Origin of the sequence: Rothia sp. SD9660Na (assembly GCF_030064065.1) — a bacterium.
Lineage (GTDB): Bacteria > Actinomycetota > Actinomycetes > Actinomycetales > Micrococcaceae > Rothia.
The window spans coordinates 858,879-974,221 of record NZ_CP125946.1 but is presented as its reverse complement, the minus strand read 5'-3'; the positions used below and the strand labels follow the sequence as shown (position 1 = coordinate 974,221).

Below are 115,343 nucleotides of genomic sequence, written 5' to 3'. Positions count from 1 at the left end.
ATGTGCTCTTCTTCTGCCAGGTCGTAGGCCATCTGCTGGTTAAAGACGGTGCCGGCAGGTGAGGGCACGATCAGCAGGGGTTTGCCCCCGTCCGCCCGTGCGGACGCCGGTGAGTTAGCCAGTGCCTGATCGAGGGCAAGGCCCCAGGGCTCGGGTTTCATCACCATGCCCGCTCCCCCTCCGTAGGGGGTATCGTCAACGGTTTTGTGCCGGTCGACAGCAAAGTCCCGCAGGTTGGTCAGGTGCAGGTCAACCTTGCCCGATTCGCGAGCCTTGCCCATGAGGGAGAGCTCTAGCGGGGCCAGGTATTCGGGGAAGATGGTGATGACGTCAAAGCGCATGAGGTTTAGCCCTGCTCGCTCTCGATGTCGGCTTCGTCGTCTTCATCGCTGTTGAGCTCGAGCAGGCCGGCGGGTGGGTCGATGATAATGTAGCCCTCCTCGGTATCGATGGCCGGGACGAGCTCTTCCACGAAGGGAATCATAACTTCTTCACCGTCTGCGGTGTTCTCCAGGACTAGCAGGTCCTGGGTGGGCATGGTCTGCAGGCCGGTGACGATGGCGATGGGTTCTTCGGGTAGATAGCCGTCTTTGATGTCGGCAGCCAGGTAGACGGGTAGATCGAGCAGTTCATGCTCGTAGTAGCCTTCATCATCACCGTCGGCTTCTGCTTCGCTAGCAGAGTCAAAGGTGAGGCGGGTGTCCCGCAAGTCTTCGGCCTGGTTGCGGTTGGTGACTTCTTCGAAGGCTACGACCAGGATTTTTTTGTTCCAGCGGGATTTTTTGACAGTGAGGGTGCCTGCGGGGGCGATGGTGCCTGCGGGGCTTGCGGGGTTGAAGTTTTCGATGTCGAGCACGGCCCCGGGAGCGAAGCGTTCTTCGGGGGCGTCGGTGAAGAGCTGGACGGTGACTTCGCCGCGGATGCCGTGGGGTTTGCCGATGCGGGCGACCTGTACCTGCACGCGTATCTCCTTGGGGGTAAAGGTGGTGTGGGGTTTGGGTCTAACTTTACCGGGTTTTGCGGACGCCGGTGGGTAGGTACAAGAAAGCCCCGTACCAGCGAGAGGCTAGCCCGGGGCTTGTGTAGTTAGTTTGTATGGGTGTTGTGTGCTGTTGCTTCTATACCGAAGGTAGCTGCAGCTTGAAGTTGGGCCGCTTTGCCGGTAAGGGGTTCTTCATCACGCGGGGTGTTTAGGCCGAGCTCAGCAGCGTGGGAGAGTAGCTCCCAGTATTCTTCGCTATGAAGGAGCATGTTTTCAGCGGAGGTGCTGGTCATTATTGGCCCTCTCTCCTGTTCTCATGGCGTGGAAAATTACCATGATGGTGTCGTTCTGAATTGGTTTGACGAGAACTTCGATAAGGTCTCGCGTGTAGGGGTCGGGGTGCCCAATATAGCGGTAGATTGGAGTTCTGAGGCCTAGGCCAGCAGGAGGTATGGCAAGGACGCGGACGCAGGCGGGCAGCTAGAAGCCCCACGCCAGCAAGTGCTGGTATGGGGCTATTATCTTTTTCTTCTCCTAGTTTTGTCTCTAGGCAAGAGAGGTCCGAGATAATTCCTTAACCCGTTCAGGAGTCAATTGACTCGCTGTTGGAACAAAGTTCTTTCGTTGAGCGTCTTTTTGGGAGGGGAAGGGAAGATAGAACTGACCTACTTGAATGAATTCATTAGTAGCAGGTGTTTCCTGATTATCGGTGTACTTATCTGCGTAGGGAATGTACTGATATTCAGGCACTTTTTTGACCAGCTCAGCGTCACAGGTGGGATAGGCCAGATATACGTTCCGTTTGGTTCTCAAGGCGTAGGTGGCCATCTGGTACTGGTCTCCCATCCCTGCCTTTTTGATACCAAGTTCGTTCGCCTTGTATTTGGCATCTATGTAGAAGGTTGACTCCCCGTAAGTTACAACTACATCAGGTCGCTTGCCTCCGTCAGCGGATTTCCACTCTTTTCCATCCCATTTGTAAAATACATGTACTAGTCGGGCTTCTTTCTGTCCTTTCGCGTCTGTATCTTCTACCTTATTGAACTGCTCTCGTACGAGCTGTTCCCAGAGACCATACATCGAGTACTTAAGGTTAGCAATAACACCAGGACCTTCCTGTTTACTCACCGTAGCATTGAACCTGGTCTGAAGAATAGCCCGAGCAAGCTCATAGCTCTTTCGCACGGCTAGAGACTCCTGTCTAGGAACCTTGTAGTGGGTTGCCTGAGCGATTAGTGCATGCCGTGAGGTAATAGTTACATCCCGAAGCTGGGCAGCGACAAGTAGGGCCTTAGTGTAGCTAGTCTTTTTACCTACAAGGTGGTGGTCTTTTAACTCAGGAACACAAAGTTCTGTAGCGGCTCTTATGACTTGCCAGATGTGGTTATCAGTAGTGAGCTCATCGAATTCGCACTCAATTTTCGGAGACCCTGTTATCGCCCGTCGGATCAGGCCCTCCGGAGTCATCCGCCCCTTGACCGTTGCTATCTCATCTGTATGAAGCACATACTGAGGACGCCGGTCACGTAGGGCTACTAGCGCTTCTTCGATAAACCGCATGTAGACAAATTTCTTCATGAACTTGCTGGAAGCAAACATAGCTGTACCAGCTGAACCGAAGTCTTTGGAAGTTGGAATCGGCTCGATTTTAACCTGGTAGGCGTCAAGCATAGCCCAGAGAGCCTCTGGCGCATTCATCGCCTGACCGCGCGCAGGTTTCAGCGGTTCATTGACGGCGTCTTTCGGTGCCGAGGTTACTGACCAGAGGGGTGATAGCCGCGATTCAGATTCTTCATCTGTTAGGTCAACTTGCTCATCAGCATCTGTGGTCACTGATTCTGCTGGGGCTTTTTCTACAAGGGTGGTTAGCAAGCTCACTATGTATGGGTCTGAGACGCCAATGATGTCTTGTTCATATAAGGTGTAGTGAGACTCCCAGGTGCTAGTGAAATCTTCCTGACTCAGGGTGTGGATTGTAGCTTTAGTGCTATCAGGGCGCCAAAGCTTGGGGAGGATGTGAAAAATGAGAGTCTGATATTCTTCAGAATCCGGTGTGGCAGGTGCCCGCAAGACGGTAAGCCCTACCCCATTACCTCTGCCACTGGCCTGAAACCAGCGTGTGGTTTCAGGCAAACGTGACTCAGTCTGAGCATTCATCGAACTAGCTTCCCTGTGGATTTTCGGGAGATTTCCCAGAATCACTTTCCGCTGGCTCTGGGTTTCCGCTAGCCTTGCCCGAGTTATTAGCTGAAACCTGTTCGACAATAACCTTTTGACCTAGCCCTTCACCTACATTCTTTAGCTTTAAATCCTGAATAGGTCGACTGAAGGGTTCTTCTGCTATAAGGTCTTCAAGATGGAAAATATAGAAAATTTCAGCTAGCTGCTTGAGGAGGTCACGGGCAATCTGCTGAGAAGTTTTTTTATTTTCATAGAAGTAAGAATGACCTAGCCTGGCATCAGGACCTACTTTTTTCTGTAACTTAATATTAGCCTGCGCGTACCAGCGAAAAAGTTCAGATAGTTCTGATTGTCTTTCTTTTTCAAATTCATTTTCAAGCTCTTCCAAGGTCTTCGGCTCCATAGTATGCCAAGTAAAGCGGCGACGAAGAGCTAAGTCGATGGTTCCCACAGAACGGTCCGTCGAATTCATTGTTCCAACAATGTAAAGGTTGTCAGGCACAGCTAAATATTCAAGGGCTCCCTCTTTGCCCTTTGCAGGTGGGTTCGCCTTTTCTGGCAGAGCATCAATAGCAGTTTGAAGACGAACAGTAGTAATTCCTAAAGATTTAGCTTCACCGCGAGTGAGCACTGCTCTTTTATAGGTATTGAGTTTTGCAACAGGAGCACGCTTACTTTCCTCAATTACCATGAGTAGATCACCGAATACTTTAGCGGTGTTAGCCCGGTTGATTTCATCAATGAACAGTAGGTAGTTGTTCTCAGGGTCTGCCGCGGCACGGTTGCACAGCTCCACAAAGATACCGGCCTCCCCCGAGAAGCCTCCACCCTTCTGGGGACGCAAACCTGACACAAAATCTTCATAGGAAGTGGAGGGATGAAAGACTACTGTTTCGCTACAATCTGGAGTAAAACCAAGATCTTTATTTTCTCCACTTACCTCAAAGAGCGATTTTTGATAATAGGTTTTTCCGCACCCCGCAACACCCTCTAAAATCGAATTAAGCTGAGCTATTTTAATCTTATTTTTCATAATTTCGCCCTGGACACCTTTTCTCGTTTTGCTAAACATTCCAGCCTCATTGAACTTATATTGCATTTCTTTTTTTATTGCCCAATCACCCGTCCCAAAGTGAACAATCACCTTGTCAAGATTTTCATTTTCATTAGTCAAAAATTCTGATAGTCTCTTAAAAGCATCCTCATCACTTAAATTTTCATCATCAAACTCTTCACCAAAGCAGCTTAAGAAATGCTTTACAAAAGTCCTAGGGGTTCTCGCTTTCGTAATTGCACTATTTCGACCAGGCTGCGATTTATCTAGCCTAAACTCTTCAAATTTTTTAAATAAATGATTTCCCTGATCTTGATATGTAACATAGATGTAGACACCTTTTTTTACACCAAGGTGAATATTCTTTAAAATGTCACTTAACGGCACCACCCCCTCATATTTCCGAACCCACTTATCTTTATATTTACCTTCGCCAAGCCATTCAATTTTATTCATAATTTCCTTTCAACAGTAAAAAGGCTCTATCCCAATGATAGCTGGGATAGAGCCTCTTACTTCAAGTATTCAGTTAGCGTCGTCGGTCGGTGTCGATGACGTCTACGCGCACATGGTCGCCGTCGTTGATGGCGTTGACCACGGTACGGATGCTCTTGGCGGTGCGGCCGGAGCGGCCAATCACACGGCCAAGGTCATCAGGGTTCACGCGAACCTCCAGAGTTTCGCCCCGGCGGCCAGTTTTGGCGCGCACCTGGACGTCGTCTGGGTTGTCGACGATACCCCGAACGAGGTGTTCGAGAGCGTCAGCCAACATGATTACTCAGCTGCTTCCTCAGAAGCTGCTTCTTCAGCAGCCTCTTCTGCGGGAGCTTCTTCAGCCTTGTCCTCGCCCTTGGGGGTGATTGCCTCGGGAAGGATGACCGAACCCTTTTCGGGAACAACGAACTCGGGCTTAGCGTCAACGGGCTTTACGGTTGACTCAGCCTTTTCGCCCTTGGCAGCAGCCAGGTCGCCGGTCAGCTTCAGCAGAGCAGCTACCTGCTCGGTGGGCTGGGCGCCAACTGACAGCCAGTACTGGGCACGCTCTGAGTTGATCTCGATGCGTGAGGGGTTCTCGGTCGGGTGGTAAATGCCGATTTCCTCGATAGCCTTACCGTCACGCTTGGTGCGTGAGTCAGCTACTACAACACGGTAGCGGGGATCGCGGATTTTACCGAAACGCTTCAGACGAATTTTAACAGCCACTGTAGTGGTTTCTCCTGTTTTCTATAACTGTTCGAGGTCAGGTGTCAGCTCGTGGGGCGGGCTTCGTCAAGACCTCTGCGGACACAATTTCTCCCGGATGAGAGGGGCCGGGAAAAATCGAGTACCCGTCAAGTATGCCAGCTCCGCCCCGCTTAATCTAGGGTTACGCTCTATGGAGTGAGCGTGTTGTGAGCAAGCTGACCGTTTTATTTCTTGAGCGCCTGCTTCCAGCTCACCGAGGTTCCACCGCGCATGATGTTGGCACGGTAGATGCGGGCGCCGAGCCGGGTGAGAAGGGCTGCTACTGCCAGGGTGAGGGCGAGGGCGAGTAGGGGTTCCCAGAGGGCTACGTCTTCGGTGAGCAGGCGGCGGGGCATGGCGATGGAGGATAGGACAGGCACAAAGGAGACGACCTTGAGCCAGGTTCCTGAGACGTAGATACCGGCAAAGAGGGCGGCGATGAGCACCATGGTGATGGGGTTGGAGAGATTGGCGATGTCTTCGGTGCGGGCTGCCATGGCACCGACAGCGGCCCAGATAGTGGCAATGGCTGCAAAACCGACGATGTAGAAGAGGGCGAACCAGCCGGCTGAGGGTAGGATCCAGCCGAATTCTGAGGCGCTTCCTGTGATTTGCATGCCGATGAGGCCGGCGACTGCGTAGGTGGCTACCTGCAGGATGGCGAGCACGATGTTGCCCACGATTTTTCCGGCGAGGAGTTGGCCGAGCGGTATGGCGGTGGCGATGATTTCGACGATGCGGTTTTGTTTTTCTTCGACCACGGAGTTGGCGATGGCTACGCCGAAGAGCACGGTGGTCATGTAGAAAATCATGGCGAAGACCATGGCGATGAGGAAGGCAAGCCCTGCATTGCTGTTGCCGGAGAGGACGCTGGTGCTCACCTGGGTTCCTGCGGCTAGGGCTTCGAGATCAACGCCTGCGGCAGCTGCGTTTTCGGCTGTAATGGTGGAGGTGATGACGGCACCCAGTTCAGTGACCAGGCTGTTATCGAGTGATGAGTCGAAGACGAGTTCCCAGCCCTGGTCGGTGGGGGCGAGGTAGGCGTCCGCGTCCCCGTCGGCTACGAGAGTGCGGGCGGCATCCGCGCTGTTAACCTGGGTGGCGGTATAGCTGGTTTCGTCGTCGCTCGCTGCATCGGCTGCGGCGACCAGGGAGCTTGCCCGGTCGTCGCTGGTGGCTACGGTGTAGTCGGTAGAACCGGAGCTGACAAAGTAGGGGATAAGGATTGCAGCCAGGATGATGACGAGGGAGAAGATGGTTCCGCCGATGAAGGATTTGTCGCGCAGCTTGACCATGATTTCGCGGGTGGCAACGATTTGCCAGGCGTTTTTAGGGGCGGTACTGGGGCGGGTGGGTGCGGTGTTCATTGGCCGGTGACCTTTCGGTAGATGTCGCCGAGGGTGGGGAGCTGACGGGAGAACTCGTGCATGTCGCGGTGGAGTCCGGTGCTCAGGATCTGATGGCGGACGCTGGCCAGGTCAGCGCCGGGGGCCAGTTCGAGGACGGCGTCGGTGCCGGAGACGTCAAGGACGTTCACCCCGGCCAGATCCCGGAGCCAGGCGGCATCCTCCCCACCACGGTAGAGGTAGCGGGGGGCGCCTGATTCGCGCAGTTCGGTGGCGCTGCCGCTGGCGCGGACGGTGCCTCCGTGCAGAATGACGACGCGGTCGCAGAGACGGTCGACCAGGTCAAGCTGGTGGGATGAGAAAAGGATGGGGACGCCATCACGCATGAGCTCGCGCATCATGGAGACCATGGTGTCTACGGCTTTAGGGTCAAGGCCGGAGAAGGGTTCGTCGAGGATTAGGGCCGTGGGCTGGTGCAGGATAGAGGCTACGATTTGCACCCGCTGCTGGTTGCCGAGGGAGAGGGATTCGAGCTTGTCGTTCAGGCGCTCCCCCAGCCCCAGTTCGGTGAGGTGGTCGGTAGCGATGGTGCGGGCGGTGCTAGCGCTCATACCGCGTAGCTGGCCCAGGTAGACGAGCTGGGCCAGGATAGCCTGCTTGGGGTAGAGGCCGCGTTCTTCGGGCATGTAGCCAAAACCCGCGCGGTCCTCAGCTGTGATGGCATGCCCGCCATAAAGCACCTGCCCTTCGGTAGGTTCGAGCAGACCCATAATCATGCGCATGGTGGTGGTCTTGCCAGCACCGTTTGCGCCAAGAAAACCGGTCATGGAGCCGGGTTCAACAGTAAAGCTCACCTTTTCTACGGCGGCTGTGACGGTGGGGCCGCTGCCGTAGACCTTGGTGAGGTCATGCACTTCTATGGTTCGGTCAGTCATGGGGCACTTCCTTTGGGTAGCTTGTACCTCAAGTCTAGGAAGGCTGTGAGCATAACAACTCCCCCGCCGGGTGGAGCCGGGCGGGGGAGTTGGTGGGCGGACGCTGAGAAGCTAGGTTGAGAATCTAGGCTAACCCTACTCGGTGGGCGAAGATGACGGCACGGACGCGGTCGCGACTGTGGGTCTTAGCCAGGATGTTCGATACGTGCGTCTTGACGGTTGCCGCCCCGAGGAAGAGTTTTTCTGCGATTTCTGCGTTGGTGAGGCCCTGGGCGAGAAGCTCTAGGGTTTCTTTCTCTCTGGGGGTGAGTGCGCCCAGGGCGAAGGCGTCCTCGGGGCTCAGCTCCTGGGCGGAGCGTGCTCCCCCGCTCTTTCCCGCCCCTAAGCTACCTGCCTGCGCGGCGGCGTCCTGTCCCTTGGTCTGCTCCACAAAACGGGCGATGAGTGGCAGGGTCATTTCGGGTGAGAGCAGAGCAAGACCCCCGGCAACCTTACGGATAGCAGTAACCAGCTCATCTGCATCTGAGGTTTTGAGCAGGAAACCGCTGGCGCCGGCTTGCAGGGCTGAGAAGAGGTAATCTTCGCGCTCAAAGGTCGTGAGAATAAGAACGGCTGTGCCCGGCAGCTGCTCGGTCAAGGCGGCAGTGGCGGTGATTCCGTCCATTACGGGCATTTGAACGTCCATGAGCACCACATCGGGGCGGACGCTTGCGGCAAGTTCCAGGGCTTCGGCTCCGTTGCGGGCCTGGCCGACCACCTCGATGTCGTCCTCCATGGAGAGAATGAGGGCGAAACCGGAGCGCACCATGTCTTGGTCGTCAGCTAACAGTACTTTGAGGGTCATGAGGCGCTCCTAGAGGTGTGGGTGTCGTGGGTTTCGTCAATGTCTATGGGGAAACGTACCTGCACCTTCCAGCCGGGGGCACCCTGCCTCCGGCCTGCCCAACAGGTACCGCCCAGGGCGGCGGCCCGTTCCCGGATGCCTTGCAGACCGTAGCCGTGGCGGCTGGGATCGGGTATATATTCTTGGCCCTCTCCTCGCTCTGGGCCGGTGACAGGGCCGTCATCGGTGACCTCTAATTCAGCCCAGTAAGCACCGGTGCTACCGCCGGTACGCAGAGCCAGCACCGCATTCTGGGCCGCTGAATGTTTACGCACATTGGTCAGGGCCTCTTGGGCCATGCGGTAGATAGAGAGCTGCGTTCCCTTCTGCAAGCCGGTTAGCCGGGCAAGGTCCTGTTCGCTGACCTGCACTTGGGTTGTCACACCTACCGTCGTCATATGCTCCACCAGGTCAAAGATTTCGGTCACCTGGGGCTCTTTGGCAGCCCCGCTCCCCTGCTCTGCTTCCCCGGCAGCCCGCATCACGCGAATCAGATTCTTCATCTCAGCAACCGAGGACCGGGCTAACTTTTCAATATTAGCCAGGGGCTCAGCCGCCAGCTCAGGCTTCTTTTCTAAAGCCCGGCGGGCAGCTGCCGCTTGGATCCCCATAGAAGAAACATGGTGGCCCACCGAGTCGTGGAGTTCCCTGGCGATGCGCAGGCGGTCGCGGGTCACGGCGTCCTGGGCCATCTGCTTAGCCTGCCGCTCTAGCTGCTGGGCCTGGGCCGCAAGGACGGTCCGCTGATAGGCCTGGTTCCAGGCGGTTCGCCCCATGAGGGCTGCGCACCCAAAGTAAAAGAGGTTTGTTACCGAAGCCATCACATATCCGGCAGTAGCCTGGCTCATCAGGCCACCGGAATACTCCTCGATACCCGCCATGCTGTAGGCCGAGTCGGTTACTACCCAGGCAATCACGATCCAGACGAGGGCAGCAGCACAGACCAGGGCATAGACAATCCAGGTCAAGGTGCGGTTCTTACCCCAGGCGATGCCGGCAAAGAGCACCGCAAAGTAGCAGAGCTGGTAGCTCAAGGTAGCTGACGCTATCTCAGACACATAGCTCAGAGCAAAGAAGAGCGCGGTGGACAGGAGCATCATGCTGAGCGGGTAGACGCGGCGGAAAATAAGCGGCAGCGTCATCGCCGAAGCGGCCCAGTAGGAGTGGTGAATCTGCTGAGCGTCATCCCCCAGAAAACCCGCGGAGTGGTAGGCGGTGTTCAGTAGCAGGGTTGCGGCGAGCACCACGAGCCAGACCAGCACATCCCGGCGCAAGGACGCCGCCGCCGGGGTGGGGCGCTCCCAGTCGGGGTCTATCTGTGAGAAGGAAAAACGGGTGGCTGTGTTCACCTGCTCACTGTATCAAGACCAGGGCACTGGCGGCTCCCCCGCGAGGCGGAGGGAGCCGGGCTCTTAGTCGCGAGCGCCGAAGAAACGCCCCAACTGCTGCCGGGCAATCTGCCCTGCCTGGCGGCCGAGCTTCTGGGCGTTGCGGACGACCTTGGGGGCCTGCAGCTCGGAGGTTTCTTCTGCCTGTTTCTGGGCCTGGGCCCGGAGCTCTTCAGTCAGTGAGAGGGGCCGCACCCGATGGTGTTCGACCGTGGGCAGTTTCTCGGCTGCCTGCAGGCGGTGGTAGACCCGCGCGATGACCAGTTCGGCTGCGCCGGTAGCTCCTAGAGTCGCCGCTGCAATCAGCGCTGCTCGGGGCGAGCGCCCCTGCGTTGCACGTCGGGCTGCCCATAGAGCCAGGGCGCCGGAGGCACCGAGCTGGGCGGTGGCGTCCGCTGTGAGAAGCCAGGGGCGTTCCCTAATTTCCCGGCTCACGGTGCTGAGTGTATCGGTGCCGTTGGGGTAGGCGGTGACGCTCTCCTTGAAGCGCTCCAGCCCGTTCATATCGGGGGCGAATTTTCGGTAGCCCACGAACTCATCAAGGTGCACAGCCCCGGTGAGCACCTTCAGTAATTCTTCGGGAAGTTCGAGGGCATGGATTGTGGATTCCAGCCCGTCGGAGCTCTCGCAGTCCAGCACGTAGTTGGTCAGGCGGTTAGCGGTTTGCTCATCGAGCCCGTAGAGCCAGATAAGCTGTTCGAGCTGGTCACGGGCGGCTAGTTCCCTGAACGGTGCCGGGAGTAGGCCCGGCAGACTCCAGACCAGGTTGCCCACTTCGCTGGAGACCCGTTCAAGGGCAGAGCCGATTTTTGTGAGGGGCGACCAGCTAAAAGTCAGCACGGTACCCACCAGCCCCGAGTCGGGAGTGCCCATGACCTGGTTGACCCAGTCGGTGACGCTACCGGTTTCGGGGCCGGTGGAATCGGCCGGGAGCACGAAGGTCAGGTTCTGACCGAAGAGGGTCTGCTCAGCCACAATCGAGGGCACGTTCATGGCTTCAAGCAGGTTGGCCAGGGTGCGGGGGTCGGCGGTAAGCAGCGACCAGCCCTTATCGGCAGGTGCCGCCTCAACCTCACCTGCCATGAGCTCAGGCTGCATGTAGGTGGCAAGGTCAGCCATCGACAGTTCCACCAGCGCAGCACTCACCCCGTGCGGGTCAAGGCTCAGGGAATCGGTGCCCTGGGAGAAGGACGCCAGATGGTAGTCCTCCCCCGGCTTTTGGGGCAGCAGGTCAGCAACACCCGGGAAGAGGGCGTCCAGCTGATTCAGAAAGTCGTTCAGGGGCACACCGGGCAGCAGCACCCCGGTGCTGTCGGTTTCCACGGTGCGCAAGGACGCCTGCCCCGGCACCCGCTCGCACAGCACGAAGAGCTGGGCGCGGCGTCCGTCCGTCTCAAGGGCTGTCACCGTCGCCACCGACTCTAAATAGCCCGCTAGCTGAGGGGTGATCTCCCAGTTCAGCTCTTCCATCGCGGCCAGAGCTTCTGGGGTGGGGTCGCCGGTCAGCGCCTGAAGTTCCTCTGCGGTGACCTCAGTAGGCACCTCTTCAGGCTCTGCCAGGGGCTCTTCGCTCCCCTGCTCCGCCTGCATAATCTGCTGAATCAGGTCATCGAACTTATCGGGGTCGGCAGCGAGCTCCTCAACGCTCTTGATGTCATCCTCGGTGTACTCATAGCTCTGGTCAGCGCCCTGAGCCTGCTCCCGAATCATGCCGATAATGCTCTCAAGCTGATCCCGCACCTGCTGCTCAACGTCAGCAGGTGCGGCAAGCTGCTCGCTGGCGTCCGCCCCATGCTGAGTATCAGACGCGCCACTGTAGAGAGCAGGCACTAGCTCCCGCCAGCTCCCCCAGGGCTGGGCACGATCAATGCGCAGACGCACCCACAGCACATCAGAACCCACACCCTCCCCCTGGAAGGTACCCTGCTGGGCGGGGTCACGGTGTGATTCAGTCATATGCTTACAATCCTTCTCAACGCTTCATCAAACGGGCAGAGCTCTGCCCCGGGCTACATGACGCAGGGGTAACTAGCGTGCAGGTGAATCGCTAGAGAACTCGTACACGGCCCCGGTCTGCAGGGCACGGAAAGCCTGCTGCAAACGGTAGGCCTGCCCCTGATCAAAGTAGTTACCCAAATCTTCAGGTGCTACCCATTCATAAGCGGTCAGCTCTTCTTCTTGCAGGGTAATCACCGCATGGGCAGGAAGTACACCGGCGTCATAAATATAGCTGGTTGAATCGCCCCAAATGCCCATCTGCAGGCCGTGGAAGATCACCAAAAGACGGCCCGGCTCAAGGGTAAGGCCAACTTCCTCAGCCACTTCACGGAAGCAGGCTGGCTGCGGAGCTTCGCCCGCCTCAACGGTACCGCCCGGGATAGTCCAGCCGTCCTTATAGTTAGGCTTGACCAGAAGCATCTGCCCCGCTTCATTCCGAATCACAGCACCGGCCGCCAGACGACGGGTGGGCAGGCTTTCAATAAAAGCCTTCAGTTCTTCTTCAGGCAGATAAGAATCAACCACGGTACTGCTCCTTCTCAACGGGCGGTTACTACACCCAATGTACCGCGCCAGACCACAGCGTAAAAGGCAGAGGGGCCCTTGCACTCTCTCAGCAGAACTGTCCCCTGCCCCAAGCGTCCTTAAAACCACAGGGCGGGGGTAAGCCAGCTACTTACCCCCGCCCTATCGGCAGGTTTTACTTGAGGAACTTCTCGAAGCCCTTAGGCAGGTTCAGATCCTCAGGCTTTACGTCCTGGGTCTGCTGGCCGAAGGCCGAGCCCAGAGCAGCCTGCTGCTTAGCTGCAGCTGCCTGCTCCTGCTGGGCGCGCTTTGCCGGGTTGCCGGAACGAGCTTTCTGCTTGCCCTTACCCTTGCCCTTGTTCTTGCGGGCAGCACCACCGGCAGCAGCCATGCCGGGCATCTGCATGCCTCCGGGCATACCGGCCATATTGCCGCTAGCCAGCTTCTTCATCATCTTCTGGGCCTGGGCAAAACGCTCCATGAGCATGTTGACCTCAGAAACGGTCACACCGGCACCCTTAGCGATACGGGCACGGCGGGAGCCGTTAATAATCTTGGGAGCTACGCGCTCATGCGGAGTCATGGAGCGAACAATAGCCTCGACGCGGTCAATTTCCTTCTCGTCGAAGTTCTCCAGCTGCTGACGAATCTGAGCTGCACCCGGCATCATCATGAGCAGCTTCTTCATAGACCCCATCTTGCGAATCTGCTGCATCTGGGCCAGGAAGTCCTCAAAAGTAAAGTCTTCTTGATCAACGAACTTCTTGGCCATGCGGTCAGCTTCGGCCTTATCCCAGGTCTGCTCGGCCTGCTCAATCAGGGTGAGCACATCACCCATATCGAGAATTCGGCTGGCCATGCGGTCAGGGTGGAACTGCTCAAAATCGGTGACGTTTTCACCGGTTGAGGCGAACATAATGGGCTTGCCGGTCACAGAGGCAACCGACAGGGCCGCACCACCGCGGGCGTCACCGTCCAGCTTAGAGAGCACAACGCCGGTGAAGTCGACGCCCTCGTTGAAGGCGTTAGCGGTATTGACGGCATCCTGACCGATCATGGCGTCGATGACGAAGAGAACTTCGTTCGGTTCAATAGCGTCACGGATGTCGCGGGCCTGCTGCATGAGCTCGGCGTCGACGCCCAGGCGGCCTGCGGTATCGACAATGACCACATCGTGCAGCTTGGCGCGGGCCTCAGCCACACCGTCACGGGCTACCTGCACGGGGTCGCCGGTGGGAACGTCGAATTCGCTGGTGACGCCGGGGTGCGGGGCGTAGACGGGTACGCCAGCGCGCTCACCCACCACCTTGAGCTGATTGACGGCGTTGGGGCGCTGAAGGTCGGAGGCCACCAGCATGGGGGTGTGGCCCTGCTTCTTGAGCCAGTGGGACAGCTTACCGGCCAGGGTGGTCTTACCGGCGCCCTGCAGACCGGCCAGCATGATGATGGTGGGGCCGGTCTTGGCCATGTTGATACGGCGGGTCTGGCCACCCAGAATGTTGACCAGCTCTTCGTTGACGATCTTGACGATCTGCTGGGAGGGGTTGAGGGCTTCGGAGACCTCGGCGCCCAGGGCGCGTTCCTTGATGTGGGAGGTAAACTCGCGGACGACGGGGACGGCCACGTCGGCATCCAGCAGGGCACGGCGGATCTCGCGTACTGTAGCGTCAATATCTGCTTCGGTCAGCTTGCCTTTGCCGCGCAGGTTTTTGAAGGTTGCTGTCAACCGGTCTGAGAGTGAATTAAACACGGGCTGTGCACTACTTTCGTGGCTGGATGGGCGTCGCGGGCTTAGAGGGGCCCGCTAACAAATTTAAGAATCAGCTATTAAGAATAACGTATGTGGGTAAGAAGCTGCCGGGTTTGCGCGGTTGAGAGTCAGAATCCCTGTTTCTACACTTTCGCCGGTTTTCAACGGCTAAACCGTCGAAAACCGGCGAAAAAGTGGAAACTTGGGAGTTGAACCTACTCCTTGACCCAGCCTGCGTTGATGTAAGCGGACGGATTGGGGTAGGGGCGGGCGAAGAGGAAGGCACCATAGTTGGCCAGGGTGGTCTTGCAGAACCAGATTTCGGGGCCGTTGATGATGGGAATCATGGTGGCAACCTCTGCCATGTGTTTCTTCTCGATTTCATTAGACAGGGCGTTCCGCTCTTCCATTGATTCGATGGTGCGCAGGCGCTCACACATCGCATCGATTTCGTCAGTGCCGATGCCGTTGTAGGTGGCTGAGTGGTAGAAGTACTCTGCCGAACCTGATGCGTCTTCACCCAGGATGCCGTAGCCGGAGAAGGTCACGTCATATTCCTTGTTACCAATGACAGTGGAGAAGTTTGCGTCGGGCTGGTTATCAATGTTGCATTCGATACCGGCAGCCTTCATCTGCTGCACGATGGTCTGGGCGGTAGCTGATGAAACCGGGTCATCGCTGAAGGTGGTGATGGCAAACTTGGCGTTGCCTGAGGAGTTGGCCAGGTAGTCACCGTTTTGGCTGTAGCCCGCATCGGTCAGGATCTTCTTGGCTGCCTCTGCACCGGTTTCGGTTGGGTAGTTGTCCTGGTAGTCGATGGCGAAGGGCATGAGCATCATGGAGCCGGGTACTTCTTCGGTCCAGTTCAGGCCGTTGAAGCGGACGGCTGCGCGGGCTGCGGAGGCTTCCATCTGGCGGAAGGTGATGCGGTCAAGCAGGGGCTTTTCGCCCCACCAGTTCTCGTTGGGCACAACAGTGAGCACCTTCTGAGCGGAGTCCCAGTTATCGACCTTGTAGGGGCCGGAGAGGTAGTCGTTGTTGATGGTATCGAGCAGGCCGTCGTTGAAGATTGCGGGGTCTTCCATGGCGGGGTGTACCAGGCCGGTGCCGAAGAGACCCTCGATGGGATAGTAGGGTTCAGTCATGGTGATCTTAACCGAGAAGGCATCGCCGTCTTCTTCGATGGATGCAATGTGGGCGTAGACGCCGGGGTCTACGATGTTGTAGCCCTCTTCGGTGAGGGTCTTGTGGGTCACTTGCAGGGCCTTGACGTCCACGGGGTGCCGTCGTTGAACTTTGCCTGGGGGTTGAGCTTGATGGAGATGGTCTGTACGCCGTCGGTTTCGCTCACTTCGTAGGCGGTGCAGTAGTCGGTATTGATGCTGCACTCGCCCAGGGCGTTGGTCTTCCACAGGCTGTGAGCAGGCCGGTCATGCCGGCGACGCCCGAGACAATGAAGAAGGACCTGCGGTTGAGGTTAATACGTGCAGTCATAATGCCATCCTTAGATAAGCAGAACTTAATGTTCGCCACACCTTTTCTGTGATTGAGACTACCCTAGCAGGTAATTCATGCCACTGTAACTCTTTTTAAACCCGTATTTCGCATAACGGCCCCGTAAGTGCTGAGTATTTTTATCAGAAATAGATTAGCTTCTCTAAATTTTTCTGATGTTTTCAGCATCTTCAGAGCTCCTCCCCCGGCCACCAACCTACAAGCCTGACAGCATACGGAGATAACGCCCCAGATTAAACAAACAACTTGCCCCACCACCTGTATCAGGCGACGGGGCAAGTCAGGGGTTACCCTAGGAGATTTCTAGGCTGGACAGTTTAGCTCTTCATCCAGCCAACGCGGGACCATGAGTTGGGGTTGCTACGGGGGCTACCAAACATAGCAGCACCGTAGTTAGCCAGCTTGGTCTTGCAGTAGTGGATATCGGGGCCGTTGAAGACAGTACCGAGGGTTGCAAACTCGGCCATGAACTTCTTTTCGATCTCGTTGCACTTTGCGTTACGCTCAGCGTCGTCCTCAATCTTTTCCATCTCGGCGATCATGGCGTCAATTTCCTCGGAGCCTGCGGCACCGTCGAGGTTGGACGAGTGGTAGTACTGGCGAGTGGCGCTGGTCGCGTCAGAGCCAACAGTGTAACCAGAGAAGGTCATGTCGTACTCCTTGTTACCGACCACCGATGCGAAGTTTGCGTCGGGCTGCTGGTCGATGGAGCACTCAATACCGATGGTCTTCATCTGCTCAATCATGGTCTGAGCCAGGGCAGCTGACCCGGGGTCATCACCGAAATTGGTCACGCGGAAGCTGGCGTTTTTGCCGTCCTTAGAGTAGTAATCGCCACTCTTGGTGTAACCGGCATCTTCCAGAATCTTCTGGGCCGCCTCGACACCGCGCTCGGCAGGGTAGTTGTCCTGGTAGTACTCAGAAACAGGCAACAGAAGCATAGAGCCCGGAGTCTCCTCGGTCCAGTTCAGACCCTGGAAGCGGATATCTGAGAGGGCCTTTCGATCGGTACCTGCAAAGATAGCGCGACGCAGGGCGACATCCTGGATACGGGCGGGGTTGAGGTTCAGACCGCCAGAGAAGAGGCGCAGGGAACGACGGGGCTCAGCGTCGGCAGTACCCTCAACATCCTTGTAGGCCGCCAGGGTACGGGCACCCACTGCATCAATCTCGCCGTTGCGGAAAGCTGCACGGGCTGCGGTAGCCTCCATCTGACGGAAGGTAATACGCTCTAGCAGAGGCTTATCCCCTAGCCAGTTTTCGTTAGGCACAACCGAGAAGCGTTTTTCAGCTGAGTTCCACTCTTCAAGCTTGAAGGGGCCAATACCGTAGTCCGGGTTGGGGTTGTCGGTCCAACCGTTGTTGAAGACCTCGGGATCAGCCATGGCCGGGTGCAGAACAGAACCGAAGAGGCTATCTGCTGGGTAAAACGGTTCTGCCATCTTTACGACGACAGTGAAGGGATCGCCATCTTCTTCAATGGATTCAATGAACTCATACATACCGGAGTTAACGATGTTGTAATCACCCTCAGTAGACTTGAAGACGTTCCATGAGGTGCGGAGGGCCTCGATGTCGATGGGGGTGCCATCGTTGAACTTAGCGTTGGGGTTGAGCTTCACACGGATAGTCTGAACGCCATCTACGGTTTCTGCCTCGTAGCTTTCGCAGAAAACAGGGTTAACGGTACCTTCACCCACGAAGTCTGACTGCCACAGACCGGTCGCCATATTGGCATGAGTAGTAGACAGTACTAGAGCGTTATCAGCAGCATTACCATTTTGCGAGGTGATATTGAAGTCAGGACCAAGGGTTAAGACTGGCAAGGTGAGAGTGCCGCCCTGTTGCAGATTAGCGACGTCCTGCTCATTGATTTCGACCTTAATTTCATCACCGACTGCTGCCATGCTGGCAGTTGCAGCGCTGGTAGTGTTGGAGCCTGAGCCACCGCAAGCGGTTAGCAGGCCAGTGGTTCCCAGAATACCGGTACCCCAGAGCAGGGTACGGCGGTTCAGAACTACATTCTTGTTCATTTTCTCTTCTCCTTTGTAAAGAGGGTGAGCAAAAGCGAATTTGAAGTGATTTCAATTACATACTATACATGTAATTTAGCTCATAGCAACTTCGTGTTCAGGATAATGACAGGCGTACTGGTGGTCCTCACTCGCTCGGCTTAGAACAGGCACATTCTCGGTGCAGTTCTTCTGCTTATCTTCAGGAAGAAGCTTGAAGATGGGGCAACGAGTTGCAAAAGCACAGCCCTCCGGTGCATTCACGGGGGTGGGCAGGTCGCCTTCGAGCACAATGCGCTGGCGGTTGGCCTCTACCTCGGGGTCGGGCACAGGGATGGCAGAGAGTAGAGCCCGGGTGTAGGGGTGTACGGGGTTATCAAAGACCTCATCTACATTGCCAATCTCAACCACCCGGCCTAGATACATAACGGCCACACGGTCAGAGGCATGGCGCACCACAGCCAAATCGTGTGCAACCATTAGGTAGCTCAGCCCCAGCTCGACACGCAGCTTCTCCAGCAGGTTAATGACGCCCGCCTGAACAGAGACGTCAAGAGCAGAGACCGGCTCGTCGAGAGCCACCAGCTTGGGGTTGACAGCGAGCGCACGGGCGATACCGATACGCTGGCGCTGGCCGCCGGAGAACTGGTTGGGGAAGCGGTTGACGTGGTCGGGTTGCAGGCCGACGGTCTTCATCAGTTCAAGCACGCGCTTCTTGATGTCCTTGACGGCCCAGCCCTGGTTTTGCAGGGGCTCAGCCAGGATTTCGTAGACGGTGAAGCGGGGGTCGAGTGCGCCCGTTGGGTCCTGGAAGACCATCTGCTGGTTCTTGCGCAGGGCGTTGAGTTCGGAGCCGCGCAGGCCCTGCTTGTTGGAGACACCGGCGATGACGATTTCGCCGTCGATGTCCTTGGAGAATTCCATGATTTCGAGCAGGGTGGTGGTTTTGCCGCAGCCTGACTCGCCCACGATGGAGAAGCACTCACCTTCGCGGATATCGAAGCTGACGCCGTTGACGGCCTTGACGGTGCCCACACGGCGCTTGATGAGGGCGCCCTTGGTGAGGGGGAAGAACTTCTTGACGTTCTTTACCTCAAGCACGCTGGCGCGCTCTTCGCGGGGTACGCTATCGAGGGCAGAGACGGGGATGGGGGGCACGGGGAACATCTGCTCAGGACGTTCGTTGACGAACTTCTCTGCGTACAGGCAGGCTGAGCGGTGGTTCTCGCCGGTACCGGCAATCAGCTTGAGCTCCGGCTCCTGGGTGAGGCAGGCGTCCGTAGCCACCGGGCAGCGGGCTGCGAAGGAGCAGCCCACCACGGGCTTGAGCAGGTTGGGCGGGGTTCCCTCAATCGGCACCAGGGAGGTCTTTTCCTTGCGGTCTACTCGGGGCACGGCGCCGAGCAGGCCGATGGTGTAGGGCATGGAGGGCTTCTTGTAGAGATCGGCAGCTGCGGCGTGTTCCACGGCTTTGCCCGCGTACATGACCATGATTTCATCGGCCATGCCGGCCACGATTCCCAGGTCGTGGGTAATCATAATGGTGGCAGCGCCGGTCTCCTCTTGAGCCTTCTGCATGACTTCAAGAACCTGCGCCTGGATGGTAACGTCCAGCGCGGTGGTGGGTTCATCGGCAATCAGTACGCGCGGCTCGTTCGCAATGGCCATAGCGATCATGACGCGCTGACGCATACCGCCAGAGAACTCGTGGGGGAAGGACTTGAGACGGCTCTCGGGTGAGGGAATGCCGACCAGACGCAAGAGCTCCACGGAGCGAGCCTGAATAGCCTTATCGCTCATACCCTTGTTGTGGGCCTTGAGTACCTCAGCCAGCTGGTGGCCGATGGTGAAGACCGGGGTGAGGGACGACAGCGGATCCTGGAAGACCATGGAAATCTCTTTGCCACGGTAGTCGCACATCTGCTTATCGGTAAGACCCAGCAGTTCGGTGCCGTTGTACTTGATGGAACCGGTGATGTCTGCGGTGGCGGGGTGTAGGCCCATGATGGCCATCGAGGCAACCGACTTACCTGAGCCGGATTCGCCCACGATACCCAGTGTCTTGCCCGCATAGAGATCGAAGTCAATGCCGCGCACCGCGTGCACAATACCGTTTTCGGTATTGAACTTTACGTTGAGGTCTCTAACGCTCAGTACTGGTGTAGTGCTCATTTACTTCTTCTTTTTCTTAACTTTGCCAACGGACAGGGAGGTGGGATCGAAGGCGTCACGCAAGCCGTCGTTCATCAGGGCCAGGGGGCCAACCAGTAGGAAGAAGAACAGCAGCGGAATCCAGAACATCCAGGGCAGGGTGTTGATCTGACTTGAAGCCTGGGCGATGAGTGACCCCAGTGAGAAGTTGGGGTATTTCACGCCGATACCGATGAAGGTGTACGACACTTCAGCCAGAATTGCAGCGGTGATACCGCGAGTGAATTCAAGCACCATCAGGGAGCCGATGTTGGGTACCAGGTGACGCCAAACAATCTTGAGGGGGTGCACGCCCATGTAGCGGGCTGCCTTGACGTAGTCGCGGGAGATGAGCGACATGGCCATGGCTCGGATGACACGGGCGGTGTACATCCAGCTGAAGATCAGGAGCACGATGGTCAGGATGAGCCAGCCGGGCAGGTTATCGCGGATAGCCTGACCACCAGCACCGTTGATGACGATAGCTACAACCAGCAGGCTGGGTGCCATAATCAGGGTTTCGAGGACGAACAGCATGGTCTTGTCGATCTTGCTACCGAAGTAGGCCATGACACAGCCGTAGACAGCAGCAAAGATGACGGAGACACCGCCCACGATTAGACCGATAAAGACCGAGGTGCGGACAGCTTCAACCATCTGGGCGTAGAGGTCTGTACCTGCGCTGGTAGTGCCAAACCAGTGTTCGGCGCTGGGGCCGGTGGAGATGTAGAAGGGATCAATAGTAGTGGTATCCCATTTAGAGAGGAGACCGCCAAAGAGACCGAAAGCTATCACCAGCAGCAGAACGACCAGGCCAAAGACCGCGGTCTTATTGCGCATAAAGCGGCGGAAGATAATCTTCTTCTTGCTGATGATATCGAAGTCAGCGTTAGTCTGATCGACCCTCGTGATAATACCGGTGAGGTTGTTGTGGTCGATGGAAGGTGAATTGCTCATGAGATCCTCACTCGGGGATCGACGATAGTGGTGGCGATATCAGCAATGATGGCGCCAACTGCAAAGATGAAGGAACCGTAGGCCAGGGTAGCTACTGCCGCGTTGACGTCCTGAGCACCAATTGCCTGAACCGACCAAAGACCGATACCTGGCCAGGCGAAAATAGCCTCGGCAAAGAAGCCACCGGTAAAGATCGCAGGGACGGTATAGGCGATGGACTGGGCTACCGGAATGAAGGAGACACGCAGGGCGTGGCGTCGAATAGCCTGGTTTCGGGTGAGGCCCTTAGCACGTGCGGTACGGACGAAGTCAGCGTTGACGCTATCGAGTAGGTACTGGCGCTGGGAAATCTGATAGCCGCCCCAGCTCATAATCGTGATACAGAAGGTGGGCACAATGTAGTGGGCTGCAAGGTCTACCCAGTACTCGACGCTGCCCGGTGTGAGACCCGGCGAGGAAATACCGGTCACGAAGAAGATGCGCTCCCCCGCTGCACTGTTGATGGCCACAGCCCCCAGCTGGACCAGGAAGTAGGCGATGGGGGCAGGCAGGATGTAGACCAGGTAGGAGTAGCCGGTAATCACACGGTCAGAGAACTTGTACTGACGGGCTGCTGAGTAAACGCCCAGTGCCACGCCGATGATGAGAGAAAGAATGACGGCGACCAGGTAGAGGCGGGTTGATACCCACACACGCTGACCGAATTCAGCGTTAATGTAGGCCCCATTGGGGCTGCGTCCCCAGTCCCAGTGCAGAACAACGTTGGTCAGCCACTGGACGTAGCGGTCCCAGGCGCTCATGGTGGGGTCGAGGTTCAGGGCTGCGAAGTTGCGCTGAACCTGCTCCGGTGAGGGGCGGGGAATGCGTTCCTGTTCGAGCAGGGCGGGGTTCAGTGAGGTAACGGCAAGGAAGTAGCCACCGGTCGTCGTTAAGAAAATCATGACGGCGTAGGTAGCTGCTCGCCTCAGCAGATACTTAATCATGAGGCGAACTCTTTCTGGGTAACGAACATTGTGTGTGAGCCTTTACAGATACTGCCAGGCTTGTGATGCCCAACATATACTGACGTGTTGAGTTGAGTATATTTAGTCGCACCCGTCACATCAAGTTGGACAACACACCGCTCGTCCGCTGCAAAGAGTCGGCGAAACGTAGCCGAAATAATCCACGCATTAAAAATGCCCGAGAATACACGGGCGCAGCCTTCGCCGCTTCCCCGCTTAAGCCTGATTCTGCAGTTTCTACCGCTCTAAAACTTTAAAAACATTAAACATTCACCCCGGTTTTTCTCACATATCAGTTCACCCTTGTTGAACAACCGCCTCGCCCCCCCTATCACCCAGACACAGTAAAACCTGAGGGCCCCTGACGTTACAGGGGCCCTCGGGCTTCTAACAGGCCGGTAAGTCTTTATCTAGCCCAGGTCAATATCGAGGAGAATCGGGGTGTGGTCCTGGCGCGGGCCTGAATCAATCATCTCTGAGGCTCGCACCTTCTCAGCGACCCGGTCTGATACCAGCCAGTAGTCAATGCGCCAGCCGGTGTTGTTGATCTTGGAGGTGCGGGAGCGCTGGGCCCACCAGGTGTAGGCTCCGGTGACGTCCCCGTGCAGGTGGCGGAAGGTGTCGGTAAAGCCCCGGGAGAGAATCTGGGTGAAGCCCTCGCGCTCTTCGTCTGTGAAGCCGGGTGAGCGGCGGTTAGCCTTGGGGTTGGCCAGGTCAATTTCGGTGTGGGCAACGTTGAAATCGCCGGTTGCAAGCACAGGTTTAGTGGAGTCCAGGCCGGCAAGATAGTCGGCGTAGAGGCGGTCCCAGACCTGGCGGTCAGGCAGGCGGCGCAGGCCGTCCGAAGCGTTGGGGGTGTAGACCTGGGTGACGTAGAAGTCCTCAAATTCCAGGGTAATCATGCGCCCTTCGGCGTCCATGGTGGTGGGGGCAGAGAGGCGGGGGTAGGTGACGGTGGGCTCCAGCTCCTGCTTGTAGAGGAACATGGTGCCCGCATACCCCTTGCGGGCGGGTTCGTCGGAAGATACCCAGGCAATCTTGTAGTCGGGGAAGTAGGCGTGCAAGGCTTCGAGATGCTTCTTGGTGGGCCCCTTAGCCGAGAGCTTGGTTTCTTGCAGGGCAAGGACGTCGGGGTTCAGCAGAGCGATGGAAGCAAAGACATCGCGGGAGAGCAGGGCACGGGCCGACTCACTGGTGAGTGCAGCATTGAGTGAATCAACATTCCAGGAGACAAGTTTCATGCCCCCTAGTCTACCCGGCGCTCCCTTACCGCCGCCGTCCTGCCCTCGTCCGCCCCCCTCCCTGCTAAATCTCCTGCCTAGCCCGCAAAAGGTAAGGGCAGGCCCACGAAACCGTGGGTCTGCCCTAGATGTGTATGCCTCTTGTGTTTAGATGGCGGAGACGCCGCGTTCTCCGGTGCGGACCCGAACCACCTCGTCCACAACTCCCTCTAGTTTTTAGCGAAGGTACCGGAGGTGCCGCTCGACATGGCGTAGGCGGTTTCGGCGTGCTGGGCCAGGTCGATACCCTGGACCTCCTGCTTCTCGCTAACCCTGAAGCCCATGCTGCGGTGAATCGGGATCACGATCAGCAGGGTCACAACCGCGCAGTAGGCCATAGAAATCAGGGTTGCAACGGTCTGGGTGACCAGCAGGCCTAGACCGCCACCGTAGAAGAGACCGGCGGTTCCGGTGGCCGGGGTTACGATAAAACCAAGGGCCGAGGTGATGGCTACCAGGCCAGAGACCAGGCCGGACGCCGCACCCAGTGAGGTCACGTGGCCGTCGCGGATTCGTTCAAGCAGGGCCCAGCCGAGCATGGCAGCAGCCGGAGCAGCAAGAGTGTTGACCCAAATCAGACCTGCCTGGGCGCCGTCCGCCGCCGCCCCACACCATGAAAGCCAGGGGCAGTAGACCAGGGTGAGCCAGAGGGGCACGAAGATGCACCAGGCGCCGAAGCGGGCGCGGTCTGCGATAGACCCTGAGATGATAGCCACCGCGATAATGGCGAAGGTGGAGCTGAAGGCTACCGAAAGGAGGTTGGTGCCGCCGTCCGCAAGCGTAGCTGATAGGCCAAAATCGTTGAAGGGCGAGCCGACGATGTCGTTGATGAGGGCGTATCCCCCGCTCATGCTGTAGCCCCAGAGCACCCAGCACACGCCGACGAGGCCCATTGAGATGACCGACATCATCATCATGTTGAGTGCTGACTTGGCTCGCGTCATACCGCTGTAGAAGAGAGCGAGACCCGGTGTCATAAACAGAACAAGTGCCGCGGCGACCACGGTCCAAACATCACTGGTGGTGAGTTCCATACCTGTTACCCCTTTCAAAACCCGTATAGAAAACCTGTGTGCCGGTAGACCGGCTCTTGGTGTGTTGACAGGTTCTATTGTTCTCTGCGCGTGTTTCGGCTGCTTGCGCCTGGAGTTTCGCCCCCCGGTTACAGGTGCCCTCCCCGTGTTGCGGGTACGAAAACAGGGGTTACGGGGGTGTTTCGGGCAGTAACGGGCAGGTTACCGGCGCTCTAGGTGGGCATGAAAAAACCGGGGGAACTGTTTGGAACAGTTCCCCCGGTTCCTCGATGAACTCGAGATGTGCTTTAGTCAAGGAGGGCGTCAACGAAGGCACCGGGCTCGAAGGGTGCCAGGTCGTCGGGGCCTTCGCCCAGGCCGATAAGCTTGACGGGCACGCCCAGCTCTTCCTGGATAGCGACCACAATGCCGCCCTTTGCTGAGCCATCGAGCTTGGTCAACACGATGCCGGTAATCTGAACGACCTCGGAGAAGACCTTGGCCTGAATCATGCCGTTCTGGCCGGTGGTGGCGTCAATGACCAGAAGAACCTCGGTGACCGGGGCTTCTTTCTCGACCACGCGCTTGATTTTACCCAGCTGGTCCATCAGCCCGGCCTTGTTCTGCAGGCGTCCGGCGGTGTCAATCATGACGGTATCGACGCCGCGGGCCTTGCCCTCGCGGATAGCTTCGAAGGCAACGGAAGCTGGGTCGGCGCCGTCCTTATCGGAGCGGACGGTATCGACCCCTACGCGGTCACCCCAGGTCTGGAGCTGGTCGGCAGCCGCCGCGCGGAAGGTGTCGGCGGCACCCAGCAGGAGGTTCTTCTCTTCAGCGACCATCACGCGGGCCAGCTTGCCCACGGTGGTGGTCTTACCTACGCCGTTGACGCCAACGACCAGCACGACGCCGGGGTTGCCGTCTGTGCCGTCCAGGGCCAGGGAGCGGTCGGTATCTTCACCCACGATTGAAAGAAGTTCCTCACGCAGCATCTGCTTGACGTGGGCGGGATTCTCAGTGCCCTCCACGCGCACACGCTGCTGCAGGGCCTCCACCAGGCGGGCTGAGGGCTCGGCACCCAGGTCTGCCAGCAGCAGGGTCTCTTCGACCTCATCCCAGACGTCCTGGTCAATCTTGTCGCGGGACAGCAGGGCCAGCAGGCCCTTACCCAGCAGGTTGTTGGAGCGTGAAAGGCGGGCGCGCAGGCGCACCAGGCGACCCTGGGCGGACGCCGGACGCTCGATAGTGGTGACCGGCCCGTCAGCGCTGTCTGCGGGGAGGTCATCGGCATCGCGGGTGCCCTCGTAGCCTTCCTTAGGGGCCTTAGGGCCGCGCAGCAGAACCGCGAGCACGCCACCTAGAATCAGCACACCGAGAAGTATGTACACAATGAGAGTTAGAGAATCATTCACCCTTCTAGCTTGCCATATTCTCCCCGCACCATACAGCCCCAGCGATGGGAGTAGAATGCACTTCTGCACACTGCCACCCCACACCGGCGGACATTGTGAGCTAAGATACTTTTCAGACAGATACACGCAGCATAGAAGCAGCAGAACACAAGCGCATGAGCAACCACATTCCCACCCCCTCCATGGACACCGGGGCCATCCCCATCATCCCCGAATCGGTACGGCAGGAAAGCCGCAGCCAAAAGCCCCGCGCCACCGAAACCGTCAAGGTGCCGACCCAAATTAAGGTCCTGATTGCCGCCTCATTCCTGATCGCCCTCGGCTATGGCCTGGTAGCCCCCGTGCTCCCCGGCTTTGCCCGCAGCTTCGATGTGGGAGCCATGGCAGCAACCTTCGTCGTCTCAGCCTTCGCCCTCTCGCGCCTGGCCTTTGCACCGGCGTCCGGGCGCCTCATCTCCCGCTTCGGCGAGCGCCGCATCTACTCAGCGGGCCTCATTATTGTGGGGCTGGGTTCCATCGGAGCCGGACTTTCAGTTAACTACCCCATGCTCATTGCCTCCCGCATTGTGGGCGGCACCGGCTCGGTCATGTTCACCGTGGCCGCCATGGGTATCTTGGTGCGCAACTCACCCCCGACGATTCGGGGTAAGGTCTCGGGCTACTTTGCTACGTCCTTCCTACTGGGCAATATTTTGGGGCCCGTGCTGGGGGCAGCGGCCTCGTCCCTGGGTATGCGGGTACCCTTCTTTGTCTATGCGGCAATGCTCCTGTGCGCTGCCCTGGTAGTGCTCACCCAGCTCAAGGACGAGCCGCAGGAGGTCAACCTCAACACCCAGGGTATTGCCGTACCCAAGCCCGAACTCAAGCTGGCCGACGCCCTGAAGTTCACCAACTTTAAGGCAGCCCTCGTGACCAACCTGGCGGTAGGGTGGAGCGTCTTCGGCCTACAGTCCACGGTAGTTCCCCTCGCCGCCGTAGCCCTCCTAGCTAACTTGCACGCCGGTGAAGCCGGCTACGACGCCGCCGTTGCCGGAGCCAAGCTGGCAGGTTTCACCCTGGCTACCTACGCTGCCGGTAACGCCCTGATCCAGATTTATTCGGGCAAGATGGGCGATAAGATCGGCCGCCGCCCCATGGTCTTTTCCGGGCTGATTCTGGCAGGTATCGTCACCATCGTCTTTGGCCTAATCACTAACCCGGTTGTCTTTGTGGGGGCAGCCGTACTTCTGGGCATCGCCTCAGCCCTGCTCGGCCCCTCCCTGCAGGCTGCTGTCTCAGATATTGTGGGCAACAAGCGCTCAGGTGGCCAGCCCCTGGCCTACTACCAGATGGTCTCAGACATCGGCCTGATCGTCGGCCCGCTCGTAGCTGGCTTTATCATCGACGCCTGGGGCTTCTTCCCCGCCTTTATCGTGGCCGGTGCCCTACTTCTTCTTGCGGCTATTGGCTGGTTCCCCGGCTACCGCCCCAAGTTCCCGGCAGACATAGCCGACGAAGGCTACACCGGCAAGTAGCTACCCTAGTCCGCTAGGCGGTGCGAGAGCACGCTTGAAACCCCCTGCCGCATGGTGATGCCGTAGAGGGTATCGGCCTGGGCCATGGTGCGCTGGTGGTGGGTAATCATCAGCAGCTGGGACTTCTCCCGCAACTGCCCCAGCACCTCCAGCAGACGGCCCAGGTTACGGTCATCAAGCGCCGCTTCTACCTCATCGAGCACATAGAAGGGGGCAGGGCGGGCCATAAAAACCGCCAGGAGCAGGGCCAGGGAGGCCAGGGTGCGCTCGCCGCCAGAGAGCAGGGAAAGACGGGTGACCTTCTTACCGGCCGGTGTCACTCGGATGTCAAGCCCGCTGTGCTCAAGGTCGTTAGGGTCTGCCAGCACCAGTTCGGCCTGGCCGCCGGGAAAGAGCAGGGCGAAAATCCGGCTGAACTCCACCTGCACATCGGCCAGAGCCCGGCTGAAAGAGGTTTCAATCTGGTCGGTTACGTCCTTCATCACGGCCCGCAGGTCTGCCCGCGAGGTCTTGATGTCTTTAATCTGCTGGCGCAGGTAGCTATGGCGTTGTTCGAGGGCCTCATATTCTTCAAGGGCTAGGGGGTTGATAACCCCCAGACGGGTCAGCTCTGCCTCGGCTGCCGCCAGGTCAGTCTCGATATCCTTCCGGGGCAGGTCACTGGCTTTGTGGCTCTCTAGCAGGGTCTCAAGGCTGAGCCCTAGTTCGCTATCTATCCGCTGGGTCAGGGCTTCCCAGCGGGCTTCAACGCGGGCGCCCTGGGCCGACGATTCAGCCTGCAGGGTCAGGGCGGCAGCCAGGGAGGTCTGGGCACCGGCCAGTTCTTCTCGGGTAGCGGTGAGCACCTGCTGGGCCTGCTCAGCGCGGGCCAGAGCCTTGAGGTGTTCCTCGTTCTCCTGGCTCTCCACCTGTTCGAGGGCCAGCGTCAGAGCCTGGGCGCAGACAGCTACCCTGCGGGCACGATACCCGGCGTCAGCGGCCTCTTGTTGGCGCAGCTGACGAGCCTCCTCAGCCTTTTCGAGGGCGTCCAGGGCTTCTTGGGCCTGGATGAGACGGGCTTGGGCGGCTTCCTCTTTTTCGCGGGCGTAGGTTGCTGTGGCCTCGGCGAGGGTTTTAGCTTCCTGGGCGTCAACCAGGGTTTTTTCTGCGGTGCGGACGGCCTCGCGCAGGGTAACGTTGTCTGCTTGGGGTTCCGTGCCGCGGGCCCGAGCCAGGGCCTCTTGGGCAGCCTCCACGTGCCGTTGGGTCTCTTTTTGGGCTTCTTCGGCGCGGGTGGCGGCTTCTTGCAGACGATCGAGGGCTGCCTGTGAGCTTTCTGCCCTACCGGTGAGGGTGGCAAGGTCTGCCCGGGCGGCAGCTAGCTGGGCCGTGAGTGAACCAGTGGTGCGGGCCTGGGCTTTTTCAGCCTCCTGAGCAGTCTTTAGTGCCTCTTCGGCCTGCTGGTGGGCACTCTCTGCCTGCTCCTGTTGCTGGGCAAGCTCTCGGAGGGTCTGCTGAGCTCGGGTGAGTTCAGCGTAGCGTTCAGTCAGGGGCCGCTCTTGGGAGGGGTAGAGCGTTGAGCCTGCGGTCAGCACGGTACCGTCGGGGGTCACAGCGCGGACGCCAGGGTGGGCAGCTACCAGGGCACGGGCGGCTTCCTCGTCGGGAGTCAGGTAGGTATCGGCGGTGAGCACGGCGAGGGCGCGACTGTGGGCCTGCGGTGCGGTCAGGACGTCCGCCAGCGGGCGGGCTTGATAAACCTCAGCTTGAGCTACAGATAATTCGCGCAGGTCAAACTGCTCAAGGTCACCCTCAAAGGAATACAGCTGGGTTACTCCAGTAGGCAGGGACTCACCGCTCGTCAGGGTGAGGGCTCTCAGATAGGGGCCCAGGGCAGCAGCCACAGCAGCCTGCCAGGTATCTTCAATCTCAAGTAGAGAAATAAGTTCCTGAGCCCCCTGCTCCAGGGCCTGCTGGCGGAGACCTTCACCCTCCCCACTTTTGGCATCATCATGCCGCCAGGCTGCCTCAAGGGCCTCGTAGCGGGCCCGAGCAGCATGAAGCTTTACCTGAACTTGATATAGCTCTTTGCGGCTGGATTCCACCGTTTCGCTCGCCTGCTGCCGCGCCCGACGCAGGTTTTCTTCTTCAGCTTCGGCCCGCTCTAGCTGCTCCCGGTAGCCGTTCACGGCCGCCTGGGCCCGCTCGGTATCAGCACCGGCTGAAGCCCCCTGCTCTTTAGCCTCGGCATACTCAGCTACTCGACGGGCGGCCTCTTCACCGGCTCGCTCAAAAGCTACGCGGGCGGTAGCCAGCTGGGCGGTGAGCTGCGACAGGTTCTCCTTATAGTCCCGCACCTGCTGATCTGCCGTAGCCAGTGCCTGCTGGGCTGCACTTTGCTCAGCCTGGGCCTTTTCCAGGGCAGAGTGGGCAGCGGTACGTTCTTCTTCAGCTGCTTTCCCCGCCTCCCGGGCCCGCTCAAGATTTTCTTCCTCCCGGGCACAGGCCTGTTGAGCCGAAACCAGGTGGGTGGCGGCGTCCTGGTCTTCTTCCTGGTGGTGGGAGGCGGACAAACGTTCAGCAGCCACCAGCTGGACCGTCTCCACCAGGTGGGCCACCTCTTTCAGGGAGGTACGGCGCTGGGTGACTTCATCCAGAGCCTGCTGGGCTACCTGCTGGGCCTCGGCCAACTCCCCCAGCTGCCCCTCGATGGCGCGGATGCGCTCCTGCGCCCGTAGGCGGGCAGCCTCAGCCTGTTGGCCAGCAGCCTGCTCGGCTACCCGCTCCTGCATCATGGCACGCGCGTCATGAGCCAGAAGATCAGCGGTCAAGCTGCGAACACGGCCCGCCACCTCGCTAGCTGCCCGAGCCGCGTCAGCCTGCTCCCGACGTCCTTCCAGCTGCTCAGCCAGCTCACCGGCTAGATCCTCCAGCCGGTCAAGATTGGTCTTCACATCATCAAGCATGCTCGCGGTCTTCGCCTGGCGCTTACGGTGCTTGAGCAAGCCGGCAGCCTGCTCAATCAGCTCGCGGCGGTCATCAGCGGTACCGTGCAAAATCTTATCGACCTGCCCCTGCCCCACCAGGGTGTAGTGCTCCCGACCCACACCGGCGTCCGCCAGTAGGTCCTGCACATCAGCCAGGCGGGCAGGCTCCCCGTTAATCTCGTACTCAGAACCACCGGCAGAAAACATGGTGCGCGAAAGCCGAATCTCAGCATGAGGCAACGGCAGGGCGCCGTCCTCGTTATCAATCACCAGCTCAACCCTGGCGCGCCCCAGCGCACCGCGGGAACCACCGCCAGCAAAAATGACGTCCTTCATGGCGCCACCGCGCAGCTGCTTAGCCCCCTGGGCGCCCATCACCCAGGCAAGGGCATCCACCACGTTCGACTTACCCGACCCGTTTGGCCCCACCAGCACATTCAAGCCGGGCTCAAACTCAAACACTGTAGCCGACGCAAAAGACTTGAAGCCGCGCACGGTCAAAGATTTTAGGTACATAGTGGTGGGCCCCATCGGTTGGGTAAGAACGGGTTTGGGTCGGCTTACCACTTTACCGCAGGCCCACGCCCCTGTTCGGTGTGAGATGAACCCGCGCCATCAATCACCCCACCTGCCCCGCCGGAGCATATTATTGAAAAAGTGCCCTGTTTCTTCAAAAACGGGCTTGCCCAAGTCCGCACTAAGGCTAGAAGAGTAGATTGACCGCTAATTCAGATATTCGCCACAAGAACGCCTCCCTGCTATCGGTAACCAAGGTGCTACCGCCGGAGGTCGTCACCAGCTCCTACTTTGACGAGCAGCTAGCGGCCACCTACAAACGACTCAAGATGCCCAAGGGCCTGCTGGAACGCCTTGCCGGTATTAGCGAGCGCCGCTCCTGGGGCCCGGCCATGCATTTTGAGGACGGCGCGGTGCAGGCTGCTGAGCAGGCTATCGCCCAGGCCGGTATCAGCAAGGAACAGATCGGGCTGATTATTAATACCTCGGTCACCCGCGATAATTTTGAGCCGGCAGTGGCCGTGGGTATTCACGACCGTCTGGGCCTGTCCCGCCACGCCCTGAACTTCGATATCACCAACGCCTGCTTGGGCTTCGTCAACGGTATTACAGTTGCCGCCACCATGATTGATGCCGGAGCTATCGACTACGCCCTGATTGTGGACGGTGAAGACCCCTCACCCTGGCACGCCACCGCCCTGCGCCAGCTCAACCGCCCCGATTCAACCCGAGACGACGTGCTGGCCCAGTTCGCCACCCTGACCCTGGGCTCGGGAGCCGCGGCCGCCGTCATTGGCCGCTCCGACCTGCACCCGACGGGCCACAAGATTATCGGTTCGGTCTCCCGCGCGGGAACCGAGCACCGCAACCTCTGCATTGGCGGTGAAGCCGACCAGGGGATGAATACGGACGCCGCCGGTCTGCTCAAGCACGGCCTGCAGCTGGTCGCTGAAGCCTGGGAAGAAGCCCACCAGAACGGCTGGGACTGGGGCAATATGCGCTCCTATGTAACCCACCAGATTTCTAACGCCCACACCAACGCGATTATTGAGGCCGTGGGTATCGACCGTGAGCGCATCCCCATGACCTTCCCGGTCTGGGGCAACGTGGCGGCAGCCGCCCTTCCCATGACCCTGGCTGAGGAAAGCGCCCACTTCGTAGCCGGTGACCGTATTCTCTGCATGGGTGTGGGCTCCGGTCTGAATACCGCTCTCATGGAAATCACCTGGTAGGAGCCACTATGACCTTTTCTCAGCTCACTCCTGTTCCTGCCCTCTGGCCCGGAGTTGACCCTGCCTGGTCCCACCAGCTGCAGGTGCCCGCGTCCGCCCCGGTAGAAAAAGCCGGGGCTAGCCGCCGCTGGCACTACCTCGATAACGGCCCAGTGCTCGAGGCCGCCGGGCGCACCCCGGTCGGTACCGTGCTGGCGGTGCACGGCAACCCCACATGGTCCTATCTCTGGCGGTCGGTCATCGTTGCCGCCACTGATGCCGAGCAGCCCTGGCGCGTTGTAGCGGTAGACCAGCTCGATATGGGCTATTCGGAGCGCACCGGCCTGACCCGCTCCCTCTCAGACCGTATCGCTGACCTGGGTGACTTTACCGCCGCTTTAGGTCTCGATAGCACCGAGCTTCCCCTGGTTACACTGGCCCACGACTGGGGCGGGCTGATCTCGCTGGGCTGGGCCCTGCGCCACCGTGAGATTGTCTCGGGTGTCATGCTGACCAACACCGCTGTTTTTCATGACGCCGGTGAGAAGATCCCGGTAGCCCTGCAGGCGGCCCTCAACCCGGCTCTGCATTCCTGGGCGACCGAAAAATCAACCGCCTTTATCGACGTGACTCTGGGCCTGGCCCAGGGCGGGCTTGATGCTGCGGTCAAGAAGGCTTACAAGCTGCCCTACACCACCGCCGAGCACCGGGCGGGCGTGCGCAATTTTGTTGCCGATATTCCCGCAACCGAAGCGGCTGCCAGCTACCGCCCTATGGTCTCTGTCGCCGAAGGCATTACCGAGCTCGATGTACCTGCCCTCATGCTCTGGGGCACTAAAGACCCGGTCTTCCAGCGCCGCTACATGGCCGACCTGGCTACCCGCCTGCCCCAGACCGACATTCACCGTTTTGAAACCGCCAGCCACCTAGTTGCCGAAGATGAAGACATCGCCAGCCCCATTCTGGCCTGGCTGACCGAGCACTTCGTCACCGGCACGACCCAGCGGGAGCTCCACCTCACTGCGCGCGCTGCCCGGGTGCCGGCGTCCGCTACCTACCGCCCCATGGGAGCCGAGCTGGCAGACCGGGCGGATGACACCACCCTGGCTATCGTTGATATGAGCAGCAAGGGGGATGGCACCGAGGTAGCCGCCCAGCTCTCGTGGGCTGAACTGGCTGCCGAGGTAGACCGGGTTGCCTCTGGCCTGCACAGACTGGGGGTGAAGCCCGGCGACCGGGTCAATCTGCTGGTGCCACCCGGCATTAAGCTCACCACTCTCATCTACGCCTGTCTCACGATTGGGGCCGTGATTGTTGTGGCCGATACCGGCCTTGGTGCTGCGGGCCTGACGCGCGCGCTCAAGGGGGCGCGCCCGTCCTGGCTCATCGGTATACCTGCTGCCCTCACCCTGGCCCGAACCCTGGGCTGGCCCGGCCAGCGCATTGCAGCCGGTTCCCTCCCCACTGCCGCGGCCCGAGCCCTGGGCGTGGTGGGTGCGGTCGATGATTTTGCGGCCCCCGAGATTTTTGCGGTCACCGACCCTGACCCCGATGCGGACGCCGCCATCCTCTACACATCAGGCTCCACCGGCCCGGCCAAGGGCGTGGTCTACACCCACCGCCAGCTGGCAGCTATGCGGGATACCATCGCGGCCACCTACAATCTGGCTGCCGGCAGCGGTCTGGTGGCGGGCTTTGCCCCCTTTGCCTTGCTGGGCCCGGCCCTGGGGGCTACCTCTGTCACCCCGGCCATGGACGTCACCAAGCCCAAAACCCTGACCGCTTCCGCGCTGGCGTCCGCTGCCGGTGCAATCGGGGCAACCACAGTCTTTGCCTCACCGGCAGCCCTGATGAACGTACTCGAAACGGTCGATGGCCTGAGCAGCCAGCAGCAGGCAGCCCTGGGGCAGGTCACTACCCTGCTCTCAGCCGGGGCTCCTATCACTTCTCCCCTGCTGGCCCGCCTGCAGGCTCTACTCCCGGCAGCCTCCCTGCGCACCCCCTACGGCATGACCGAGGCCCTGCCCACCACCGACGTTTCCTTTGCCGAAATTCAAGAGGCGGAGCAGGACGCGGCAGCCGGGCTCCCCGGCGCTGGCGGCGGCGTCTGCGTTGGTACCCCCGTCCACGGGGCAGCCCTGCAGATTGCTCCCCTGCTGCCGGATGGAACCGCATCAACCGAGGTCACCACCGAGCCCGGTATCACCGGTGAGATTCTGGTAGCAGCCCCGCACATCAAGGACCGCTACGACACCCTCTGGGTCACCGAGCGCACTTCGAGCTCCACCCCCGGTTGGCACCGTACCGGCGATGTGGGGCATTTCGATGCCAGCGGACGTCTGTGGGTCGAGGGCCGTCTTGCCCACGTACTGGTGACCGCCCAGGGCGTACTCACCCCGGTTGCCCTGGAACAGGCTGCCGAACTCGATGCCGAGGTGCGCCGGGCAGCCGCTGTTGCTACCGGCCCGGCCGGGGCGGCGTCCGTCCTGATCGTGGCCGAGGTTGGCCCCACCTTCCGGGGCAAGAAGACCCGCAACGGTTTGGCTCCGGCTGACCTGGCCCAGCGGGTGCGGGAGCGGGTACTGGCGGAAACCGGGGTAGAGATATCGGCTGTGCTGGTGGTTGCTGAGCACCCCACCGATGTGCGGCACAACTCGAAGATTGACCGCCCGGTGCTTGCTACCTGGGCCCAGCAGCTCCTCCAGGGGAAAAAGGCCCGTCTGGGCAAGGGGGTTATCGCGTGGTAGTTTCACTGCGTCCACTCACCCCCGAGGTTTGCCAGCCCGCCCGGTCTGAGCGGGTACTGGTCACCGGCGCCTCTGGGCTTCTGGGCCGTGAGGTTGTCTTTGCCCTGCTGAGGGCAGGCTATACGGTACGGGCCTTCCAGCGTGGGGACTCCGGCATCGCCCAGATGCTCCCCACCCACCTGGCCGACCGCTTTGACCAGGTGCAGGGTTCCCTCACCGACCAGCTGGCGGTGCGTCGGGCTATTACCGGTGTTCAGGGGATTGTCCATCTGGCCGCGAAGGTGTCTGTGGTCGGGGAATGGGAGGATTACCGGCAGGTCAATGTCGAGGGCACCCGCACCCTGCTTGAGGCTGCCCGCGCGGTTGGTATCGGCAAGTTCCTGCACACCTCTTCGCCCTCTGTAGCCCACACCGGAGCCTCTATCGTGGGCGAAGGCAACCCGCCTGCCAGCCCAGACCAGGCCCGCGGTAACTACGCCCGATCTAAGGCCGAGTCTGAGCTGCTAGCTCTGGACTACGATACGGACGATTTCTGGGTGGGTGTACTGCGCCCCCACATTGTCTGGGGCCCCGGCGATACCCAGCTGGTGGAGCGCGTCCTAGACCGTGCCGCCGCAGGCCGCCTGCCCCTGCTCAACCGGGGCACCGCCATGATTGATACCCTTTACATCGATAACGGGGCGGACGCTTTCGTGCGCGGCTACCAGCGACTGGAAGCGATTCGCGGGGTGCCCCTGGTGGTCACCAACGGCCAGCCCCGCCCGGTCGGTGAGATTATCGCCGGTATGTGTACCGCCTGCGGCGTCAAGCCCCCGGCCTACTCGCTGCCGGCGTCCGTGGCCTATGGGCTGGGTCTGATGATGGAAAAGGCCTGGGCCCGTTGTGCCCCAGGGCAGATTCCCCCGCTGACCTCTTTCTTAGCCGAGCAGCTGTCTACCGCCCACTGGTTCGACCAGCGCACCACCCGGGAACTCCTTGACTGGTCCCCTGCCGTCTCCCTGGAGGAAGGGTATGAGCGGCTGGGCGACTACTACGGGCGTAGATTTCGTAGGAACTAAATAACTAGCCCTTTTCGAATAGGCAGGCAGAGCGCCGACAGCCAGCTGGACCGGGGCTGGCGGTGAATTGGGCGAGCACCCCGCGCGAGACCAAGAGGGTTGCTGGCTTAGGCGCTCTGCCTGTCTTTCTGCTCCATGCGCAGTTACACTCCACGGGGCTTTCTCTGGCAATGGGGGCACCGGTAGGAGCTCCTTCCTCCGAAGGGCTCCCGCACCATCAGCGAGGTGCGCCCCGTCTCTAGGCAGCGGGGGCAGGGTTGCCCTGCCTGCCCGTAGGCATTGAGGGACCGGTCGAAGTAGCCCGATTCCCCGTTGACGTTGACGTAGAGGGCATCGAAGCTGGTGCCGCCCTGGGCTAGGGCATCCCGCATGACGGTGCGCGCGGCGTCCACCAGTTCGCGGGCGGTTGAGGCTGGGATGCTCTTGGCGGGTTTGGCGTAGTGCAGTCTGGCCCGCCATAGGGCTTCGTCAGCATAGATGTTGCCCACTCCGGAAATGGCGCTTTGGTCGAGCAGGAGCTTTTTGATGCCGGTGGAGGTGCCCAGCATGGTGCGTCTGAACTGCCCGAAGTCGAAGTGGGGGTCGAGCGGGTCACGGGCGATGTGGGCAACGGCCTGCGGGATGAGGGGCAGGCCCAGGGCGGACGCGGACGCCCCAGGCATCGGCTCCCCGGCGGCGTTGTGTACGGGCAGCAGGGGGCTTACAAACATGCCGCCGAAGATACGCTGGTCCACAAAGCGCAGGGTGAGCGGGGCTTCGCGCCCGCTTTCATCGGTGGCGCCTGCTAAGTCTATGAGCACTTTGAGGTGTTTTTCTGCCGGTAGCTCGGGGTTCTTGAGGAGCACCTGGCCACTCATGCCCAGGTGGATGACCAGGGCGAACTCTTCGTTGCCCTCAAAGAGCAGCCAGAGGTACTTACCTCGTCTCGCCACATCGATAATCCGTTGGCCTGTGAGTAGCCTCTCGAAGTCCACCGGCCCGGCCTCGTGGCGCCGCACCGAGCGTCCGTCCACCACCTGCACGCGCTCCAGCACCGCGCCGAGGATGTGCCCAGCTAGGCCCCGGCGTACCACCTCAACCTCGGGTAACTCTGGCATATTCACTCCGCCTTTCAAAAAATGAAAAATATGCACCGTGTGGTGCTCACACCTTGAACATATCAGGTGCAGAATAGACCCTGTGCATTCTCACCTGCAACCAGCCTACTGAAATTGAGCTGGTGGCAGGGGCAGAACCAAACTTCTGTATCAAGGAGAGACTTTTGTCGATACCCCCAACCCCCAGAGGGCAGCACGCCGATGTGCCGTCCTTCGCCCACGAGCAAGAGGGCTTCCAGCAGGGGCTCAAGCCCCGCCAGATTCAGATGATCGCCATGGGCGGGTCTATCGGAACCGGCCTCTTTCTCGGCGCGGGCGGACGCCTACACGATGCTGGCCCCTCCCTCATCTTCCTCTACGCGATTGCCGGTTTCTTCGGCTACCTGATTCTGCGGCAGCTGGGTGAACTGGTCAGCTACCGCCCCTCGTCCGGCTCTTTCGTCAGCTACACCCGCGAATTTTACGGCGAAAAATGGGCCTTCTTCGTGGGCTGGATGTACTGGTTCTCCTGGGCCGCCACCGCCATTGTGGACGCCACCGCCATCGCCATCTACTTCAACTGGTTTGGCCAGTACATCCCTGCTATCGAGCAGATTGACCAGTGGATCGTGGCGCTCATCGTCATTGTCGTGGTGGTGTCGATGAACCTGATATCGGTCAAAATCTTCGGTGAACTGGAGTTCTGGTTTGCCCTGATTAAGGTCGGTTCCCTGGTGCTCTTCATGATCATCGGTATCTTCTTCGTTATCTTCGGTACCCCCACCGGCTCGCCCGTGGGCTTTACCCATATCGTTGAGTCCGGTTTCCTGCCCAACGGCCTAATGGCGGCGCTGGTTGTCTCCCAGGGTGTTATCTTCGCCTACTCCGGTATTGAGCTAGTTGGTACCGCCTCGGGTGAAATTAAGGACCCCCGCAAGGCTATCCCCAAGGCCATCAACACCGTGGTCTGGCGTATTGCCCTCTTCTATGTAGGGTCCGTACTGCTGCTCTCCCTGTTGCTACCCTACGAGGCCTACTCGGCTGACGAGTCTCCCTTCGTCACCTTCTTCGGCTCCATTGGCGTGGACTATGCCGCCCCCATCATGCAGTTGGTGGTCATTACCGCAGCGGCCTCGTCGCTGAATGCTGGTCTCTACTCCACCGGCCGTATCACCCACTCTATGGCTATGAACGGCTCCGCCCCCCGCTTCACCGGGGCAATGAGCAAGTCAGGTGTGCCCATCGGCGGCATTCTACTCACCGGTGCAGTGGCCCTGCTCGGTGTGGCCATCAACTACTGGAAACCCTCAGAGGCCTTCGAAATCGTCCTGAACATCTCAGCTGTCTGTATCGTGATTGGCTGGATGGCTATCACGCTCCCCCACCTGCGTTTTGTAGCCATGGCCCGCCGGGGCCAGCGCATCCGCCCCGAGTACCAGGCTCCCCTAGCCCCCGTGACCAACTGGCTCACCATGGCCTTCTTGGTGGGTGTGCTGGTCCTGATCGCCTTCGACTACCCCATCGGCACCTACGCCCTGGCCGCTATGGCCCTGGTAGTACCGATTCTGGTGATTGGCTGGCTGGCCGTCCGCAAGCGGGTTCGGGCTCTAGCAGCCGAGCGTGCGCAGCAGGTACCCACCCAGACCACCTCGATTAACATTGTGGGCAGGGAGGACGAAATTGGACTTCCCTAGTCCACAGTAAGGCTATACCCAAACACTAAAAAAGAGGGGCGGGCCCACCGTTTGATACGGTGGGCCCGCCTTCCTTTTGAGCACTGCATTGAGATTCTGCAGACAGCCGGTGCTTTAGCCGTAAACCTTATAGTAGGCCTGCTCAGCGGCCATACGCTCAGCTTCTTTTTTGCTGGTGCCCTTGCCCTGGCCCATCACCGTACCAGCCAAGAGAACCTTGGCGGTGTAGCGGCGGGCATGATCGGGGCCGGTACCCTCGACCTGGTAGACGGGTTCGCCGGTGCCCTGGGCGGCAGCGTATTCCTGGATTTCGGTCTTCCAGTCACGGCCCACGTTCAGGGTCTTGTTGTCATCCAGCAGGTGGGAGGTGTGGGCCAGCACCAGCTGGTGGGCGGCCTCAGGGCCGTGCTTTATATACACGGCACCGAAGACGGCCTCCATGGTGTCAGCCAGGATGGAGTCCTTATCGGCACCACCGGTTTTCTTCTCCCCCTTACCCAGGCGGACGCAGGGCCCCAGCTTGAGGCTGCGGGCAAGGTTAGCCAGGGTGCGGGTGGAAACGATCACATGGTGGCGCTTGACCAGCTCGCCCTCGGGCAGGTCAGGGAATTTGATGTAGAGTTCTGAAGCGACGGCTAAAGACAGCACGGAGTCACCCAAAAATTCCAGGCGCTCGTTGTGGGGTATACCGCCGTTTTCAAAGGAGTAGGAGCGGTGAGTCATTGCAAGCTGAAACGTCTCGGTATCGAGATCGATACCGAGACGTTTCAGAAACTCTTGTGATGCAGAGTTAGTCATAAGGCGCGAATTAGGCGTCAGCTACCTTGCGGCCCTTGTACTCGTAGAAGAGTTCGTTGCCGGCTGAGTCAGTCACGAGCTTTGCCTGGTGGGGCAGGGAGTAGGTGACGCGACCGTTTTCTACGGTCTTGACCAGCTGAGGAACGGAAGCCTTCCACTGGGAACGGCGGGCGCGGGTGTTAGCACGGGACATTTTCCGCTTGGGAACAGCCACAGCTATCTCTTTTCTCTTGTTGCTTTATAAGTTTTATTTGTCGTTCGCATCGAGCAACGCTGATAGCGCGTTCCACCGGGGGTCGATGACCTCATGGTGGTGCTCAGGGTCGTCCTCTAGGCGTGCGCCGCATTCGGAGCACAGGCCCTGGCAGGAGTCACTGCAAACAGGTTGGAACGGCAGTTGAAGAATCACTGCGTCCCGCAGCGCCGGTTCGAGATCAATTTCATCGTTCTCTACGGCGTACTGCTCATCTACTTCATCTTCGGGGCCGCCTTCGGGGGCCTTCTCGAAAACAAAAAGCTCTTGAACATCGGCTGTAACATCAAAGTTAACCGGGTCTAGGCAGAGGCTGCATTCACCGGAAACGGTGACAGTTGCAGTACCAGTTACCAAGATACCATCTGAAACGGATTCCAGGCGAACATTGAGGTCAATGTCGCTGCCTTCTTCCGCCTCAATCAGAGCGTTGCCAAAGTCGCTTGGCGCTGGCAGAACTTCATCAAGGGTCTCCATAGCGCCCGGGCGATGAGCTAGATCTCGAACCGAGATCTTAAGGGGCGATGAATCTTTTCGTGAAATGACGAACTCCCTATCGAATGTTTTAAACCAAGTATCTATTTTAGGGGCTTAAGACCGCGTGAATCAAGCCTTCGCGACTTACCCCCCTGTTTGGCTAACCACATTAATCCTTGATTTATTTCTCTGGGTAAAGTGCCCGCTGCACCGCCCGCGGAATGAAAGCACGAACGTCCCCTCCATAGCCTGCCACCTCTTTGACGATGGTGGAGGAAATATGGTTGTACTTGGGGTCACCGGCGATAAAGCTGGTTTCAACTCCGGCGATATGCCGGTTCATGGAAGCCATGGGGGCCTCGTATTCGTAGTCAGCGGTATTGCGAAGCCCCTTCACAATGAGCACAGAGCCCTGCTCGCGCACGAAGTTAGCCAGCAGCTGCCCCTCGGGGAGCGCCTTAGCACTCACCCCGTCGAAGAGGGCGAAGGTTTCTTCAACCATGGCAACGCGCTCTTCGAGGCTAAAACGATATTTTTTCTTAGAATTGTGGGAGACCGCGACAATGACGTTGCCGTAGATTTTGGCGGCGCGGGTGATGATTTCGACGTGACCGTTGTGGATGGGGTCAAAGGAACCGGGGCAGACAACCAATTGCATGTCTCTAGGCTACCGCAGGTTGGTTAGGTATGACACACTGTGTCATGCTGTCTTGGCTTCCTTTGCTCGGCCGGTAATCTAGGGTCAGTAGATACCGACACCCGCTGTCAAGCAAGTCTGCGGGTCAAGAGAGGGGGCAGGTTACCTGTGACCGGTATGAAAAAGCAGCGGGCCTTTGAGCGGGTAGGTTTAGCGGCAGGGCTCATGGGGGCGGACGGCCACTGGCGCTCCACCATCTTTGAAGAGATGTCTGCTCTGGCGTCACGCTACGGTGCTATCAATCTAGGCCAGGGCTTTCCCGATACGGACGGGCCTGCCGATATGCTTCGGGCAGCAGCGGACGCTCTGGCTAGCGGAGTCAACCAGTATGCCACTATCGCGGGTAACCCGGCCCTACGTCAGGCAATTGCCGAGCACCAGCAGCGTTTCTACGGAATCTCTCTCGACCCCGCTACCCAGGTGACGGTAACAGCAGGTGCCTCTGAGGCTCTCGCTGCCACCATTGCAGCCCTGGTAGAGCCCGGGGACGAGGTTATCCTCTTTGAGCCCTTTTACGACCTCTACCCTGCCGCCGCTGCCCTGGCTGGGGCGCGCGTCCGCACTGTACCGCTGCTCCCACCCACTTTTGAGCCCGATCTAGACGCCCTCGAGTCAGCTTTCTCTGACCGCACCGCCCTAGTGGTGGTCAATGACCCGCATAACCCCACCGGAGCGGTATTCTCAGCCGAAGCCAAGACTAAGATTGTGGAGCTGGCGACCAAATTCAACGCGGTTATTCTAGCCGATCAGGTCTACGAGCACCTGGTTTTTGACGGCCCTTACCAGCCCATTCAAACCCTACCGGGAGCAGCTGAGCGCACGGTAGCGGTTTCAGCGATTTCGAAGACCCACTCGGCTACCGGTTGGAGGGTGGGCTGGATGACCGGCCCGGCAGACCTCATACTCCCCATTCGCCTGGTCAAGGGCTACTTCACGCATTCTGCGGCCGCTCCCCTGCAGGTAGCTGCGGCTGTTGGCGTGGGACTGGGCGATGACTTCTATACCGGTGTGCAGGCCCGGTACGCCCAGCAGCGGCGCATTTTGGTGGAGAACCTAGCGGGCTCCCCCTGGGCTGTGACTCCCCCGGCAGGCACCTTCTTCGCCGTGGCCGATGTAGCACAGGTCTTAGCTGAACAGGGCCTTACCTCTGCAGAAGAACTCTGCCAGCGTCTTCCCGAGCAGGCCGGGGTAGCCCTGATTCCGCTGACCGCCTTTACCACCGAGAGCTATCGGCAGCAGGTAGAGACCTACGTGCGCTTTGCCTTCTGTAAGCGCCCGGAAGTATTACAGGACGCCGCCGCCCACCTGCGCGCCTACAGCGGCTAGGTTCTGCTAGTTGCGGGCGTCCTTAGCTCGAATCAAATCGAGGGCCACCAGACCACCCAGAATAGCCAGGCGCACAGGTTCGGGGGCACTGGGGTCGAAATTGACCCCGTAGCGGCTCTTACCTCGCAGACCTGCCACCAGGCCACCCCACTCGCGGGCGACGCGGGCAGCGACATGACCATTGACCGTAATGTTGAAATCGTACTCAAAGAGGCTACCTTCGAGTTCCAGGGTGAGGCCGGGCAGTTCGATGGTCAGGCGCTTGCGCATGAAAGAGAACTGCTTTTGTACATGAGCAAAGACGGAACCGTCAGGGTTCTGTAGCTCATAACGGTCCAGACCAAAATCAAAGGGGTCAACAATCTTGATGAGCAGGTTACCCCGGTCATCAACAAGGTCAAAAGTGCGGTTGCCCTTGAGCAGTCTACCTGCGGTTGAGCCGGTGGTCAGCACCCGGCCAAGCACGCGCCCGTCCTGGCTCTGCATCTCAAAATCATTGCTCATGAAGCTGCGGGTTTGCTGTACCACCAGGGTATTACTGGTGAGCAGAGATGAGGAGCCCTGCTGGCTGTTTTCAGGGACGGGTTGGGGCTGGTAACCGGGTTTGTTCGTGTTCTCGCTCATAGCCCTACCCTAGCACCCGTCGCTGCCCGCTAGCGGGCTGAGGCCAATGGTAGAGGCTAGAAGCGAAACATTATGTCATACGCTGCATGTACTACTGGGTTAGTGCAGGTTCCAGGTAGTAGAGCACGGTTTCCCCGTATTTTTTCTCGGCAAACTTTTCAAGGCCTTCGGGCCAGACGGGTTCGTCGGTGCGCGAGGCCCGTTCAACGACCACCACTGCTCCCTCGGTCAGGCGAGGTGCCAGCAGGGCCAGAAGTTCTTCGAGTTCGCTGTTGGTCACGGCGTAGGGCGGATCGATAAAGACCAGATCCCAGGCGGACGCCCCCGCCGAAAGGTAGGTGCGGGCCGTCATCTTGTGCACGCGGGCAGTACCTCTAGCGGTCTTGCCTACGGCGGCGATGTTTTTCTCGATGACAACAACAGCCTTAGGGTAGTGGTCTACGAAGTCTACGTGGGCGGCCCCGCGCGAAAGAGCTTCGCAGCCCAGGGCGCCCGAGCCGCCGAAGAGATCGAGGGCGCGCATGCCGTCCAGCATGTTGTAGGTATCCAGGCGGGAAAAGAGGGCTTCTTTGACCCGGTCGGTGGTGGGTCGGGTGTTATCACCGGGGACGTTGGCTAGGCGCAGGCCGCCTGCGGCTCCTGCAATGATGCGGCTCATTCGGCTGCGCTCCGCTCGTAGTGGTAGGGGTGGGGACTGTTATAAGGGTACCGGCTGGCCGGGGCGGGAACAAAGGTGGATGTGATGTCAGGGTATATGGTGACGTAGTGCTGAACGGTAGGCCTTGGTTGACCGCTTTTATTCTGTTCTGGCCGCAACTAGTTACGGGTAAACCAGAATAAATGCGGGGCCTACGTCCTTGGCCGAGTCTACCCGCGCCCCAGGAAGGCCTCGCGGTCGGCGTCAAGGGCCCGGTCGATGGTGCGGGCCAGGTCGGGATGTTTGGCCAGAGTGGGGTCAGCCTCAATAATTCCGAAGGCATCCTGCCGGGCCCGCTCAATAAGCTTGGCATCGGTCAGGGCACGCAGCAGCTTGAGGGTAGACTTCTTACCAGACTGGGCAGCTCCGAGAATATCGCCTTCGCGCCGCTGTTCCAGGTCAACCCTCGAAAGCTCGAAGCCGTCGGTGGTGGCCGCTACCGCTGCCAGCCGCTCCCGACTGACGCCGTCCGCCGGCTGCTTGGTGACCAGCAAGCAGGTGCCGGGCAGGGAGCCGCGGCCGATGCGTCCGCGCAGCTGGTGGAGGCCGGAGATTCCGAAGCGGTCGGCGTCCATGATAATCATGAGGGTTGCGTTGGGCACGTTCACGCCCACCTCAATCACGGTGGTAGACACCAGTAGGTCAATGCGGCCGGCTGAAAACTCGGTCATGACCCGGTTCTTTTCGGCGGTATCCATGCGCCCGTGGAGCCCCTCGATGCGCACCCCGGCCAGGGCGGGGACGTCCTCCAGTTCCTCCAGGGTGCTCTCGACCGAAGCCAGCGAACCGCGGGCGCTCTCCCCCGCCGCTGCCTGGGAGCCCAGGTTCTGGCCTGTCAGCCTGCCTGCCCCGAAGAGGGTCTGGCCAGCCTCAGCGTCGGACTTTCCATCAGACCCACCGATTTTAGGAACCACCACATAGACCTGGTGCCCGGCGTCGATTTCCTCGCGGGCGCGGGCCCAAATGCGGTCGGCCCAGCGGGGGTGCTCTGCCAGCGGCACCACATGGGTGGTAATTTTTTGGCGGCCGGCCGGTAGCTGGTCAAGTACCGAGGTATCGAGATCACCAAAGACGGTCATGGCGACGGTACGGGGTATGGGGGTGGCGGTCATGACCAGCCGGTGGGGCAGCTCCCCGCCGGGCCCGCGCAGGGCATCGCGCTGTTCAACGCCGAAGCGGTGCTGCTCATCGACGACGACCAGCCCGAGGTCGGCGAAGGTCACCGAATCCCCGAGTAGGGCGTGAGTGCCAATAACGATGTCTGCCTCGCCCGAGGCGATAGCCAGCAGGGCTTCCCGTTTGGCCTTGGTTTTGAGGGAGGCGGTCAGCAGAACGACGCGGACGCCCGCCCCGGCGCTCCCGGAACTGTCCTGCGGGGCCAGCATATCGCCTAGAATCTCGCAGACCGACCGGTAGTGCTGTTCAGCCAGCACCTCGGTGGGGGCCAGCATAGCTGACTGGGCACCGTTATCAGCCACCTGCAACATGGCTCGCAGGGCTACCACGGTTTTGCCTGAGCCCACATCTCCCTGGAGCAGGCGGTTCATAGGGGAAGAGCTGGCTAAGTCGGAGCGTATTTCTGCTCCCACCGCCTGCTGTCCCTCGGTCAGCCGATAGGGCAGGGCTTCCAGCAGGGCGTCCGCGAAACCCCCCTCTACATAGGGGCGGGCAACGGTCTGGTGGGCGGCTCGGGCTGCACGAATACGGGCAAGGGCGGCCTGCAGCACGAAGGCCTCGCGGTAGCGCAGGGAGTGGTGGGCTGCCCGCCAGGTCTCTTCTGTATCGGGGGTGTGCACGGCCCGGTAGGTCCACTCCAGGGAGGGGATCTTGCGGCTTTTGCGCACGGTGAAGGGGACGGGGTCTTCAAGCTCTTTGAGGTTGATGCGCTCGATCAGGGTCTCGATGGCTGCGGCCACCTTATCGGTGGGGAACTTGGGGCTGGCCTTGTAGACCGGGATGGGTGTGGACGCCCGCGCGGCGGCCCGCTCAATCGCTTCGGCGCTAGCACCGGGGGCGGCGGCCAGTTCTTTACCGGCGATGACGGCGTAGTGGGGGTTGGTCAGGGTGATTTCGCCCCGGTAGGAGCCCACCTTGCCCGAGAACATAACCTGGTCGCCCTCGTGGATGTCTCGGGCTGCTGTCCAGGCGTTGAAGAAGCTGAGGGTCATGGTGCCGCTGGCTGTCAGCGAGTAGGGTTCGGGGGCGTAGCCGCCAAAGACATCTCCTAGCTGGTAGCTGGACGGGGTGCCCGGTAGCTGGGTGTCGGTGTAGCCCCCTGCGCTACTGTGCAGGCGGGGGTTGGTGTACCCCGGGGTGTAGGACGCTGGTGGGGCCGCTCCCCGGTAGGCGTTGGGGTTGGGAGGCTGCCAGGTGGGCTCGGGCTGGCCAACCTGATCCAGCTGGTCGGTGATGGTGATTTCTGTGATGGACCCGCGGCGCGATGCCATCTGGCGGGTTGTCACCCGCACCACCCTGGCGACGATGGTAGCTTCGGTACCTTCAACCAGGGAGGAGAAGGGGGTGAGTTCCCCGCGGGGTAGGTACTTGCGGGGGTAGTAGTCCAGGGCCTGGCCCACAGTTTCTAGCCCCAGGTGGGTCTTGAAGGACTTGGCCAGGGTCGCCCCCAGGTAGTCTGCCAGAGGGGCATTGTCGAGGCGGTCTTCTGCGGCGTAGCGGGCCAGGGCGTCCTTTGCCTGCTCGCTCAGTTCCGGGGTCTTACGTTTGCGGGCAGCCATTAGGGGGTGGGCTCCCGGTGGGCTTCCTGGTGGGCGGGGTCAGATAGGGAGGTTACGCGCACGTTCTGCGGGGTACCTGCGGCGCGGAGGAGGGTCAGGGCGTCCTCGGCCTCGGGGACGTGCACGTGAATAGCCCACAGGGCCTCGTTCCCGGCTTCGACCTGGGCTATGGAGACCGAGTCCCCGACCGTCTCTAAGGCGCTGCGCAGCTGGGTTACTTCGAGCACGGGCAGATACATCTCGCACATAACCTCAACGCGGGCTTCTGCCGCCGAGCGCTGCCGAGTGCTTCGGGGCGGTAAGGACGCCGCCCCCACCTGGAGCAGGTCGCGGTAGGTGGCCTGCGGGGCGGCTCCCAGCAGCTCTGTCACTAGGGCTACTAAGACCAGGTGCAGGCCCAGGGCTCCGGAATCAACCCAGCCGTTACGGGCGTGGTCTGCTTCGGTGGTAGCTCGCAGGGCAGCCTCTGAGGCGGCCAGTAGGGTCGTGAGGTAGACCTGCCAGGGGTCCTCTTCATCGGTAGGATCTGGCAGCGGGCAGGTGGCAAGAGCCTGCATGAGAGTCAGCATGGTGCCATCTGATGGCTGGCTGAGGGCAGCGGACGCCTGCTGGGCCCCTCGTTCCCAGGCGGCGGCGAGCGCCTGCGGGGTCAGGGGGCGGACGGTGGAGGGCGGCAGCTGCCCGGCCTCCCCCAGTTCCTCAGCCAGGCCCAGGAGCCAGACAGCTAGCAGGGTTCCAGAGTTTCCCCTGGCCCCTCGTAGGGCCGCCCGGGCAGCCAGAGCCAGGGTGGGGTCGTCCGCCATGCCGGCGGTGTCGGCGGCCCGCCCGAGGGTGGCGACCATGTTGGCCCCGGTGTCGGCATCAGCCACGGGGAAGACGTTAATGCGGTTGAGAAGGGATCGGTGCTCCACCAGCTGGGTGCGAGCGCGCAGTAGCCAGTTCAGCCACCAGTCAGCGGGAACCTGCTTCAAAGTGATCCCATCCTTTCGCGGTGTAGGTGCGGCCGTCGACGGTGATCCCGTCGCCTGCCTGTACTGTACCAATTCTAGTAAATCCGGGCGGTATCTGTGCAGGTGGGCAGGTGCCTAGTAGGCCGTGGTCTTCCCCGCCGGTCAGCACCCAGCGCAGGGCTTGGGCGTCCGCCTGTTTCGGGGTACCTGCGGTGAGCAGGGCTGCAGGGCGCGCCCTGTCTACCCAGGGGGTTAGAGCGGTCGAGTCGAGGTCGAGGGCCACACCGGAGGCCGCTGCGATACGGCCGCCGTCGCGCACCAGCCCGTCTGAGACATCCATAAGTGAGGTTAGGTAGGGTGCGGCGGCAGGCCCCAGGTGAAGGGGCGAGCGGGGGCGCTGCTGAGCGTGGACGCAGGCGGTCAGCTCTTCGGTGGCGGTGAAGGGGGCTGAGTCGAGCAGGGCTAGGCCGGCCGCTGCGGTGCCCAGGGCACCGGCGAAGACCACGGCGTCCCCGGGGCGGGCCCCGCTTCGAGTAATGGGCCGGTCGGTCAGGCCCACAGCGGTAACCGTTACCGAGATTTCGCTGCCGGAGCCCATATCGCCCCCGGCGATGGTGCAGGTGGTAGCCCCCTGGTCAGTACAGGATTCGGTAATCCCCCGGGCAAAGTCCTGCACCCAGCTCACGGGGGTTTCGGGAGTCAGGGTAAGGGACACCAGCAGGGTGACCGGGGTAGCCCCCATAGCTGCGATATCGGCCAGGTTCTGGGTAGCGGCCTTCCAACCCACCTCATACCCGCCGGTTGTGTAGCCCGAGGGCCAGCTGCGGCGGAAGTCCTGGTTTTCGGTTTGGGTGTCGGTGCTCATGACGGTCAGCCCGCCCCGCAGATCGAGGGCAGCAGAATCGTCCCCCGGCCCCAGGACCAGGGCACCGGGGGCACCCAGCTCGGCGCGGACGTCCGCCGCCCGCTCATTGTGCTCAGCCAGAACAGGCATAAACAGAGCTAGAAGCTGCCCCTCACTCACCTGGGCGACGGTCTGCATAGGGCTCCTAGTTCCTGGGCGCGCGGTTACGCCAGACAAAGTTAAAGACCACCAGGGCCAGGCCTGCTGTGGCAATACCCGTAAAAATCAGCAGGGGGCGGGCACCGTTCATAATGGTGTTACCGCGCTGGAAGATACTCCCCCCGGTCACCGCCCCGGCCTGGTGCCCCTGGGCCTCTGCCCCGGCAACACCGGCAGCCTGATTGGGGTCGGCAGATGAGGATCTGTTCCCCTGGGCTCCCGATACGTTCAAGAAGCCCTCCACCCATTCAGGTGCCCCCGCGTACCCGGGGCTCTGCTGGCTACTTGAGAAAATACCCAGCACGGTTCCATCTACCGGTGAGGTTTCCAGCTGGCTGGTGTCGGCGTCCATCCGGGTCGGGTCCTGGGCCCCAGCGACGCTGTTGCCCAGGGTTGAGGGCACGAAGGTACCCTGACCCGGTACCGTAGCTCCGCTGCCCTCGCTTTGGCCCGTACCGGCGGACGGCTGGGCCGAGGGGTCGGCAGCGGGCAGGCTGGGCAGCCCGGCAGCTCCTCCGGTCACATCCGGGGCGGACGTCTCCCTCGGCGGTACCGGAACCACGATGACCGACTCGCTGGGGGCAGGAACCGGCTCAGGGTCAGCAGAAGGCACCGGGTCGCTAGTGGGTTCTGGTGTGGGAGTCTCAGGTGTTGGTGTTTCGGGGCTGGGCGATTCAGTAGCGCTAGGGGCGACTGTGACCTCTAGGCTGGGGCTCTCGCTCGGACTCTCACCCACCGACGGTGTGCTGGTGGGTGTGGAGCTTGTAGGGGCGGGGCTTTCTGTCGGGTCAGCGGCAAAAGCGCTCTGGGGGCCGGTCAGAACCTGCCCAGCGAGCAAGGCAAGGGGGGCTACCGTCACGGCAAGAGCCGTCCCCGCAGCATAATAGGTCTTCTGCTTCATAGCCCCTCCTTCCATCACTCATATCCAGGCAGTCTTGTTCAGCTACCTGCCCCGGCTAACTCTACCCCTACCCTACCGAATCTGCTCTCCCCCGGCTAGCGCCCTTCACCACCGGCGTCCTGCCACAACGAAAGTTATACAATAGCCAGGTGAGAACACCGCGCAAACCCCTCGTCCTCGTCCTGACCGCTCTAGGCCTGACCGGCTGCGGGGCAGGTGCCGTCAACCTTGAACCGGCCCCAGACGCCGCTAACCCCACCTGCGCCTATGCCCTGGTTGCTATGCCCGATACCGTGAGCGGCCTGGCCCAGCGCGAAACCACCGCCCAGGCCACCACCGCCTGGGGCGATCCCAGCGCCGTCATCCTCAAGTGCGGGGTCGAGCTCGGCACAGCCCCCGTCTCAGACACCTGTGTCTCGGTCAACGGCGTTGACTGGATCGTCAAGCCCGCCGACGAAGAACTCGCCGCGGCAGCCGAGCAAACTGCCACCGGCACCTGGGTTGCTGAAACTTTCGGCCGTGACCCCGCCGTGCAGGTAACCTTCGACGCTGACCGGGTCTCGTCCTCCACCGTCCTTGCAGAAGTATCGTCGGCCGTTGCCCAGATACCCCAGCAGATGCAGTGCACCAATGTCGATGACACCCTTACCGGTGTCGACAGCGGCACCGGCAGCTAAACGAAAAACCTCCGTGAGCAAACCCCCAATACCATCTCAGGTATCGGGGGTTTCGTTGACATCTAGAAGCAGGGGCTTACCGCAGTGCGAGTGCTCCTAGCGCAGGCCCAGGGGGCGCTCCAGAGCCAGGGAAATCAGCTCGTCAATCAGCTCGCCATAGGCTAGGCCGGTGTTCTCCCACATAGTCTTATACATGGAAATCGGGGTAAAGCCGGGCATGGTGTTCACCTCGTTAATCACCAGGCGGCCGTCCTCGGTGTAGAAGAAGTCAGCGCGGCACAGGCCCTCACCATCAACGGCCAGGAAGGCCTCCACAGCTAGCTGGCGCATGCGATCAGAGACCTCAGCGGGAAGATCAGCCGGGCAGCGGGTCTCAGCAGAGGTCTTAGAGACGTACTTCGCCTCAAAATCATAGAAACCGTGCTGCTCATCAACCACCACAATCTCACCGGGGTAAGAAGCCCGAGGCAGCTCAGAGCGGTGCCCATCGAGCACAGCACACTCAATCTCACGGCCCACAATACCGGCCTCAATCACCAGCTTGGGGTCGTGGGCCTGGGCCTCAGCAATTGCCGCATCGAGCTGGTCCGCTGAATCAACCTTGGTAATACCGAAGGACGAACCCGCCCGGGCAGGCTTAACGAAGACCGGGTAGCCCAGTTTCTCAATGCGCTCGCGGGCACCAGCCTGGTCAAGCACCCACTGGCGGTGGGTCACAACCTCGTAGGGCCCAACCTCTAGACCAGCAGCTTCAAAGGCAACCTTCATGAAGTGCTTATCCATGCCAATAGCAGATGAGGCTACGCCGCAGCCCACGTACTTCAAATCTGCCATTTCCAGCAGACCCTGCACCGTGCCGTCCTCACCGAAGGGGCCGTGGAGCAGGGGGAAGACCACGTCGATAGCCGGGCCCAGCTCAACACTGGTGGAATCAGCAGAATCAATCAGGCGTAGACGATTATCACCGCCGCCTAGGGGCAAAAAGACCTGCTTGCCCGCAGCTGGGAACTCTGCCAGGGCGGTAGCCTCGGTTAGCTCAATCAGGGCAGCTTCATCGGTCAGGTACCAGCGGCCGTCCTTGGTAATACCGATGGTGACCACATCGTACTTGTTATGGTCAATAGCCCCGAGTACGCCTCGGGCGGTAATCAGTGAGATGGAGTGCTCGGACGAGCGCCCACCGCACAGCAGGGCGACGGTAGGTTTGGTGCTGGTTTCGGTCATAACGTCCTTTGGTTTCGTGCGGGGCTCAACCCCGTCTGCCCTAGCTGACTGCCGGGGTGCTTTCCTCAGATTTGAGGGAGCGGCCCAGCAGGGCGGGGGCTAATTCTTCAACTGATATTCTACGGTCGAGCACAGCGGTGACCGCTTCGGTGATGGGCATTTCTACCCCTACTTTTCGCGCGAGTTCTGCCACAACGGGGGCAGACTTGATGGACTCAGCAGTCTGAGTCATGACGGTGTGCAGCTGGTCAGGGGCGATTCCCTCAGCCAGTAGGCGCCCGGCGGTGTGGTTGCGGGAAAGCGGTGAGGCACAGGTAGCGATAAGGTCGCCCATACCGGCCAGGCCGCTCATGGTCTCGCTCTTACCTCCGAGGGCCACAGCGAGGCGGGTCGTCTCAGCCAAGCCACGGGTCATGACCGAGGCCTTGGAGTTATCACCGTACTGCTTGCCCTCGCACATACCCACGCACAGGGCAATCACGTTCTTGACCAGACCACCGATTTCAACGCCAATGATATCGGTGTTGGTGTAGGGGCGGAAGTAGTCGGCAGCGCAGACAGCGGCAATCTCCCGGGCGGTATCCTGACTCAGGGCCGCCACCACACTGGTGGTGGGCTGTTCAGCAATAATTTCTTTAGCCAGGTTGGGGCCGGAGAGCACAGTGACCCTCCCCGGAACAGCCTCAACCGCTTCGGGGGCAGCGCCGCTGGCAATCAGGTGACCCTGGAGCACCTCAATCATGACCTCGCTCATGCGCAAGCCTGTACCCATTTCCAGCCCCTTGGCCAGGGAGACCAGCAGGGCGTCCTCTTCCATCAGGGGTGCAAGAACCTCGAGCTGGGAACGCAGCACCTGGGCCGGAATGGCCAGAACCACAATGCTGGCCCCGGTCAGAGCCTCAGCGGCATCGGCCGTCATGACCATGCTGTCTGGGAGCTTGATCCCGGGGAAGTAGCCCTCATTGGTGCGGCTCTCTTGCATGGCTGCCATCGTAGTGGGATTACGCCCCCACAACATGACCTGCCGGTCGGTACCTGAGCTGGCAGCGGCATCCGCAAGAACCTTGGCAAAAGCGGTGCCCCAGCTACCTGCTCCAAGAACAGCGATTTTCTGGTGCTTCAGATCGGTCATGGGTGCAGGCCTCCCCTAGTGATTACTGGTCAGGTGACTGGCGGACGTCCAACACGGCATTCCAGCGCCCGGCAGGGGCTTTCTCCCCGCGCAGGCCCTCAAGCAGGGCGGTGACGTCGTCGAGCATACGGTTGGTGACGGCGGCCAGCTCGTCGTGTGTGTAGTGGGCACCGTCTTCGCGGTGCTGAACCAGGTCGCTGAAATCGACCGGGTCGCCCACCACAATCTTGACCTTCTTGCGGGGCCAGCTGAAGCGGGGCTTACCACGGCGGGGCCAGAAGTCCTGGTCGCCCCAGTGGGCTACCGGGTAGACCGGGGCACCGGTGGCCAAGGCCAGGCGGGCTGCCCCCGATTTACCGGTCATAGGCCACATATCGGGGTCCTTGGTCAGGGTACCCTCGGGGAAGATAATGACCGCTCCCCCGGCGTCCAGAACATTCTGGGCAATCTCAAGGGACTGCCCTGCCCGCGCTGAGCCTCGGGCAACCGGGATGTGGGCGCACTGGCGCATGAGCCAGCCCAGCAATGGCACCCTAAACAGCGCTTCTTTGGCCAAGAACCGGGGCAGCACACCCTCAAGGAAGAGGGGGTAGGCTGCTGTAATCGGGTCTACCACGGTCAGGTGGTTTGAGACCACGATAAACCCGCCGGTCTTGGGTAGCTTCTCCCGTCCCTCAATCTGCGCCTTCATGGGCAGGTTGTAGAGGGGGCGCAAGAGCGTACCGGCTATGGTGTAGACCGCGTCCCCCAGCTTGGTGGGCTTGATATCACTCAAAGAAGCGCTGTTCTTGCTCATCTTAGGCAGTGACCTCGAAGTTAGCACCCAGGGCGGTGAGCTTATCAACGAAGTGCTCGTAGCCGCGGGAGATGACCGAAACGCCGGTGACGTTTGAGGTGCCTTCAGCAGTCAGGGCAGCAATCACGTGGGAGAAGCCACCGCGCAGGTCGGGCACGTTGATGTCGGCGCCGCGCAGGGGGGTCTTACCGGTGATGATGGCTGAGTGGTTGAAGTTCTGGTGGCCGAAGCGGCAGGGGGTGGGGCCCAGGCAGTCCTTGTGAAGCTGCACGGTAGCACCCATGCGCACCAAGGCATCGGTGAACCCAAAGCGGTTCTCGTACACGGTCTCGTGAACAACAGAGACGCCCTTAGCCTGGGTCATGGCAACAACCAGGGGCTGCTGCCAGTCGGTCATAAAGCCGGGGTGGACGTTGGTTTCAACGAAGAGGGGGTTCAGGTCGCCGCCCTGGTGGAAGAAGCGGATGCCCTCGTCGGTAATGTCCAGGCCACCGCCCAGCTTACGGTAGACGTTGATGAAGGTGGAAAGATCCTTCTGGTTGGCGTTGCGCACGAAGATGTCACCGCCAGTAGCCAGAGCTGCGGAAGCCCAGGACGCTGATTCATTACGGTCGGGCATCGCCACGTGATTAAAGCCGGTCAGCTCGTCGACGCCTTCGATGATGATTTGGCGGTCTGTTTCGACGGTGATGATGGCACCCATCTTCTGCAAGATGGCGATGAGGTCCATGATTTCAGGCTCAATGGCAGCGCCGGTCAGCTCGGTCTTGCCCTTGGCACGGGAGGCAGCCAGCAGAACCTGCTCGGTGGCGCCGACGGAGGGGTATTCCAGGTTAATTTGGGCGCCCTTGAGACCATCGACGGGAGCCTTCATGGAGATACCGGTAGGTAGCTTCTCAATCTTGGCGCCAAACTTTTCCAGCACGCGCAGGTGCCAGTTGATGGGGCGATCACCAATCTTGCAACCACCCAGGTCGGGGATGAAGGCTTCCCCGATAGTGTGCAGCAGGGGGCCGCAGAGCAGAATCGGAATACGGGAGTCGCCTGCGTGCACCTCGATGTCGGTGTGGTTAGCTACGGAGACCTTAGAGGGGTCCATGCGCAGTTCGCCAGCCTGCATGTTGTAGTCCACCGACACACCGTGCAGCTCTACTAGGTCGGTAACAACCTGCACGTCCTTAATTTCGGGAACGTTGCGAAGCACCGAGGGGGTGGAGCCCAACAGGGCGGCGACCATGGCTTTGGGGACCAGGTTTTTAGCACCGCGGACGTTTACTTCGCCCTTCAGAGGGGTGCCACCTTCGATACGCAGTGCGCTGACCATGTATGTCCAATCGTCAAAACTGTTAGGGGGTGTTGACGCGCGTTACTTTCCGCGTCAATTCTCGTTTACCAACTTTACCCCACTTAGGTGCACTGGTTGTTGTACAGGCGGTGTTCTTAGCCATGCCACAGACTTTACTTATCTAGACGGGCTAGGCAGAAAGCCACAAGGACGCCGGTGCACAGGGCACGGCGTCCTTATGGTTAAGCTGTGGGCTGGGTTTTACAGCTGCTGGGTGCGGGGCAGCCAGGCGGGGCGCTTGGCCTCGTAGGCGGTAATCGCGTCCTCGTGTTGTAGGGTCAAACCGATATCGTCCAGGCCTTCCATCAGGCGCCAGCGCACGTAGTCGTCAATCTGGAAGGGCACGGTCAGCGCACCAACGGTGACGGTCTTTTCTTCCAGGTCAACGGTGACCTCGGTACCGGGTTCGGTTTCCAGCTGCTTCCAGATGAGTTCGATGTTGTCCTGATCAACCTGAGCGGCGACCAGGCCCTGCTTGCCGGAGTTACCGCGGAAGATGTCGGCAAAACGAGCTGAGATCACCACGCGGAAACCGTAGTCCTTCAGAGCCCAGACCGCGTGTTCGCGAGAGGAGCCGGTACCAAAGTCTGGGCCTGCGACCAGCACAGACCCCTGCTTGTAGGGCTCCTGGTTGAGGATGAAGTTGTCGTCCTTGCGCCATCCTGCGAACAGGGCATCGTCAAAGCCGGTCTTAGTGACGCGCTTGAGGTAGACAGCGGGGATAATCTGGTCGGTATCGACGTTGGAGGCGCGCAGGGGCACCCCGATGCCGGTGTGCTTCTTAATAGGTTCCATCAAAAATCCGTTTCCGCCCGATCAAGCCGGGCTAGTGCGAGTGGGGTGCTTAGAGGTCTGCCGGTGAGGACAGGGTACCGCGGATGGCGGTAGCGGCGGCAACCAGGGGTGAGACCAGGTGGGTGCGTCCGCCCTTGCCCTGGCGTCCTTCGAAGTTGCGGTTGGAGGTTGAGGCGCAGCGTTCGCCGGGAGCCAGCTGGTCGGGGTTCATTCCCAGGCACATGGAGCAACCGGCAAAACGCCAGTCAGCCCCGAAGTCCTTGAAAATCTGGTCCAGACCCTCTTCTTCGGCCTGGGCACGTACCTTCTGGGAGCCGGGGACCACCATCATACGGACGCCTTCGGCCAGCTTCTGGCCCTTGACGATTTCAGCGGCAGCTCGCAGGTCTTCGATGCGGGAGTTGGTACAGGAGCCCAGGAAGACCACATCGACAGGAATGTCCTTCATAGGGGTACCTGCGGTCAGATCCATGTATTCCAGCGCGCGGGAGGCGGCCTTCTGCTCGTTCTCGTCCTCAAAGTCCTCGGGGAAGGGCACTGCCTGGGAGAGGGGGACGCCCTGCCCCGGGTTGGTACCCCAGGTAACAAAAGGTTCTAGTTCGTCAGCATTGATGAAGACCTCCCGGTCAAAGGTTGCCCCCTCGTCGGTGGGCAGGGTCTTCCAGTATTCAACGGCGGCGTCCCAGTTTTCGCCGGTGGGCGCGTGGGGGCGACCCTTGACATAGTCAAAAGTGGTCTCATCGGGGGCCACCATACCGGCGCGGGCACCTGCTTCAATGGACATGTTGCAGATAGTCATTCGGCCCTCCATGGAGAGGCTACGGATGGCTGAGCCACGGTATTCAAGCACATAGCCCTGGCCACCACCGGTACCGATTTCGGCGATAACAGCCAGGATGATGTCCTTGGCAGTGACACCGGGCTTGAGGGTGCCCTCAACATTGATGGCCATGGTCTTGAAGGGGGCCAGGGGCAGGGTCTGAGTAGCCATCACATGCTCCACCTCAGAAGTACCAATGCCAAAGGCCAGGGCGCCGAAGGCGCCGTGGGTTGAGGTGTGGGAGTCACCGCAGACCACGGTCATGCCGGGCATGGTCAGACCCAGCTGGGGGCCCACCACGTGCACAATGCCCTGCTCTTTATCGCCCAGGGAGTGGATACGCACACCGAATTCTTCAGCATTTTTACGCAGGGTCTCAATCTGGGTGCGGGAGGTCAGGTCAGCGATGGTGGAGAAGATGTTCTCGGTGGGAGTGTTGTGGTCCTCAGTTGCGATGGTCAGGTCAAGCCGACGCAGAGGGCGTCCCTCCAGGCGCAGACCCTCAAATGCCTGGGGTGAGGTCACTTCGTGGACCAGGTGCAGGTCGATGTAAAGCAGGTCGGGCTTGCCGTTTTCGCCGGGCACTACGGTGTGCGCGTCCCAAACCTTTTCAGCCAAAGTTCGTGGGGTATGGTCGGTAATACCAGCCATGGAGTCCTCCATAAAGTTTTCTCGTGATGCTTTAACAAGTGTGACCCGCCGAAGAAAATCTTTCCAATAAATGAACTTGCATATCACCATATGAGAAGTCATGATAGGTTATACGGACACAATACTTTAGCTCTCGATCTTTCACACTCGAAAGGCTCCCACCGCAACCACTCACCTGGGCCGAAGCCCGGCCCACGACCACAGGCGAAAGAAAAGTCACCATGCACGATAACCGCAGCTCAGGCGTCGGCGTCCTCGATAAAGCCGCACACATTCTTGACTGTCTCGAAGCAGGCCCCGCCACCCTCTCCCAGCTCGTTGAAGCCACCGGCCTAGCCCGCCCCACTGCCCACCGTCTCGCCGTCGCCCTAACCCACCACCGCCTGGTCGCCCGCGACGTCCAGGGCCGGTTCATGCTCGGCCCCCGCCTAGGTGAGCTCTCCAGCGCCGCCGGTGAAGACCGTTTGATTGCCGCTGCTGGCCCCGTGCTCAACAACCTGCGCAACGTCACCGGTGAGTCCTCCCAGGTCTTCCGCCGCCAGGGCGACTGGCGCGTCTGCGTGGCATCTGCCGAGCGTCCTATCGGCCTGCGCGACACCATCCCCGTGGGCACCCAGCTCTCCATGAAAGCCGGCTCTGCGGCCCAGATCCTCACCGCCTGGGAAGACCACGCCCGCCTGGTGGAGGGCCTACACAACGCCCGATTCTCAGCCACCATGCTGGCAGCCGTCCGCCGCCGCGGCTGGGCCCAGTCTGTCGGTGAGCGCGAGCGCGGCACCGCCTCCGTTTCAGCCCCGGTGCGCTCCCCTTCCGGCAAGGTCATTGCGGCGGTTTCCATCTCGGGCCCTATCGAGCGTCTGACCCGCCAGCCCGGCCGTTTGCATGCCGAAGTGGTGTGCGAGGCTGCAGCTGCACTGACTGAGGCTCTGCGCAGCTAGAACTGCTGAGAGGCTTATTCAAAGTCTGGGGTGAAGCAGGCTCGCAGCGAAGCTGCTGGCTCGGCGGCTGGCGTGAATCACCTAGTGAGCGCCAGCGAACCAGGTGAGAGGGTCTGCAGCGAGCGCGAGCCTGTGAAACCCGTTCAATAAGCCTCTTACTATGATGCTGAAATACAGAAACTCCCCGCTCACCGGTTTCGGTGGGCGGGGAGTTTTTGTTTTATCGGGCCTCGTGCAGGGCCTGGCGGTAGCCCTCTAGGCGGGCTAGTTCGTCCTGCACGGGGGCGGTGACGCAGCGGGCTGCCACATCGGCCAGGTTAGTTTCGAGTTGGCGGCGGATGTTCTTGGCGTAGATGCGGTGCCCCACCGCCGCTAGCCCCCGTCCCAGGGCCGCTGTCAGTATGCCCAGCAGGACGCCGGTAACCACCAGCAGGGTGGGGATGGGCAGGGGGAAGCCCTCGATGGTGGGCGGGTCGGGCAGCACAATCTGGAAGTAGCCTGCCACTGCCAAGCCGGTGAGCCAGAGCAGGCCCACTAGTGCCGTTGCCAGCCCCACCCATTGCAGGACGTTGAGCAGGTGCCACCACCAGCGTTTTTTCTGAGCATCGTAATGTACGGTAGCGGCGGCGCGCTCAATCTCACCGGGCAGGTGGCTCTCATAGGTGCGGGCAGCATTCCTGATGGAGTGGCTCCAGGGTTCCTCGACGCTCTGCGAAACGCTGGTGGCAAAGGTGCGTAAGGACGTTGAGAGGGCCGCTTTCTGGGGTGCTCCCAGCGGTGGCAGGGAGGACTTAGAAATGGGTGCCCCGTCGTGTTCTTTGTGCAGGCCTAGGCGTTTGAGGGGGTCGCGTTTGATTTTGAGCAGCCAGCGGGTTGCAATCCAGCCGGTGGACGAGGCAGCGTGCAGCCTATAGGAGTCGGCCGCGGCCTTGACCAGGGCTTCTGCACCTGAGGCAGCGTAGAAGTCGTCCTCAAGCTGGCTAGTTGCGGCAGCGGTGATGCCGACGGGCTCTCCCCCGCCGTCCTGCCCAGCCAAATCTGTGCGGACGCCTGCCAGGTCAGCTTCGATGCGGGCCACCGCAGCGTTCTTGGCGACGGCCACCTGGCCGAGAATCTCGCGCAGGCGGGGTATCTGGTAGCCGGTGCGGGCAGAAACCCCCAACGGATCAGCAAGCAGAGTGGAGGTGAGCCCGTCCTGAGCCAGTAGGAGCTTGAGGGAGTCCAGAACTGCCGGCACTTCGGTCTCGTCCAGGCGGTCCACCTGGTTGAGCACGGCCAGGGTCACTGCCCCGTGGGCGGCTAAGGGCCGGATGAAGTCCTGGTGAATCACCGCATCGGCGTATTTTTGCGGGTCCATGACCCAGACCAGCACGTCCACGCACTGGGCCATTTTCTCTACGATTGCCCGGTTGGACGCCTCTACCGAATCGAAGTCAGGCAGGTCAAGGAGCACGAGCCCGCCGGTGGCCTGTTCGGTCTTCCCAGCTCCCACCGAGCGGCGAATCTTGTTCCACATGCCCACGGTCACCGGCACATCGGCACGATTGAGAGCCTCTGCTGCCTGGGCAGGGTCTTCGTCCATGTAGGTGCGGCTATCTACCCCCAGCCAGTCCAGTAGGGGTTCTGCCCCTTCCCTGCCCCAGATAGCGGCCTGGGCGGTAGAGGTGGTGGGGCGGCGGGCAGCACTCTTGGCGATTTCTTTACCTACGACCGCGTTGAAGAGGGTTGACTTGCCCGAACCGGTTGCGCCGAAGAAGCCGATGACGGTGTGCTCGGCGGAGAGCTCCCGGCGGGCTGCTGCGCGGGTGAGCACACCCCTGGCGGTCTCGATGGTTTCGGGGTCTACTCGCCCCTCGCCCAGTTCCAGGGCGGTGGTGAGGGCATCGACGCGACTTGCTAGGGCTGTAGTCGCGACAGCTGTATCGGTGGTGGTCACGGTGGTTACTCTCGCTTACTCGGTGTCAGTGCCGGTGAATGCTGAATCACTGGTGGTGGAGGCGGACGCCAGCTGTTCCCCCGCGCGGGCCAGGATCTGGGCCGCTTCGGTGAGGTCGGCAGCTGAGGGGGTTTCGGGATTGCTGCTGCCGCTTGCCTCGTCCAGGCGTTGGGTAAAGCGTTCCTGCTGGCTGAGAAGGAGCTCTCGCATACGCTCTTCGAGGCGGGTGCGGGCTCCGGCAGCCATGCGGCGTACGGCGTCCTCACCGAAAATTGCTTCCAGCAGCTTCTGGCCAACGACGCCTGAGCCGCCAGCGATGCCAACCTCTAGGCCGGTCAGACCGCCGGTCATGGAGAAAACCGCGACCATGAGAATCATCGCAGTGACGTTGACCCCCAGCGACATGAACCGGGCCTTTTGGCGCTTACCGGCACCTTCAGCGGCGATGATGTCCATGACGTCTTGCTGCCAGGCGCGAATAGATTCAGCAACTTCTTCGGAGAAGTTCTCGCCGAGGGAGGCTAGGTCGTCCCCGGCCAGCAGGGCACGGCCGGCCCGGTCTTCGAGCCAGCGGCGCTGGGCGGTTTCGGCAGCGGCAGCAGCCTCTTCCATAATGACCGAGTGCAGACCCACTTCAAGGGCCTGCTCCACTTCAACAGCGCGGGTAGGCGGAGTACCCCTAAAGAAGCCGGCTACGCGGTCGCGCACCTTGCCAATGGTGGTTTCGACCTGGCGGAAGAATTCGCCGGTGCCCACAAAGTCCTGCCAGCGGGTCAGCACCTCGCCGCGGAGCATCTGCCCGTCCTGGGTAGCCTCGTTGAGATTAGCCAGGGCGCGTTCAAAGGCTGAGGTGACGTCCGCACGCAGTCGGGTCTCGGCATCCTGCTGTTCCCCGGCGGCCTGGGCCAGGGTAATAGTCTGCTGGGCTACCCCACGCACGGCTCCTTCTAGGGTTCGGCGGGCGATATCGGAGCGGGCATCCACGTCAGCGCCCAGGGAACGCAACCAGAAGATCAGCGGGGTCAAGGCGACAGAGGGCAGCAGGCCACGTTCGTCGCGTTCCTGTTCGGTTACAGAGTGAATGAGGGCGGGGGTGATACCGGCTTCGGTGAGCATGCGGGTGAGGTCGGCTTCGATTTCGTCCTCGGCGCCCTCGGGCACGCGGTTGAGCACCACGGCGATGGTGATATCGCGGGCAGCGGCCTGGCGCAGAATCTCCCAGGGCACGGCGTCGGCGTAGCGGTTAGCGGTGGTGACAAAGAGCCAGAGGTCGGCAGCGCGCAAAAGCTGCTGGGCCAGGCGGCGGTTCTCGTCTGAGACCGAGTCAAAGTCGGGGGCGTCAATCAGGGCGATGCCGGCAGGCAGGGATTCGACAGGTACGGTGACCAGCTCGTCCTGGCCATTGTGGGGGTTAGCGCCGGGTAGGGCTTCGTCGGGCGCTACCGGTACCCGCACCAGGTGGGGCAGGATTCGCTCGGGGGTGAAGGCGTCGGCATCCTCGGGGCGGTGGAGCAGGACGGGCTGACGGGTGGTGGGGCGGATTGCCCCGGAGCGGGTGACGGGCTCCCCCATGAGGGTGTTGACCAGAGTTGACTTACCCGCACCGGTAGAGCCGCCCACGACCACGGTGAGCGGGGCGTCTAGGGTTGCTAGCTTTGGCAGGATGTAGTCATCGAGCTGGGTGACGGCGGTACGGGCTTCTTTGCGCGCGTCGTCAGCGGAAGCTGTGACGAGGGGGAAGGACGCTGCCGCCAGGGTATTGCGGGCATCGCGAACTGCGGTGAGAGCGGGGGTGATTGTTTCCTTGTGCACGTACCCTATTCTCGCATGTTTAGCGAAGAGCGCGGGGCTTGGTGGCCAATGATGCTGAGGGCAGAAGAAAAGCTCCACATCTTGGTAGATGTGGAGCTTTTAGCCTGTGACCCCAACCGGATTTGAACCGGTGTTGCCGCCGTGAGAGGGCGGAGTACTAGGCCGCTATACGATGGGGCCAAAACTCTTTCGAGCTGCTACCGTTTCCGGCAACAGATAAAACTATACACAAGGGATCAACCTACAGGCAAATTGAGCAGATGTAATCTGCACTACCCTAGACTCTGCCAAGCCCAGCCAGGAACACCCCCAGGGAGAGGCCAGGCCCAGGCTGGCTAGATTCAGGCATAAAAAAATCCCCCGCTTCGAATGAAGCGAGAGATTTTAGTCTGTGACCCCAACCGGATTTGAACCGGTGTTGCCGCCGTGAGAGGGCGGAGTACTAGGCCGCTATACGATGGGGCCGTAACATCTTGAATCAAGATGTTCGCTGGGATACCAGGACTCGAACCTAGAATGACGGTACCAGAAACCGTAGTGTTGCCAATTACACCATATCCCATTATTATTTGCTCCGGCTTGTTTCCTTTCGGAAGTCATCGCCGCAACGAGTAATAACTCTATACGAGCTTTTGAGGGTATGCAACTTGAAATCTGTAGAGCTGGCTCACATTCAAGTAGTTCACCTCGTGTTTAGCCTTATTTCTAGCGGTTTTTGGCCCCAAAATTTTTGTAAAAATTCCTGAAAAAGCCGCTCCTGGCGTCCTCGCACACCCCTTTTACCCGCATCTGGCAGGAAGAAAGCACCGCCCCGCTTCCCTGCTGAAGACAGGGAAACGGGGCGGTGCGTGAGCTAAACCTCGAAATTTTTTAGGCCAGGGAAGCGCGGAGCTTCTTCAGGCGGGCCAGGGAAGATTCCTTACCCAGAATCTCCATGGATTCAAAGAGAGGCGGTGAGATGCGCTGGCCGCTCATGGCGGTGCGCACCGGGCCGAAGGCAAGGCGGGGCTTGATCTCAAGGCCATCAACGATAGCTTCGCGCAGGGCAGCTTCGATGGTGGCGGCAGAGAAGTCTGTCAGGCCCTCGACTGCGGTGATCGCCGCATCGAGAACTGCCGGTGCTGACTCCTTGAGCTGCTTGGCGGCATCCTCGGCTACCTCGATGTTCTCATCGGCAGTAAAGAGGAAGCCCAGCAGGCCGGGGGCCTCACCCAGAAGCTGCATGCGCTCCTGAACCAGAGGGGCTGCCTCGGTCAGAATGGCCTGCTCGCGCTCGGTCAGATTCTCGAAGCTCTCAGCGGAAACCAGCTGCGCCTTATGCAGGAAGGGAACCAGGCGGTTGCGAAAGTCCTCTGCCTCCAGCAGGCGGATGTGGGTGCCGTTAATAGCTTCTGCCTTCTTTAGGTCGAAGCGGGCGGGGTTGGCCAGAACGTCCTTGATGTCGAAGGCAGCCACCATCTGGTCCATGGTGAAGATGTCTTCGTCGTGGGAGAGGGACCAGCCCAGCAGGGAGAGGTAGTTGAGCAGGCCTTCCTTGATGAAACCGGCATCCAGCAGGTTGTAGAGGCTTGACTCGGGGTCGCGCTTGGAGAGCTTCTTGTTACCCTGGCCCATGACGTAGGGCAGGTGGCCAAATTCGGGGATAAAGCTGGTGACGCCAACCTCGACCAGGGCCCGGTAGAGGGCAATCTGGCGGGGGGTCGATGACAGCAGGTCCTCGCCGCGCAGTACGTGGGTAATGCCCATGAGCGCGTCGTCCACGGGATTGACCAGGGTGTAGAGGGGCTTGCCGTTGGCGCGGACGACCACGAAGTCGGGTACAGAGCCGGCCTTGAAGGTGATGTCGCCACGCACTAAGTCATGGAAGGTGATGTCTTCATCGGGCATGCGCAGGCGCAGCACGGGGGTGCGGCCCTCAGCCCGGTAGGCGGCCTTCTGCTCTTCGGTCAGGTCGCGGTCAAAGTTGTCGTAGCCCAGCTTGGGGTCTTCGCCCTTAGCCTTGTGGCGCTCTTCAACCTCTTCGGGGGTTGAGAAGTCCTCGTAGATGAAGCCACCGGCCTTGAGCTTTTCGACCACCTCAGCGTAGATATCCATGCGCTCTGACTGGCGGTAGGGCTCGTGGGGGCCGCCAATGCCAACGCCTTCATCCCAGTTGATGCCCAGCCACTGCAGGGATTCGAGCACCTGGTTGAAGGATTCTTCGGAGTCGCGGGCGGCGTCGGTGTCTTCGATGCGGAAGACCATGGTGCCGCCGGTGTGCTTGGCGTAGGCCCAGTTGAAGAGGGCGGTGCGCACCATGCCCACGTGCGGGGTGCCGGTGGGTGAGGGGCAGAAGCGGACGCGGGTCTCGCTGGGGTCGTTGAGTTTCAGAGCGTAATCACTCATGGATGCGGGCACATCCCTTTCTAGTTGAAAGCTATTCGTAGGTTCTAGTTTACTCGGCGCGGACGGTGTTGATGAGGGAGCCGATACCCTCAACCTCAATCTCAACCTCGTTACCTGCGCTCAGGCGTCCTACCCCTGCGGGGGTACCGGTGAGAATCACGTCGCCGGGTAGCAGGGTGAAGTATTCGCTGGCGGCGGCGACGAGTTCGGCGACGGAGAAAACCATGTCGGCGGTGGTGCCGTCCTGTTTGAGGTCGCCGTCAACCCAGGTTTGGATGGTGAGGTCGTCGGCGTCCAGCTCGGTTTCGATCCAGGGGCCCAGGGGGCAGGCACCGTCGAAGCCCTTGGCGCGGGCCCACTGGATGTCGGTTTTTTGGGCGTCGCGGGCGGTCAGGTCGTTGGCAACGGTGAAGCCGTAGATAACTTCGGGTACGCGGTCCAGGGGCACGGACTTGGCGATGCGGCCGATGACGACGGCGAGCTCACCTTCGAAGGAGACGTTGTCTGACCATTCGGGCAGGGCGATGGGGTCGCCGGGGCCGATGACGGAGGTGTTGGGCTTGAAGAAGAATTGGGGGGTGGTGGGGGTTTCGTTGCCCAGTTCGCTGGCGTGTTCGCGCCAGTTGCGGGCCACACCAATGACCTTGGAGCGGGGGATGATGGGGGCAAGCAGGCGGACGTCCGCTAGGGGGTATCGCTTGTCGGTGGGGTTAATGCCGGTGTAGAAGGGGTCGCCGGAGAGAACGGTGATGGTCTCTTCGCCGGGCTCACCTTCAACCAGCCCAAAGTGCAGGGTATCGTCTACGGTAAATCGGGCAATGCGCATGGTTCTAGACTACCGGACTCCCCCAGCCAGCTTCTAGGAAGAAGGGGACGACGGGCAGGGTTGGGGCGGACTAGCCCAGGGATAAGGTAACAGGACGGCAAGAGCCGGGAAAGGCTCGGGTTTGCTTACTGACTCTTTTTCTTTTCTTCCCAATATTTCTTGTGGGCACCTTTAATATGTTCAAGAAATTTAGACCTACCCACCCAAATATGAAGATCATTAGGAAGAGTTTTGGCAACCTTAAACTGATTAATAAAATTATATCTTTTTTGAGAACTGCTTGAAGAATCTCTAATGAGGGGAACATGTTCAATATGTGCGTATTCCATATCAGCACCAGTCAAATCACATCCGTCAATATGTGCATAATTAAGACGCGTTCCATACATAACAGCGTCATTGAAATAGGAATTTTGCAAACTAGCCTCATTAAAATAAGTGTTATCCAAGTTAGTATTCTTAAATCGCACCTTTTGAGCACTAGATTTTTCAAGCCTGGAATAACTCAAGCTAGCATTATTTAAACAAGATTTATATAAATCAGCACCCTGCATATTCGCATTATCAAGAATGGCACCTTTAAGATTAGAGTACTTCAAGATGGCCTTTTTTAAATATGCATTATTAAGTTTAGCTTCCTGCAGATGGATACCATAAAGCCAAACGTGCTCCAATCCCTGTAAATCACCTTCGAAACCGAAACGCACGCCCCTCAAATCCGCACCCTTCATATGAGAACCGCTCAACACCGCCCCTTCCAAGTTTGCAAAATCCAAGTTGGAACCATTCAGACACACATTGGAGAGATTGAGCTCCCTCAAATCAAGATAGCTCAAATCACGCGAAACATCAATACTACAGCCCAGACATTCAGGTATATTATCAGGATCCCATTCTTCTAATTCAGAGTTATCATAAATGGGAAAAATATCCTTAATGACTAAGTTAAGAACTCTTTGTTCTTGTTCACTTCGCAGATCACTCCTCTCAAGATAGACACCAAAAAGAGCCCTCAAGATACCATTCTGCTGATTATTTTTTTGATTCTCAACCAAAGCAGAAGATTCCGACAGAGCCTCCCAATCTTTATATAGAGTCGCCAACTGAAAGTAACTAGCACACTTTTGATCAACATCCTCGCTATAGCGACGCTCTAGAATATCATGAAGACGATCATTGAGGGTCTTAATCAGCTCAGCGTCCTGCTTCTTTGTTTCTAGCTCACGTTGGAGTTTACGGTTTTCTTCACTTATTTGGTAGCTGACCACTACAGAGACGAAAGCGCCCGCAGCTGCAATCAGAGCCGCAAATACAGTAAACAGCCCCTGGCGGGCTTCTACCCAATCGCCATTGAAGGTAGCAAGTGTCAGAAACAGGGTGGAGATTGCTAATAGCAGGAAGATAACTGGGAGTACTACCTTCACAATCCGGTAGAGCTGGTTGCCATTTTGTTCTGCTTGCTCTTTAGGTTTCCTTCCTGAGAATTTCCAAGCCAAACAATAGGCAAGCACACCCGTCCCAAGCGCAGATACCGGGCCTAGACCGAACAGATCATCCCACGTAAAGTTCCGGTAGTCTCTCGGGACTGCAAGCCACCCAAAGATGGCGGCTCCTATACCCCATGTCCAGGCTAGGAACTTGTTTCCACCCCTTCCGCGTCGGGCTGTATTCTCGGTCTTGTATGTTGCTATCATGTGTGCGTCTAATGTGTCTGGCATAAGCCCAATTAAATACCAGAAGGGACCAGAAAGCGTAGAGGAACCCACCCGGCCTTGGGGCTTCACGTGGAACACGGTGATTAGCTACTCCTTGAATAAGTCTGAGTGAGAGCCGGTTCGGATCAGCAACAGGGCCAAAACACCATCGTCTTTTTCATAGATGAGCAACCAGTCCGGCGCAATGTGGCACCCTCTCATGCCTGAAAAATTCCCAGTAGGCGCATGGTCTCTGTCTCGGGGAGGTAACTCTTGCTCTGTAGCCAGAAGATTAACGATGTGGAAAAATTTGTCCAGGTTCTTGCCACGCTTCTTCGCACGCTTCAGTTCTTTACTTAAAGGCAGACGTTACACTGATGTGGTAAGTCGTCATACGTCTAGAGCTTTTCTCAGCGCCTCGACGCTCTCGAAAGTCTCCGCCCTATCGTCGACCAAGAGCCTGCGCCCCTCTTCGATCGAGGCAACGGTCTCCGCTGTCGGCACGTTAGTCGTCACTTCAAAGGGGATACGGCGCTCCAGGATACTCTGCCGTAAAAACATGTTGACAGCCGTTGAAAGGTTCAAGCCAAGCTCAGCGAAAAGCTCCTCAGCCTCGCCATTAACGGCCGAATCAGTACGAACACTAATAGTTGATGTAGACATGCTTCCTCCTACCGCCAGTGTATTACCCTTGTATGACGTTGCCTAGACTATCTCACACATATCGTCGCCCAGCCTGCCCCCCCATAGTCCTTAAATTTAGAAGGGGTAAGGGATTGACAGCACCCATCATATTTTTCTAGACTGACACCGGCATATCCCCCCCCTAGGGAAGGCATTCCAGTGGATTTTTCAGCGGCTCTCTAGACCACGCTGAAACCCCTCACCGCGGTTTTCAGCACTTCACCTCTTTGACGCTGAATGGATCGCACCCTCATGCCTATTTCCGTATCTGAGCCCCACCTTTCTTTTAACAGCCTCAGCCTGACCTGGCCCGACGGCACCCCCTGCTTTGAAAACCTCACCGGCGCTGTCAGTGCCCCGGTTACAGCTCTCATTGGCGATAACGGCTCCGGCAAATCAACCCTGCTCAAGCTTTTAGCTGGCACCCTAGAACCAACGAGTGGCAGCATCAGCCGGCCCGGTACCGTCGCCTACCTGCCCCAGGATTTAGGACTCACCCCGCAGACCACCATCGCCGACCTCTTCGCTATCACCGAGGTCCTCGACGCCCTCACCGTGCTAGAAGCCGGCGACTACTCAGAAGAGCTCTACGACCGGATCGGTGATAACTGGGACGCCGCCGAGCAAGCCCAGGCTACCCTGGCCGCGTCCGGCTTCTCTCCCGCCCTAACCACTACCGACGCCCACGCCCTCATGCGGCGTACCATCGGCATGCTCTCAGGTGGCGAGGCCGTCACCGCAGCCCTCACAGCCCTAGTTGCCACCCGCCCCGACGTCCTACTATTGGATGAGCCCACCAACAACCTTGACGCCAACGCCCGCGCCACCCTCTACCGGTTCTTAGACAGTCTGCCCTGCCCCGTGCTCGTGGTCAGTCACGACCGCGACCTACTCGAGCGGGTCGATGAAGTGCTGGAACTCAGGCAGGGGGCCCTGCGCTCTTTCACCGGTAACTACAGCGCCTACCGGCAGGCCATCGACAGCGAGCAGGACGCTGCCGCCCGCCACCTGCGCGAGGCCAAGCAGGTTGAGCGGCAGGAAAACCGGGAGCGTATCGAGGCAGAAACCAAGTTGGCGCGCGCAGCCCGGGCTGGGGCGACCGCCCAGGCTAACCGGCGGGGCTCGCGTATGTCGATGGGGCTGGCTGCTTCCTCAGCCCAGCGGTCAGCCGCTAAGGTTCGGCAGACCCACCAGGGCAGACTTGACGCTGCTACTGCAACCCGGAAGGCCCGGGAACGGGATATCCGCGAGGACCAGGCCATCTATCTTGACCTGCCCGGCACCCAGGTGCCAGCAGGTAAGCGGGTGCTGGAGCTAACTCTACGGCAGGGTACCAGTGCGGACGCCAGCCCCTACCAGGGTGAGCAGGAGCAGGCGGATGACGGAGCGACAGCGGCTACTCCCCTGCCTGAGCGGCTGATTGTCCAGGGCCCAGAGCGCCTGCGGCTGGCCGGAGCTAACGGGTCAGGTAAGAGCACCCTTCTGAGGGCAATTATGGGAGATGCCCAGGCAACCGACACCGCTCGCTACACCTGCGACTACCGGGTAGCGAACACCGGCTACCTGCCCCAACGGCTGGCCCTCCCCCAGGACCAAAGCATGCTGCAACTGGTCATGGAAGCCAACCCGACGCTGACCGAACAGCAGGTGCGCGACGACCTAGCCCGACTGCTCTTCCGCCGAGAACGGGTGCACCTGCCCGTGGGAGTACTCTCCGGCGGTGAGCGATTCCGCGTGGCCCTAGCAACCGTCCTCTTGGCCAGCCCGGCACCCCAGCTGCTGATTCTCGATGAACCCACCAACAACCTCGATATGGCCTCGGTGGACTGGCTAGTGCAGGCGCTAGCCTCCTATGAGGGGGCCCTCCTGGTCGTCAGTCACGACGAAGCCTTTTGCGCGCAACTAGGCCTGACGGGCGTCCTGACACTGCCCGCCCTGACCTAACCAGCAAGGGGACCGCAAAACCAAAAAAGGACCGCAAAATATGCGGTCCTTTTTTGAAAATCTGGTCCCCTTGAGGGGCAGCCGGAAAAAGGAAGACTAGACCAGCTTCACGTTCCAGCCCAGGCGGTCCTCAACCTTACCGGTCTGAATACCAACCAGCTCTTGACGCAGGGCCATAGTGACCTCGCCGCCGTCCGCACCTGATGCCGAAGGAATCTCAAAGTCAGCGGCCTTGAGCTTACCCACGGGGGTAATCACAGCAGCAGTGCCACAGGCGAAAATCTCGGTAATCTCACCGCTTGCTACGCCCTCACGCCACTCGCTCAGGGTAATCTTGCGTTCCTCCACGGTGTGGCCGCGATCCTCAGCCAGCTTGATGATGGACTTACGGGTCACACCGCGCAGAATCGTGCCGGTCAGCTCGGGGGTGACGATGCGTCCGTCCTTGTAAACGAAGAAAACGTTCATGCCGCCCAGCTCTTCAATGGCGTCATCGCGGTTGGGGTCCTTGAAGATGACCTGCTTGCAACCGTTGGCCTCGCCCTCCAGCTGGGCGGCCAGAGAGGCCGCGTAGTTGCCGCCGCACTTGGCCTCGCCGGTGCCGCCCACGCCAGCGCGGGCGTAGGTGGTCGAAAGCCAGATATCGACGGGCTTGGGGGTGCCGAAGTAGTTACCGGCGGGGGACGCAATGATGAAGAAGGAGACCTCGTGCGACGGGCGGATGCCCAAGAAAGCCTCGGTGGCGATCATGAAGGGGCGCAGATAGAGGGATTCACCGTCACCGCTGGGCACCCAGTCGACGTCGATAGTGACCAGCTGGCGGATGGCTTCAACAAAGAGTTCTTCGGGCAGGTTGGGCAGCACCAGGCGGTCTGCTGACTTATTTAGACGGGAGGCATTCTCTTCGGGACGGAAGGTGGTGATGGACCCATCTGCCTGGCGGTAAGCCTTGATGCCCTCAAAGATTTCCTGGCCGTAGTGGAAAACGGAAGCCGCCGGGTCCAGGCTCAGGGGGCCGTAGGGCAAAACCTGGGCGTTGGTCCATTCACCGCCGTCGGTGTGGGTGCCACGCCAGTCAATGCGCACCATGTGGTCGGTGAAGTAGTTGCCGAAGCCGGGGTCGGCGAGGATCTCGGCGCGTCGTTCGGCGCTGGCGGGGTTGGGGTTGCGGTTGATGGTGAATTCGAGTGACATGCTCATCCTTCAAACTGTGTCGTGGGGTCTCTTATCTAGGGTACCCCAGGGTCTTTCGCTCTGTTAGCTAGCTTACGCAAGACCCCACCGGGTTTCGGTGGGGTCAGGGGCTTAGCCCAGCTGGGCAAGGATTGCGTCGCCGATTTCGTCGGTGGCGCGGGTCGCGCCGGGGTTGGCGGCCAGGTCAGCTTCAACGGCCTGCTCAATCCGGGCAGCTGAAGCCTCATGGCCCAAGTGGCGCAGGAGCATGGCAGCTGCCAGGACGGTCGCGGTCGGGTTGGCCTTGTTCTGCCCGGCGATGTCGGGGGCAGAGCCGTGGACGGGTTCGAACATGGAGGGGTAGGTACCGTCGGCGTTGATGTTGCCGCAGGCTGCGTAGCCGATGCCGCCGGTAATAGCACCTGCCTGGTCGGTGAGGATGTCGCCAAAGAGGTTATCGGTGACGATCACATCGAAGCGGGCGGGGTTGGTGGTGAAGAAGATGGTGGCTGCGTCAATGTGCAGGTAGTCGGTGGTGACCTGGGGGTATTCTTCGGCGACCTTGTTGAAGATGCGGTTGTAGAGGGCACCAGCGTTGACCAGCACGTTGGTCTTGTGGATGAGGGTCAGCTTTTTCTTCTCGCGGCTGGCGGCCAGCTCGAAGGCGTAGCGCACCAGGCGTTCGATACCGTAGGCGGTGTTGACCGACACTTCGGTGGCGATTTCAGCGTCGGTACCTGCGCGCAGTACACCGCCGTTACCGGCGTAGGGGCCTTCGGTACCTTCGCGTACGACCACGAAGTCGATGTCGCCGGGGTTGCTCAGGGGTGAAACAGCGCCGGGGAAGAGGCGGGAGGGGCGCAGGTTGATGTAGTGGTCGAAGGAGAAACGCAGGTTGAGCAGGATTTCTCGTTCGATCAGGCCGCTGGGCACGGCGGACGAGCGTGGGTCGGCTCCCACTGCGCCGAAGAGGATGGCGTCGTGCTGGGCGAGCGCGGTCTTGGTCTCTTCGGTGAGGGTCTGACCGGTGGCGAGCCAGTGTTCTGCACCGAGGGGGTATTCGGTGGAGGTGACTGTGATGTTGTCGAGTTCGGCGGCGCGGGTGAGGACGCGGTGGGCTTGGGCTACTACTTCGGGGCCGATGCCGTCGCCGGGGATTACTGCCAGGTTGATGGAGCTGTTTTCAGTCATGGTTTAAGGCTAGTCCTGCGAGCGCAGCTTTGCCCATATTTTGACTGGTGGTTTCATATATTGATCTAGGGTGTGAGGTGGTCGGTAGCTGGTAGGGCCACTACCGGCTTATTGCCTGTGGGGGCTACTTCTAGAGTGGTAAGCCTGCCACCAGCCAGATGGGCAAGGACGAGCGCGTCCCCGTCCTTGGTGTGTGCAGCCAGGTAGGTGCGGGGCAGGTCCTCATTGATGGGCTCGCCCGAGTAAAGCAGGTTGTAGGTGAGGCAGGTGCCGCAGTCGCAGGTCGGTTGTGCTTGTGCTTCGGTGAGGGCTGCAATTGCGGCCTCTCGTTCAGTGGCGCTCAACTCACGGTCGCTTGGGGTGAGGGGCTTGGCCAGGCGCAATACCGCCGCAAAGAACTCTTTTTCTTGTTCCATAGCCACACTATAAAACTGAACCACATGCCTTGTCACCAGCCCCAGAATTTAATCGGGGCTCAACAAGGCATGTGGTTCTGCAAAAGATAAGCGAACGGTTAGACGTTCTTCTCAATCAGCTCCTTGACCGCCTCAACATCGTTGGGCAGGTCAATCACGTGGCGGTCGGCGTCCATAATGCCGGCAAAACGCTCAGGGATAGCTGGCTCGGCGCCGGTAGCTTCAAGGATGGTTTCAGCGAACTTGACAGGCAGGGCGGTTTCCAGGCAGATGATGGGGGTATCCACCTTCTCTGCCCAGTCGCGGGCGACCTTGACGCCGTCCGCGGTGTGGGGGTCAAGCAGCACTCCCAGGCGCTCGTTGGCATCGCGGATGGTAGCGACGCGGTCGGCATGGGTTGAGCGGCCCGAGGCAAAGCCGTAGCGCTCAGCCGCCTCTGCAAAGGCAGGGTCATCGGTCAGGGAGAAGCCGCCCTGACGTACCTTGAGGCCAAAGAGATCAGCGGTGCGCTCAGCGTCACGGCCCAGCAGGTCATAGATAAAGCGCTCAAAGTTAGACGCACGGGAGATATCCATGGAGGGGCTGGACGTCTCGTAGGTATCAGCCGAAGAACGCACCCGGTAGTCGCCGGTACGGAAGAACTCGTCGAGCACGTCGTTCTCGTTGGTGGCAACAATCAGGCGGTCGATGGGCAGGCCCATCTGGCGGGCGATATGGCCGGCGCAGATATCACCGAAGTTACCGGTAGGCACGCAGAAGGAAACCTTCTGGTCGTTGCTTTCGGTAGCGCGAATCCAGGATGAAACATAGTAGACAATCTGAGCCATCAGGCGGGCCCAGTTGATGGAGTTCACCGCACCAATGCGATTGTCAGCCTTAAAGGCGGCGTCAGCTGAGATAGCTTTGACGACGTCCTGGCAATCGTCGAAGACGCCGTCGAGGGCGACGTTGAAGATGTTTTCATCGTCCAGGCCGAACATCTGGGCCTGCTGGAAGGGGGTCATACGCCCGGCGGGGGTGAGCATAAAGACCTTAATGCCGGGGCGGCCGCGCATAGCGTATTCGGCAGATGAACCTGTATCACCCGAGGTGGCACCCACAATGTTGAGAGTTTCGCCGCGGCGGCCCAGCTCGTATTCAAAGAGCTCACCCAGCAGCTGCATGGCCATATCCTTGAAGGCGGCGGTGGGGCCCTCAGACAGGTGGCCGATCAGAATACCGGGTTCCAGTTCGGTCACCGGAACGATCTCTTCTGAGGCAAACTTGGGGTAGGAGTAGGCCCGGGTGGTCATAGCCTTGATGTCTTCAGCCGGAATATCGTCGATGAAGAGCTGCAGTACTTCTGCGGCCAGGGCTGCGTAGCCTTCCTCAGCAAGTACAGCACGCCAGCGGGTCAGAGTGGCGTCGTCGAGGGTGGGGTAGGTTTCGGGCAGGTAGAGGCCGCCATCGGGGGCAAGACCACCGAGCAGAATATCGGTGAACTTAGCTGAGGTGCGGGTGGTGTCGCGGGTTGAGATGTACTGCATGGGTATAAGCCTACCGAAACTGCCCAGCCGGTGGTGCTAGGCGCTCATACTGCGGTATGAATTTGGGGTGCGGATGCCCGCCGCCGCCTTCCCGGGGACGGGGCGGCTTTTAGACTTAGGAGGGTGGATACCCTACAGATAGAACTGGCCGCTACCCAGCGCCGGAAGAAGCTGGTCAATGCGATCGCTGTTGCCCTGGGGCAGATACTGACCCTGGTGATAACGCTTGCCTTTGGTCTTTCCATGGTGGAGGGTACCTGGGTACTGATCTACCTACTTGCTTGGCTAGTTGCTACGTCCAGTCTCTACTTCAGGTATTCCCGTCCGGTCCTGGTCTTGGTTCTGGTGGTGGTATCGCTGCTGGTTACTATTCCTGCTCAGTACCCTGCGGTGGGCTCCTGGTGGGCGGCCCCGGTGATGGTCTACCATCTGGTGCGCTATTTTTCGCGCCCAGTCCGTATTGGCACTTTTCTGGCGGCTCTCCTTGCTTCGCTCGTTGGTGGCTTTGTTTTTGCCCGCGCTTTTTTGGTCTACAACTTCACAGCTTTTGAGTTCTACGTTACCGCTCTGACCGCTGCTTTTATCTGCGCGGCCATCGTGACTATCGCCTGGTTCTTTGGCGATACTCGGCGGCTTCGCGAGAACCGCCACCGGGCCCTGATTGAGCGCAACCGCCAGCTAGAACACGAGCGCGAGCAGGAGCGGGCCCTTGCCGCCCTCGATGAGCGGGCCCGCATTGCCCGCGAAATGCACGACATCGTGGCTCATTCGCTGTCTGTCATCATTGCCCAGGCGGACGGCGCCCGCTACGCTGCCGCTGCCCAGCAGGCTGGGAGCGGGGCGGGGGCGTCCGCGCAAAATGAACCCGTGGAACTCGCCGCCCTGGGTACGATTTCCGAGGCGGCGCGGTCGTCTCTGCAACAGATGCGTACTCTGTTGGGGGTGCTACGCACCGACGAGGGCACCACCGTTGAGCCCCTCCCGGCCCTGCACAACGTCCCCCAGCTCATTGAGCAAACCCAGAAGCTGGGCATACCGGTGCGCTTTAGCACGGTATCGGGGGTTGAGGAGAAACTACCGCAGGGTGCCGACCTGACCATCTACCGTATTGTGCAAGAGGCCCTGACCAACGTGGCCAAGCACTGCCCGGGCACTTCCCTGGTGACCGTCACCATTAGCGAGGGTAAGCAGACCCTGGATATCGACATCACCAACTTGCCCCAGGCCGAGCCCACCGAGCCCCTGCCCGGTGCCCGCCGGGGGCTGTTGGGTATGCGCGAACGTGTCGATATGTACCACGGCACCCTGCACTACGGCCGCCTAGCCGACGGGTCTTTTAGGGTTTTTGCCCAGATTCCTTTCGTGCCCTAGACCCACTTGAACAAGAACCAGCCAACCGATGATAGCCAGGAGCGATAGAGTAAAACCGTGATTAGAGTTCTTCTTGTAGATGACCAGCAGCTTGTACGTTCTGGCCTGGCTATGCTGATTGGGTCGCAGGCCGATATGCAGGTGGTGGCCCAGGCCGGGGACGGCCAGCAGGCTATCGAGCTGGTCGCCGAGCTGCAGGCTGCGGGGCTGGGGCCTGATGTAGTGCTCATGGACGTGCGCATGCCGGTGCTCGATGGCATCGAAGCCACCGGCGCTATCATCGCAGCCCACTCTGAGGTCAAGGTGGTTATGCTGACCACCTTCGATATCGACGACTACGTGTACGCCGCGGTGCAACGCGGGGCCAGCGGCTTCCTGCTCAAGGACGCCCCGCCCGAGCAGCTTCTCGGGGCGATTCGGACGGTGCAGCGCGGGGATGCCGTCATCGCCCCCAGCGCCACCAAACGGCTGCTCGAACAGATGATTCCCCATCTGGCAGGTGGCGCGCCCCAGCAGCCGCCCCAAAAGCACGCCGACAAAATCGCCAGCCTGACCAACCGCGAGCGAGAGCTCTTCTTGCTCATTGCCCAGGGCCTATCGAACGGTGAGATGGCCCAGCAGCTCTTTGTTTCTGAGGCGACCGTCAAAACCCATGTCTCGCATATTCTGGCTAAGCTTGAGGCCCGCGACCGCGTGCAGGCAGTAATTATTGCCTACGAGGCAGGGCTGGTTTAACCTTCAATACTGAAAATTATTAGGTTCCGCAGGCTCACGCTCACTGTGAGTCTTCGGAACCTATTCTCATACCGGGGTATGAGGCCCACCCCTTTCGCTTCACTCCCTAGTGCGATGTGCCCCGCCCCACTGCCTTGCCATACTGGGTATATGAGCACCTCACACACTATTCCCATCGCTGTTTCTGCCCGGAATCTTTCTAAAACCTACGCGGGTGAATCCCCCGTGCACGCCCTGCGCAACATTTCTATTGATTTTGAGCGGGGCAAGTTCACGGCCATCATGGGCCCCTCTGGCTCCGGCAAGTCAACCCTGCTGCACACCCTGGCAACTCTCGATGCTCCCGACCCCGGGGAGCAGACGTCCGTACAGGTCAAGGGCGTGGAGCTGACGGGGCTTAAGGACGCCGCCTTAGCTGAGTTCCGGGCCCGTAATATCGGCTTTATTTTTCAGGCCTTCAACCTGATTCCTACGCTCACAGCGGTCCAGAATATGGAGCTACCCCTGGGGCTGGCCAAGATGGCGGTTGATACCATCTGGCGCGATGAGCTGGTACGCGCCCTGGGCCTTGAGGCCCGCCTCAAGCACCTGCCCTCCCAGCTCTCCGGTGGGCAGCAGCAGCGGGTGGCTATCGCCCGAGCCCTGCTCCCGCGCCCGGCCGTCATTTTTGCGGACGAACCCACCGGCGCCCTCGACTCGGCGACCAGTACCGAGGTGCTGGGGCTCCTACAGCAAGCCAGCCGGGAGCAGGGGCAGACCATTCTGATGGTGACCCACGATCCGCTTGCGGCCTCCTACGCTGACCGGGTGCTCTTGCTCAAGGACGGTCAGTTAGCCGGCGGACTCGAAGCCCCCACCCAGACTAGTGTGCTCTCAGCTCTCGCAAGGCTGGGTGACTAACATGGCCACGACCCTGGGCACCGTTGCCTTTTCTAACCTGGGCAAGCACCGCCTGCGCTTTGCTCTGACCTCCATCGGCATCGCGATTTCAGCCTTCTTTCTCACATCCGTTCTGCTCATCAATACCTCCTTCTATGACAAGGTGAGGCAGGCATCAGGCCAGAAGTACTCCACCGCCGATGCCGTTGTCGAAACTACCGATAGGTTCTCCGAAGGGGACATCACTAACTACCATCTCAGCCAAGAGCAAGCCGACCGGATAGCAAGCCTACCCATGGTCGAGTCGACCTGGACGCTGGTCGCTACCTACTCCGTCATTTACCTACCAGCTCAAGGTGAAAGTGAAGGTGGCACCTACAGCATCGCCCAAGCCGATATACCAACCGAGGCCTTCTTCCCCTACTCCCTGACAGAGGGCAGCCTACCGACGTCTGCCTATCAGATAGTGATTACCGACCGGGCAGCCGAAGCTCTCTCTGTAGGGGTGGGCGGAGCGGTCGTCCTCGATGATCTTTCTACCATAACCGAGCAGACCGACCTGATGGAGTCTCTTCCCCAGGCGGCCTACACCGTCACCGGTATCTACGAACGCCCCGCAGGCTACAGAGCGGGACCAGATATGGTCTTTACACCGGGTACCGGAGTAAAAACCTACATTGAACGCAGTCGGACCTATTGGGACAGTAGCGACGGCATCTACGAACAGGTTCTTCTGAAACTCAAAGACCCCGCCTCTACATCCTTAGCGGAGCTCAAGCAGGCTCTTGCCAACTCCCCATCTCTTACCGTCTCGTCAGTTGAGGAACAGATTAGAAATGACGTCGGCAAGGGAGTGGGCAGATACACCGCCCTGCTTTCTATTCTCTTCGGCTTTGGGGCTCTCTCGCTCCTCATGAGCTCCTTCATCATCGCCAGCACCTACAAGTTGCATGCGGCAGCCCGCTCCCGTGAGCTGGCCCTGCTGAGAACCCTCGGCGCTACTCGCCTAGCGGTGGTGCGCATGCTCCTGGTTGAGGCAGCAGCCCTCGGCGCACTCTCATCCCTCGCAGGTATCATCACCGCCTACCTTGCCGCTCTAGTTTTCAACGAAAGTGGCCGCATCACCTTTAACCCGCTAGCGGGTGCCCTCGCCATGCTGGTCTGCACGCTCGTTACCCTCGCCGCCGTACTCAAGCCGGTCTGGGCAACCCGAGCTATACCGCCGGTGGCGGCACTCAATGGCTACCAGGAGCTTCCGAATGCTCCCCGCGCCAGGCACACCTGGGCTTATATCGTCCTCTGCCTAGTTCTCACCCTGGCTACAGTAGTCTGCGCCCTAGCCGGGCTTCAGGAGAGCCATGCGGGTCTCATCATGCTGGCTACGGTTCTGGCCGCCCTTACCTTCGTGGTGGCAGCTCCCCTGCTCGTCGCACCGGGCATCGCCCTGCTCCGGGTCTTTGCCCGCCCCTACTCCACCGCGGCCCTGGCCCACAGCAATATCGCCCAATCACGGGCGTCCGCCTCGGTGACCGTGCGTATGGTCTTTATCTGTGCGGCCTTCGTCAGCGCAGCCCTCACCGGTTATTCCACCATGCAGCAGAGCTTCATGGCAGAACTAGACCGCAACTACCCCTACGATGTTGAAGCGGTACTTGAGGAACCAGACGTTGCCCGCCTGCAGGAGATACAACGCCAGGTTTCCCAGCTCGACGGTGTGGACGCTGCCCTTGTGGCCCTGCCCCAGGGTAGTGTGGTGACCTCGTCTGATAGCTGGTTCAGCACAACGGTCTATTCCGTAGACCCCGAAACCTTCACCCAGCTGCATGGTGAGCAGACCGGCCAGAAGCTGACAGAGCAGACGGTACTGCTGAGCCAGGCCTATGCAGATTCCTTCGGGTTTCAGGAGGGCCAGCAGCTCTACATTGAGGGAACCCGTGACGCTGTAGAACTCATCGTCAGCATCACCCCCGATACGCTGCGCGGCTTCCTCATCACCACGCAGAACGGCAACCTCATCAGCGGCACAGACCTGGTAGACCCCACCGGAGAGAACACCGAGGCAGGCCTGCTCCTAGCCGATTTTGACCCCGGTATCAGCTGGGGCGACCGCTTCTCGGTGCTCAACCCCATCGCCGAAATCACCGGCCTCGACGCTGGTGAGTTTTCGGGCGTAGTCACCGAAAAAGCCAGCGTGCAGGATAATATGCGCTCAGTTCTCTGGGCTGTTCTGGGGCTTCTATCGGCCTCACTGCTGGTCTCGCTCGTAGGACTTGCCAACACCCAGTTACTGAGCACCCAGCAGCGGCGCAGGTCCTACGCCCTACTGCGCATCAACGGCCTCTCCAGCCGTCGATTGCAGGCTGCCGTCAGCTACGAAACCCTGCTACTGGCTGTCTTCGCCCTCATCTGGGGCGCAGGAGCCGGCCTTATCACCGCCCTGCTCCTGCTCCAGGTTTTTGCTGTCAACAATTTCGCCCTGGTCTACAGCGTGCAGGCCTGGCACTACCTAGCGGTTATCGCAGGTGGCCTTGCTCTGGCCTGGGCCACGGTCTTTTTCCCGGCTAGGTCAGCCTCCCGCATACCGCCGGTTGCCGCCCTACAGGAGGTGAACTAGCAGGGCAGGGGCGGGCGTCCGCCCCTCTCTAGCTGTCAGTGGGGCTAGCAGTGGGGGTGGGTACCGTCACCGGTGAGGTGTTCTTGGGGTCGGTCTTATCAGTGGCGACCCGCTCCCCAGCTGTGGCGTGAATCGCTTCGAGCTCTTCAGAGAACTGCTCAAGACGCTGGTAGACCGCCTCATAGTAAGAGTTCTTCAGGTCGGTCATCGACGAGTCAAAGGAAATGCTCTCACGGCAGGAAATATCGGCCTGCAGCATCTTCTCCGCGCTATCGGTCCCCAGCAAACTAGAGCTATAGGCAGCCTGATCGGTGCTCAAAGCCTGACCAAACCCCGCGTCCTTCATGCAGGTAGCCCACGACTCCTGCAGAGCCAGATAATTTTCATCGGCCCGCAGGCTGGTCTCAATAGCCTGGGCGAACTCGGGAGCCAGCAGGGCAGCTTTCACGCCGTTCTCCACAGATCCATAGATGTACTCATAGCTCTGGGCCATGCAACCAGCTGAGTTGAGCTCACCGCTGGAGTACTCCATGAAAGTCACGGTAAAGGGCTCACCGCCCTCCCCCAGATAGGCGTCCAGCCCCGCCTGGTCAAAGCTAGCGGTAGCCCGGCCTTCTGCGGCAGGTAACTGACCGTAACCCGAGGCTTTCAATTCCTCGGTGGTTCGGCCTGTGTAGACCGCAGAGTCCAAGGTCAACCCAACCTCAGGCTCCTGGTAGCTACCACCGGCTTCAGCCACGCAGCGCTCCACAAAAGCCCGACGGGCAGACTCAGCCTCAGCAGGCGGGAAAATCCAGGACTGCAGAGCATCAAGATGCTCGGTCTTAGCGGTCTCAGCAGTCAGCTCATCAAAGTTCTGAGGCTGCGAAGAACACCCGGCCAACCCTAAAGCTGTGAAACAACCAAGCACAGCGAGCCCTTTTACACAGCGGTTCGTAAGTAATGACACGGCGTCCTCCCTAGATAATCAGCCTCAATTCTAACTACTATGAAGAAGCAGTATCACCACAATCATCGAATGAATCCACGACGACCTCGTCACAGAAAGCAGACTACAAACGCCATGACCTCCCTTGATCATCAAGGACTTCAGACCAGCCGCCGTGGCCTCATGCGCTTTGCCGCACTCACAGGTGTGGCCGGTGTTGCCACCACAGCAGGAACCGTAGCCATCAACGCTACCGCCCACGCAGCAGACGCAACCGCCAGCGTCTTCCCCTCAAATTTCACCTACCCCACCGTCACCGGCCCCTCCCTGGCCCTGTGGGGTAGCTCCTCCTTCGACGGAGCCCACGCAGACCAGGGAGTGCCTGCAGGCTTTGATGCAAGTCCACGAGCGCTGCTTTCTAGTTATCTCTCTGCCCCGGTTCTAGAGTTCGGGCGTGGTGGAGATACCTCGTCCCTCATCGCTGCACGAAGGGGCACTAGCCACTATCGGTGCCATCTCATCTTCCCCAACGATAAGATTCCTGCGTCTGGGCAAGTTGATGTAACCCTTGCGGGCGAATCGCTCATGAGCTGGGGCTCTTCCCTTCAGTTGCCCTGCTACGTCGGAGCGGTACCGGGTGTTTTGTCTGCTGGCGCTTCTGAAGGGCAGTACGTGTTTACTCGGGCTGTCGCGGGCGATGAAATCTATGCTCCACCTATCAATGGAGCCACTGTAGTTCAGTCCTACCAAGAGATGATTAGTCGCACCTCATATCATGTCATTCAAATTGGTCGTAATAATCTCAATCAACCCCAGCAGATTAAGGATGATACCCAGCGAGCCTATGACATGGCTCCAGAACGTACCATCGTATTAGGTCATTTCAGGGGCCAGCATGACGGTAACGACTCCACCATGGCCAAGCAGGTGAACGACTATAATGCTTGGGCTGCTCAGACCTACGGTGTACGTTTTATGAATCCGGAAACCTACCTGCGCGAGACGACCCAGGAGTCCTGGCTGCGCTACGGTGCCCTGGCGGGCTCGGGTGTCTGGTCTTCTGACGATGACCGAAAGGCCTACGACGAAGGAAAGATCCCTGCAACCCTTTATGCCGCCGATGGTTTCCATCTGAACGGCTGGGGCTACGTTGCCCTATCGCAGATGGTCTATTACAAGGTCACTGAGCTTGGCTGGTTCTAGCCTCTCGGGTGTAAGTATAAGGACGCGGCCCCCACCTTTCGCGCGAAAGGTGGGGGCCGCGTCCTTATGTTTTTACTGCTGGATACGCTGCTCGTAGCCTAGGCGTTCTTGGGTTCCTCGTAGCGGGGGAAGATGGGGGCCGGAGCGGGTAGCTCGGTTCCGGTTTCCAGAGCCCGATCAAGCGCTGCAAAGACGCGGTTCTCAGGAGCAACCGCCAGCAGGTCAAGGAGCTTGCCCATGGAGGTAGGCATGACCGGCTGGGTCAAGGTGGCGACGATGCGCAGCACCTCAGCGGTTACATACAGCACGGTGTTCATGCGCTCCAGGTCGGTCTTGCGCAGCTTCCAGGGCTCCTGGGCGGTGAAGTAGCGGTTAGCTTCACCCACAACCTGCCAGATACGCTCCAGGGCGCGATGGAAGGCCTGCTCGTCGAAGTCAGCGCGGACGGGCTCATAGAGGGCAGCTGCCATCTCAAGCATGGCGGTATCTTCTGTGGTGAAGGCGCCATGAGCCGGAACCCTACCCTCGCAGTTCTTCGCCACCATGGAGAGGGAGCGCTGGGCCAGGTTACCCAGGTCGTTGGCTAGGTCGGAGTTAATGCGGTTCTTGATACCTTCGGCTGAGTAAGAGCCGTCCTGGCCGAAGGAGACATCGCGCAGCAGGAAGAAGCGTAGCTGATCCAGGCCGAAGCTGGCGACCAGGTCGGCGGGGTCAACCACGTTGCCGATAGACTTGCTCATCTTCTCGCCGTCCACCAGCAGGAAGCCGTGGCCAAAGACCCGCTTGGGCAGGTCCAGACCGGCTGACCAGAGGAAGGCGGGCCAGTAGATGGCGTGGAAGCGGGTGATGTCCTTGCCAATCATGTGCAGGTCGGCAGGCCAGAACTTGGTGAAAAGTTCCCCCTCGGTATCGGGGTAGCCCAGGCCGGTGAGGTAGTTGGTCAGGGCGTCCACCCACACGTACATGACGTGCTTTTCATTGCCGGGTACGGGCACGCCCCAGTCGAAGGTGGTACGGGAGATAGAGAGATCAGTCAGGCCGTTCTTGATGAAGGCCGCCAGCTCGTTACGGCGGGATTCAGGGTAGACGAAGCCCCCGGTGGAGTAGAGTTCCAGCAGGCGGTCGCCATACTTGGAGAGACGGAAGAAGTAGGATTCCTCTTCGGTCCACTCAACCTCGGTGCCGGTTGCGATGGCATAGCGGACGCCGTCGCGCACCTCGGTTTCGTCCTCGGTATAGTAGGCCTCGTCGCGCACGGAGTACCAGCCTGCGTACTTATCCAGGTAAATATCGCCATTCTCTTCCATCTTTGTCCAGATGGTCTGAGAGGCGGTGTAGTGGTCGGCATCAGTGGTGCGGATGAAGCGGTCGAAATCAGCACCGACCAGCTCGGCCATAGCGCGGAAGCGGGCGGAGTTTTCGTCCGCAAGTTCCTTGGGGGTCTTACCCTGTTTTTCGGCTGTGGTCTGCATCTTCTGCCCGTGCTCATCGGTACCGGTCATGAAGCGCACCTCGAAGCCGTCGAGCTTCTTGAAGCGGGCCATGGTGTCGGCGGCAATAACCTCGTAGGCGTGCCCGATATGGGGGGCACCGTTGGGGTAAGAAATCGCAGTGGTGATGTAGTACGGGGTAGAAGTCATAGCTACCACTTTACCCGTTTGCACCAACCACTGCGAACGCTACTTCCCGCGCTGCGTACTAGTCAGCCAGGTTAATAACCGCAGCGCGGGATGCGTTGACCACGCGCTTGATGGATTCAAGCACCTCGGCTGAGAGGGCTGAGTCCAGGGCCAGGACGCAGAGGGCCTCAGCGTTCTTGTCGTTGCGGGAGACCTGCATACCGGCAATGTTGATGGAGGCGGTGCCCAGCAGGGTACCGATAGCCGCGATGACGCCGGGGCGGTCTACGTACTCCAGGAGCAGCATGTGGTCGGTGATGGGGATTTCTACGTCGAAACCATTGACGTTGGTCAGCTTCTCGATCAGCTTGGGGCCGGTGACGGTACCGGCTACAGAGACAACCTCGCCGTTGGCCAGGGCGCCGGTGAGCACGGTTTCGTTGCGGAAGTAGTCGGTTTCGGTAGTGGTGACCAGCTCGACCTCAATGCCACGCTGTTCAGCTAGCACGGGGGCGTTGACGTAGGAAACCTTGTCTGAGACGACGTCGGTGAAGACACCCTTGAGGGCTGAGAGCTTGAGGGAGGTGACGTCCTTGGTGGCAATTTCACCGGCAATCTTGACCTCGACGCGGGTGAGGGCTTCGTCGCCGCCGATGGCGGTAAGGATGCGGCCAACCTTCTCTGCCAGGGGGACGCCGGGGCGGACGTCCTTGTCGATGGCGCCGCCTGCGACGTTGACGGCGTCGGGCACCAGGTCACCCTCAAGGGCCAGACGTACAGACTTAGCAACCGAGATACCGGCCTTTTCCTGGGCTTCGAAGGTGGAGGCACCGAGGTGGGGGGTGGCAACGACATTGGGCAGCTCAACGAAGGGCACGTTCTTGGCAGGTTCCTTGACATAGACGTCAATGGCGGCACCGGCAATTTCACCTGAGCGCAGGGCTGCGTCAAGGTCTGTTTCGTCGATCAGGCCACCGCGGGCTACGTTGACCACATAGGCGGTCTTCTTCATCTTCTTGAAGCTCTCGGCGTTAATCATGCCCAGGGTTTCGGGGGTGCGGGGCATGTGGATGGTGATGACGTCAGAGCGCTCTACCAGCTCATCCAGATCAACCAGTTCTGCGCCCAGGGCTGCTGCGCGGGCTGAGGTGACGAAGGGGTCGTAGGCAATGATCTCGGTGCCGAAGGCCTTGAGGCGTTCTGCAACCAGACCACCGATTCGGCCCAGGCCGATAATGCCGATGGTCTTTTCAAAGAGCTCAACGCCTGAGAAGGCGGAGCGCTTCCACTGGCCAGCCTTCATGGAGGCGTCGGCAGCGGCGATGTTACGGGCCAGGCCCAGGATGTGGCCGACGGTGAGTTCGGCGGCAGAAATGACGTTGGAGGTGGGAGCGTTGACCACCATGACGCCTGCCTTGGTGGCTGCCTTGATATCGACATTGTCGAGGCCCACGCCTGCGCGGGCAATGACCTTGAGCTTCTTGGCGGCGGCAATGGCCTCCGCGTCGACCTGGGTGGCTGAGCGCACCAGAATGGCGTCTACATCGGCAATAGCAGGGAGGAGTTCGTCGCGGTTGGCGCCGTCGCAGGAGCGGATTTCAAAGTCGGGGCCCAGGGCTTCAACGGTGGCGGGTGAGAGTTCTTCAGCGAGCAGAACGACGGGTTTTGCAGTCACAGGTGGTTTCCTTAGATAGCGGGTGACGGTTGTGGGAAAGTGGGGTAGCTGGCGCTTCGGACCCTAAGGACGCCGCTGGTAGGGGTGCTCTGTAAAGAGCAGGAGTGCGGTGGGTGGGCTACAGTTCACCGTACGGCTGTAGCTAGACCGCTCCCCCAGTTTACTGGGGGTTGGCAAGAGCCGGCTACCTTGCCCTGGGTGGGTGAGGTAGCCGGCTCTTGAGAGTTCACTGCTGGTGCAGGTGAGAGTAGCTTGGCTTAGCGGGCAACTGAGCCGTCGACGTAGTCTGAGTCAACGGAGTTGTTCCAGGCAAAGAGCTTGCGCAGTTCGCGGCCGGTTGCTTCGATGGGGTGGGCTTCACCCTTGGCACGGAGTTCCTTGAACTCGGGGCCGCCGGCTGCCTGGTCCTCCATGAAGCGCTTGGCGAAGGTGCCGTCCTGAATGTCGGCCAGAACAGCCTTCATGTTTTCCTTGACCTCGGGAGTGATGACGCGGGGGCCTGAGACGTAGTCACCGTATTCGGCGGTATCTGAGATGGACCAGCGCTGCTTGGCGATGCCGCCCTCGATCATGAGGTCAACAATCAGCTTGAGCTCGTGCAGCACCTCGAAGTAGGCGATTTCGGGCTGGTAGCCAGCTTCGGTCAGGGTTTCGAAGCCGTACTGAATCAGCTGGGAAGCGCCACCGCAGAGTACTGCCTGCTCACCGAAGAGATCGGACTCGGCTTCTTCCTTGAAGGTGGTTTCAATGACGCCTGCACGGGTTGCCCCCATTGCCTTGGCGTAAGCCAGGGCCAGGTCGAGGGCCTTACCTGAGGCGTCCTTTTCGACGGCGACGAGGGCGGGTACGGCTCGTCCTGCCTCAAATTCGCGGCGGACGGTGTGGCCGGGGCCCTTGGGGGCAACCATGGCAACGTCGACGCCCTCGGGGGTTTCGATGTAGCCGAAGACGATATTGAAGCCGTGGGCGAAGAAGAGGGCGTCACCTTCGTTGAGGTTGGGGGCGATGTCGTTCTTGTAGACCTCTGCCTGAACCTGGTCGGGGGTGATGATCATGATGACGTCTGCTTCTGCTGCTGCTTCTGCAACGGTCAGGACGCGCAGGCCTTCTGCTTCTGCCTTGGCGCGTGACTTTGAACCTTCTGCAAGACCAACGCGGACGTCTACGCCAGAGTCACGCAGGTTGAGGGCGTGGGCGTGGCCCTGGGAGCCGTAGCCGATGATGGCGACGGAGCGTTCTGCGATGTTCGCCAGATCTGCGTCGTCGTTGTAGTAGATCTTTGCCATGGTGTTCGATCTCCTTGATCGGTTGAGGGGCAGCAACTGCTGCTAAACCTTGGTTGTGATGAACCGTTAGTCTCTAGCCTAGTAGGTTCGGCCAGTTTTGAGACGCAAGTTTCATATTTTGGAACGATATTTTTGGGCGGCTCTTCGCCTAGCCGCGCAGGGCCTTCTCGCTCATTGACCGGGGGCCGCGGGAGAGCCCGATAGTCCCGGCGCGAACAATCTCACGCACGCCGAAGGGTTCTAACACTTCGAGCAGGGCGTTGATTTTGTTGGCAGAACCGGTGGCCTCGATAATGACGGACTCGGTAGAGACGTCCACAATCTTGGCACGGAAAAGGTCGGCGGCCTGGGTGACCTGGATGCGGGCTGCCGTGTCTGCCTTGACCTTAATGAGAATGTGGTCGCGTTGGGCCGACTGTTCATCGGGCAGTTCCACGATCTTGAGCACGTGAATCAGTTTGTTGAGCTGTTTGGTAACCTGTTCAAGCAGCACGCCCTCGGCGTCGACCACCACGGTGATGCGGGAGATACCCGGAATCTCGGTGGGGCCCACGGCTAGGGAGTCAATGTTGAACATGCGGCGGGCAAAGAGGCCTGAGACTCTGGCCAGCACGCCGGGCTTATCTTCTACAAGAACCGAGAGGGTGTGGCGGCTCATAGCATCTCCTCATCTTCGCCCCAGGAGGGTGAGATATCTTTAGCAATCTGAATCTGGTCGTTCGATACGCCGGCGGGAACCATGGGCCAGACTAGGGCGTCGGGGCTGACGTTGAAGTCTACGACCACGGGGCGGTCGTTGATCGCCAGGGCCTGCTTGATAGTTTCTTCTACATCTGCATCACTCTCGCAGCGCAAGGCGGCACAGCCATAGGCTTCAGCCAGCTTGACGAAGTCAGGCACGCGCTCGGTACCTATGCCGGTCTTGAGGTGGGTGTTGGAGTAGCGGCCATCATAGAAGAGGTTCTGCCACTGGCGCACCATACCCAAGGACGAGTTGTTGATAATGGCAACCTTGATGGGGATGTTGTTCTGCACGCAGGTGGCCAGTTCCTGGTTGGTCATCTGGAAGCAGCCATCACCGTCAATAGACCACACGACTGAGTCGGGGAAGGCAACCTTGACGCCCATAGCGGCAGGGACGGAGAAGCCCATGGTACCCAGGCCAGCGGAATTGATGAAGTGGCGGGGGTTTTCGCTCTGGATAAACTGGGCTGCCCACATCTGGTGCTGACCCACACCGGTGACGTAGTAGGCGTCAGGGCCGGTGAGCTCGCTCAGCTTTTCGATGACGTACTGGGGAGAGCCTAAGCCGTCGTCAGTCTTGGTGTAGCCCAGCGGGAAGGTTTCCTTGAACCGGTTGACCAGCTTCCACCAGTCCGAAAGATCGGGTAGGTCAGAGGCAAACTCGCCTTCGAGAATCTCGTTGAGTTCAGGCAGCACATAGCGCAAATCACCCACGATGGGTACGTCGGCAATACGAATCTTTGAGATTTCTGCGGGGTCTACATCGACGTGAATAACCTTGGCGTGCGGAGCGAATTCTGAGAGAACACCGGTGACGCGGTCGTCAAAACGAGCCCCCAGGGCAATGAGCAGGTCGGATTTTTGCATGGCGGTCACTGCCGGGACAGTGCCGTGCATACCGGGCATACCCAGGTTCTGGGGATCAGAGTCGGGGTAGGCACCGCGGGCGGTGAGGGTGGTGACCACAGGCGCGCCAATGGTCTTCGCCAGCTTAAGCAGTTCATCTGAGGCCTCTGCGCGCACGATGCCGCCCCCCACGTAGAGCACGGGGCGCTGGGACTCGGTAATGAGCTTAGCCGCTTCGCGAATCTGCTTGGAGTGGCCGCGGGTTACAGGGTTGTAGCCGCGGGGGTCGGTGTTAGCGGGCGGCCAGGAGAAGTCCATCATTCCCTGCTGGGCGTCCTTGGTGATATCAACAAGGACAGGGCCGGGGCGGCCGGTTGCGGCAATTTTGAAGGCGGTGGCGATGCAGCGGGGTATCTCCTGGGCATCGCGCACCATAAAGGAGTGCTTGGCGATGGGCATGGTCATGCCTACGATGTCGGCTTCCTGGAAAGCATCGGTGCCGATGACCTTTGAGGAGACCTGGCCGGTGATACAGACAAGGGGCACAGAGTCCATGTTGGCGTCCGCAATGGCGGTGAGCAGGTTGGTGGCACCGGGGCCCGAGGTGGCAATAGCTACGCCGACCTTACCGCTGGCGATAGCATAGCCTTCTGCGGCGTGCCCTGCCCCCTGCTCGTGGCGCACCAGAATATGGTTGAGCTTTTCAGAGTCAAAGAGGGGGTCGTAAGTTGGCAGAATCGCGCCGCCGGGCAGGCCGAAGATATCGGTAACACCCAGTTCTTCGAGGGAGCGGACGATGGCTTGAGAGCCGGTCATGCGCTCTACCTGTGAGGTTTCTAAACTGCTACGGTTGCCCAGGTTTTTAGCTAGATCTGCAGGGTTGATGGGAGTTCCCGCTGTCATTGGTGATCCTCGCGATGGTCTGAAGATGATCTTGTGTGTGAGCGGTGGATGCGCCCGTTGGGTGTAGGTAGTGCCGGGTTGCGGATAAACCTAGAAAAAAACCCTCCGCCTGGTTGAGCGAAGGGTGCGCACGCCGTAAGACATATCAAAGACTTATGCTGCGCACTCGTTCACGAGTCGCACCACAAGAATAATCTGTGACTGCTGGCGTGTTGTCATACCCCTTATTCTTGGTGCTCAAGGGCACATCGGTCAAACCGGTCTTAGAATATGACACAGCTAGTTCACCCCTCAAGACACTGGTGGGGAAGAGCTAAAGCGGTCTAGCCTGGTCAAAGGATACAAAGCTGCACATCGTCATTTAAAGACTTTTAGGCAATCAGTAGCACTTTTCTGGCTAATACTTCAGTTATAGCACGTAGACTGATGGTATGACTGAACCCCAGCTCACCAGTAGTGAAATTGCCAAGGCCCTGCACACTGTCTTTGATAGTCAGATTATTAACTATGGGGCCTACAATCTGGTTTTTGCTACAGGTTCATCTATCTACCGCAATCCCGATTTGGCATCTCATCAGGAAGAAAATCAGAGCCACTTCCTCATCGGCTACAGGGACACCCCGCGAGAGGCAGTCATCGCCCCACTCTCCTTGCCCGAAGTTCGCGGCACCGGAACCCCCACTTCTATCGACAACACAAATGCTGCCCGCACCTTTAGCCTTTCAGAGTTTTCCTTTGGGCTAGAATCCACGAACGGCACCTCCTTTTCTCTCACCTTTGAGCCCCATATGACCGTCCAGACAACAGAAGGTAGTGGCGTGCTCGACCAGGCACTTGATATTGAAGATTTTAAGCGCGTCATCATTGAGGCCTGGGAGCTCTAGCCCTCCCCTAGGGTGAAGCCCGTAAACAAAAGACTGGGCATGGCCTAAAGACTAGACACAGATAAACCAAGCTGAACAAAAAAAGAAGCCCGACCGGTTAGCCGGTCGGGCTTCTTAGACTGTGCGCCCCCTGGGACTCGAACCCAGAACCCATTGATTAAGAGTCAATTGCTCTGCCAATTGAGCTAGAGGCGCATATTTACTTGTCAGACCGAGAACCTGTCTCAGCAACGGGTTCAACTATACGCACCTTTTTTGAGGCATGCAAGCCGAAAAGGGCATTTGTGAGCACCTCCACACAAGCTCCACACATACACCCCAAGCAGTCGCTTTTAGATACGAAAAAGCCCGACCGGCTAGGCAGTCGGGCCTCTCACACTGTGCGCCCCCTGGGACTCGAACCCAGAACCCATTGATTAAGAGTCAATTGCTCTGCCAATTGAGCTAGAGGCGCATATTTACTTGTCAGACCGAGAACCTGTCTCAGCAACGGATTCAACTATACGCACCTTTTATGAGGCATGCAAACCGAAAAGGGCATTTGTGAGCACCCTCACAAAAAGGGCGGATATGCAGCACATACAGAAGGCCTCCCGCCCTATCGACAGGAGGCCCAGAAGCACTATTTACGGTACTCAGCAATCATCTCTGGCGTAATAACATCCATAACAGCGGTATTGACGCGGTCAACGACAGGCTCCGTGACATTAGCCTCAGGTACCTCGGCTTCTGCCGACGGAGCCTCTGCTAAAGATTTAGTAATTGCCCCAATCTGGGCAGTGTGCTCACCTGCAACATCGTCGAGAACCTCGCCACCACCGTGGTGTTCATTGAGGCTTTCAATAATGTGAATGAGCATCTCGCGGAATTCCGGGTTTGAGAGCTCGCCGGCAGACCCGAGCTTGCGGTCAATGTTCTCTGCTTCGGCCAGCACGCGCCGCCCCTCTTCAGTAATGCCTAGTAGGTAGCTGCGGCGGTCAATAGTGTTACGGGTGCGGAAAACGTGCCCGTGCGCTTCGAGTCGAGCAAGGGTCTTACCCATGGTCTGGGCCTGCACACCCACAAGGGAGGCAACTTTCACCTGTGAAATCATGCCTTCGCGGGCAATAACGCCAAGAGCTGTTACGCCAGCATGAGTAAGCCCAAGCGACTTCAGCTGATCGTTCCAGCTGTATTCCAGCATGCGCGCTGCAGTTGAGAGGAGTCGATTAATCGACCAATTACGAATTTCTGGCATAGCACCATTATAAGCATACTCACCACTTATATGCCTAGACATGCTAGGTGCTTGACATAACCAACGGTACACTGAGCAATTGTTGAGCAACCCTGTTTTTCCGCTAAAAATCAAGGCTCCTTGCCCCTGATAAGCTGGAAGCAAGGCCGCAGCCCGGTAGGCTGCACCCCTATTCTGTTCACCATGTGAAAGGACGCCCGTGGAACGACTTACTCCGGGAACCCCCGCACCCCAGTTCACCCTGCCCGCTGCAGGAGGTGACACCGTCTCCCTGGCCGATTATGCAGGGCAGAAGGTCATCGTCTATTTCTACCCCAAGGCATCTACCCCCGGCTGCACCGCCCAGGCCTGCGACTTTAGAGACAACCTGGCCTCGCTCATCTCGCAAGGCTACGCCGTCCTGGGTATCTCACCCGACAGCGTCAAGGCCCTCGATACTTTCACCGAAAACCAGGAGCTCACCTTCCCCCTGCTCTCCGATGAAGACCACGCTGTTGCGGAAGCATACGGGGCCTGGGGTGAAAAGAAAAACTACGGCAAGACCTATGTGGGTCTGATCCGCTCCACCCTCGTCATCGATGAAAAGGGCATCGTAGAGGTCGCCCAATACAACGTCCGCGCTAAGGGCCATGTTGCCAAGCTCCGCCGAGATCTAGGTATCGACTCCTAGGGGCGGCCGCATTTAGCAAAACCTCCCAAGGTGTTGTAGCATAGATACTGTTGTGCTGACAGCACCGCATGCGCGAGTGGTGAAATTGGCAGACACGCAGGATTTAGGTTCCTGTGCCTTACGGCGTGAGGGTTCAAGTCCCTCCTCGCGCACACTGACGAAACACCCGTTCAGCCCGGTTTATCCACGGTTGGACGGGTTTTTTGATAACCAGAACCTGGCGGCCACAGCCTAGGCCAACGAGCCTCAGAACGAAGGGGATTCTCTCATGGCAGCACCAGCCTTTACCCGTCGCGCCCTGCTTCACTACGGTTCCCTACTGACCGCCGGCCTAGCCCTTTCCGCCTGTTCAACCTCCACCGGGGCCGACCCCGCGGCGTCCGCCTCCGCCACCGAGAGCGCAGGCCCCACCTTCCGTTTTGCCCAGGGCGCCCAGGTACTCACCCTTGACCCGGCAGCGACCTATCGGATAGAAAGCCACCGCATCAGCACCCAGATTCTAGAACCCCTGGTGCGGGCCGACGTCAACACCGGCGAGCCTGCCCCCTCTCTTGCCAAGAGTTGGGAGATCAGCGAGGACGGCCTCACCTACACCTTCACCCTGGTTGAGAACGCTACCTTTAGCGACGGCAGCCAGCTGACAGCCAGTAGCGTCCTTGCCAACATCGAGCGCTGGTCTCGTCTGGGGCAGGCTCCTCTGACCCGAATGACCCAGCCCTTCCACCAGCTCTTTGGAACTGCCCAGGCAGCCGATGGCAGCCAGCTAGACTCCCTGGTCAGCAGCTGGTCAGCCCCCAGCGATACAAGCATTACCATTGTGCTTGCCCGCCCCTCCCGCAGTTTCCTCATGGCCCTCACCCAGCCGGCCTACGGGCTGGTCTTGCCCAGCAGCATCGGGACGGACGGCTACCTCACCGGATTCCCCATAGGCACCGGTGCCTTTACGCTGAGCTCCTGGGACAGCAGCACTGCCGTCCTCACCCGCAACAGCTCCTACCGGGGGCAGGCCCCCGACCTTGGCACCATCGAATTCCTGACCATCCCCGATGCCGAAAAGCGCTACTACAACCTGCTCGAAGGCAGCATCGATGCCTACGACCAGGTAGCACTCAAAGACTACGTCCCCCTGGCTCTGGACGGGTACGCGGTGCAGTCCCGCGACCCCTACGCGATTGCTTATATAGGTATCAATCTCTCCCACCCGGCCTTCGACGACACCCGGGTGCGCCAGGCCCTAGCCCGCGCCATCGACAGAGCCGCTATCGTCGAGGCATACTACCCCCAGGGCACCAATACCGCCCCCGACTTCATCCCCGCCCTCTTCCAGATGAAGAAAGAGGACATGGCGCAGGTCTACACCTATAACCTTACCCGCGCCCAGGAACTCCTGCGCGCCAGCACCTACGCCAACCAGGCTATTGATTTCTACTACCCGGTAAACCTCTCTCTACCCTCTCTCCCCTCTCCCGAAGGTATCTACTCGCTGATTTCGGCAAACCTGGTTGAGGCAGGCCTCAACATCGTGCCCAAGCCCTACCGCTGGTCGGACGCCGGTACCGAGGACGTGCCCACCGCTCACCCCGACTATGGGCTAGAACTGACCGGCCTTATCGGGGCCTTCCGCGACCCCACCGCCTTTCTGGGGCATGTGCTCACCCCGGCGGCGTCCGCCCCCACCACCATCAGCGAACCCAGCCCGAGCGCAAGCTCCAGTGCCATCCCTTCCTCCACCTCCACGGCAGCAGTCAGCGAACCGACCAAGGCTACTGCCAGCTACGCCAGTATCCTCCAAGCTATCAACGAAGCTGACACCTACACCGATATCACAGACTGGCGCAATGCCTACAAGGAGATTAACGACCAGGTAGCCAATCTGCTCTCAGCAATCCCCCTGGCCTACCCGGTCTCGGGAGTCACCCAGGGGCAGCGGGTGCGCACCTACACGGTAAGTGCTACCTGCATCGATGATCTCTCAACCGTGCACATCGACGACTAGCCCACCGCGGGCGCCCGCAAAAGTGCGTCAAAGAACCGTGCGTGTTAGGTACGTCGCCCTATCTGTACTACGCTAAAGAAGAGAACGGGGCCGGTGGGCCCCACCCCAGCCGGTGTCCAGCGTCGGGCACCACAGTCTTAGAGTGACGGAGTGTCAATCACGTGGCAAACGAAGTACAGACCGATGTCGTCCTAGTGGGCGGCGGTATCATGAGCGCAACCCTGGGCGTCCTACTCAAAGAAGTAGAACCCACCTGGAATATCACCCTGCTGGAGCGCCTCGATCGGGTAGGGCAAGAGTCATCTAACCCCTGGAACAACGCGGGTACCGGCCACTCAGCGCTCTGCGAACTCAACTACGCCCCGGCAGGCCCTGACGGAACTGTCGACCCGGCAAAGGCTCTGGGTATTAACGAACAGTTCCAGGTCTCCCGCCAGCTCTGGGCTTCCCTGGTTGAAGAGGGTAAGATTAAGGACGCCAGCTTCATCAACCCTGTACCCCACATGTCCCTGGTCTTCGGTAAAGACCATGTGCGCTACCTAGGTAAGCGCTTTGAAGCCTTTGAGAACCAGAAGCTCTTTGAGCGTATGAAGTTCTCCACCGACTTTGACCAGATTCGCCAGTGGGCTCCCCTGGCCGTTGAGGGCCGTGACCCCAACCAGAAAATCGCCGCTACCTGGTCCCCCGAGGGTACCGATGTAGATTTTGGCAATCTCACCCAGCAGATGGTGGATTACCTGCTCGAGCAGGGCGTCACCGTCCAGTACGGCCAGCAAGTCACCAGCCTCGAACAGCAGAGCGACGGCAGCTGGCTGATTAAGGTCAAGAACCGCCTGAACTCCGAGCACAGCCAAACCATCCGCGCCAAGTTCGTCTTCCTGGGCGCCGGTGGCGGTGCCCTGAACCTGCTGCAGAAGTCAGGTATTAAGGAGGGCAAGGGTTTCGGTGGCTTCCCCGTCTCGGGCCTCTTCTTCCGCAATACAAATGAAGAAACCGCCCTCAAGCACAATGCCAAGGTCTACGGCCAGGCATCGGTGGGTGCCCCGCCCATGTCTGTGCCCCACCTCGATACCCGCTACGTGAACGGCAAGCGCTCCCTACTCTTTGGCCCCTACGCTGGCTTTAAGACCAACTTCCTCAAGCAGGGCTCTCTGCTCGATTTGCCCCTCTCCCTGCGTCCGGACAACCTGGTCCCCATGATTCGTGCGGGCCTGGATAACGTGGATCTCACCAAGTACCTCATCGGTGAACTGCTCAAGAACCGCGGCGAGCGTGTAGCCTCTCTGCGCGAGTACTACCCTACCGCGGTAGCGGATGAGTGGGAGCTCATCACCGCCGGTCAGCGCGTGCAGGTGATCAAGAAGGACGCTAAGAAGGGCGGCGTGCTGCAGTTCGGCACCGAGCTCATCGCCTCGGGCGACGGCTCCATCGCAGCCCTGCTCGGTGCCTCCCCCGGCGCTTCAACCGCAGCCCCCATCATGCTGACTCTGTTGGCCCGTTGCTTCCCCTCCAAGATGACCGAGTGGGAACCCCGCATCAAGGAACTGGTGCCCGGCTACGGCGTCAAGCTCAACGACAATCACGACCTGGCTGACGAGCTCTTTGCCCACACCGCCAAGGTGCTGGGTATCGATAACTAGCCCACCGGCATCCGCCCAGCACCGCATGGGCTACCCTGCCTAATAGCTGCCCTGGCACCATGTGACGGGGCAGCTTTTGTTGATGAAGAAGCAGACGCTCAGCTAACTCAAAGATTTATCATGCTACTGATAAGATGTTTACCGATTAAATCACCGCATTCCCAAAGGACGACGCTATGGCTCTCGAAGAACAAACCATTAGCCGGGCCGTTACAGAAGACGCCCACAAAGAGGCTCCCAAGCCCGCCAAGCTCTCAGATATGAGCGGCTCTAGCTGGAAGTACATCTTCAAGCGCGCCCTGAGCGAATTCACCAATGACGGCTGCACCGACCTTGCAGCCGCTCTCACCTACTTCACGGTGCTCTCCATCTTCCCCGGCCTTCTGGCTGTAGTGTCTCTCCTCGGTGTCTTTGGGCAGGGGCAGCAGACCACCGACGCGATTCTCAACTTCCTTGAAGACTACGCCCCGGCTGAAATGCTGACCCTCCTAGAGGAACCCATTACCCAGCTCACCAGCTCAACTGCTGCTGGTCTGGCTCTGGTTACCGGTGTGGTCGGTGCCCTCTGGACTGCATCAGGTTACATCGGTGCCTTTGGCCGCTCAATGAACAAGATTTACGGTGTGGTCGAAGGGCGTCCTATCTGGAAGCTTCGCCCCTTCAATCTGCTGGTAACCGCTGCTATGGTGCTGATTGTGGTTGCAATGATGCTGGTTCTCCTCTCATCAGAAGACGTACTGACCACAATTCAGAACGCTGTTCCCGCTGTTGAGCTAGGCGGTTTTATTGGCGTATGGATGTGGCTTCGCTACCCCATCATGCTGGTTCTAGCTGTTATCTTGATTAGCCTGCTCTACTTCGCGACCCCCAATGTCAAGCAGCCTAAGTTCCACTTCCTCACTCCCGGTGCCGGTATCGCTCTCATTGTGATGGCAATTGCAGCACTTGGTTTCACCTTCTACGTTTCAAACTTCGGTTCCTACAATGCCACCTACGGCCTGATTGGTGGCGTTATCGTGATGCTGCTTTTCATTTGGATCATGAACAACGTGCTGCTGCTCGGTGCTCAGATTGACGCTGAGATTCAGCGCGGCCGCGAGCTGCAGGCCGGCATCAAGGCTGAGGACGAGCTTCAGCTACCCCCTCGCGATGACACCATGGCGATCAAGCTGCAGGAGAAGAAGGAGAACCTCATCGAAGAGGGCCGCAAGATTCGCCTGGCCCATAACGGTGTTGATTTCCAGCAGATGGCCAAGAAGCAGGAGAAGAAGGACTCCGAGTAGACGCTATGTGCGAGCCCTGTCTTTCGATTGAGGCTTTCTCTTTCTGTGCCCCCGTTGCCGGGGCGGACGCTCCGCCCCGGCTTCTTGAGGGCCAGCAGGTGGTGGCGGTGCACGGTTTTGCCTCCACGCCCGATGCGACCTGGGAACGGACTGGTTGGGTGCGCCAGTTGCAGCGGGCGGGGGCAGATATTCATCTGGTCACCCTGCCCTACCACCGGCTCGAAGAAATAGGGCCCGAAGAAATAGGGCTCAAGGGGGCAGGGAAGTCTAGTGGGCAGATAGCCGTCACTTGGCAGCAAGAAGGGTTAGTGGTCTCCCTGGGCATAGCTCTTGCCCAGGCTCTGGCGGATGTAGATGCACCGGTTCATCTTCTGGGCTATTCTCTGGGCGCCCGCATCTGCTGGCAGGTAGCGCTCAGCTCCCCGCACCTGGTACAGAGCCTGGCACTCGGAGGCCTTCCCCTAGCCACCCACCTCGATGAGGTGCAGTCCTATCTATCGACATCTTCCCCTACTCCCGGCGCCTGCCTGCCAGAGGAGCTCCAGGCTGTTCTCGACACCAGTCCCTTGCCCCGCGCTGCGCTGGCCGCTTTTACCGCCCAGCCGGTTGAACCTTTCACACCGAACAAGCTACCTGCCTGTCCCGCCCTCCTCTTTGCCGGCAGCGACGATACCCTAGCCACCGGGCTCCCTGCTCTTGCCGCAGCCCTGCCGCACCCGGCGTCCACCTATCTGGAGCTAGCAGGCCGCGACCATATTAGCGCCCTGACCAGCGGGCAAGCCCGCCGGGCGTCCGCTGACTTCATGGCCCGTCATGCGGTCTCACGAGCTGGCAGCGAGCCGGACCACACGGTAGCGTAGAGGGTAGCAGCAGGTAGCTACCTGCCGATGTTTTTACCCTCCCGCTATCGAAGGAGCCCCATGCACAAGGTCAAGGCCGTCGTCTCTCTGGCCAAGGATCAGCCCGTTGAAGTTGTTACCATCAATGTGCCCAACCCCATCAAGGGCGAGGCCCTGGTGAAGGTGCTCACCTGCGGTGTCTGCCAGACCGACCACCACTATGTTCAGGGCGGGGTCGGCAACGACTACCCCTACCTGTTGGGCCACGAGTCAGCCGGCATCGTCGAGGCGGTGGGCGAGGGCGTCACCAACGTTGCCCCCGGCGACCTGGTCATTCTCAACTGGCGGGCTGTCTGCGGCGAGTGCCGGGCCTGTAAGAAGGGCAAGCCCCAGTACTGCTTCGCCACCCACAACGCTACCCAGAAGATGACCCTTGAGGACGGCACCGAGCTCTCCCCCGCTCTGGGTATCGGCTCCTTTGCCGAGAAGACCCTGGTGGCAGCTGGCCAGTGCACCAAGATTGATGCTGAGCTGACCGATGAGCAGTACGCCGCTATCGGCCTGCTAGGCTGCGGCGTCACCGCCGGTCTGGGCGCTGTGCTCAACACCGGCGAGGTAGCCCGCGGCGAGTCCGTCGCTGTGATTGGCTGTGGCGGCGTAGGTACCGCCGCTATCGCCGGCGCCAAGCTGGGCGGGGCGACCACCATCATCGCCGTAGACATCGACGACGAGAAGCTGGCCCGTGCCAAGGAGCACGGCGCCACCCACGTTATCAACTCTAAAAACCAAGACCCGGTAGCCGCTATCAAGGAGCTCACCGATGGCTTTGGCGCCGACCTTGTCATTGACGCTGTGGGCGTTGAAGCCACCTTCAAGCAGGCCTTCGAGGCCCGCGACCTGGCCGGACGCGTCGTCCTGGTAGGCGTGCCCGCCCCCGGCACCACCTGGCAGGCTCCCCTCGATGAGGTCTTTGGGCGCGGCGGCTCCATCAAGTCAGCCTGGTACGGCGACACCCTGCCCTCCCGCGACTTCCCCATGTTCGTGCAGCACTACCAGCTGGGCAACCTCGACCTGGACGGCTTCGTCTCAGAACGCATCAGCCTGGACCAGGTCAACGAGGCTTTCGAAACCATGAAGACCGGCAAGGTCCTCCGCTCGGTCGTTGAGCTCTAGGAGTTATCACCATGACAGAACGCATTGAACGACTTGTCACCTCCGGCACCTTCTCCCTGGACGGGGGCACCTGGGACGTCGATAACAACGTCTGGATTATCGGCAACGACACTTCCGTGGTCATCATCGACCCCGCCCACGACGTCGATAAGATTTCAGCCAAGGTTGCAGGGCGCACCGTCGAGAAAATCCTGCTGACCCACGCCCACGACGACCACATCCGCTCAGCCAAGGAAGCCGCCGACCGCTTCGAGGCCCCGGTCTACCTCAACCCGGCAGACCGTCCGCTCTGGGAGATGGTCTATCCCTCCTGGGACTTCAACCAAGACCTGGCAGAGGGCGATACCATTACCATCGGCTCCACCGAGCTAAACGTCCTGGCAACCCCGGGCCACTCCCCCGGCTCCGTCTGCTTCTACGCCCCCACCCTCTCCTGGGAGAACTCAGAGGGCGTGCTCTTCTCGGGCGACACCCTCTTCAACGGAGGGCCCGGTGCCACCGGCCGCTCCTTCTCCAGCTTCGAAACCATCATCGAGTCAATCTCAACCAAGCTCTTAACCCTGCCCGAATCCACCGCTGTGCTCACCGGCCACGGGGACTCCACCGGCATCGGCCTAGAAGCCCCCGAACTCGAAAACTGGATCAAGCGCGGCCACTAGCCGCGCGGGCGTCCGCTCCCTCAACCTATACCAAGGGGCCCTACCGTCAGCTGACGGTAGGGCCCCTTGTGCTCGGAATGGTGAGAGGACGCGCTAGGGCAGCAGGGCCAGGCGCTCCTCGTAGGTGCGACGCCACAAGAACCCGTAGAGATGCCCCAGGCAAAAGTAGATCGCAGCGGCGATGAGAGGAATAATCAGGGCAACCTGGTAGCTGTAGGAGCCACTCAAATCGGCTGCCCACACGAACCCCACCGCGATACCGCCCAGAGAACAGGCCTGCAGGGTAGAAAGAGCCAAGTCCAGGTTCTTACGTACCGAGAGGCTGGTGGCCACCGAGTCCATGGTGACCAGGCAAATACCGTAGGCAAGACCCACGCTGATCAGAGGAATCACCATACCCACAGCTGAGGTGGGCAGAGACAGTGTCATAGCGGTGAGGGTCAGGCACACCCCGCTCACCAGCCAGGCCCCCCACCCGAACATGGGCAGGCGCTCAAAGAGTACAAATAGGGCAGAAATCACCGCACAGAAGCCCAGGAGGGCAATCAAGAAGCCGGTGACGCCTATCTGGTCGGTTGAAATGGCGTAGGCCACGATAGCTGCCTGGGTAGCACCCAGGGACAGACCCAAGCAGATGGTGCCCAGCTGGGGTATCCAGAGCAGGGAGCGGCTGACACCGCGCAGGGGCTTGCGGCGGTTGCCCCCGCTGACGTCCCGGGTCTCAACCGGTAGATTTTCCGGGCGCCACAGCAGCATGAGCAGGCCCAGCACATCAAGCACAATCACCGCAAAGAGGGCTGACTGGGCCGTCAAAAAGACCGTGGTCATACCGGCAATCACGGCCCCGGCAGGCAGGGCGATGACGTCGAACATGGTTTCAAGCGAAATGGACGCGTTGAGCTTACGGCGGTCCTTGGTGGTGAGGTACTCGGCGCTCCAGTAGCTTCGCATCATCGCCCCCAGCGGCACGGTGGTCACGCCCGTCACCGCGCAGGCTGCGAGGAACCGGACGATAGACCCGCTACTGGTCTCAGCAAAGCGCAGGGACTCCAGCATCAGCCACATCAGGGCCAGAATATTGAGCACGGTAACGGCAAAGAAAATTCTTCGCTGGCCCCAGCGCTCAGAAATAGACCGGTAGACCGGCACCATGAGAGCCGCGCTCAATCCCACCGTACCGGCAGCGTACCCGCCGAGGGTTGCCTCGTTATTCTGCACGGCCAGCATCATCATCACCGCCAGCATCACCATAGCTGCGGGCAGGCGCATGAGCAGGGAGAAGAAGAGGAAGCGCCAGCCGTGGGCCAGCAGCAGGTCGCGGATACGGGTGCGGGCGTACTCGGTTGAAATACGCAGGCGAGTGACGCTCTCCCGCAGGTTATTCCGCAGGTCAGGGCTACTGGACCGCTGGCGGTCACGCCGGTAGCCCAGCCCCGTGCGGGGAGAAGAGCTGCGATTCTTGGGGTTACGGTGGGGGCTCACGCTGCTCCTGCATCTGCGACCAGGGAGGATCCCTGGGGCGAGCTTGTAAGGACGATGTGCTTGTTAATGCGGTTCTTCATCTCGGCCACATGCGAGATGAGGCCGATGACCCGCCCGCGCTCGCGCAGGGAGTCAATGGTGGTCATGACCTCTTCGAGGGTTTCATCATCGAGAGAGCCAAAGCCTTCGTCAACGAAGAGGGTGTCGATGTCGATACCGCCGTTGGCCTGCTGTACGACGTCTGCAAGACCCAGTGCCAGGGCCAAGGAGGCCATGAAGGTTTCGCCGCCTGAGAGGCTTTCGGGGCGGCGGCTAGCGTTATGCCAGGCATCGAAGATATCGATGGCCAGGCCGGATTTCTTGTTGCGCCCTTCTGCCCGGTCGGTGTGTTCCAGGCGGTAGCGGCCGTGTGTCATTTTTTCGAGGTGCTCGCTGGCTGCCTCGGCGACCTCGGCGAGCTGGTAGGCCAGCACGTAGGACGTCAGCGTCATATTCAGGCGGTTATCGCTGCCGGGGGCTGCTGTGGCGGTCGCTGCGAGTTCATGTTTGAGGTGGGCGTCTTCCAGTAGAAGGTGGCTCTTTTCTAGGGTCGCTTCGAGCAGGCTCAGCACCTCGTGCAGCTCCTCGCGGGCACCGGTGAGGCGGGTGGCATGGCTAATGAAGCTATCGCGCTGGGCGCTGAGCTGGGCGATAGCTGCCTTGAGCTGGGCTAGTTGTTCGGGGGCAGGTGGCTGACCGCCGTCCGCCTGGAGCTGGGCGATAGCTGCCAGGGCGGGGCTAGTGAGCTGGGCAGTGACCGCCAGGGTGCGGTCGCGGTGGGTGGTGATCTGCTGCTCTAGCTGGCTGGCCTGGGCCTTGGTGAGTAGCTGGGCTTTTACCTGCTGGGCGTCCTTGAGCTGGGCCTCGCGCAGGGCGCTGTTCAGTTCTTCCTGGGCGGACGCCTGGGCTTGGGCCTGCCGCTCCCGATCGGCGTAGGCGGCGAGCAGGGTGGGCAGCTGCCTGGTCAACCGGTTGAGGGCGGCGATACGGTCGGCGAAGCCGGGGCCCTGTCGGTGGGGCGCTAGCTCGGCTTCAAGGCTTTCTTGCTGGCCGGTGAGCTGGTGCAGTTTGGCTTCTTCGCTCGTGTGCTGGCGTTCGGCTTCGGCCAGCTCTGCCCGGCTGGTCTCAAGAGTTTCTTCGGCGGTGGCAATGCGCTGGGCGAGGGTCTTGCGGTGGGCGACCTGGGCCTGGGCCTGGCTGAGGCTCTCCTGGGCAGCGGTAAGGGCTGTCCGGGCTTCTTCGGGTTCGGGTGTGCCCTGCTCTACCAGCTGGCCGAGGGTGCTCTGGGCTGCGCTCAGGGCGGCGAGCGCCTGTTGGGCTTTTGCTTCTGCCACGTCGCGCTGGTGCTTGGCGCGGGTGAGGGCTTCTTCGGTGACGGGTGGTGTGTTTTGGTCGTAGCTGGCGGGGGCGGGGTGGTCTGTGGAGCCGCAGACGCTACAGGGTTGGCCATCGGTGAGGGTTTCGGCCAGAATCTGGGCGGCGGCGTCAAAGCGCTGGCGCTGCAGGGTTTCGGTCTGGGCGGAGGCCTTCCGTCGGCTTTCTTCGGCACCTTGGGAGGCCCGCTGGGCGGCTTCGAGGTTGGTGCGGGCCTGGGTGAGTCGGTCGGCAGCGGTGACCCGGTCGCGGGCCTGGGCCAGCAGGGCGCGGGCAGCTTCTTCGCGGGCGGTAGCCTGCTCGGTTTTCTCGTAGTCCTGGCGCTGCTGGGTGAGGCTCTGCTGGGCTTCTTCTAGGGCCTGGGTGAGCTGGGTGCGGCGGGTGGTCAGGCCCTTGAGGTTGTTGGTGCTGGTCTGTGCCTGAGCGGCCAGGTTTGCGATGTCTTTTTCTGCCTGCTGGTAGCGGGTGAGCTGGTCGATGTGGGTGCTCGTGAGTTCGCTCAGCTGCTGGCTGGTGTCGTCGGTAAGGGTGGTTTCGAGTGCGGCCTGGGCTTGGGTGAGTAGGTCGTATTCGAGGGCGGTTTCGGTGAGGTTTTCCCGGGCGGACGCCAGGAGCCTGCGGGTACTGTCCAGGTGGGTTTCTGCTCGCTCTGCTGCCTGCTGATAGGCGGTTGCTGCCTGTTCAGCCGCTGTTACCCGAGGCAGAATCTCAGCAGCTACCCTGTGCTCTTCGAGGCGGGTGCGGCTGGCAGCTATCTGGCTCTCCTCGTTTGCCAGGGTTTCCTGTTCCTGGGTGAGCTTGAGATAGGTGACCCAGTCTTTTTGCAGCTGGGCGGTTTCGGTGTGCTCGTTTGCCAGTGTTTCGAGCTCGTGGGCGGTTTTGTCCCGCCGCTCTTCTAGACTCTGAATGAGATCTGCCAGCTGGCTAAGTACCTGGCGCAGGTGGTCGGGCAGGTCCGCTACGGAGCTAGGCCCGGAGTCTTCGGGAGTGGAAGGACTTTCGCTGTCTTCGTTTACCTCTTGCCCCAGGGCCCGTTGGGCCTGGTCGGCCCGGGCTGCCTGCTCGGCACGTTCTGCCCGCTGCTCTAGCACCCGCACATCCTGCTGGGCAGCCTCGGCTGCAGCGGCGGCGTCCTTGGCGTATCTGTGGAGCAGGTCCTGTACCTTCTCGAAGTCCTCGGTGCCAAAGAGCTGCTTAAGCAGTTGTTCCCGCTCCCCGGAGGTAGCGACCAGGAAACGCTGGAACTGCCCCTGGGGTAGCAGCATAACCTGGTTAAACTGTTGGGCGTTGAGGCCCAGCACGGAGAGCATGAAGTCGCCGGCGTCCTTGTGGCGGGTGATGGCAGGGTCTGGTTCCCAGCTGCCGGTGGCGGCATCGAACTTCTCGATCAGGGTTTTGGCCTGCTCGGTGGTAGTGCCCTCACCGCGTTTCTTGGGGCGCTCGTAGGCCGGGCTACGGTCAATCCGGTAGCGGTCGGTGCCGATGGTGCAATCCAGCAGCACCCGAGGCTGCACGTGAGGCTCAGCGAAACGGGATTTCAGGTCGGTGCGCCCCGACGAGGTGGAACCGTAAAGGGCGTAGCAGATGGCATCGAGGATAGATGACTTGCCCGAACCGGTAGGGCCGTTGAGCAGGAAGATACCCTCTCGGTTGAGATCGTCAAAATCGATGGTGACGGTGCCCGGGAAGGGGCCGTAGGCGGTCAGTTCTAGTCGGTGAATTCGCATTTAGTCGCTCGCTCCCCTGGTGCGGGCCTGGTCTAGGACGTCGATGAGATAGGTGGTTTCAGCCTCGTTGAGGGCACGACCGCGCACGTGCTCGTAGAAGGACTCGCAGATAGCCTGAACGCTCTGGCTCTCGCGGGTGCGGCGGTAGCTGTGCTCTTGGCGTCTCTCAGCGCCTTCGGGGGCGAAGAAAAGTTCCTGGACGTGCTCGTAGTGGGCTTTGAGTCTATCGAGGGCAGCGGCTGGGCGCTCAGCATCGGTCAGGGTAATACTGACAAAAGCCTGCCCGTAGGCCTGCACAGTGCTTTCGGCAAGCACCTCATCAAGGGTGCCCTTGAGGGTTTTGAGCACCAGGTGGGTTTGCCAGGTATGTTCGCTCACCTCGGTAGTTCCATCAGGGGCTACGTCAATAATCCAGCCCCCCTTACGGTGGTTTTGCTCGCTGAAAGAATAGGCCAAAAGAGAGCCGGAATACCTGACGGTATCGGTGACTTTCTGCCGCCCGTGCAGGTGCCCCAGGGCTGTGTAGCTGGCGGCGGCAAAGGTACTCGCGGGCACCTGCTGTACCCCGCCTACCGAGATATCGCGTTCTGACTCTGAGGGCTCTGAACCCGTGGCAAAGCAGTGGGCAAGCACCACCGTGGCGGCAACCTGGCGAGTGGCGGCGTCCTCTTCTACCCTCCTCATGGCTTCAGCCAGCACGCTCGCGTGGCTGGCCTCGGTGCCCCAGCGGGCAGCAATCGGGCGCGGCTCTAGGTAGGGTATGCCGTAAAAGGCCACCTCAATACCCCCGGCGGACAGCAGGACGGGCTGGCCCACCTGGGTTTGCGAGGTCACCAGGTGCACGCCCGCAGCACTCAGCAAAGAAGAACCAAAACCCAGGCGAATGGCTGAGTCGTGGTTACCGCTCGTTGCTACCACCTGTGCCCCGGCCTGCACCAGGCGGGTCAGGGTACGGTCAAAAAGTTGCACGGTCTCGGTGCGGGGCTGGGCCTGATCATAGACGTCCCCGCTGATCAACACCACGTCGATGCCCTGTTCCTGAACCAGAGTCACCAGCTCATCGAGTAGCTGCTCGGCATAGGAGTGCAGGGAGGTACCGTGAAAGGTACGACCCAGGTGCCAGTCTGAGGTGTGCAAGATACGCATACCACTAGTTTAGTGGCCTTGTTCTAACCCCGCTTTAGAATAGGGAGCATGACGTCTGTTTTTCCTGCCCCCGATGCCCTCTCCCCCGCCTACCAGTCGGCCTTGCGTGGCTCCCTGCTGGGTACTGCTCTAGGGGACGCCCTGGGCTACCCCGCTGAAACCCTAACAGAGGAGCAGATTGCTGAGCGCTGGGGTGGGCGTACAGGAGCCGACCTTATCGCGGCTATCGCCCAGAAACCCCTGCTCGTTTCAGACGACACCCAGCTCACCCTGGCAACCCTGGACGGTCTGACAGAGGTACTGGAGTGGAACAACGAGGGCCAGGCAGCCGATGAGCTGGCCTGTATCTGGCTAGCTTATCTTCGCTGGTACACCGGCACAGGTCACCCTACACCCGAGAATGCCCCCTACTCCCTTCCCCGCCCCCTCGATGCGCTCCAGATGATGCGCCAGCAGCGGGGCCCAGGTAAGGCGACCCTAGCGGCCCTAGCTGAGGGGGAAATGCAGTTTATCTCTAAAAACATCAACCCGCAGGCCCTGGGCACCGGGGCGCTCATGCGCTCTGCCCCCTTCGGTTACCTGCCGGTGGCCGATGACGCTACCGTCATCAAGCTATCTGCCCACGCCGCGGCCCTCACCCACGGTCACCCCGAGGCGATTATTTCAGCCAGTGCCTATGCACTGCTGATCCGCTACCTGCTGGGGAGTCATGAGCAGGGCTCTGAGAAGGGCCGGGAAACGAACCCGCAGGTCGGTGTACTTGAAACCTGTACCCGGCAGGTTTTGGCCTGGCTGGCCACGGTCGAGCAAAGCCAGACTCTGCCCGGTGATGCTCAACGTACTCGCGCGGCACTGGGCGCTGCCGTCCGCCTGGCTCAGCAAGGGGCGCAGGTGGCGGACGTCCGCCCCCACTTCGGCGAACTCCTGGTAGCCCCCGATGTGCTCGGCTACGCCCTCTTCTTAGCCCTGCGAGCAGAGGCGGATGTCGCTGAGGGAAAACTAAGCCAGCAGCAGGCGGTTGCTCTGGCGCTGGGTGCTACTATAGCTGTCACCGGTGATTCAGATTCGCTCGGAGCCCTGGTTGGCTCCCTGCTCGGAGCGCTCTGGGGCGAGGGTGCCCTACCTGCATACACAACCGACGCAACTGAAGCGCTGGCCCTGGTTGAGGCAGCTTGGTTTAAGCAGCTTAGGGTAGTTGCCTAAGCTGCAAGTACCTCGGTGCGGTGGTCCAGGTACCATTCGTCGGCGCGCTCCACAGCCAGGCGTTGGATAGCTCCGCCCATGCCGTTGCGCATGGTGTAGGCCAGGGACTGGAGCGGTAGCAGGCGGGCCGCTATTTTGGCGCGTTCCAGCTGGGTTTCATCGAGCGCTTTAGAGAGGGAATCCCAGCCGTAGAAGTTGCCCAGGGCGGCGTGGTCAACGGCCGCGTCTCCTACCGAGGCGTGATCCCAGTCAATAACGCCAACCAGTTTATCGCCGTTCCAGAGCATATTGTGACCGGCTAGGTCGCCGTGGACAAGAACCGGTGAGGCGGGTTCCAGGGCCAGTACCCGGTCTATGGCTGCGTGGGCTACCTTCTGGGCGCCGGTGAGCAGCTGGGGTACGACCTGCTCGCGCAGGAGTACCTCCCAGTTATCACGCCCGCCCCAGTGCTCGTGCACCATATCGAGGTAGGGCCCGTAGCCGCTGAAATCTACCGAGTGGATAGCTTTGACCAGGGTGGCAAGCTGCTTGGGCGGGGCCGAGCCCTGCAGGCGGGGCTCGCCCTTGATCCAGGTCAGCCCTACAGCGGTGAAGCCGTTTCGGGTAATGACCCGGGTAATAGGCCGGGGTACCGCAAAGGGAAGATCCTGGGGCAGCCGCCGCAGGATCTCGGTGCGACGAGCCACCAGGTGCCCGGTTTGCTGGGTTTTGGCAATGCGTACACTCAGCTCCGCCCCCATGTTGACGATGATGTGGGCAGAGCCGGTGGTTCGGACGTCCCAGCGGTCGCGGGGTATGTTCAAACCGGCTTGCTCCATCACCGCCGTGACCACGGGAAGAGCCTTCATCTGTTCAAGGAGTGTAAGGTGCGCTGCCATAGGGTACCTCGTACAGGATTGTTACTGGGCCAGGGCGGCCTGTAGGTGGGGAAGAAGCTGAGCCAGGGCCTGGCTGCGGTGGCTGATAGCGTTCTTGACCCCGGGCGGAACCTGGGCACAGGAAAGACCAGCGTATTCACCGGTAAAACCGTCAGCTACAAGAATTGGGTCATAACCAAAACCGCCCTCGCCGCGGGGCTCGCGCAGCAGGGTTCCGGCAAGCTCCCCCTCTTCAACAACCTCAAGACCGCCCGGGGTGACCATCGAGGCTGCGCAGACAAAGCGGGCACGGCGGTGTTCATCGGCGATATCCGATAGCTGCGCTAAAAGCAGGTTGAGGTTGGCTTCATCGTCCCCGTGCTTACCTGCCCAGCGGGCACTGAAAATACCGGGGGCACCGCCCAACACGTCGACCGACAGGCCTGAGTCATCGGCAATAGCAATCAGGCCGGTAGCCGCAGCTACCGCACGGGCCTTCAAGAGGGAGTTCTGGGCAAAAGTAACGCCGTCTTCAACCACGTCGGGGGCACCTGCTGCACCGGCGTCAATCACCTCGGTGTCAACGTCCAGCCCCTCGATAGCGCCGCGCAACATCTCGCGGAACTCGCGTAGTTTCCCCTGGTTGTGGGTGGCAAGAACGATTTTAGCAGGCATTAGTCCTCCAGGGCTTCGCGCTGGATCCGGGCTAGCTGCGCGGTGCCGTGCAGGGCCAAGTCGAGCAGGGAGTTCAGTTCGTCGCGGTCGAAGGGGGCGCCCTCTGCGGTTCCCTGTACCTCAACAAACTTGCCTTCGCCGGTGACGACCACGTTCATGTCGGTCTCGGCGCGTACATCTTCTTCGTAGGGCAGATCCAGCATGGGTAGGCCGTCGATGATGCCCACAGAAATTGCGGCAACAGAGCCGGTGAGGGGCTTGGCCTTGGCCGGGATAATGCCCTGAGTCTGGGCCCACTTGATAGCGTCGGCCAGGGCGATGTAGGCGCCGGTGATAGCGGCGGTGCGGGTGCCGCCGTCCGCCTGGAGTACGTCGCAGTCGAGCACGATAGTGTTCTCGCCCAGCTCGGCGGTATCGATGACGGCACGCAGGGACCGACCAATCAGACGGGAGATCTCGTGGGTGCGGCCGCCAATCTTTCCCTTGACCGATTCGCGGGAGTTACGGGTGTTGGTAGCACGTGGGAGCATGGCGTACTCCGCGGTGACCCAGCCGGTACCCTGGCCCTTGAGCCAGCGGGGCACTCCCTCGGTCAGGGAGGCGGTGCAGAGCACCCGGGTGTTGCCGAATTCAATCAGAGCCGAGCCTTCGGCGTTCTTTGACCAGCCGCGGGTCACGGTGATGGGGCGGAGCTGGTCAGGGGTGCGGCCGTCGCCGCGCAGGGTGGGTGCTGCCATGTTTTCTGTCATGGATTCAGCCTATCGTCTCTAGCCCAGGGCACACAAAAACACGGGCACTTGTCGCGCCCGTGTTATCTAGATACCGGTGAGCCAAGCCTGTAGGTGAAGCTAGAAACCCTAGTGGCGACCAATAACGTTCAGGGTCGTTGTCTGCGGGTTACTCTCGTATTCTTCGGGGCTGCGGCGGGGGTTAACCCGGTAGGTTGCAGAAGCCTCAGCCACCGATATAGGCCCGTCAAAGGTAGATTGGGCCTCGGCCAAGGCGATGGCCGGGTCGTTCCAAATGGGTAGGTGGGTCAGCAGCAGATTGCGGACGCCCGCTTCGGCTGCAGCTTGGCCTGCACGTTTTCCGGTGAGATGGATGCCGCGTAAGGCGTCATCACGGCCCTCCTGATAGGCCGCCTCGCAGAGAAAGAGGTCGGCGCCGCGTGCAGCTTCAATCAGACCGACGCAGGAGTCTGTATCGCCGGAGTAGGTAAGCACGGTCTTGCCCTCGCTGGTTTCGCACTCGATGCGCAGGGCGTAGGGTTCTTTGGTGGGGTGTACGACCACGTGCGGGGTCACGGTGAAGGGGCCGATTTTGACTTCGGCGTGGTTATTCCATTCGTGGAACTCGAACTCGGTGTGCATGCCCGGTTCGATGGGCAGGCCGTGAGTGTTGACCAGGTACTGGTGGATATCGCTGGGCCCGTAGAGGGGAATGGGTCCCTTAGACCAGCCATTGGGGTTCCACTTGACCGCCACGTGTAGCCCTGAGAGGTCGATGCAGTGATCGGGGTGCAGGTGGGAGATCAGGATGGCGTCGATATCTTCGAGGTTGATGTGGGACTGAAGGGTGCCCAGGGCGCCGTTGCCCATATCGACGATAATACGCCAGGTCTTGCCCAGGTCATCAATGGTCGAGACCATGTAGCAGCTGGCCGCTGCGTTGGGCCCGGGGAAGGAGCCGGTACAGCCTATGACGGTCAATCGCATGAGTGGTCTCCCTTCTTCTGTGTGTCTGTGCTTTAGGGTGTGTCTGTGGCGATGGTGATACGTGGGGTGGTCGCTTCTGGAGCGAGGAGGTGAGGAGGAACAACGGCCAGGGAGCCGGTGGGGAATCGTTCTGCCACGGAGTTGGTGTGGCGCACCTTGGCGACTTCGGGGCCCAGGAAGCGGCGGGCTAAGTGCTCGAAGGTTTCGGTTTCACCGGTGGCCAGGAATTCGTGGGAGGGGGGCAGGACGGCGGGGCGCTCTAAGCCAGCTCGCAGCAGGGCCTTGTAGACGTCCTTAGCCGACTCTTCCGAGGACGACACGAGGGTGACGTCGTCCCCCATGATGTAGGAGATGACGCCTGTGAGCAGGGGGTAGTGGGTGCAGCCCAGCACCAGGGTATCGACCCCGGCCTCTTTGAGGGGAGCCAGGTATTCTTCGGCGGTCTCAAGTAGCTCGGGGCCGCTGGTGATGCCCTTTTCAACGAACTCTACGAAGCGGGGGCAGGCCACCGAGTAGATTTCAAGGTCACTCATGACCGAGAAGGTATCTTCATAGGCCCGGGAGGTCACGGTAGCTTCGGTGGCGATGACGCCGATTTTTCGGTTGCGGGTTGCCGCCACCGCGCGGCGGGCGGCGGGTTGGATAACCTCAACCACCTGAATACCGTACTTGCGGGTGTAGCGCTCGCGGGCGTCCCTTAGCACAGCGGCCGACGCCGTGTTGCAGGCAATCACCAGGAGCTTGACTCCGGAGTCCACCAGCTCGTCCATAATGCGCAGGGCGTGGGCACGCACCTGGGCGATGGTCAGGGGGCCGTAGGGGCCGTGGGCGGTGTCGCCCACGTAAATCACCGACTCGTGCGGGAGCTGGTCCATGATAGCGCGGGCAACGGTCAGGCCGCCCACTCCCGAATCGAACACGCCGATGGGGGCGCTTGCGGTGGGTTCGGCAAGCACCTGACTACCCCAGGGGGTTACGAGTTTCGGGTTAGTTTCGCTCATTACACACCTGACATTAGCTAAAGGTTGAAGAAAACTGTAGGGCGCCCATCGCAGCGATCGGCTTTTGAGTGGTCTATCACGCCCCGGTGCCCGCACGGGGCGTCACAATCGGTCATGAAAGATTATTTACGGTGCGGACGACCCCGCCCCGGCGTCGTCCAAGCCCAGCAGGAGGCTCTGCATGAGGCTTTCTTGCAACCAGGTGACGAAGTTGTAAAGCAGGGCCATGTAGTCTTCGGTGCTCTCTACACTGCCCCAGTCGGTGTGTTCGCCGATGCGGTCGGCGTCCTCAGCGCTGTTAATCCCTAAGCGGGTGCCCAGGGTCAGGCGCACATCATTGAGGGCAGCGGCCCAGCTATTGGCCCGCTCGGTATCTAGCCGCACAACCCCGGCCTGCAGATCCATGGATGCCTGGGTGAGGTGTTCAATCTTGGCCCGGCGTAAGGAAAGGTCGGTGAAGCGGCGGTATTCGTCGGCAACTTCCGGGTCATCGCTCGCCACCGGCAGCATGCGGGCAACAGCGGGGTCACTGGGAACACTGGCGGTCTCAGAAATCCCCACCAGGGCCGCTAGGGGGTCAGCATTGGGGTCTTCTTCCGGCTCCAGCGCCAGAGCGACGTCCTCAAACAGGCGGGTGAGCACCTGCACCTCTTCAGGGGTGAAGCGGGCGGTAATGCCACGGGAGGTTGGGGTAAAGGGTTCTGCCATAAGACTATGCACCTACCTGTTCGATGGTTGCCCACAGGCCCCAGGTATGCAGGGCGGTGGTGTGCCTCTCGGCTTCTTCTTTGGAGCCGCTAAAGACGGTGGCCTTACCTTCGGTGTGGACCTGCATCATGAGCTGGTGGGCCTTTTCGGTGCTGTAGCCAAACTGGGTGCGCAGCACATAGGTCACAAAGCTCATCAGATTCACCGGGTCATCCCAGACAATCACAGCCCAGGGCAGGTTGAGCTGGGCGCTCTCGTCTAGGGCTAGATCGAGCTCAAGATCTGCCAGGGTGTCGGTGGCTGAGGCAGCCGAAGGCATAGGGCGTACTCCTTAGGTCATTTGTACCTTATCTATCATAGGGCTCTTCCATCTCTCTTACCTCAGCTCGTTCACTGTGGGAGCAAGCAAAGCTGAGGGACAGGGCTGGGCTTAGGCACAGACAAAAGGATAAAGTTATACCCGTGACTCAAAAAACTTCCCTCCTGACCGATCATTACGAGCTGACCATGGTTCAGGCTGCCCTGGCTTCGGACGCCGCCCACCGCCGTACCGTCTTTGAGGTCTTTACCCGCAGGCTCTCGGGCGGACGCCGCTACGGCGTATTAGCCGGCACCGGCAGGTTGCTTGAGGGGCTAGAGAACTTCCGCTTTGATACCGAGGAGCTTGAGTTTTTAGCCTCCCGCAAGGTGGTCAATGAAGAGACCCTAGATTATCTTGCCGATTTCCGCTTTGCAGGTTCTATCCGGGGCTATGCCGAGGGTGAGGTCTTCTTCCCTCATTCTCCCGTCTTGCAGGTTGAGGCATCCTTTGCAGAGGCCTGCCTGCTCGAGACTTTTATCCTCTCAATCCTTAACTTTGATTCTGCCGTTGCCACCGCAGCCTCCCGTATGACGGTTGCCGCCGGCAAGCGTCCTTGCCTGGAGATGGGCTCCCGCCGGGCTCATGAGCAGGCTGCTGTATCTGCCGCCCGCGCCGCCGTCATCGCTGGGTTTACCGCCACCTCTAACCTTGAGGCTGGTCGCCGCTACGGACTCCACACCGTCGGTACCAGCGCCCACGCCTTTACCCTCTTGCACGACTCAGAGCGCCAGGCCTTTGAGGCCCAACTGGCGTCCCTGGGGGTGGGCACCACCCTGCTGGTCGATACCTACGATGTTGAGAAGGCCGTGAACCTCGCCGTTGAGCTGGCCGGGCAGGATCTTGGAGCTGTTCGCCTTGATTCTGGCGACCTGGTGGCCCAGGCCCAGAAGGTACGCGAACAGCTCGATGCGCTGGGGAACACCGGCACCAAGATTACCGTCACCAGTGACCTGGACGAGTACGCCATCGCGTCCTTAGCTGCAGCCCCCGTCAACGCCTACGGGGTGGGCACCAAGCTGGTCACGGGCTCCGGGGTTCCCACCTCGTCCATGGTCTACAAGGTGGTCTTGCGTGAGAACTCGCAGGGGGTCATGGAGCCTGTGGCTAAGGCGTCCTCAGGTAAGACCTCTGTGGGGGGCAAGAAAACCGCCGTTCGGCGCCTCAATACCGCAGGCACCGCTACCGCAGAGGTGGTTGGCCTTGATATCGAGGCTCCTGCCGACGCCAACGACCGCCCACTCATGGTGGACCTGGTGGTCGATGGGCAGATTCAGCCTGGCTTTACCGGGGCTGAGAGCGTACGCCGTGCGGCCGAGCGTCATGCCCGCTCCCTCGCCGAACTACCGGTTGCAGCTACCCGCCTCTCCCCCGGTGACCCGGTCATTCCCACAGAATTTGTTTCCTAAAACGAAGGATTACACGATGTCCAAAGCACTCATTATTGTTGATGTTCAGAACGATTTTTGCGCCGGTGGCTCACTCGCTACCGAGCGCGGCGCCGAGGTTGCTGCCCTCATTAGCGAGTTTGTAGAAAACCACCACGGCGACTACGAAGCGATTGTTGCCACCCAGGACTGGCATGTTGACCCTGGCGCCCATTTCTCTGAAAACCCCGATTTCAAGGACTCTTGGCCGGTGCACTGTAAGGCGGAAAGCCGCGGGGCTGAGCTACACGAGGATTTGGATACCGACTACATTGAGGCCTACTTCCGCAAGGGTGAGTTTGAGGCTGCCTACTCGGGCTTTGAGGGTCTACTGGCCCCTGAGGATACGGTGATGACCGGTGAGCGCGAGGCCGGTGCCCCGGCTCAGGACGATACGCCTAAGCTGTCTCTCGATGATTGGCTAGCTGAGCGCGACATCACCGATGTTGATGTGGTGGGAATCGCCACCGATTTTTGCGTGAAGGCTACTGCGCTGGACGCGGTGGATGCAGGGTATGAGACCCGCGTACTACTTGATTTGACGGCTTCGGTGGATGAGGACTCACTGGATGATGTCAGCGATGAGCTGGAGGACGCCGGGGTAACGGTAACCGAGGTTCTCTAGGTCTTCTGAGGGCTAGATTTTCACAGGGGCTAGTGGTTGTGATCACAGCAGGCAGGCTCGGGATTGGGTCTATGGTGGCTGCTTCAACTGAGCTCCTACTTACGCCCCACGAACCAGTCCTGCAATTTATCTAGGCGGGCCTGGAGCTGTTCTGCTGAGGCCTGAGCGACAGCGGGCCCACCACAGATGCGGCGTAGTTCGTTGTGAATTGAGCCGTGGGGTTTGCCGGTGCGGGCTGCCCAGGCGGCGACGTTCTTGGCCAGCTTGTTGCGTAGGTCTTTGAGCTGGCGGTGGTCGACTACCTGGGGGGCGGCAGACGCCGGTCGGCGGGAGGCGTGGTCTTTTTGGCGGGCGCGGAGCAGGGTGCCTACTTGGTCGGCGTCCAGTAGGCCGGGGATGCCGAGGAAGTCTTGCTCTTCGTCGGAGCCAACTTCCAGGCCGCCGGTGGAGAATTCGGCGCCGTCGAAGAGCACCCCGTGGAAGGATGCCTGGGAGCCGATGGCTTCGAATTTGCCGCGGGTGAGCTGGTCGCTGGCTACTTCTTCCTTGTTGGCTTCTTCGATGAGGTGGTCGTCTAGGCCTTCGTTGAGGGGGTCAATCACCTCGTCGGTATCTCCCTTGCGGTCGAGGGCGTGATCGCGTTCAGTTTCCATCTCGTTGGCCAGCATCATGAGCTGGGGCACGGAGGGCAAGAAGACCGAAGCGGTTTCGCCGCGCTTTCGCGAGCGCACGAAGCGTCCAATAGCCTGGGCGAAGAAGAGGGGGGTGGAGGTTGAGGTGGCGTAGACGCCGACGGCTAGGCGGGGGACGTCCACACCTTCAGATACCATGCGGACGGCGACCATCCAGCGGGCCAGGCCCGCTGAGAACTCTTCAATGTTATTGGAGGCTTCTTTGTCGTCAGAGAGAATCAGGGCGGGTTTTTCGCCGGTAATTTTTTGGAGCTGTTTAGCGTAGGCGCGGGCGTCGGCGTGGTCGGTTGCGATGACCAGGCCACCGGCGTCAAGGACGGTACGGCGCACTTCGGTCAGGCGTTTGTCGGCTGCGGCCAGCACGGTGGGGATCCATTCGCCGTCGGGGTTGAGGGCGGTGCGCCAGGCCTGGGCGGTGACGTCCTTGGTAAAGCCCTCCCCCAGGTTGGCGGCCATTTCTTCACCGGCCGAGGTGCGCCAGCGCATCTGGCCGGAGTAGGCCATGAAGATGACGGGGCGCACGACGTGGTCCTTGAGGGCAGGGCCGTAGCCGTAGGAGTAGTCGGACTTTGAGCGGCGGATGCCGTCGGCGTCCTCCTCGTACTGGACGAAGGGGATGGCAGCGGTGTCGGAGCGGAAGGGGGTGCCGGTCAGGGCTAGGCGGCGGGTGGCCGGTTCGAAGGCTTCGCGCAGGCCATCGCCCCAGGAGAGAGAGTCACCGGCGTGGTGGATTTCGTCCATGATCACCAGGGTACGGCCGTTTTCGGTGCGGGCCCGGTGCAGCATGGGCTTGTTAGCAACCTGGGCGTAGGTGAGGGCAACGCCCTGATAGCCACGCCCCATGGTGCCGTCGGAGTTTTTGAAATTAGGGTCGATGGAGATGCCGACGCGGGCGGCGGCGTCGGCCCACTGGCGTTTGAGGTGGTCGGTGGGGGCAACCACGGTCATGCGGTTAATGGTGCCGCGGTTGAAGAGTTCTTTGGCGACGGTGAGCGCGAAGGTAGTTTTACCTGCGCCGGGAGTTGCCACGGCCATGAAGTCGCGGGGGTTCTCGGTGAAGTACTTGGTCATGGCTTCGGCCTGCCAGGCACGGAGCTTAGGCGCGGTTCCCCAGGCTGCGCGGTCGGGGTAGGCCGGGGGCAGGGGCGGGTTGGAACCTTCGCCAAAGAGCGGTAACTGGCTGTCGTTCATCTCGTATCTTCCCTTCCCTCAGTTTTGCCCTCACAGTTTTTGGGCACCACAAAAGTTTAGCCCCATTCGGGAACGAATGGGGCTATGAGTCATCTCTCGATGAGTCTAGTTGACTAGGCTACCGGCAGGGCGGGTAGCAGGTTGCTCAGGGTCTGACCGGCTAGATTGATGGTTTCGTTTCGGCCGTCGGTAGCGTTAATAACGATGGCACCGGACACCACGGTGAGGACGACCTCAACGTCAGCTTCGGGGTTGCTGGTGAAGTAGACCTGGGCCTGGCTGAGCAGCAGCTGGGCCAGAGTTGAGGTGTTTGAGCCGTCGGAGGTGAGGGTGATGGCCTCGTTGGTGGTGTAGGTGACGCTCACGGTCTGCTGCTGGCCGTTAGTTGCCTGGGTGCCATAGGTAGCGGTCATTTCGGCGCTGTTGACGCCGGTGGCGGTTACGGCGCTGCCGCCGCTCTGCTTGACCAGGTGGCGGGTTACGCCGTCACGGACGCTGTCGATGGGGAATGGGTCCCAGCCGTTGGGGAAGGTGACCACGTAGTCCAGGCGGAAGGAGGCTCCTGCGGCAAGGACGGCGGTGCCCGCTACGGGTGCTCCGGTGGTGTCTTCGGGGCTGGAGAGCCAGAGGCCGGTGCCGCCGTAGGTGCCGGAGTTAAAGCCGCCCAGGCTACCGCCGGGGGTGAAGGTTCCCTCGCCGTTGGCGACCAGGCCGGTGGGGGCGTCCGCAATGAGACCGGTAGAGTCATCGAACTGAACGTCACCGCTGGTGTTGCTGGTGCCGCCGAAGGTTGAGGCTACGCCGACGTTGGTGTTGTAGCCGGCGCTGGCGTCCTCGATTGCGATCTGGGAGAAGAGCCCCCAGCGTACGGTCAGGGTGGGGACGGTAACGCTGGTGCTAGCCGCGTAGGCGGGCACAAGGGCTGAGGACGCAACAACGGGCGCCGCCCAGAGGCCGGCTGCGGCCAGGGTACGGCGTGAGGTTTGGGGTGAGGTCATGTGTGTTTCCTTAGAGTGTGGTTC

Annotated in this window: 96 protein-coding genes and 6 tRNA genes (1 of these 102 only partly in view); 26 read left to right on the top strand and 76 right to left on the bottom strand. The window is 60.3% G+C overall.

Annotated features, from left to right (window positions below):
- From trmD to ftsY, 23 genes are all read right to left on the bottom strand, one after another.
- On the bottom strand, window positions 1-341 hold the start of the coding sequence (gene trmD / locus QM007_RS04665; RefSeq protein WP_283490769.1) for a tRNA (guanosine(37)-N1)-methyltransferase TrmD. It extends 475 nt beyond the left edge of the window; 341 of the gene's 816 nt are visible here — the first part of the coding sequence; it begins with the start codon at window positions 339-341; its stop codon lies off the left edge, out of view.
- Window positions 342-346: 5 nt separating this feature from the next.
- Window positions 347-961, bottom strand: a complete 615-nt coding sequence (gene rimM, locus QM007_RS04660; protein ID WP_283490768.1) for a ribosome maturation factor RimM — start codon at window positions 959-961, stop codon at window positions 347-349.
- Window positions 962-1,086: 125 nt separating this feature from the next.
- Entirely contained in the window at window positions 1,087-1,275 is a 189-nt protein-coding gene (locus QM007_RS04655) for a hypothetical protein (RefSeq protein WP_283490767.1), read from the bottom strand.
- Window positions 1,276-1,528: 253 nt separating this feature from the next.
- Complete coding sequence (locus tag QM007_RS04650) at window positions 1,529-3,139, bottom strand: 5-methylcytosine restriction system specificity protein McrC (protein WP_283490766.1); 1,611 nt, start codon at window positions 3,137-3,139, stop codon at window positions 1,529-1,531.
- A 4-nt stretch (window positions 3,140-3,143) separates the two neighbouring features.
- The gene (locus QM007_RS04645; RefSeq protein ID WP_283490765.1) at window positions 3,144-4,673 is read right to left on the bottom strand and encodes an McrB family protein; all 1,530 of its coding nucleotides are present in this window, start codon (window positions 4,671-4,673) and stop codon (window positions 3,144-3,146) included.
- Between the two features lie 73 nt (window positions 4,674-4,746).
- Complete coding sequence (locus tag QM007_RS04640) at window positions 4,747-4,989, bottom strand: RNA-binding protein (RefSeq protein ID WP_135011094.1); 243 nt, start codon at window positions 4,987-4,989, stop codon at window positions 4,747-4,749.
- Between the two features lie 2 nt (window positions 4,990-4,991).
- A complete protein-coding gene (gene rpsP, locus QM007_RS04635) occupies window positions 4,992-5,420 on the bottom strand; it encodes a 30S ribosomal protein S16 (RefSeq protein ID WP_185174544.1) in 429 nt (142 codons plus the stop codon).
- Window positions 5,421-5,626: 206 nt separating this feature from the next.
- Window positions 5,627-6,808 (bottom strand): ABC transporter permease, encoded by a 1,182-nt coding sequence (locus tag QM007_RS04630; RefSeq protein ID WP_283490764.1) that lies wholly within the window; start codon window positions 6,806-6,808, stop codon window positions 5,627-5,629.
- Window positions 6,805-7,722, bottom strand: a complete 918-nt coding sequence (locus QM007_RS04625) for an ABC transporter ATP-binding protein (RefSeq protein WP_283490763.1) — start codon at window positions 7,720-7,722, stop codon at window positions 6,805-6,807. Before QM007_RS04625 ends, QM007_RS04630 begins: the two co-directional genes overlap by 4 nt.
- Window positions 7,723-7,846: 124 nt before the next feature.
- Window positions 7,847-8,566 carry a response regulator transcription factor gene (locus QM007_RS04620; RefSeq protein WP_283490762.1) on the bottom strand — a complete coding sequence of 240 codons (720 nt, stop codon included), beginning with the start codon at window positions 8,564-8,566 and terminating at the stop codon, window positions 7,847-7,849.
- Window positions 8,563-9,954: a sensor histidine kinase gene (locus QM007_RS04615; protein WP_283490761.1), complete on the bottom strand. Its 1,392-nt coding sequence runs from the start codon at window positions 9,952-9,954 to the stop codon at window positions 8,563-8,565. Before QM007_RS04615 ends, QM007_RS04620 begins: the two co-directional genes overlap by 4 nt.
- Window positions 9,955-10,017: 63 nt before the next feature.
- Window positions 10,018-11,949, bottom strand: a complete 1,932-nt coding sequence (locus QM007_RS04610) for a hypothetical protein (protein WP_283490760.1) — start codon at window positions 11,947-11,949, stop codon at window positions 10,018-10,020.
- Window positions 11,950-12,021: 72 nt separating this feature from the next.
- A complete protein-coding gene (locus tag QM007_RS04605) occupies window positions 12,022-12,516 on the bottom strand; it encodes an NUDIX domain-containing protein (RefSeq protein WP_283490759.1) in 495 nt (164 codons plus the stop codon).
- A 175-nt stretch (window positions 12,517-12,691) separates the two neighbouring features.
- On the bottom strand, window positions 12,692-14,266 hold the full coding sequence (ffh, locus tag QM007_RS04600) for a signal recognition particle protein (protein WP_237209934.1): 1,575 nt from the start codon (window positions 14,264-14,266) through the stop codon (window positions 12,692-12,694).
- A gap of 215 nt (window positions 14,267-14,481) precedes the next feature.
- Window positions 14,482-15,543 (bottom strand): ABC transporter substrate-binding protein, encoded by a 1,062-nt coding sequence (locus QM007_RS04595; protein WP_283490758.1) that lies wholly within the window; start codon window positions 15,541-15,543, stop codon window positions 14,482-14,484.
- 70 nt (window positions 15,544-15,613) lie between these two features.
- Window positions 15,614-15,760: a hypothetical protein gene (locus QM007_RS04590; RefSeq protein WP_283490757.1), complete on the bottom strand. Its 147-nt coding sequence runs from the start codon at window positions 15,758-15,760 to the stop codon at window positions 15,614-15,616.
- 338 nt (window positions 15,761-16,098) lie between these two features.
- Window positions 16,099-17,814, bottom strand: coding sequence for an ABC transporter family substrate-binding protein (locus QM007_RS04585; protein ID WP_283490756.1), 1,716 nt, complete (start codon window positions 17,812-17,814; stop codon window positions 16,099-16,101).
- Between the two features lie 75 nt (window positions 17,815-17,889).
- On the bottom strand, window positions 17,890-19,965 hold the full coding sequence (locus QM007_RS04580) for a dipeptide ABC transporter ATP-binding protein (RefSeq protein WP_283490755.1): 2,076 nt from the start codon (window positions 19,963-19,965) through the stop codon (window positions 17,890-17,892).
- On the bottom strand, window positions 19,966-20,940 hold the full coding sequence (locus QM007_RS04575) for an ABC transporter permease (RefSeq protein WP_283490754.1): 975 nt from the start codon (window positions 20,938-20,940) through the stop codon (window positions 19,966-19,968). It abuts the gene before it with no gap.
- Window positions 20,937-21,923, bottom strand: a complete 987-nt coding sequence (locus QM007_RS04570; protein WP_283490753.1) for an ABC transporter permease — start codon at window positions 21,921-21,923, stop codon at window positions 20,937-20,939. The genes QM007_RS04575 and QM007_RS04570 overlap by 4 nt, the downstream gene beginning before the upstream one ends.
- Window positions 21,924-22,354: 431 nt before the next feature.
- On the bottom strand, window positions 22,355-23,185 hold the full coding sequence (locus QM007_RS04565; RefSeq protein ID WP_283490752.1) for an exodeoxyribonuclease III: 831 nt from the start codon (window positions 23,183-23,185) through the stop codon (window positions 22,355-22,357).
- A gap of 209 nt (window positions 23,186-23,394) precedes the next feature.
- Complete coding sequence (locus QM007_RS04560) at window positions 23,395-24,258, bottom strand: ammonium transporter (protein WP_283490751.1); 864 nt, start codon at window positions 24,256-24,258, stop codon at window positions 23,395-23,397.
- A 287-nt stretch (window positions 24,259-24,545) separates the two neighbouring features.
- Window positions 24,546-25,649, bottom strand: coding sequence for a signal recognition particle-docking protein FtsY (ftsY, locus tag QM007_RS04555; RefSeq protein ID WP_283490750.1), 1,104 nt, complete (start codon window positions 25,647-25,649; stop codon window positions 24,546-24,548).
- A gap of 155 nt (window positions 25,650-25,804) precedes the next feature.
- Here ftsY and QM007_RS04550 point away from each other — a divergent pair, with 155 nt between their 5' ends.
- Window positions 25,805-27,163: an MFS transporter gene (locus QM007_RS04550; protein ID WP_283490749.1), complete on the top strand. Its 1,359-nt coding sequence runs from the start codon at window positions 25,805-25,807 to the stop codon at window positions 27,161-27,163.
- Between the two features lie 5 nt (window positions 27,164-27,168).
- Here QM007_RS04550 and smc read toward each other — a convergent pair whose 3' ends face one another.
- The gene (gene smc, locus QM007_RS04545; RefSeq protein WP_283490748.1) at window positions 27,169-30,645 is read right to left on the bottom strand and encodes a chromosome segregation protein SMC; all 3,477 of its coding nucleotides are present in this window, start codon (window positions 30,643-30,645) and stop codon (window positions 27,169-27,171) included.
- 200 nt (window positions 30,646-30,845) lie between these two features.
- On the opposite strand from smc, the gene QM007_RS04540 reads away from it, so the two are divergent.
- Genes QM007_RS04540 through QM007_RS04530 form a run of 3 tightly spaced genes read left to right on the top strand, consistent with a single transcriptional unit; the run spans window position 30,846 to window position 35,661 of the window.
- Window positions 30,846-31,877: a 3-oxoacyl-ACP synthase III gene (locus QM007_RS04540; RefSeq protein ID WP_283490747.1), complete on the top strand. Its 1,032-nt coding sequence runs from the start codon at window positions 30,846-30,848 to the stop codon at window positions 31,875-31,877.
- Window positions 31,878-31,885: 8 nt separating this feature from the next.
- A complete protein-coding gene (locus QM007_RS04535; RefSeq protein WP_283490746.1) occupies window positions 31,886-34,603 on the top strand; it encodes an alpha/beta fold hydrolase in 2,718 nt (905 codons plus the stop codon).
- Window positions 34,597-35,661: an NAD-dependent epimerase/dehydratase family protein gene (locus tag QM007_RS04530; protein WP_283490745.1), complete on the top strand. Its 1,065-nt coding sequence runs from the start codon at window positions 34,597-34,599 to the stop codon at window positions 35,659-35,661. The genes QM007_RS04535 and QM007_RS04530 overlap by 7 nt, the downstream gene beginning before the upstream one ends.
- 143 nt (window positions 35,662-35,804) lie before the next feature.
- Here the strand turns inward: QM007_RS04530 and mutM are convergent, their stop codons facing one another.
- Entirely contained in the window at window positions 35,805-36,758 is a 954-nt protein-coding gene (gene mutM / locus QM007_RS04525) for a bifunctional DNA-formamidopyrimidine glycosylase/DNA-(apurinic or apyrimidinic site) lyase (protein WP_283490744.1), read from the bottom strand.
- Window positions 36,759-36,922: 164 nt separating this feature from the next.
- Here mutM and QM007_RS04520 point away from each other — a divergent pair, with 164 nt between their 5' ends.
- Window positions 36,923-38,431: an amino acid permease gene (locus QM007_RS04520; RefSeq protein ID WP_502949077.1), complete on the top strand. Its 1,509-nt coding sequence runs from the start codon at window positions 36,923-36,925 to the stop codon at window positions 38,429-38,431.
- Window positions 38,432-38,545: 114 nt separating this feature from the next.
- On the opposite strand, the gene rnc is transcribed toward QM007_RS04520, so the two are convergent.
- The 4 genes from rnc to coaD all read right to left on the bottom strand — a co-directional run bounded on the left by rnc (window position 38,546) and on the right by coaD (window position 40,617).
- Window positions 38,546-39,229: a ribonuclease III gene (rnc, locus tag QM007_RS04515; protein WP_283490743.1), complete on the bottom strand. Its 684-nt coding sequence runs from the start codon at window positions 39,227-39,229 to the stop codon at window positions 38,546-38,548.
- 10 nt (window positions 39,230-39,239) lie between these two features.
- Complete coding sequence (rpmF, locus tag QM007_RS04510) at window positions 39,240-39,443, bottom strand: 50S ribosomal protein L32 (RefSeq protein ID WP_135011069.1); 204 nt, start codon at window positions 39,441-39,443, stop codon at window positions 39,240-39,242.
- Window positions 39,444-39,476: 33 nt separating this feature from the next.
- Window positions 39,477-39,959: a YceD family protein gene (locus QM007_RS04505; protein WP_283490742.1), complete on the bottom strand. Its 483-nt coding sequence runs from the start codon at window positions 39,957-39,959 to the stop codon at window positions 39,477-39,479.
- Between the two features lie 181 nt (window positions 39,960-40,140).
- On the bottom strand, window positions 40,141-40,617 hold the full coding sequence (gene coaD / locus QM007_RS04500; protein ID WP_283490741.1) for a pantetheine-phosphate adenylyltransferase: 477 nt from the start codon (window positions 40,615-40,617) through the stop codon (window positions 40,141-40,143).
- Window positions 40,618-40,773: 156 nt separating this feature from the next.
- Between coaD and QM007_RS04495 the strand changes: the two genes are divergently transcribed.
- The gene (locus tag QM007_RS04495) at window positions 40,774-41,982 is read left to right on the top strand and encodes an aminotransferase class I/II-fold pyridoxal phosphate-dependent enzyme (protein ID WP_283490998.1); all 1,209 of its coding nucleotides are present in this window, start codon (window positions 40,774-40,776) and stop codon (window positions 41,980-41,982) included.
- A 6-nt stretch (window positions 41,983-41,988) separates the two neighbouring features.
- On the opposite strand, the gene QM007_RS04490 is transcribed toward QM007_RS04495, so the two are convergent.
- From QM007_RS04490 to QM007_RS04465, 6 genes are all read right to left on the bottom strand, one after another.
- Window positions 41,989-42,606: an LURP-one-related/scramblase family protein gene (locus QM007_RS04490; protein ID WP_283490740.1), complete on the bottom strand. Its 618-nt coding sequence runs from the start codon at window positions 42,604-42,606 to the stop codon at window positions 41,989-41,991.
- 91 nt (window positions 42,607-42,697) lie between these two features.
- Entirely contained in the window at window positions 42,698-43,264 is a 567-nt protein-coding gene (gene rsmD, locus QM007_RS04485; protein ID WP_283490739.1) for a 16S rRNA (guanine(966)-N(2))-methyltransferase RsmD, read from the bottom strand.
- A gap of 209 nt (window positions 43,265-43,473) precedes the next feature.
- Entirely contained in the window at window positions 43,474-46,038 is a 2,565-nt protein-coding gene (locus QM007_RS04480; RefSeq protein WP_283490738.1) for an ATP-dependent DNA helicase RecG, read from the bottom strand.
- A complete protein-coding gene (locus QM007_RS04475; RefSeq protein ID WP_283490737.1) occupies window positions 46,038-47,009 on the bottom strand; it encodes a DAK2 domain-containing protein in 972 nt (323 codons plus the stop codon). The genes QM007_RS04480 and QM007_RS04475 overlap by 1 nt, the downstream gene beginning before the upstream one ends.
- On the bottom strand, window positions 46,990-48,030 hold the full coding sequence (thiL, locus tag QM007_RS04470; protein WP_283490736.1) for a thiamine-phosphate kinase: 1,041 nt from the start codon (window positions 48,028-48,030) through the stop codon (window positions 46,990-46,992). The genes QM007_RS04475 and thiL overlap by 20 nt, the downstream gene beginning before the upstream one ends.
- A 7-nt stretch (window positions 48,031-48,037) precedes the next feature.
- On the bottom strand, window positions 48,038-48,952 hold the full coding sequence (locus QM007_RS04465; RefSeq protein WP_283490735.1) for a hypothetical protein: 915 nt from the start codon (window positions 48,950-48,952) through the stop codon (window positions 48,038-48,040).
- Window positions 48,953-49,101: 149 nt separating this feature from the next.
- Here QM007_RS04465 and QM007_RS04460 point away from each other — a divergent pair, with 149 nt between their 5' ends.
- On the top strand, window positions 49,102-49,629 hold the full coding sequence (locus tag QM007_RS04460) for a DUF3515 family protein (protein WP_283490734.1): 528 nt from the start codon (window positions 49,102-49,104) through the stop codon (window positions 49,627-49,629).
- Between the two features lie 96 nt (window positions 49,630-49,725).
- Here the strand turns inward: QM007_RS04460 and QM007_RS04455 are convergent, their stop codons facing one another.
- The 6 genes from QM007_RS04455 to leuC form a co-directional block, all read right to left on the bottom strand.
- Complete coding sequence (locus QM007_RS04455; protein WP_283490733.1) at window positions 49,726-50,853, bottom strand: D-alanine--D-alanine ligase family protein; 1,128 nt, start codon at window positions 50,851-50,853, stop codon at window positions 49,726-49,728.
- Between the two features lie 40 nt (window positions 50,854-50,893).
- Window positions 50,894-51,985, bottom strand: a complete 1,092-nt coding sequence (locus QM007_RS04450; protein WP_283490732.1) for an NAD(P)H-dependent glycerol-3-phosphate dehydrogenase — start codon at window positions 51,983-51,985, stop codon at window positions 50,894-50,896.
- A gap of 22 nt (window positions 51,986-52,007) precedes the next feature.
- A complete protein-coding gene (locus QM007_RS04445) occupies window positions 52,008-52,781 on the bottom strand; it encodes a lysophospholipid acyltransferase family protein (RefSeq protein ID WP_283490731.1) in 774 nt (257 codons plus the stop codon).
- A gap of 1 nt (window position 52,782) precedes the next feature.
- Window positions 52,783-54,105, bottom strand: a complete 1,323-nt coding sequence (gene murA, locus QM007_RS04440) for a UDP-N-acetylglucosamine 1-carboxyvinyltransferase (RefSeq protein ID WP_283490730.1) — start codon at window positions 54,103-54,105, stop codon at window positions 52,783-52,785.
- A gap of 222 nt (window positions 54,106-54,327) precedes the next feature.
- Window positions 54,328-54,921, bottom strand: coding sequence for a 3-isopropylmalate dehydratase small subunit (gene leuD / locus QM007_RS04435; RefSeq protein WP_283490729.1), 594 nt, complete (start codon window positions 54,919-54,921; stop codon window positions 54,328-54,330).
- 49 nt (window positions 54,922-54,970) lie between these two features.
- Window positions 54,971-56,392 (bottom strand): 3-isopropylmalate dehydratase large subunit, encoded by a 1,422-nt coding sequence (gene leuC / locus QM007_RS04430; protein ID WP_283490728.1) that lies wholly within the window; start codon window positions 56,390-56,392, stop codon window positions 54,971-54,973.
- Window positions 56,393-56,613: 221 nt separating this feature from the next.
- Here leuC and QM007_RS04425 point away from each other — a divergent pair, with 221 nt between their 5' ends.
- On the top strand, window positions 56,614-57,330 hold the full coding sequence (locus QM007_RS04425) for an IclR family transcriptional regulator (protein ID WP_237185919.1): 717 nt from the start codon (window positions 56,614-56,616) through the stop codon (window positions 57,328-57,330).
- A gap of 220 nt (window positions 57,331-57,550) precedes the next feature.
- On the opposite strand, the gene QM007_RS04420 is transcribed toward QM007_RS04425, so the two are convergent.
- The 10 genes from QM007_RS04420 to QM007_RS04375 all read right to left on the bottom strand — a co-directional run bounded on the left by QM007_RS04420 (window position 57,551) and on the right by QM007_RS04375 (window position 66,646).
- Entirely contained in the window at window positions 57,551-59,266 is a 1,716-nt protein-coding gene (locus tag QM007_RS04420) for a dynamin family protein (RefSeq protein ID WP_283490727.1), read from the bottom strand.
- Between the two features lie 15 nt (window positions 59,267-59,281).
- Window positions 59,282-61,078, bottom strand: coding sequence for a dynamin family protein (locus QM007_RS04415; protein WP_283490726.1), 1,797 nt, complete (start codon window positions 61,076-61,078; stop codon window positions 59,282-59,284).
- 107 nt (window positions 61,079-61,185) lie between these two features.
- Window positions 61,186-61,258 (bottom strand) — tRNA-Glu (locus QM007_RS04410).
- Window positions 61,259-61,470: 212 nt separating this feature from the next.
- Window positions 61,471-61,543 (bottom strand) — tRNA-Glu (locus tag QM007_RS04405).
- Between the two features lie 25 nt (window positions 61,544-61,568).
- Window positions 61,569-61,640: transfer RNA gene (locus QM007_RS04400), tRNA-Gln, on the bottom strand.
- A gap of 308 nt (window positions 61,641-61,948) precedes the next feature.
- Window positions 61,949-63,463 carry a glutamate--tRNA ligase gene (gltX, locus tag QM007_RS04395; protein WP_283490725.1) on the bottom strand — a complete coding sequence of 505 codons (1,515 nt, stop codon included), beginning with the start codon at window positions 63,461-63,463 and terminating at the stop codon, window positions 61,949-61,951.
- Between the two features lie 49 nt (window positions 63,464-63,512).
- A complete protein-coding gene (locus tag QM007_RS04390) occupies window positions 63,513-64,289 on the bottom strand; it encodes a fumarylacetoacetate hydrolase family protein (protein WP_283490724.1) in 777 nt (258 codons plus the stop codon).
- Window positions 64,290-64,414: 125 nt separating this feature from the next.
- A complete protein-coding gene (locus tag QM007_RS04385; RefSeq protein ID WP_283490723.1) occupies window positions 64,415-66,082 on the bottom strand; it encodes a pentapeptide repeat-containing protein in 1,668 nt (555 codons plus the stop codon).
- Window positions 66,083-66,091: 9 nt separating this feature from the next.
- Window positions 66,092-66,331: a type II toxin-antitoxin system YafQ family toxin gene (locus QM007_RS04380; protein ID WP_502949095.1), complete on the bottom strand. Its 240-nt coding sequence runs from the start codon at window positions 66,329-66,331 to the stop codon at window positions 66,092-66,094.
- Between the two features lie 42 nt (window positions 66,332-66,373).
- Entirely contained in the window at window positions 66,374-66,646 is a 273-nt protein-coding gene (locus QM007_RS04375; protein ID WP_283490722.1) for a type II toxin-antitoxin system RelB/DinJ family antitoxin, read from the bottom strand.
- A 273-nt stretch (window positions 66,647-66,919) separates the two neighbouring features.
- Here QM007_RS04375 and QM007_RS04370 point away from each other — a divergent pair, with 273 nt between their 5' ends.
- Complete coding sequence (locus QM007_RS04370) at window positions 66,920-68,611, top strand: ABC-F family ATP-binding cassette domain-containing protein (protein WP_283490721.1); 1,692 nt, start codon at window positions 66,920-66,922, stop codon at window positions 68,609-68,611.
- Window positions 68,612-68,707: 96 nt separating this feature from the next.
- Here the strand turns inward: QM007_RS04370 and QM007_RS04365 are convergent, their stop codons facing one another.
- The 4 genes from QM007_RS04365 to thrC form a co-directional block, all read right to left on the bottom strand.
- On the bottom strand, window positions 68,708-69,805 hold the full coding sequence (locus QM007_RS04365) for a branched-chain amino acid aminotransferase (protein ID WP_283490720.1): 1,098 nt from the start codon (window positions 69,803-69,805) through the stop codon (window positions 68,708-68,710).
- 111 nt (window positions 69,806-69,916) lie between these two features.
- Window positions 69,917-70,975 carry a 3-isopropylmalate dehydrogenase gene (locus tag QM007_RS04360; RefSeq protein WP_283490719.1) on the bottom strand — a complete coding sequence of 353 codons (1,059 nt, stop codon included), beginning with the start codon at window positions 70,973-70,975 and terminating at the stop codon, window positions 69,917-69,919.
- A gap of 65 nt (window positions 70,976-71,040) precedes the next feature.
- Window positions 71,041-71,391 (bottom strand): hypothetical protein, encoded by a 351-nt coding sequence (locus QM007_RS04355; RefSeq protein ID WP_283490718.1) that lies wholly within the window; start codon window positions 71,389-71,391, stop codon window positions 71,041-71,043.
- 98 nt (window positions 71,392-71,489) lie between these two features.
- A complete protein-coding gene (thrC, locus tag QM007_RS04350) occupies window positions 71,490-72,917 on the bottom strand; it encodes a threonine synthase (protein ID WP_283490717.1) in 1,428 nt (475 codons plus the stop codon).
- Between the two features lie 123 nt (window positions 72,918-73,040).
- On the opposite strand from thrC, the gene QM007_RS04345 reads away from it, so the two are divergent.
- The 4 genes from QM007_RS04345 (at window position 73,041) to QM007_RS04330 (ending at window position 78,516) form a co-directional block, all read left to right on the top strand.
- On the top strand, window positions 73,041-74,288 hold the full coding sequence (locus QM007_RS04345) for a sensor histidine kinase (protein ID WP_283490716.1): 1,248 nt from the start codon (window positions 73,041-73,043) through the stop codon (window positions 74,286-74,288).
- A 57-nt stretch (window positions 74,289-74,345) separates the two neighbouring features.
- Window positions 74,346-75,023, top strand: coding sequence for a response regulator (locus QM007_RS04340; RefSeq protein WP_283490715.1), 678 nt, complete (start codon window positions 74,346-74,348; stop codon window positions 75,021-75,023).
- Window positions 75,024-75,173: 150 nt separating this feature from the next.
- Window positions 75,174-75,923 (top strand): ABC transporter ATP-binding protein, encoded by a 750-nt coding sequence (locus tag QM007_RS04335; protein WP_283490714.1) that lies wholly within the window; start codon window positions 75,174-75,176, stop codon window positions 75,921-75,923.
- A 1-nt stretch (window position 75,924) separates the two neighbouring features.
- Complete coding sequence (locus QM007_RS04330; RefSeq protein WP_283490713.1) at window positions 75,925-78,516, top strand: ABC transporter permease; 2,592 nt, start codon at window positions 75,925-75,927, stop codon at window positions 78,514-78,516.
- Window positions 78,517-78,544: 28 nt separating this feature from the next.
- On the opposite strand, the gene QM007_RS04325 is transcribed toward QM007_RS04330, so the two are convergent.
- Complete coding sequence (locus tag QM007_RS04325) at window positions 78,545-79,426, bottom strand: hypothetical protein (RefSeq protein WP_283490712.1); 882 nt, start codon at window positions 79,424-79,426, stop codon at window positions 78,545-78,547.
- A gap of 153 nt (window positions 79,427-79,579) precedes the next feature.
- On the opposite strand from QM007_RS04325, the gene QM007_RS04320 reads away from it, so the two are divergent.
- On the top strand, window positions 79,580-80,647 hold the full coding sequence (locus QM007_RS04320) for a hypothetical protein (protein ID WP_283490711.1): 1,068 nt from the start codon (window positions 79,580-79,582) through the stop codon (window positions 80,645-80,647).
- Window positions 80,648-80,745: 98 nt separating this feature from the next.
- Here QM007_RS04320 and metG read toward each other — a convergent pair whose 3' ends face one another.
- The 5 genes from metG to QM007_RS04295 all read right to left on the bottom strand — a co-directional run bounded on the left by metG (window position 80,746) and on the right by QM007_RS04295 (window position 87,633).
- On the bottom strand, window positions 80,746-82,287 hold the full coding sequence (gene metG, locus QM007_RS04315; protein WP_283490710.1) for a methionine--tRNA ligase: 1,542 nt from the start codon (window positions 82,285-82,287) through the stop codon (window positions 80,746-80,748).
- A 58-nt stretch (window positions 82,288-82,345) separates the two neighbouring features.
- Window positions 82,346-83,941 carry a phosphoglycerate dehydrogenase gene (serA, locus tag QM007_RS04310; protein WP_283490709.1) on the bottom strand — a complete coding sequence of 532 codons (1,596 nt, stop codon included), beginning with the start codon at window positions 83,939-83,941 and terminating at the stop codon, window positions 82,346-82,348.
- 257 nt (window positions 83,942-84,198) lie between these two features.
- Window positions 84,199-85,227, bottom strand: a complete 1,029-nt coding sequence (gene ilvC / locus QM007_RS04305) for a ketol-acid reductoisomerase (RefSeq protein ID WP_283490708.1) — start codon at window positions 85,225-85,227, stop codon at window positions 84,199-84,201.
- Between the two features lie 148 nt (window positions 85,228-85,375).
- Window positions 85,376-85,885 (bottom strand): acetolactate synthase small subunit, encoded by a 510-nt coding sequence (gene ilvN, locus QM007_RS04300; protein WP_283490707.1) that lies wholly within the window; start codon window positions 85,883-85,885, stop codon window positions 85,376-85,378.
- Window positions 85,882-87,633 carry an acetolactate synthase large subunit gene (locus tag QM007_RS04295; RefSeq protein WP_502949094.1) on the bottom strand — a complete coding sequence of 584 codons (1,752 nt, stop codon included), beginning with the start codon at window positions 87,631-87,633 and terminating at the stop codon, window positions 85,882-85,884. Before QM007_RS04295 ends, ilvN begins: the two co-directional genes overlap by 4 nt.
- A gap of 518 nt (window positions 87,634-88,151) precedes the next feature.
- Between QM007_RS04295 and QM007_RS04290 the strand changes: the two genes are divergently transcribed.
- Complete coding sequence (locus QM007_RS04290; RefSeq protein ID WP_283490705.1) at window positions 88,152-88,604, top strand: hypothetical protein; 453 nt, start codon at window positions 88,152-88,154, stop codon at window positions 88,602-88,604.
- 122 nt (window positions 88,605-88,726) lie between these two features.
- Here the strand turns inward: QM007_RS04290 and QM007_RS04285 are convergent.
- The 3 genes from QM007_RS04285 to QM007_RS04275 all read right to left on the bottom strand — a co-directional run bounded on the left by QM007_RS04285 (window position 88,727) and on the right by QM007_RS04275 (window position 89,841).
- A tRNA-Lys gene (locus tag QM007_RS04285) sits at window positions 88,727-88,799 on the bottom strand.
- A gap of 186 nt (window positions 88,800-88,985) precedes the next feature.
- Window positions 88,986-89,058 (bottom strand) — tRNA-Lys (locus tag QM007_RS04280).
- Window positions 89,059-89,226: 168 nt separating this feature from the next.
- On the bottom strand, window positions 89,227-89,841 hold the full coding sequence (locus tag QM007_RS04275) for a MarR family winged helix-turn-helix transcriptional regulator (protein WP_283490704.1): 615 nt from the start codon (window positions 89,839-89,841) through the stop codon (window positions 89,227-89,229).
- A 199-nt stretch (window positions 89,842-90,040) separates the two neighbouring features.
- Here QM007_RS04275 and bcp point away from each other — a divergent pair, with 199 nt between their 5' ends.
- From bcp to QM007_RS04235, 8 genes are all read left to right on the top strand, one after another.
- On the top strand, window positions 90,041-90,511 hold the full coding sequence (gene bcp, locus QM007_RS04270; RefSeq protein WP_283490703.1) for a thioredoxin-dependent thiol peroxidase: 471 nt from the start codon (window positions 90,041-90,043) through the stop codon (window positions 90,509-90,511).
- Between the two features lie 70 nt (window positions 90,512-90,581).
- Window positions 90,582-90,663: transfer RNA gene (locus tag QM007_RS04265), tRNA-Leu, on the top strand.
- 116 nt (window positions 90,664-90,779) lie between these two features.
- Window positions 90,780-92,507, top strand: coding sequence for an ABC transporter substrate-binding protein (locus QM007_RS04260; RefSeq protein WP_283490702.1), 1,728 nt, complete (start codon window positions 90,780-90,782; stop codon window positions 92,505-92,507).
- 161 nt (window positions 92,508-92,668) lie between these two features.
- Window positions 92,669-94,147 (top strand): malate:quinone oxidoreductase, encoded by a 1,479-nt coding sequence (locus QM007_RS04255; RefSeq protein ID WP_283490701.1) that lies wholly within the window; start codon window positions 92,669-92,671, stop codon window positions 94,145-94,147.
- Between the two features lie 176 nt (window positions 94,148-94,323).
- The gene (locus QM007_RS04250) at window positions 94,324-95,430 is read left to right on the top strand and encodes a YihY/virulence factor BrkB family protein (protein WP_283490700.1); all 1,107 of its coding nucleotides are present in this window, start codon (window positions 94,324-94,326) and stop codon (window positions 95,428-95,430) included.
- A 5-nt stretch (window positions 95,431-95,435) separates the two neighbouring features.
- Window positions 95,436-96,290, top strand: coding sequence for an alpha/beta fold hydrolase (locus QM007_RS04245; protein WP_283490699.1), 855 nt, complete (start codon window positions 95,436-95,438; stop codon window positions 96,288-96,290).
- Between the two features lie 60 nt (window positions 96,291-96,350).
- A complete protein-coding gene (locus QM007_RS04240; RefSeq protein ID WP_283490698.1) occupies window positions 96,351-97,442 on the top strand; it encodes an S-(hydroxymethyl)mycothiol dehydrogenase in 1,092 nt (363 codons plus the stop codon).
- An 11-nt stretch (window positions 97,443-97,453) separates the two neighbouring features.
- Window positions 97,454-98,101, top strand: a complete 648-nt coding sequence (locus QM007_RS04235; protein ID WP_283490697.1) for an MBL fold metallo-hydrolase — start codon at window positions 97,454-97,456, stop codon at window positions 98,099-98,101.
- 93 nt (window positions 98,102-98,194) lie between these two features.
- On the opposite strand, the gene QM007_RS04230 is transcribed toward QM007_RS04235, so the two are convergent.
- Genes QM007_RS04230 through QM007_RS04220 form a run of 3 tightly spaced genes read right to left on the bottom strand, consistent with a single transcriptional unit; the run spans window position 98,195 to window position 103,869 of the window.
- On the bottom strand, window positions 98,195-99,583 hold the full coding sequence (locus QM007_RS04230; protein WP_283490696.1) for an MFS transporter: 1,389 nt from the start codon (window positions 99,581-99,583) through the stop codon (window positions 98,195-98,197).
- Window positions 99,580-102,723, bottom strand: coding sequence for an AAA family ATPase (locus QM007_RS04225; protein ID WP_283490695.1), 3,144 nt, complete (start codon window positions 102,721-102,723; stop codon window positions 99,580-99,582). Before QM007_RS04225 ends, QM007_RS04230 begins: the two co-directional genes overlap by 4 nt.
- The gene (locus QM007_RS04220; protein WP_283490694.1) at window positions 102,724-103,869 is read right to left on the bottom strand and encodes an exonuclease SbcCD subunit D; all 1,146 of its coding nucleotides are present in this window, start codon (window positions 103,867-103,869) and stop codon (window positions 102,724-102,726) included.
- Between the two features lie 48 nt (window positions 103,870-103,917).
- Between QM007_RS04220 and QM007_RS04215 the strand changes: the two genes are divergently transcribed.
- A complete protein-coding gene (locus tag QM007_RS04215; RefSeq protein WP_283490693.1) occupies window positions 103,918-105,072 on the top strand; it encodes an ADP-ribosylglycohydrolase family protein in 1,155 nt (384 codons plus the stop codon).
- Here QM007_RS04215 and QM007_RS04210 read toward each other — a convergent pair.
- From QM007_RS04210 to clpS, 7 genes are all read right to left on the bottom strand, one after another.
- Window positions 105,069-105,950, bottom strand: a complete 882-nt coding sequence (locus QM007_RS04210; protein ID WP_283490692.1) for a phosphotransferase — start codon at window positions 105,948-105,950, stop codon at window positions 105,069-105,071. The two genes, QM007_RS04215 and QM007_RS04210, sit on opposite strands and share 4 nt — an antisense overlap.
- Window positions 105,951-105,971: 21 nt before the next feature.
- Window positions 105,972-106,604: a non-canonical purine NTP pyrophosphatase gene (locus tag QM007_RS04205; protein WP_283490691.1), complete on the bottom strand. Its 633-nt coding sequence runs from the start codon at window positions 106,602-106,604 to the stop codon at window positions 105,972-105,974.
- Window positions 106,604-107,341, bottom strand: a complete 738-nt coding sequence (rph, locus tag QM007_RS04200) for a ribonuclease PH (protein ID WP_283490690.1) — start codon at window positions 107,339-107,341, stop codon at window positions 106,604-106,606. Before rph ends, QM007_RS04205 begins: the two co-directional genes overlap by 1 nt.
- 120 nt (window positions 107,342-107,461) lie before the next feature.
- Entirely contained in the window at window positions 107,462-108,319 is an 858-nt protein-coding gene (locus tag QM007_RS04195) for an MBL fold metallo-hydrolase (protein WP_283490689.1), read from the bottom strand.
- Window positions 108,320-108,351: 32 nt separating this feature from the next.
- The gene (gene murI, locus QM007_RS04190; protein WP_283490688.1) at window positions 108,352-109,320 is read right to left on the bottom strand and encodes a glutamate racemase; all 969 of its coding nucleotides are present in this window, start codon (window positions 109,318-109,320) and stop codon (window positions 108,352-108,354) included.
- A gap of 126 nt (window positions 109,321-109,446) precedes the next feature.
- A complete protein-coding gene (locus QM007_RS04185) occupies window positions 109,447-110,028 on the bottom strand; it encodes a DUF2017 domain-containing protein (RefSeq protein WP_283490687.1) in 582 nt (193 codons plus the stop codon).
- Between the two features lie 4 nt (window positions 110,029-110,032).
- On the bottom strand, window positions 110,033-110,347 hold the full coding sequence (gene clpS, locus QM007_RS04180; protein ID WP_283490686.1) for an ATP-dependent Clp protease adapter ClpS: 315 nt from the start codon (window positions 110,345-110,347) through the stop codon (window positions 110,033-110,035).
- A 137-nt stretch (window positions 110,348-110,484) separates the two neighbouring features.
- Between clpS and QM007_RS04175 the strand changes: the two genes are divergently transcribed.
- Window positions 110,485-111,795, top strand: coding sequence for a nicotinate phosphoribosyltransferase (locus tag QM007_RS04175; RefSeq protein ID WP_283490996.1), 1,311 nt, complete (start codon window positions 110,485-110,487; stop codon window positions 111,793-111,795).
- Window positions 111,796-111,811: 16 nt separating this feature from the next.
- A complete protein-coding gene (locus tag QM007_RS04170; RefSeq protein WP_283490685.1) occupies window positions 111,812-112,438 on the top strand; it encodes an isochorismatase family protein in 627 nt (208 codons plus the stop codon).
- A gap of 95 nt (window positions 112,439-112,533) precedes the next feature.
- Here the strand turns inward: QM007_RS04170 and QM007_RS04165 are convergent, their stop codons facing one another.
- Window positions 112,534-114,321: a DEAD/DEAH box helicase gene (locus QM007_RS04165; RefSeq protein ID WP_283490684.1), complete on the bottom strand. Its 1,788-nt coding sequence runs from the start codon at window positions 114,319-114,321 to the stop codon at window positions 112,534-112,536.
- 113 nt (window positions 114,322-114,434) lie between these two features.
- Window positions 114,435-115,319: a hypothetical protein gene (locus tag QM007_RS04160; RefSeq protein WP_283490683.1), complete on the bottom strand. Its 885-nt coding sequence runs from the start codon at window positions 115,317-115,319 to the stop codon at window positions 114,435-114,437.
- Window positions 115,320-115,343 lie beyond the last annotated feature (24 nt).

Coding starts and splice junctions, on each gene's coding strand:
- QM007_RS04505 (WP_283490742.1), bottom strand. CDS start 39,959: ATGGAGACCCTTGATGAAGTTCTGCCAGCGCCAAGCGACTTTGGCAAC.
- QM007_RS04250 (WP_283490700.1), top strand. CDS start 94,324: ATGGCTCTCGAAGAACAAACCATTAGCCGGGCCGTTACAGAAGACGCC.
- QM007_RS04240 (WP_283490698.1), top strand. CDS start 96,351: ATGCACAAGGTCAAGGCCGTCGTCTCTCTGGCCAAGGATCAGCCCGTT.
- QM007_RS04335 (WP_283490714.1), top strand. CDS start 75,174: ATGAGCACCTCACACACTATTCCCATCGCTGTTTCTGCCCGGAATCTT.
- QM007_RS04330 (WP_283490713.1), top strand. CDS start 75,925: ATGGCCACGACCCTGGGCACCGTTGCCTTTTCTAACCTGGGCAAGCAC.
- QM007_RS04215 (WP_283490693.1), top strand. CDS start 103,918: ATGACGTCTGTTTTTCCTGCCCCCGATGCCCTCTCCCCCGCCTACCAG.
- QM007_RS04295 (WP_502949094.1), bottom strand. CDS start 87,633: ATGACCGGCTCTCAAGCCATCGTCCGCTCCCTCGAAGAACTGGGTGTT.
- QM007_RS04320 (WP_283490711.1), top strand. CDS start 79,580: ATGACCTCCCTTGATCATCAAGGACTTCAGACCAGCCGCCGTGGCCTC.
- leuC (WP_283490728.1), bottom strand. CDS start 56,392: ATGGCTGGTATTACCGACCATACCCCACGAACTTTGGCTGAAAAGGTT.
- QM007_RS04630 (WP_283490764.1), bottom strand. CDS start 6,808: ATGAACACCGCACCCACCCGCCCCAGTACCGCCCCTAAAAACGCCTGG.
- QM007_RS04535 (WP_283490746.1), top strand. CDS start 31,886: ATGACCTTTTCTCAGCTCACTCCTGTTCCTGCCCTCTGGCCCGGAGTT.
- QM007_RS04580 (WP_283490755.1), bottom strand. CDS start 19,965: ATGAGCACTACACCAGTACTGAGCGTTAGAGACCTCAACGTAAAGTTC.
- QM007_RS04575 (WP_283490754.1), bottom strand. CDS start 20,940: ATGAGCAATTCACCTTCCATCGACCACAACAACCTCACCGGTATTATC.
- QM007_RS04465 (WP_283490735.1), bottom strand. CDS start 48,952: ATGAAGCAGAAGACCTATTATGCTGCGGGGACGGCTCTTGCCGTGACG.
- QM007_RS04185 (WP_283490687.1), bottom strand. CDS start 110,028: ATGGCAGAACCCTTTACCCCAACCTCCCGTGGCATTACCGCCCGCTTC.
- mutM (WP_283490744.1), bottom strand. CDS start 36,758: ATGCCAGAGTTACCCGAGGTTGAGGTGGTACGCCGGGGCCTAGCTGGG.
- QM007_RS04490 (WP_283490740.1), bottom strand. CDS start 42,606: ATGAGCGAGAACACGAACAAACCCGGTTACCAGCCCCAACCCGTCCCT.
- QM007_RS04450 (WP_283490732.1), bottom strand. CDS start 51,985: ATGACCGATCTGAAGCACCAGAAAATCGCTGTTCTTGGAGCAGGTAGC.
- QM007_RS04640 (WP_135011094.1), bottom strand. CDS start 4,989: ATGTTGGCTGACGCTCTCGAACACCTCGTTCGGGGTATCGTCGACAAC.
- QM007_RS04235 (WP_283490697.1), top strand. CDS start 97,454: ATGACAGAACGCATTGAACGACTTGTCACCTCCGGCACCTTCTCCCTG.
- QM007_RS04170 (WP_283490685.1), top strand. CDS start 111,812: ATGTCCAAAGCACTCATTATTGTTGATGTTCAGAACGATTTTTGCGCC.
- QM007_RS04620 (WP_283490762.1), bottom strand. CDS start 8,566: ATGACCCTCAAAGTACTGTTAGCTGACGACCAAGACATGGTGCGCTCC.
- QM007_RS04565 (WP_283490752.1), bottom strand. CDS start 23,185: ATGAAACTTGTCTCCTGGAATGTTGATTCACTCAATGCTGCACTCACC.
- QM007_RS04455 (WP_283490733.1), bottom strand. CDS start 50,853: ATGACCGAAACCAGCACCAAACCTACCGTCGCCCTGCTGTGCGGTGGG.
- rph (WP_283490690.1), bottom strand. CDS start 107,341: ATGGCAGCACCCACCCTGCGCGGCGACGGCCGCACCCCTGACCAGCTC.
- QM007_RS04205 (WP_283490691.1), bottom strand. CDS start 106,604: ATGCCTGCTAAAATCGTTCTTGCCACCCACAACCAGGGGAAACTACGC.
- QM007_RS04655 (WP_283490767.1), bottom strand. CDS start 1,275: ATGACCAGCACCTCCGCTGAAAACATGCTCCTTCATAGCGAAGAATAC.
- QM007_RS04355 (WP_283490718.1), bottom strand. CDS start 71,391: ATGGAACAAGAAAAAGAGTTCTTTGCGGCGGTATTGCGCCTGGCCAAG.
- murA (WP_283490730.1), bottom strand. CDS start 54,105: ATGGTCAGCGCACTGCGTATCGAAGGTGGCACCCCTCTGAAGGGCGAA.
- QM007_RS04445 (WP_283490731.1), bottom strand. CDS start 52,781: ATGAGCAAGAACAGCGCTTCTTTGAGTGATATCAAGCCCACCAAGCTG.
- smc (WP_283490748.1), bottom strand. CDS start 30,645: ATGTACCTAAAATCTTTGACCGTGCGCGGCTTCAAGTCTTTTGCGTCG.
- metG (WP_283490710.1), bottom strand. CDS start 82,287: ATGACTTCTACCCCGTACTACATCACCACTGCGATTTCTTACCCCAAC.
- QM007_RS04570 (WP_283490753.1), bottom strand. CDS start 21,923: ATGATTAAGTATCTGCTGAGGCGAGCAGCTACCTACGCCGTCATGATT.
- QM007_RS04370 (WP_283490721.1), top strand. CDS start 66,920: ATGCCTATTTCCGTATCTGAGCCCCACCTTTCTTTTAACAGCCTCAGC.
- QM007_RS04550 (WP_283490749.1), top strand. CDS start 25,805: ATGAGCAACCACATTCCCACCCCCTCCATGGACACCGGGGCCATCCCC.
- QM007_RS04165 (WP_283490684.1), bottom strand. CDS start 114,321: ATGAACGACAGCCAGTTACCGCTCTTTGGCGAAGGTTCCAACCCGCCC.
- QM007_RS04365 (WP_283490720.1), bottom strand. CDS start 69,805: ATGTCACTCGAATTCACCATCAACCGCAACCCCAACCCCGCCAGCGCC.
- QM007_RS04390 (WP_283490724.1), bottom strand. CDS start 64,289: ATGCGCATTGCCCGATTTACCGTAGACGATACCCTGCACTTTGGGCTG.
- QM007_RS04650 (WP_283490766.1), bottom strand. CDS start 3,139: ATGAATGCTCAGACTGAGTCACGTTTGCCTGAAACCACACGCTGGTTT.
- QM007_RS04375 (WP_283490722.1), bottom strand. CDS start 66,646: ATGTCTACATCAACTATTAGTGTTCGTACTGATTCGGCCGTTAATGGC.
- thrC (WP_283490717.1), bottom strand. CDS start 72,917: ATGCAGTACATCTCAACCCGCGACACCACCCGCACCTCAGCTAAGTTC.
- QM007_RS04480 (WP_283490738.1), bottom strand. CDS start 46,038: ATGGCTGCCCGCAAACGTAAGACCCCGGAACTGAGCGAGCAGGCAAAG.
- clpS (WP_283490686.1), bottom strand. CDS start 110,347: ATGCCTTCGGCTGCCTCAGCCACCGACACCCTGGCAGATCTTGAGCTC.
- QM007_RS04290 (WP_283490705.1), top strand. CDS start 88,152: ATGACTGAACCCCAGCTCACCAGTAGTGAAATTGCCAAGGCCCTGCAC.
- QM007_RS04360 (WP_283490719.1), bottom strand. CDS start 70,975: ATGACTGAAAACAGCTCCATCAACCTGGCAGTAATCCCCGGCGACGGC.
- QM007_RS04245 (WP_283490699.1), top strand. CDS start 95,436: ATGTGCGAGCCCTGTCTTTCGATTGAGGCTTTCTCTTTCTGTGCCCCC.
- QM007_RS04645 (WP_283490765.1), bottom strand. CDS start 4,673: ATGAATAAAATTGAATGGCTTGGCGAAGGTAAATATAAAGATAAGTGG.
- ilvN (WP_283490707.1), bottom strand. CDS start 85,885: ATGAGCCGCCACACCCTCTCGGTTCTTGTAGAAGATAAGCCCGGCGTG.
- rnc (WP_283490743.1), bottom strand. CDS start 39,229: ATGACTAACTCTGCATCACAAGAGTTTCTGAAACGTCTCGGTATCGAT.
- QM007_RS04625 (WP_283490763.1), bottom strand. CDS start 7,722: ATGACTGACCGAACCATAGAAGTGCATGACCTCACCAAGGTCTACGGC.
- QM007_RS04195 (WP_283490689.1), bottom strand. CDS start 108,319: ATGCGATTGACCGTCATAGGCTGTACCGGCTCCTTCCCCGGGCCCAAC.
- QM007_RS04610 (WP_283490760.1), bottom strand. CDS start 11,949: ATGACTGAATCACACCGTGACCCCGCCCAGCAGGGTACCTTCCAGGGG.
- ilvC (WP_283490708.1), bottom strand. CDS start 85,227: ATGGCAAAGATCTACTACAACGACGACGCAGATCTGGCGAACATCGCA.
- QM007_RS04225 (WP_283490695.1), bottom strand. CDS start 102,723: ATGCGAATTCACCGACTAGAACTGACCGCCTACGGCCCCTTCCCGGGC.
- QM007_RS04560 (WP_283490751.1), bottom strand. CDS start 24,258: ATGGAACTCACCACCAGTGATGTTTGGACCGTGGTCGCCGCGGCACTT.
- QM007_RS04590 (WP_283490757.1), bottom strand. CDS start 15,760: ATGACTGCACGTATTAACCTCAACCGCAGGTCCTTCTTCATTGTCTCG.
- QM007_RS04275 (WP_283490704.1), bottom strand. CDS start 89,841: ATGCCAGAAATTCGTAATTGGTCGATTAATCGACTCCTCTCAACTGCA.
- QM007_RS04585 (WP_283490756.1), bottom strand. CDS start 17,814: ATGAACAAGAATGTAGTTCTGAACCGCCGTACCCTGCTCTGGGGTACC.
- gltX (WP_283490725.1), bottom strand. CDS start 63,463: ATGAGTGATTACGCTCTGAAACTCAACGACCCCAGCGAGACCCGCGTC.
- QM007_RS04220 (WP_283490694.1), bottom strand. CDS start 103,869: ATGCGTATCTTGCACACCTCAGACTGGCACCTGGGTCGTACCTTTCAC.
- QM007_RS04210 (WP_283490692.1), bottom strand. CDS start 105,950: ATGGCAGCGCACCTTACACTCCTTGAACAGATGAAGGCTCTTCCCGTG.
- rsmD (WP_283490739.1), bottom strand. CDS start 43,264: ATGAGCCGCATCATTGCAGGAGCCGCAGGCGGCCTGCGCCTAGCCAAC.
- QM007_RS04260 (WP_283490702.1), top strand. CDS start 90,780: ATGGCAGCACCAGCCTTTACCCGTCGCGCCCTGCTTCACTACGGTTCC.
- QM007_RS04425 (WP_237185919.1), top strand. CDS start 56,614: ATGCACGATAACCGCAGCTCAGGCGTCGGCGTCCTCGATAAAGCCGCA.
- QM007_RS04160 (WP_283490683.1), bottom strand. CDS start 115,319: ATGACCTCACCCCAAACCTCACGCCGTACCCTGGCCGCAGCCGGCCTC.
- leuD (WP_283490729.1), bottom strand. CDS start 54,921: ATGGAACCTATTAAGAAGCACACCGGCATCGGGGTGCCCCTGCGCGCC.
- coaD (WP_283490741.1), bottom strand. CDS start 40,617: ATGCAATTGGTTGTCTGCCCCGGTTCCTTTGACCCCATCCACAACGGT.
- QM007_RS04495 (WP_283490998.1), top strand. CDS start 40,774: ATGAAAAAGCAGCGGGCCTTTGAGCGGGTAGGTTTAGCGGCAGGGCTC.
- murI (WP_283490688.1), bottom strand. CDS start 109,320: ATGAGCGAAACTAACCCGAAACTCGTAACCCCCTGGGGTAGTCAGGTG.
- thiL (WP_283490736.1), bottom strand. CDS start 48,030: ATGCAGACCGTCGCCCAGGTGAGTGAGGGGCAGCTTCTAGCTCTGTTT.